The following is an 85,376-nucleotide window of genomic DNA, read 5'->3' on the forward strand; positions in this document are numbered from 1 at the left end:
CGTTCGACAGGTACAGCGTTTCCATGCGCGTAAACACATCGAGTTCGCGGCTGGAGTGGACCAGGGTGCCGATGCGGTAGTTATAGAACGGCTCTTCCAGGCCCACGGCGCCCTTGATGGCGCACACGCCGGCCAGGCGGCCCGTATCCGTATCCTCCATGACGAACATGTAGTCGCGCTTTTCGGGCGGGATGGTTTCGGCGAACGAAGCGCAGGCGATGGCCAGGCGGTCGCCCAGCATTTTCATGTCCGGCTTGAGGGTGGTCATGCCGGTGCCGACCTGGCTGGCCAAGCCGTACAGGGCGTCCAGGTCAGAAGCGTTGATGGCGCGTACTACTAGCATAATGTTCTCTCGGTTAAATGCGCACGCAAATGACGCTGTCGCCTTCGGCCACGGCCAGCGCTTCAAGCAGCTCGGGCGGCAAGCCGACGGTGTCCTGCGCTTCGAGCGCATCGCAGGTAAAGGTGACGGCGCGGAAGTTGCGTTCCGCGCCCGATGCGACCGCGTAATGCACTTTCAGGCCCGTGCGGCTGGGCGTGACGCCTGCGACGACGCGGCGCGTGAGCGAGCCCGTAAACGAGCGCAGCGCATGCTTGTGTGCCTGCAGGATCGGACCGCCATCGAAGATGTCGATGTAATCGTCGGCTTCAAAGCCTTCTTCCGTCAGCAAATTGAATGCCAGTTCGCCGCTCGGATGGATCTGGCCCATGGCCGCCTGCGCGTCGCCGGGCAGCAGCGGCACGTACACGGGGTAATGCGGCATCAGTTCCACGATCAGGGTGCGGTTGCGCGCGCCGCCGATGACTTTTTCGGCATCGAGGAAATCCATCTGGAAGAACTTGCGGCCCAGCGCATCCCAGAACGGCGACTGGCCGTTGGCGTCCGTGATGCCGGCCAGCGGCACGAAGAAGCGGTCGCCGAAGCGGTGAGGCGCCAGTACGGCGAACAGCAGCCGCGCGCGCGACAACAGGGCCGCTTCCAGGCCCGCCTGCTCCATGTTGCGCACATAGAAACCGGACAGCTGCGAGTATGCCGTCAACTCCGAGCACAGGGTCAGCGCATGCACGCTGTGGCTGATGTTCAGGTCGCGCGAGACTTGCTGGATGACGTCGTTGCGAAAGGAAAAATAGGTGCCGTTCGAGCCGGCCGAGGCAAAGATGGCGGCCGTGCCGGCAATGCTCTTGTCGAGCAGGGATTCAAGCACGAAGAGATACGACTCTTCGCTGGGGATGTCGACATGGGCGGCAAACGAGGCGATGGAGCGCTCGACGGAGGCGGCGATTTTTTCGCGCGTCTTCGGCAGGGTATGGACACCCGGCATGGTTACCGCGGCCAGCGCTTCGAGGGCTGCGATATCCGCAATTTCTACCGGACGGACAACATACATGGGTACTCCTTCAATGCTGACGATACTTGGGCTAAATACCCGGGTAGAACCAAGCCGGCCCGCAGCAAAGCGGCGGGCCGGTGATCAAACAGGGAGCGGGGCTAGCTTCAGGCTTTCAGCATGCCGTCGATGGCCACGCGCAGCAGACGGCCCGCTTCGGCGATTTGCTCGTCCGAGACGATCAGGGCCGGCGCCAGGCGCACCACGTCCATGCCGGCGATCAGCACCATCAAGCCTTGCGCTTCGGCCGCTTTCTGGATGTCTTTCGCGCGGCCTTTGTAAGCATCGCTGACTACCAGGCCCAGCAGCAAACCGCTGCCGCGCACGATGGAGAACACTTGCGGGTAATCCGTGATCAAGCCTTGCAGCATGGCGATGGTGTTGACGCTCGCTTCTTTCACGCGCGCCAGGAATGCCGGCGTGTTGATCGTCTCCAGCACGGTCAAGGCCACGGTGGCGGCCAACGGGTTACCGCCGTAGGTGGTGCCGTGGGTGCCGACGGCCAGGGTCTGCGCCAGTTCATTCGTGGTCAGCATGGCGCCGATCGGGTAGCCGTTGCCCAGCGCCTTGGCGGCCGTCAGGATGTCCGGCGTGACGCCGTAGCCCATGTAGGCGAACAACGCGCCAGTGCGGCCCATGCCGCTCTGGACTTCGTCGAAAATCAACAGGGCGCCCGTCTTGTCGCACAGGGCGCGCAATTCCTTCAGGAACTCAGGGTTGCCCGGCACCACGCCGCCTTCGCCTTGTACCGGCTCGACGATCACGGCGCACACGTCATCGCCGATGGCGGCGCGCGCCGCTTCGATGTCGTTGTAGGCGATGTGGTCGATCGACGGCGGCAGCGGCTCGAAGCCTTCCGTGTACTTGGCCTGGCCGCCGACGGAGACCGTAAACAGGGTGCGGCCGTGGAAAGAGCTGAAGCACGAGATGATACGCGACTTGTGCGCGCCAAACTTGGTGTGCGCGTACTTGCGCGCCAGTTTCAGGGCCGCTTCGTTGGCTTCCGCGCCCGAGTTGCAGAAGAAGGCGCGGTCGGCGAAGGTCGCTTCCGTCAGGGCCAGCGCCAGGCGCAGGACAGGCTCGTTGGTATAGCCGTTGCCCAAATGCCACAAATTATTGATTTGCTTGGTCAGCACGTCGACCAGGGCCGGATGGCAGTGGCCCAGGCTGTTGACGGCGATGCCGGAGGTGAAATCGAGGTAATGCTTGCCGGTCTGGTCCCACAGATCCAGACCGGAACCGCGCACGGGCACCATGGCTGCAGGGGCGTAGGTAGGAACGAGGACCTGGTCAAAGGTTTCCCGGGTGACTGGACGAGCCGTTACGGTCGAATCAAGCTTGGCATTCATAGCATTTCCCCATCAATATGTTAGGTACTCCGCAGCTACGACAGCTACGTGTGTACTGCATTATAAAAAGCGGGATGCTAAAACTCTTTTGAATCTGCGACAAGGATTTTCACAATTCATCACAGCCGGGCTTGCTTAATTACGCGGGTGGCATGAGCTTGCGCTGCCGCTCTTCCCGCGGCGTATTGCCAAACAGGGTGCCAAAGGCCGTGGAAAAGTGCGAACCGGAGGAAAAGCCGCACATCAGGCCGACTTGCACGATGGAATAATGCGTATCAAGCAACAATTGCCGCGAGCGCTGCAGGCGCAGTTCCAGGTAGTAGCGCGACGGCAAGCTGCCCAGGTATTGCTTGAACAACCGCTCCAGCTGGCGCCGCGACAAGCCCACCAGGCTGGCGATGTCGTCGGTCGACAGCGGCTCCTCGATATTGGCTTCCATCAAGGTCACCGCTTCGGACAATTTCGGCTGCAGCACGCCGAAACGCGCCTGCAGGGCCACCCTCTGGCGCTCTTCCTTGCCGCGCACCTTGTCCACGCACAGCGCTTCCTTGACGAGTGCCTGCACGTCGGCGCCAAAGATCGTTTCGATCAGGGTCAGCGAAAAGTCGATGCTGGCCGCGCCGCCGCAACAGGTGATGTGCGGGCCGTCGATATCGAACAGGTGCGGCGTTAAAATGGCCCGTTCGACCTTCGCTTCCGCATCCGCGTACAGGGCCCACGGCAAGGCGATGCGCACGCCATCCATGACACCCGCGTCGGCCAGCCACAGCACGGCCGCGCCCACGCCGCCCCAGAATGGCGCCGAACGGCAGCGTTCGATCACGGCCCGGCACAGCTCCGCGCGCAGCGGCGCCTCCGTCTCGTCGGCCACCAGCAGCGCGATATGCCAGTTGCCGCCCTGCGCGGCCACCTGTTCCGGCGTGCGCACGTCCAGCCGCAGGGCGTCCGGCCCCAGCGCACGCGCGCACAGGCGCAGCGGCTGCACCAGGCCGGCCCAGGTGATCGACTCGGCATCGCCGGCATGCACCAGCAGCAAACGCAGCGGTTTGTCGAGGCCGATACGGGAAAGATTAGCGAAGGACATCGGCGAGGCGGGCCAGGGGCAAGGGCTGAGTTGCCCACATGATACCGGACTTCCGCCCCATCGAGACCCGCGTGCAAGGGCGCATCCCGGCGCGGCGGAAAAAAGCGGGGCGGAAGGATATAATCACCCCCATGGGTGAACGATATTTAAAAAGTATCCGGCTGCTGGCCGAATGCATGCAAGGCTTCGAGCGGTTTTCTGGCGACTTCGTGCGCCAGTACGGCTTGACGCATGCGCAATTCGACATCATCGCCACGCTCGGCAACACCTCCGGCATGTCCTACAAGGAACTGGGCCAGAAAACCCTGATTACCAAGGGTACCTTGACGGGCGTGGTGGACCGACTGGAACAAAAGGGGCTGGTGATCCGCGAACGTTGTCCGCGCGACAAGCGTTCCTATTACGTGCGCCTGAGCTGCGAGGGAGAACAGGTGTTCCATGACGTGTTCCCCAAGCTGACAAAACAGGGCCAGCGCCTGTTCGACGGCTATACCGAAGACGATTTCATACGCCTGGAAAGCACCCTGGCGGGCTTGAAACAGGCCATCGCCAACGGCTGACCATTCACCAAGCACAGACATTCAAACAAGACAAAGGAAACCAAGTTGAAAACCTCACTGCTCGAAGGCAAAAAGCCTGCTCATTTCGATAAACACATCATCGGCAACCTGCTGCTCAACGCCAGCACGCCGGAACTGGTGCGCCAGGAAAAACTGATCATCGGCGTGCGCAACGAAGACGGCGAAATCTACCGCCTGATCGGCGCCACCAAGCACAACAGCTTCATGAACGCCGTCGAGGAATTGTTCGACCTGGGCTTGACGGATGAACTGGAAGACAGCGATGAGCTCGTTGAAGGCTGCGACGCGATATTTAGCGAAGCAGACTGATAACGCTCGCGTTATCAAAAGAGGCATGCCGCCGATACCGGGGCATGCCTTTTTCCGTTTACGGGGCTTTGCTTGCCTTTTGCTAAGCTGTTTGCGAAAAGATCATGGTTAAAAAGTTCCGTACGGAAATATTGCGAGTATAATTTTTTCAATGAACAGACTCGACGCCTTTAAAAGCATCGCCGCACAAGCCGCTCGTGGCGAGCTGACCTTTCCTGCCAATGTGGACGCTTCGCTCAAGCTGCAAGAGGCGCTGGCCGATCCCGACTGCCATATCGAGGCCGCCGCCAAGCTGGTGCAGGCTGACCCGCTGCTGGCCGCGCGCACGGTGGCCATCGCCAATTCCGTGGCGTTCAACCGTTCCGGCAATGAAATCACCAGCGTGCGCAACGCCGTGCAGCGGCTCGGCGTGCGCACCCTGCAATCGGTGGTGGCATCGCTGATCGTGCGCCAGCTGGGCAGCACCATCACCGATCCCGTGATGCAAGCGAAGGCCAACCAGCTGTGGGAGCATACGGCCCACGTGGCGGCCCTGTCGCAGGTACTGGCCCGCCGCGTCACCAAGGTGGACCCCGATACGGCCCTGTTTGCAGGCATCATGCATGAAGTGGGCGGCTTTTATCTGTTGTCGCGCGCGGCCGAATTCCCCGGCATCCTCGACGGCGAACCAGAAGACTGGGTCGAACATGGCGAACAGGCCATCGGCCACGGCGTCCTGGCCAAACTGAAGGTGCCGGAAGCGGTGATGGGCGCCATCGGTGCGCTGTGGGAAGGCTTGCGCGCCATTCCGCCCGAATCGCTGGGCGACACCCTGCTGCTGGCGAATGACCTGGCGCCCGTCTCGTCGCCCCTCAACGAAAGCCCGGCCGCCATCGCCGTGCGCGCCGCCCGCGCCGCCGGCAGCATCGATTGCGTGATCGGCGACGATGCGACCCTGTCGAGCATCATGGAAGAATCGGACGATGAAGTGCAGTCGCTGCTGAAGGTGCTGGTGCATTAATCCTGTTTTACCGGCACCGGCGGCATGATCGACACGCCTGGCGCCGGCTTTGGCACGTCGACGATCAGCACATGCTTGTCCATGGCCTGCGTTCCCTGCTTTTGCTGGACGACTTGCATGGCGGCCGCCTTGGTACTCAACAGGGGTTTCGGATGGCGTGGCATGAACATGGCGTACCTGCTGGAAGGGAGATGCATCCCATCTGCGCAGCGATTATCAATTTATCAAGCCGCTATTCAAAAAAAACCCGCTCGAAAGCGGGTAAAGTCCAAAGCTAGGGATGTCCTGAAAGAGACAGCCCTATCTTATGCGTTGCTCCGCACCAGCTCCGTGCGCTGGCACACTTAGCGCGCAGATTATCCCGGCAACAGCTCCACATCCGTTTCCTGCCAGGCGCGCAGCTGCCGCACGCGGGCAAACCACGCCTGGATATGCTGGTACTGCGCCAGCGGCAGCCGCACGGCCTCGCTGTACATCAGCGGCGCGGCCACGGCGAAATCGGCCAGGGTCACATCGTCTCCGTGGATCCAGCTGCGCCCCGCCAGATGCGCGTCCAGCACCACGGCACACTCATGCAGGTCGCGCTCGCCGCGCGCCTCTTCCAGCGGATCCGCCGGACCATTACCCGTCATGCCCTTCCAGGCGCGTTCCCAGGCCAGCACGCTGATGGCCGGCGCGAAGTGCTGCGCGGCCCAGAACAGCCAGCGGTTGACGTCGGCGCGGGCTTGCGGCGCCTGCGGATAAAGCGTCTGACCCGGCACCTGCTCGGCCAGGTATTGCATGATGGCGCACGATTCCCACAGCAGGAAATCACCATCGGCCAGCACGGGCACCTTGCCGTTCGGGTTCAGTTCGCCCAGGCGGCGGCGGTCGTCCGCATTCATCAAGTCGACTTCGGCCAGTTCCAGAGGCAGGCCGAGGTGGATCGCCGTCATCAGGGCACGGCGGGCATTCGAGGACATGGGGTGGTGGTACAGGCGCATAGTAGATGGCTCCGGTGAGTGAGGAAGTCACCATCGTAGTCGCCGTCACTGACAGTTTTTGTCAGGAGCGAAATCAGGATTCCGGATCAATCTCGTGCGCCTTGCGCCAGGCATCGAGCAGCACGTGGCGCCGCGTGGGATAGCGTTCCTCGTGCTGCCGCACGCTGGCGATGCGGTCGATGCGAAAATGCCGGTAATCGCCGCGCAGCTCGCACCAGGCGGCCAGCAGGCGCTTGCCTTCGAAAAAGGCCAGCGCGAACGGCCACACCGTGCGCGAGGTGGCGCTGCCATGCTCATCCTGATAGGCGAGCGTGATTTTCTGTTCGTAGCGGATCGCTTCGCGCACGGGCTGCACGTAACGGTCGGCCGCCTGCGTGCCATCGGCGGGGCGCCCCAGCGGCACCCACAAGCTGGTCTCGGCCATGCTGTCGCGCAGGTCGCGCGGCGAGGCGGCCGCGATCTTGGCCAGGGCATTGCTGGCCGCCTGCGCCAGGCCCGCATCGCCCTGCCGGCGCACCCAGCGCGCACCCAGCACCAGCGCTTCCAGTTCATCGGCGCCGAACATCAGCGGCGGCAGGAAGGCGCCACGGCGCAGCACATAGCCGATACCGGCCTCGCCCTGCAGGGGCGCGCCCAGTTCGGCCAGGGTCTGGATATCGCGGTAAATCGTGCGCTCGGACACGCCCAGCTGCTGCGCCAGCTGGGCCGCCGTGACGGGCACGCGCCTGGCGCGCATGGCGTCCATCAGCAGGAACAAACGGCCGCTGCGGCTCATGGACAGCCCTGCAAGGCCTGGTCGCCCATGACGAGGGCCGACAGGGCCGGCACGTACAGATAGCCATCGGGCGCCAGGCGCGCCGCGCGCGTGCCCTCGTCCACGTCGCCGATGCCGTAGCAGCGCTGCAGGCGGGCGGCGGCCGGCCACCAGTAGACGGCCGCCTCCTGGTCGGGAAAGCGCTGACGCACGCTCTCGGCCTGCGCCGCCACTTGCCGGAAGTCGCGGTAAAAGGCGGGGGCTATGCGCAGCTGCGCGGCAAACGCCGCTTCCAGCGCCGCCGTCTCTGCCAACTGGGCTGCCAGCGCTTGCGTTTCACTGTCCAGGTCCTCGGCCGCCACGCCCGCTTCGACCAGGGTGCGCCGCAGCTGCGCCCGGTCCGCCTGCGCGCGCAAAAAGGCCGATTCCTGTAGCGCCAGCACGGCGTCCATCGGAATGCTCTTGCCGCGAGCAGCGGGAAAAACGTACAGGGCGCAACTGCCTGCGCACACGGTGTCGATGGCGATATCGAGCCGCAGCTGGCGCACCAGGCGGCCCAGCTGCATCGCCGCCTGCGCGTCGCCAGCATCGCTATTGACGCGCAACAGCGCGGTGCCCGGCGTGGCCAGCAGCCGCAGCTTGTCCACGTCGCCCTCGGCAACCGGGCCGCGCATGGCAATGCTGTCGTTGCCAGTGCGGCTGAAATCGGCGGCGCCGGCCAATGCCGTCACGCCCGCCATCATACCTACGCATAAAAAACGCTTCATCGTCATCCACCACAAAAAAAAACGACCACCGCAAACGGTGATCGTTCTTCATTCAAGCTGCAAAAAACCCTGCGCTTACACCACGGCGCCGTCGGTTTCGTCTTTTTCCTTGACCGGCTTGATCAAGTCTTCGCGCTTGACGCCCAGCCACATGGCGATCGAGGCCGCGACGAACACGGACGAGTAAATACCGAAGCAGATACCGATGGTCAGCGCCAGTGCGAAGTGGTGCAGGGTCTGCCCGCCGAAGACCAGCATCGACAGCACCATCATCTGGGTGGAACCGTGGGTGATGATGGTACGCGAAATGGTGCTGGTGATCGCACTGTCGATCACTTCATGCACGGTTGCCTTGCGCTGCTTGCGGAAGTTTTCGCGGATACGGTCAAAGATCACCACCGATTCGTTGACGGAATAGCCGAGCACCGCCAGGATCGCCGCCAGTACCGTCAGCGAGAATTCCCACTGGAAGAAAGCGAAGAAGCCCAGGATGATGACCACGTCATGCAAGTTGGCGATAATCGCCGAGACAGCGTATTTCCATTCGAAGCGCACGGCCAGATAAGCCATCACGCCCAGAATCACCATCACCAGCGCGTTCAAGCCATTCTGCTTCAGTTCCTCGCCCACTTGCGGACCGACGAATTCGACCTTCTGCAGTACCACCGCTTCATTGCCGGCGGCATCCATGCAGGCGTTCTTGAGCACATGCTCGCCCTTGTCGGTGACGGTATCGATGCCCTTGGTCGTGCCCTGCTCGGCCTTGCACAGCGCGTCAAACACGCGCTGCGAGGTATTCGCGGCGCTGACGCCATTTTCCACCGGCAGGCGGATCATCACATCGCGCGCCGTATCGAAGCTGGTCACGCCCGGCTCTTCGTAGCCCATCTTGATCAGGGTGCCGCGTATGCCTTCGAGGTTGGCCGCTTTCGGGTACTTCACCTCCATCAGGGTGCCGCCCTTGAATTCCACGGACAGGTGCAAGCCCTTGTGGAACAGGAAGAAGACGGCGGCAAGGAAGGTCACGGCCGAGATGACGTTGAAAATCAACGCATGGCGCATGAAGGGAATATCTTTTTTGATCCGGAAAAATTCCATGAAATCCTCTGAGTTCTATTCTGTGCGTCCGGTGGCTGTGCCTCCGGACGCTATCGCTGTTGACGCTATTCGGTAAGTCGGGCCGTCGCTTATTTGCTCGCGCCCGGCACCCACACCGTGCCGATCGACAAGGTCGTCAGCTTTTTCTTGCGGCCATACCAGAGGTTGACCACGCCGCGCGAAACGAACACGGAGGAGAACATCGAGGTCAGAATACCCAGGCAATGCACGACAGCGAAGCCGCGCACAGGACCGCTGCCGAAGGCCAGCAATGCCAGGCCGACGATCAGGGTGGTCACGTTCGAGTCCAGAATCGTGGCCCAGGCGCGGTCGAAGCCGGCGGCGATCGCCGCTTGCGGCGTATTGCCGGCGCGCAGCTCTTCGCGGATACGTTCATTGATCAGCACGTTGGCGTCAATCGCCATGCCCAGCGCCAGCGCGATAGCGGCGATACCGGGCAAGGTCAACGTCACCTGGATCATCGACAGCAAGGCGATCAGCAACAGCAGGTTGGCCGCCAGGGCCAGCACGCTGAAGGCGCCGAACAGCATGTAATAGGCGATCATGAAGATGGCGATGGCGATGAAACCGTACAGGGTCGAGTGGAAGCCCTTGGCGATGTTTTCCGCGCCCAGTTGCGGTCCGATCGTGCGTTCTTCGATGACGGTCATCGGTGCGGACAGGGCGCCCGAGCGCAGCAGCAGCGCCAGTTCGTTGGCGTTTTCCGCGCCGCCCATGCCGGTGATCTGGAAGCGCGAACCGAGTTCCTGCTGGATGGTGGCAACCGACAGCACTTCCGGCTTGCCCTTTTCAAACAGCACGATGGCCATGCGCTTGCCCACGCGCTCGCGCGTCGCTTCGCGCATCTTGCGTCCGCCGTCGCCGTTCAGGTCGATCGATACGGCCGCCTGCTGGTTCTGGTCGAAGCTGGCCGTGGCGCTGGAGATATAGTCGCCCGTCAGGATCACGTCTTTCGCCAGCACGACAGGCACGCCCTTGCCGACGGTGAACAGTTCCGAGTTGAATGGAATGGCGCTCGACAGTTCGGTGCCAGGCACGATGCTTTCATCGACCAGGCGCACTTCCAGGGTCGCCGTGCGGCCGATGATGGCTTTCGCGCGGGCCACGTCCTGCACGCCAGGCAATTGCACCACGATGCGGTCAGGACCTTGCTGCTGGATCAGCGGCTCGGCCACGCCCAGCTCGTTGACGCGCTTGGACAGGGTGGAGATATTCTGTTTCACGCCTTCGTCGATGGTCGCCTTCAGGGCGGCCGGTTTCAGCGTGATGTTCAGTTTCAGGTCGCTGCCTTCGCCCGCATCGGCGAACGCCAGTTCCGTCATCTGGTCGGACAAGACATTCTTTGCCTTCAGGCGCGTTTCCGCGTCACGGAAGTTGATCTGCACGCTGTCACCCACGCGCTCGATGCCGGCGTGGCGGATATTCTTGTCGCGCAACACGCTACGCGAAGCGGACTGGACGCCTTGGACTTTCTTGTTCAGTACGGCTTTCGCATCGACCTGCATCAGGAAGTGCACGCCACCGCGCAAGTCCAGGCCCAGGAACATGGGCAAGGCATGCAGCTTTTGCATCCACATCGGGGTATTGGCTTGCAGGTTGACCGTCACGATGTACGCGGGATCGGTGGAATCGGGATTGAGGTCCTTTTCCAACACCAGTTTCGCCTTGAACTGGGTATCGGGATCGGCGAAACGCACGCGCACGGAGGCGAGGTTGCCGGCGCCATCCATGGTGACACCTTCCGACTTGACGTTTTCTTTCGTCAATATTTGCTCGACTTGCGTCATCAGATCGCCCGTCACTTTGACGGTCGACTTGCCGCTGGTTACTTGCAGCGCCGGTGATTCACCGAAATAATTGGGCGCCGTATAAAGTGCGCCCAGCAATAAGGCGACGACGATGATGATGTATTTCCAGGCAGGATAGCGATTCATAGTGATTCAGCGTTCAGTGTTGAGCGTCGGAGGCGTCCCGAGGGGCGGCGGATAGCCGCCCCGGGTCTATCATTGCCGAGGCAATGACAGCGAGGAATTACAGTGCCTTCAGGGTGCCTTTAGGCAGCAAGGTGGTAATGGAGCTCTTTTGCACCGTGATTTCGGTGCCGGCCGCCACTTCGATGGTGACGTAAGCGTCCACTACCTTGACAACACGGCCCAGCATGCCGCCGGCGGTGACGACTTCGTCACCCTTGGCCAGCGCGTCCATCATCGCCCGTTGTTCTTTGGCGCGTTTTTGCTGTGGGCGGATCATCAGGAAATACATGACCACGAACATCAATACCAGCGGCAGGAAGCTGGTCAGGTTGCCGCCGAGGCCCAGGGCTTCGGTTGGGGCTTGCGCATAAGCGTTGGAAATGAAAAACACGGTGACTCCAGTTCTAATCAGTTTGAAAAAATAGCGCTGTATTCTAGCATTGGCTATACGTCATAACCCGAATTGCAGCCATGGCAACTTTAAATGGGGCTAAAAAAGCATTATGCAATGCTTTATCGCCCCAGTCCAAGCACCAATACACAAAACTTCCGGCCATGCTGCCGCCAGGGTGCAAGCTAAGGATTTCTTAAGTTCCGCGTGCGCGTTCCGCGTGGAATTGCAGCGTAAACGCGTGGAAACGGTCTTCGTCCAGTGCCTCGCGCATCTGGCGCATCAAGTCCAGGTAGTAATGCAGGTTGTGGATGGTATTGAGGCGCGCGCCGAGAATTTCCTTGGAGCGGTGCAGATGGTGCAGGTAGGCGCGCGAGAAATTGCGGCAGGCATAGCAGCTGCAGGTCTCGTCGAGCGGCGCCTGGTCTTCCTTGTACTTGGCGTTCTTGATCTTGATGTCGCCAAAACGGGTAAACAGCCAGCCATTGCGGGCGTTTCGCGTCGGCATGACGCAATCGAACATGTCGATACCGTTCGAGACACCGGCCACCAGATCTTCCGGCGTGCCCACGCCCATCAGGTAATGGGGCTTGTTGGCCGGCAGGCGCGGGCCCACGTGGGCCAGCATGCGCATCATGTCTTCCTTCGGTTCGCCGACGGACAGGCCGCCGATGGCGATGCCGGGAAAATCGATCTCTTCGAGCTTGGCCAGGGACTCGTCGCGCAGCATTTCGAACATGCCGCCCTGCACGATGCCGAACAGCGCATTCGGGTTTTCACCGCGGTGGAACTCGTCCTTCGAGCGCTGCGCCCAGCGCAAGGACATGCGCATGGACTTGGCCGCTTCCTCGATGGTGGCCGGACGGCCCTGGATTTCGTACGGCGTGCATTCGTCGAACTGCATGACGATGTCGGAATTCAAGACGCGCTGCACCTGCATCGACACTTCCGGCGAGAGGAACAATTTATCACCGTTGATCGGCGAATTGAAATGCACACCCTCTTCCGTGATCTTGCGCATGGCACCCAGCGAAAACACCTGGAAACCGCCCGAATCCGTCAAAATCGGCTTGTTCCAGCCCATAAAGCCATGCAAGCCGCCGAATTTTTCCATGACGGTGTTGCCAGGACGCAACCACAGGTGAAAGGTGTTGCCCAGAATGATCTGCGCGTCGATCTCGTTGAGTTCCAGCGGCGACATGGCTTTCACGGAGCCGTAAGTGCCCACTGGCATGAAGATCGGCGTCTGCACGACACCATGGTTGAGTTTCAAGGTGCCGCGGCGTGCCTTGGTCAGGCCGCTCGTGTCGGTCTTGAGTAGTTTAAATTCCAGCATGTCAGTCTTTCACGGGAGTATCAAGGTTCAACGGAGCGCGCGATTGCGTGGTGAGCAGCATCGCGTCGCCATAGCTGAAGAAACGGTAATTCTGCGCGATCGCATGCGCGTAGGCGCTGCGGATCGGCTCATAGCCGGCAAAGGCCGACACCAGCATCAGCAGGGTCGACTTCGGCAAATGGAAGTTGGTGATCAAACGCGTCACCGTTTTAAACGCATAGCCGGGTGTGATGAACAGGGCCGTGTCGGCGCTGCCGGCCACCAGCTGGCCGCTTTGCGAGGCCGATTCCAGCGCGCGCAAGCTGGTCGTGCCGACGGCCACCACGTCGCGCCCGGCAAGTTGGGCGGCGCGCACGGCGTCGACGGTTTCCTGCGGCATGGTGTACCACTCGGTGTGCATCTTGTGTTCGGCCAGCACCTCCGTGCGCACGGGCTGGAAGGTACCCGCGCCCACGTGCAGGGTCACATAGGCAAAGTTGACGCCCTTGGCCTTCAACTGGTCGAGCAGGGCCTGGTCGAAATGCAGGCCGGCCGTCGGCGCGGCGACAGCGCCGGGCACCTTGTTGAAGACGGTCTGATAGCGCGTTTCGTCGAATTCGTCCGCATCGTGCTCGATGTACGGCGGCAGCGGCAAGCGGCCATGCGCCTCGATCAGCTCGAACACGTCGGCCTCGAAGTGCAAGGTAAAGAATTCGCCGGCGCGCTGACCGACCGTCACATCGAAGGCATCGGCCAGGCGGATGCGGCAGCCGGGCGGCGGCGACTTCGACGCGCGCACCTGGGCCAGCACGGTGCGCTCATCGAGTACGCGCTCGACGAGCGCCTCGATCTTGCCGCCGCTTTCCTTGACGCCGAAGAAACGCGCTTTCAGTACGCGGGTATCGTTCATCACCAGCAGGTCGCCCGCCTGCAACAGCCCGACGATGTCGGCAAAGCTGCGGTCAACCAGGGTGTCGCCGTCCAGATGCAACAGGCGCGAGGCGCTGCGCTCGGCCAACGGAGTTTGCGCAATGTTTTCTTGCGGCAAATTAAAATCGAAATCGGAAAGCGAATACATGCGTTTTGCTTCAAAAGTACGTCAAAAATGATTAGGAGTGCGCAATGGAACATCTGGCACTATACTGTGCGCCTATACAGGCATTACAATAATCCGCCGCAACAATTTACAACCGCGGTACGCACAGGGTGTGCCGGACAACCCTCTATTTTACGCTAGCGGCACAAAAATCTCCGATATGTCCGAACCCAAGCCCGATCTTCCTCCCGCAGCCAAGCCGGCCGCGAAGCCGAAAGCCGTCAAAAAAGTGGTCAGCACGGAAAGCCGGCTGGCCAAACTGGGCTTGCGCACGGATATGGACCTGGTGCTGCACCTGCCGATGCGCTACGAGGACGAGACCAAGGTCTACACCATACGCGACGCCTGCCTGCGCGGTGGCGAGTCGTGGCAAGTCGAGGGTATCGTCACCAAGTGCGAAGTCAATTTCAAGCCGCGCAAGCAATTGCTGGTGACGATCGCCGACGAAACGGGCAATTTGCTGCTGCGCTTCATGAATTTTTATGGCAGCCAGGTCAAGCAGCTGGCCGAAGGCACGCGCGTGCGTGCGCGCGCCGAACTCAAACACGGCTTTTTCGGCGCCGAGATGGTGCACCCGACGTATAAGGTGGTCAACGAAGGCGCGCCGCTACCGACGGCCCTGACGCCCGTGTACCCGTCCGGCGAAGGCCTGTCGCAGCACGTGCTGCGGCGCGAGATCGCCGACGCCATGCGTCGCATCGACTGGCAAGACACCTTGCCGGACGAGCTGTTGCAGCAGATGCAGCTGTCGCCGTTCCGCGCCGCCGTGCACCTGCTGCACTACCCGCCGCAGGACATCGATGAAAGCGCGCTGATGGACCGCTCGCACCCGGCCTGGGTGCGCATGAAGTTCGATGAACTGCTGGCGCAGCAGCTGTCGCTGAAACGCGCCCAGCGCGCGCGCCGCTCGAAAGGCGCGGCCTGCCTGCCCATCGTCGGCAATTTATCGAATGCCTTCGGCGCCGCCCTGCCCTTCAAGCTGACGGGTGCGCAGGCGCGCGTGCTCGAGGAAATCCGCGCCGATCTGCACCAGCCGTATCCGATGCAGCGTCTGCTGCAGGGCGACGTCGGCAGCGGCAAGACGGTCGTCGCCGCGTTGTCGGCCACGCAAGCGATCGACAGCGGCTACCAGGCCGCGCTGATGGCGCCCACGGAGATCCTGGCGGAGCAGCACTTCCGCAAGATCGCCGCCTGGATGGAGCCGCTGGGCGTCAAGGTGGCGTGGCTGACGGGCAGCCTGAAGAAAAAGGAAAAGACGGCGGCGCTGGCCCTGATCGAATCGGGCGAAGCGCAACTGGTGATCGGCACGCATGCGCTGATCCAGGACAACGTGCTGTTTGCCAAACTGGGCCTGGTCATCGTCGACGAGCAGCACCGCTTCGGCGTGGGTCAGCGCCTGACCCTGCGCAACAAGGGCGACAGCGCGGCCGTGCCGCACCAGCTGATGATGTCGGCCACGCCGATCCCGCGCACCCTGGCCATGACGTATTACGCCGACCTGGAAGTGTCCGTGATCGACGAGCTGCCGCCCGGACGCAGCCCCATCGTCACGCGCGCCATCGACCAGAACCGGCGCGACGAAGTCATCGCCCGCGTGTATGCGGCCGCGCTGGAAGGCCGGCAGGTGTACTGGGTCTGCCCGCTGATCGAGGAGTCGGAAGCGCTGCAGCTGCAGACGGCCACCGACACCTGCATGATGCTGGCCGAAGCCCTGCCCGCGCTGCAGGTGGGCCTCGTGCACGGCCGTTTGAAACCGGCGGAAAAGCAGGAAGTGATGGATGCCTTCATCGCCGGCCATATCCACGTGCTGGTGGCCACCACCGTCATCGAGGTGGGCGTCGACGTGCCGAACGCCTCGCTGATGGTGATCGAGCACGCCGAGCGTTTTGGCTTGTCGCAGCTGCACCAGCTGCGTGGCCGCGTGGGCCGCGGCACGGCGGCCAGCGTCTGCCTGCTGCTGTACCAGGGCCCCCTGGGTGGCGTGGCGCGCCAGCGTTTGATGACCATGCGCGAAACGACGGACGGTTTTGAAATCGCCCGCCGCGACCTGGAAATCCGCGGCCCCGGCGAATTCCTCGGCGCGCGCCAGTCCGGCCAGGCCATGCTGCGCTTCGCCGACCTGGAAACGGATCAATGGCTGGTAGACCAGGCCCGCGACGTGGCGCACGATCTGCTGCATGCCACCACGGCCGCCGCAGCGGCCACCGTGGAAGCGCATCTGGCGCGCTGGCTGGGTGGGAAAGAGGAATTTTTGAAGGTGTAGGACCGGATGCCTGCTACATGCACATCCAGAAGCGGTTCGCCAGGTCGAGCATGAAGTCGGGGCGCAGATAGGCCAGGAAGACGAGGGCCAGCAGCGCGGCGCCGGCCAGGCGCCACAGCCATGTGCGCCAACTGGCCATTACGCGGCCACCGCCACGCGCTTGACGGCGCGCTCGTCGATGGGCAGGTTGATCAGCGCGGCCAGCAAGCCCAGGCCGATGGTGATCATCCACACGATGTGGTAACTGCCCTGGTGCTCGTACAGATAGCCGCCCAGCCACGCCCCGAGGAAACTGCCCACCTGGTGCGAGAAGAACACCATCCCGGCCAGCATCGACAAATGCTTCACGCCGAAGATGCCGGCGATGATGCCGTTCGTCAGCGGCACGGTCGACAGCCACAGCACGCCCATGCCGGCGGCGAACAGGTACACGGACCACGCCGACAATGGCGCCAGCAGAAACACGGTGATGACCACGGCGCGCGTCACGTAGATGGCTGACAATAAGTAGCGCTTGGCGATCTTGCCACCGAGTTTGCCCGCGTAGTAGGAGCCGACGATGTTGAACAGGCCGATCAGCGCCAGCGCCGTGACGGCGATGTTCGGGTTCATCAGGCCCTGGTCCTTCAGGTAGGCCGGCAAGTGCACGCCGATGAAGACCAGCTGGAAACCGCAGACAAAATACCCTGCCAGCAGCAGCCAGAACGAACGGCTGGCGATGGCTTCGCTGAAGGCGGCGCCAACGCTTTGCTGCGGGCCGCTGGCGTGCGAGACGGGCGGCTCGCGCAGGTAGAAGGCCATCGGGATCATGGCCAGCAGCACCAGCGCTGCCAGCACATAAAAGGCATTTTGCCAGCCCACGGCTGAAATCAGCTGCTGCTCCACCGGCATCATGAGGAACTGGCCGAACGAGCCGGCCGCCGACGAGATGCCGAAGGCCCACGAGCGCTGCTCGGGCGGCGCGCTGCGGCCGATGATGCCGCTGATGGCGCCGAACGCCGTGCAGGCCAGCGCCAGGCCGATGAAGATACCGGAGCCGACGATGAACAGGGTCGGCTGCGTCACGAGCGCCATCCACACGAGGCCCGCCATGTAGCTGATGGCGCCGACGATGACGACGCGCATGGTGCCGAAACGGTCGGCCGCCATGCCGGCGAACGGGCCGAAGACGCCCCACATCAGGTTTTGCATGGCCAGCGCCAGCGAATACGTTTCGCGCGTCCAGCCATTGGCTTGCGAGATTGGCTGCATCCAGAAGCCCAGGCCGTGGCGCACGCCCATCGCCAGGGTCAGGACGACGCCGCTGGCGATGAGAACAGTTTTCAGGCTGGGACGGGATGAGTGCAATGTCATGGGGTTCCTGTGTACGCCTGGTCGGCTTGGTAGACGAGGCCGATCTGGCCGCGCATGGTGTCAAGGTTGCGCATCAGCGCCACGCTGTCGGCGTGCGGCATGAGGGGGCTTTCCAGCAGGCCGGCGCGGATGCAGCGCATCGCTTCGATGGCCTCGTGCGCGTAGCCATTGCCCAGGTGCGGCGCGGCAACGACGCGGCGTGCGCCATCCATCGCTTCGACGGTCAAGTGATCGGGCTTGTAAAAGCGGCTGGGCAGGCGGATGCGTCCCAGGCTGCCGGAAATGGTCATTTCCGTCGGCGTCTGCGCGCGCAGGCTGCAGGCGCAGGACGAGGTACCGCCGCCCGCGTGCAGCAGCGAGAACACGACCTGCTCATCGACGCCCGTGACGCCCATCTCGGCCAGCGCCTGCACCTGCGATACGGGGCCGAGGAAGAAGGCCGCCATCGACAGCGGATAGATGCCCACGTCGAGCAACGCACCGCCGCCCAGTTCCGGGTTGAACATGCGGTGTTCGGGCGGGAAATTGGCGACGAAGCCGATATCAGCCTGCACCTGCCGCGGCACGCCGATCTCGCCGCTGGCGATGATGCGCTGCGCTTCCTGCACGGCGGGCAGGAAACGGCTCCACATGGCTTCCATCAAAAACAGCTTTTTCTCGCGCGCCATGTCAACCACGGCCTGCGCTTCGCGCGCATTCATGGTGAACGGTTTTTCGCACACGACGTGCTTGCCGGCGGCCAGGCACAGCAAGGCGTTTTCCGCATGCAGGGTGTGCGGCGTGGCGATGTAGATCACGTCCACGTCAGGGTCCATGGCCAGCCCCTCGTAGGAACCGTGGCAACGCCCGATGCCGAATTCGGCGCCGAAAGCCTGTGCGCCAGCCTCGCTGCGCGAGGCGACCGCCACCAGTTGCGCACCGGGCGCGTCACGCAAGCCATTGGCCATCGCGCGGGCGATCTTGCCGGTGCCGAGGATGCCCCAGCGGACGGTATTTTCCATACTATTGATCTCTTTCTGCGCCAGCCGCCTTGCGCTTCGGGCGGAACACCGCCGCGTCATTGTAAAAATCGTCGTCCTGGCCTTCACACCAGCCGGGCAAACCCAGTACGGGCAGCGGCGTGAAGTCCGCCGTGGTGAGGCCTTGCTGCGCCAGGTCTTGCGCCACCCGCTCGTCGAGCCAGGCGCGGCGTGCCGCATCGTCGAGCGCAAAGTAGGCGTCGCCGGCGAAGATCACGCGCGTGTGCGCCGTGATGGCCTTGCGCGGCGCTACCAGTTTTTCCATCAGCGCGTGGCCGAACAACCAGACATCGGCGTCGCCGCCCGCGCCAAATTTGTCGCGCTGCGCGATGAACGCGCTGCGCCAGTCGTGCCCGCGCAAGGCCGCGTCCAGCGCGCGCCCTGCGTCGCTGTCGCGCAGCACCAGCAAGGCGGAATTCTCGTCAAAAATCGTCGCGCCATCGCGCGCGGGACCGCGCGATTTTCCGACGCCGGACAGGGCGATCTGCGCCGCCTGCAGCGCATTCAGCTGCCGCTTGATGCGGGGGAAGGTCAGCCACACGAGGGCGTTGAAAAAATCGTGCAGATTGTCGCGCGTGGGCACGCCGCCCGTCGCACCGATGAACTCTTCGTAGGCCACGCCTTCGGGCAGGTCCGCTTGCGGCACGAAAGCCAGCGGCAAGCCGGTGGGATTGCGCAAGTCCAGCGCCCGCGCCCGTGCGTTCAGCGCGGCAATCACCGTGTCGCGCTGCAGATCCAGCTGCCGTCGCGCCGGCAGCACCGTGGCAAACCAGGGGCGGGTCCAGTCTATCGATGGCAGCATGAACGCTTAGACCATTTTCCAGTTGATCTGCTCGCCCGCGTTGAGCGGAATGACATGGCTGTCGCCCAGCGGCAGCGAGGCCGGCAAGGTCCAGCTTTCGCGCTTCAAGGTGATGGTGTCCGTGTTGCGCGGCACGCCGTAGAAAGCCGGACCGTGGAAGCTGGCAAACGCTTCCAGTTTATCGAGCGCGCCGGCCCGTTCGAACGCTTCCGCATACATTTCCATCGCGTGCAGGGCCGTGTAGCAACCGGCGCAGCCGCAGGCCATTTCCTTGGCGCCTTGCGCGTGCGGCGCAGAATCGGTGCCGAGGAAGAAACGCTCGTCGCCGCTGGCGGCGGCCGTCATCAGGGCCAGGCGGTGCTCTTCGCGTTTCAGGATGGGCAGGCAGTAGTAATGGGGGCGGATGCCGCCCTTGAAAATCTCGTTGCGGTTGTACAGCAGATGATGCGCCGTGATGGTGGCGGCGATCGGGCCTTCCGCTTCGGCCACGTACTGCGCCGCATCCTTGGTGGTGATGTGCTCGAACACGACGGACAGGGCCGGGAAGGCGCTGCGCAGCGGACGCATCACGCGCTCGATGAAGACGGCTTCGCGGTCGAAAATGTCGATTTCCGGGTCCGTCACTTCACCGTGCACAAGGAAGGGCATGCCCACTTCCTGCATCACTTCGAGCACCTTGTAGCAATTCTTCAAGTCCGTCACGCCCAGGTCGGAATTCGTCGTCGCGCCAGCCGGATACAGTTTCACAGCCTGCACAATGCCGCTATCTTGCGCGCGGCGAATTTCGTCGGGCGAGGTGTTGTTCGTCAGGTACAGCACCATCAGCGGATCGAAGTTTACGCCTTGCGGCACGGCGGCCAGGATGCGCTCGCGGTAGGCGCTGGCATCGGCCGTGGTGGTGACAGGCGGTTTCAGGTTCGGCATGACGATGGCGCGGCCGAACTGGCGCGCGCTGTGCGGCAGCACGCTGGCCATGACGGCGCCGTCGCGCAGGTGCAGATGCCAGTCATCCGGACGGGTGATGGTGATGGAAGATGGAACGGCGACTGGGGTGTGATCGAGTGTGGACATGGCGGCTGCTCTCAGGCGGTCATTGCGAATAGCGCCATTTTACCAGTCGCGGGGCAGCAGCACAGGCGGAGGAAGCCGGTGAGGAATGCTCAGGCGACAGCCAGTTTCAGGTGGCCGATGGCGTTGGCTGCCGGCTTGACGCTGATCTCGATGTCGTAACCTAGGCGGTTCAGGCAATCCATCAGCTTGCGTTCGGACAGGCCGGAAAAATCGCCGCGCAGCATGCCCGACACCTTGGGCTGGGCGATGCCCATGCGCCGTGCCGCTTCTTCCTGCGTCAATTCCAGCTTGCGCATGGCATTGCGGATCTCGCCCACCAGGCCGGACTTGATTTGCAGCTTGTCGGCGCCGGACAGGCCCAGGTCGGCAAAGACGTTACCGCTGGACAGTTCAAACTCGGTCTCATCGATGGTACGTTTTTTCATGACGTAACTCCTCTATCCATTGTTGTGCACTGTGCAGGCGGGCGCGCACCAGATCCATTTCCTGCTTCGGCGTCGCGATACCGATCTTGCTCTTCTTTTGGAAGCAGTGCTGCACGAACACCGCCTCCTCGAACTTCACCGTGTAGACGGCGCGATATGTGCCACCCGCATCATCGTCGACAATTTCCAGCACGCCCGCACAACCAAAGCCGTGCAACACCTTGGCGCTGTCGTGCCGGTCGCCGCGCTGCGCCAGATCCAGCGCATGGCCAAAAAACGAGCGGATGCCCACAGGCAGGGCCATCAATTCTTTCTTGGTGGAAGCAACCCACACCAGCGGCTTGTGCGGCTTTGCAATGATCTTCATAAATTATACCTTTATTGGTATAAATTGGAAGGATTTGACTGGAAAAGAATCAGCCTACGGCGGATTGAATAACGATCGTTTGCGGCAAGCCAAGCCCGGCCGCCTGACGGACGGCAAAACGGCCGGTATCAACCGGCCGCTTGTGGCATGAGAACGAAGAAAATCAGAGCGATGTCAACGGCGATCTTGTCATGCCCAGCGCCAGCATGGCACCGGCAATTTGTTTCATGACCGGCATCCGCCCCCCAGCTTCAAAGCGAAGAAAGATCAATGGATGATCTTGGCCAGGAAATCGCGCGCGCGGTCCGAGCGCGTCGTGTTGAAGAAGTCGTCCTTGCTGCAATCTTCGATGATCTTGCCCTGGTCCATGAAGACGATGCGGTTGGCCACGCGCTTGGCAAAGCCCATTTCGTGCGTGACGACCATCATGGTCATGCCTTCCTGCGCCAGGCCCACCATCACGTCGAGCACTTCGTTGATCATTTCAGGGTCGAGCGCCGATGTCGGCTCGTCGAACAGCATGGCGATCGGATCCATCGACAGCGCGCGGGCGATCGCCACGCGCTGCTGCTGGCCGCCCGACAGTTGGCCCGGGAATTTGTCCTGCTGCGACAGCAGTCCCACGCGGTCCAGGTATTTCAAACCCTTGGCATTGGCTTCGTCGGCGCTGCGGCCCAGCACCTTGATCTGGCCGATGGTGAGGTTTTCGCGGATCGACAGGTGCGGAAACAGCTCGAAATTCTGGAACACCATGCCGATGCGCGCGCGCAGTTTCGATAAATTCGTTTTCGGATCGTTGACGCTGATGCCGTCGACGAAGATCTGCCCCTGCTGGATCGGCTCGAGGCCGTTGACGGTCTTGATCAGGGTCGACTTGCCGGAGCCGGACGGGCCGCAAATGACCATCACGTCGCCCTTGGCGACATTGGTGGTGCAGTCGGTCAGTACCTGGAACTGGCCATACCATTTGCTGACGTTATTGAGTTCAATCATCTTGTTCTTTCTTTTACGGTTAGCGAATGATGGCGACGCGTTTCTGCAGGCGTTTTACCAGGAACGACAAGGCATAGCACAGCACGAAATACACGACGGCGACAAACACGTACATCTCCACCAGGCGGCCGTCGCGCTGGGCGATCTTCGAGGCGGCGCCGACGAAATCGGGGATCGACAGCACGTACACGAGCGACACGTCCTGGAACAGCACGATGGTTTGCGTCAGCAGCACGGGGATCATGTTGCGGAACGCTTGCGGCAGCACGATGAAGGCCATGGTCTGCGAGTAGTTCATGCCCAGCGCCTGGCCGGCCCAGACCTGGCCGCGCGGGATCGACTGTATGCCGCTGCGCATGATCTCGCAATAGTATGCCGCCTCGAACATGATGAAGGTGATCAGCGCGGAGGAGAACGCGCCCACTTTCACGGGCTCTTCCGCGCCGATGATCCAGGCGGCGATGTACGGCACCAGGAAGTAGAACCAGAAGATCACCAGCACCAGCGGGATCGAGCGTATCAAGTTGACGTAGCTCGACGCCACGCCCGAGATGAGGCGGCTGCCGGACAAGCGCATCAGCGCCAGCAGGGTGCCCAGCACGATGCCGCCCACCATGGACAGCGCCGTCAGTTTCAAGGTGAAGATCATACCGGTCTGGAACAGGTAGACCCACGAGCGGGAGATGACATCGAAGTCGAAATTACCGAACATATCAATGTCCTCCCGTCTTGGCGCCGGCGACGATGAAGCCCGGAATGGCGACTTTTTTCTCGATCAGGTGCATCAGCACCACCACCAGCAGATTGACGACGACGTAGATGATGGTGGCGGCCGAAAACGCCTCGAATACCTGGAACGAGAATTCCTGGATGGCGCGCGCGCTGGCCGTCAGTTCGATCAGGCCGATGGTCAGCGCCACGGAACTGTTCTTGATGATGTTCAAAAATTCGCTGGTCAGCGGCGGCATGATGACGCGCGCGGCCATCGGCAGCAAAATGAAGCGGTAGGTTTGCGGCAGGGTCAGGCCCAGCGCCGTGCCGGCCAGTTTCTGTCCGCGCGGCAGCGCCTCGATACCCGTCGTGACCTGCACGGCCACGCGCGAGGAGGTAAAGAATCCCAGGCACAGCACGGCCGTGACGAACGGCGCATTGGGCAGCGACTTGACCCAGGCGCCCAGGTCAGGCGGCAGCAGTTCCGGCATGACGAAATACCAGAGGAACATCTGCACCAGCAGCGGCACGTTGCGGAACAATTCGACGTAGGCATTGGCCACGCCCACCAGCCATTTGTTCGGCAAGGTGCGGATGGTGCCGATCACCAGGCCCAATATCAGCGCCATGATCCAGGCCGTACCGGCCGTGGCCAGGGTCCAGATCAGGCCGGACCACAGGGTGTCCATATACGTGCCCACGCCATCGGGAGAAATCTCCCAGAAAATGCGCCAATTCCAGTTGTAATTCATGATCATCCTTCGCATGCAGCCCGAGGACAGCGGCCAGCCGGCCGCCCGCCCCGCAAATAAAACGGGAGGCTTGCGCCCCCCGATTTGTTACGCAATCTTTACTTTTTCCGTTTGTCCGACGTCTTCTGCGCTTCCGGTACGGCCGCATAGGCCGCCGGGTCACCGGAGTCGGTCGGGTTGGTAAACACGGCCTTCAATTGCGGCGGCATGGGGAATTTCAGGTTGATGTTTTTCGGCGGGATCGGCGAGGTAAACCATTTCGCGTAAATGCGGTTGATGTCGTCGCTCTTGTACAAGCGGATCAGCGCATCGTCGACCACTTTCTTGAAAGCGGGATCGCCCTTGCGCAGCATGATGCCGTACGGCTCGACCGACAGCGCTTCCTTGGTGATTTCGTAGTCGTTCGGGTTTTTCGAATTGGCCACTTGCGACGCCAGCAAAATGTCGTCGTTGGCTTCGGCCACCGCGCGGCCCGTTTCCAGCATCAGGAACGATTCAGGATGGTCCTTGCCGACGGCGATATTCATGCCCAGGTTTTTTTCCTTGTTCAGGATCGTCATCTGCTTGATGGTCGAGGTGCCGGCGGTAGCGACCAGGGTCTTGCCGCGCAAGTCTTCCAGTGTCTTGATGTTCGAGGATTTTTTCGACAGCACGCGGTTGCCGATGACGAACATGGTGGGGGCGAACGCCACCTGCTGCTGGCGCTCCAGGTTGTTCGTCGTCGAGCCGCATTCGAGGTCGATGGTGCCGTTGGCCATCAGCGGAATGCGGTTGGCCGACGTGACGGGGCTCATCACCACTTTCAGTTCGCTCAGGCCCAGATGCTTTTGCAGGGCCGTGACGACTTTCATGCACAGGTCGATCGAATAACCCTGATATTGCTGCTTGTCATCGAGATAGGAGAAGGGCACGGAGCCGTCGCGCACGCCGAGGGTGACGGAACCGGCTTTCTTGATCTTGGCCAAGGTGCCGGTCAATTCCTGAGCCTGGACTGGCGACATGCTGCTGATGACACCAACGCTGAGCAGCGTGGCGATGATTTTGGTCAATTTCATAAATTCTCCTGGGCGGACAAACCGGATGGACTCCGAACGAAACAACTGTGGTGCAGACGCCACCAATGGAATTAATTTTATTTCATTTTCAGCACCCGACCAGCCATTTTCTGCGATTGCCCGCAAATAGGCGCTATACGCGCGCCGGAATCAGCGCGGCTGTAGCATTTTTCCTACTGATTTCCCCTTCCCGATTTATTTTGCCGGCGCCAGACCCGCCAACTCGTCCTCTTGCGCCTCATCATCCATATTCGCCTGCTGGCGTTGCCACATCTGCGCGTACAGGCCGTTCGCGGCCAGCAATTGTGGATGCGTGCCCCGCTCGACGATGCGGCCATGGTCGAGCACCAGGATTTGCTGGGCGTCGGCCACCGTCGACAAACGGTGCGCAATCACCAGGGTGGTGCGGTTTTTGGCGATCTCTTTCAGCTGCGACTGAATCGCCTGCTCGGCCTTTGAATCGAGCGCAGACGTGGCTTCGTCGAAGATCAATATCGCCGGGTCTTTCAGCAGGGTGCGGGCGATGGCCACGCGCTGCTTTTCGCCACCCGACAGTTTCAAACCCCGCTCGCCCACCATGGAGTTGTAGCCATCTGGCAAGCTTTCAATAAAATCATGGATCGATGCCGCTTTGGCGGCCGCCACGATGGCTTCCTTGCTGGCGCCCGGCTTGCCATAGGCGATGTTGTATTCGATGGTGTCGTTGAACAGCACCGTGTCTTGCGGCACGATGCCGATGGCCGCGCGCAGGGAGTCCTGCGTGATGCCGCGCAAGTCCTGGCCATCGATGGTGATGCCGCCGCCATCGACTTCATAGAAGCGGAACAGCAAGCGCGACAAGGTCGACTTGCCCGAGCCGCTGTGGCCCACCACGGCCGTCGTCGTGCCGGCAGGAATCTGGAAATCCACGTCGAACAGGATTTGCCGCTTGGCTTCATAGCTGAAATTCACGTGGTCAAAACGCACGGCTGCGCCCCGCGTGACGAGCGGCTTGGCTTCCGGCGTATCGGCGATTTCACGGTTTTCGTTCAGCAAGGAAAACAGGCGCTCCATGTCGGCCAGGCTTTGCTTGATTTCGCGGTAAATGACGCCCAGGAAATTGAGGGGAATATACAGCTGGATCATGAAGGCATTCACCAGCACCAGGTCGCCCAGGGTCATCGTGCCGGCGATCACGCCCACCGTGGCGCGCCACAGGATCAGGGTGACGGCCGTGGCGATGATCAGGGACTGGCCCGTATTGAGCAGGGAGAGGGAAGTCTGCGATTTCACGGCCGCCGATTCATAGCGCTGCAAGCCTTCATCGTAGCGCTTCGCCTCGTAATCCTCGTTGCCGAAATATTTCACGGTTTCATAGTTGATCAGCGAATCGATGGCCTTGGTATTGGCTTTCGAGTCGAGGTCGTTCATGGTGCGGCGGAAATGCGTGCGCCAGTTCGTCACCAGCACGGTAAACGCGATGTAGGACACGAGCGCCACGGCCGTGATCACGGTGAACCAGATGTCGTAATGCAAGACCAGGTAACCGAGCACGAGGGTGATTTCCACCAGGGTCGGCAAGATGTTGAACAGGGTATAGGAAATGAGCGAACCGACGCTGCGCGTGCCCCGTTCGATGTCGCGCGTCATGCCGCCCGTCTGGCGGTTCAAATGAAAGCGCAGGGACAGCGCATGCAGGTGGCGGAACACTTGCAGGGCGATGGTGCGCACGGCCCGCTGCGTGACCCGGGCGAACAGGAATTCGCGCAGTTCCGTAAACAAGGTGGTCGACAGACGCAGCAAGCCGTAGGCCACCAGCAAGCCGACGGGCAGCACCAGCAGCGCTTGCGGATGGGCCGCTGTGATCGTCATGGCGTCGACGAGTTTTTTCAGGATCAGGGGCACGCCCACGTTGGCCAGCTTGGCGCCCACCAGGCATAGCAGCGCCAGCAATACTCTCCATTTGTAGACCCAGAGATACGGCAACAAGGTCTTGATGGTGGCGAAATCGCTGTGGCTGGCGGAGGCTGGCGAGCGGGGCGGAGGGGGAGTCTGGGAACGGCGCATGGCGAATGTCGGCTTTTTATGGTTCAATCGGGGCAATTGTAGCCTTTCATGAGAATAAAAGATGAGCACCTCCCCCGACCGCCCCGACAACTGCCTCGCCTCCGGCCTGCCCGCCGGAAAAATGCCGGAATTGCGCATGATGCCCGCGCCGTCCGACGCCAATGTGTACGGCGACGTCTTCGGCGGCTGGATCATGGCGCAGGTCGATATCGCCGGTTCCCTGCCGGCCACGCGGCGCGCCAACGGCCGCGTCGCCACCATTGCCGTCAATTCCTTCGTCTTCAAAAACCCCGTCTTCGTCGGCGATCTGCTCTCCTTCTACGCCGACATCGTCAAGGTCGGCAATACCTCGATCACCGTCAATGTCGAGGTATATGCCGAGCGCAACCGCCTGCAGGCGTGCATCGTGAAAGTCACGGAAGCAACCCTGATCTATGTGGCGACGGACTCCGACCGCAAGCCGCGCAAGGTGCCGCCGATCGAGACCTTGCTGTCGTCTTGATTGTCGCAATAATTCCACACCATGGATAGCCAGCGCCGCATCTTCCTGCAGAGCGCTGCGCGCATCACGGCGCTGGCCGGCGCCGGCAGCGTGCTGTCCGGTTCCAGCGCCAGCGCCGCCACGCGCATGAATGGCTCGGGCTATCCGTTTGCGCTCGGTGTCGCTTCCGGCTCACCGTTACCTGATGCGGTGGTGCTGTGGACGCGCATCTGCTACGACCCGCTGCACGCAGCCGCCACGCCCGCCATCGCCCTGAATGTGCGCTGGGAAGTGGCCGAAGACGAGGCGTTTCGCAGCATCGCCGCCAAGGGCCAGGCCACGGCCATGCCCGCTCTCGCGCACAGCGTGCACGTCGACGCGGGCGGCCTGGCGCCCGGACGCTGGTACTGGTACCGGTTTATCTTTGGCGACGCCGTCAGTCCCGTGGGCCGCACGCGCACGGCGCCCGAGCCCGGCGCCATGCCTGCCTCGCTGAAACTGGCCGTCGCTTCGTGCCAGCACTGGGAATTCGGCGCGTATGCGGCGCACCGGCACATCGCCGCAGCCGCGCCCGACCTGGTGGCCTTCCTCGGCGATTACATCTATGAATGGGGGCCGTACCAGCTCCAGCATCCAAGCCGGGCCGTGCGTACGCATGAAAGTTTCAGCCTGGACGACTACCGCGCCCGTTACGCGCAATACAAGAGCGACCGCGACTTGCAGGGCGCGCACCTGGCCGCGCCGTGGATCGTCACCTGGGATGACCATGAAGTGGCCAACGATTACGGCAATGACCGCGACGAGTTGCTCACGCCCACCTTTTTGCAGCGCCGCGCGGCCGCCTACCAGGCGTTTTATGAACACATGCCGCTACGCCTGCTGCCGCTGGGACGGCGGGGATTTGTCGACATGCGTATCTACCAGCGCTACGACTGGGGCCGGCTGGCGCGCTTTCACATGCTGGATGACCGGCAATACCGCGCCCACCACGCGTGCGCCAAACCGGGCCGCGGCGGCTCCAATTCCGTCACCACGCGCAATTGCCCCGACCTGCTGAAACCGCAACGCACGATGCTGGGCGAAGAACAGCAGCGCTGGCTGCAAGCCGGTCTCGATGATTCTCCCGCGCGCTGGAATATTCTGGCCCAGCAAACCCTGATGGCGCAATCGAGCCAGGTGCCGATTTTGCGGCCCGGCGACGAACGCGTCTGGACCGATGGCTGGGATGGCTATCCGATGGCGCGCCAGCACCTGCTCGACGCCTTGCAAAGCAGCAAGGCCAGCAACCCGCTGGTGCTGTCTGGCGACGTGCACACCTTTTATGCCACCGAACTGAGCCGCAACGCCATGCGGCCCACCGGCAAGAACAATCCCGTGCTGGCCACCGAGTTTTGCGGTACCTCCATCACCTCGAGTTCCCGCCCGCAGGCGCGCACGGAACAGTACGTGGCGATGAACCCGCACATCCGCTACGGGCGCAGCGACAAGCGCGGCTATATGTTGATGGAGATCACGCCGGAGAAAACCACGACCCTGTTCCAGGGCCTGGACAACGTGCGCGACAACTCGTCGAGCATCGCGACACTGGCCAGCTTTGTCGTGCGCGACGGCAAGGCGGGCTTGCAACGCATCTAGCACATGCTTTTCAAGGCATCGCGGTAGCGCCGGCTGACGGGCACTTCACCGCCCGTGGACAGCACGGCGCGCGCATCGCCCGATTCCAGCGGCACGATGCTCTGTACAAATGCAAGGTTGACGATATAGCTGCGGTGCACGCGCACAAAGCGTTTACCATCCAGGCGGCGCTCGATGGCGGCCATGGTCGAGCGCAGCGGGTAATCGTGGCCGCGCACGTGCAAATTCACATAATTGCCCCAGGCCTGTATCCATTCGATGTCAACGGCGGGCAACAGAAAATCCTTACCCAGCTTGCGTACCAGGAAACGTTCCGGCTGCTGCACCGGCTCCACGGCCGGGCCTTCATCGGGCTCGCCCAGCAGGGTCGCCTCGCCTTGCCAGCGCATCAGCAGCAACTGGTAAAAGCCCGTGAACAACAAGATGGAGAAGTAAGTACGCACATCCTTGACGTATTCGTACGGCAATTCACGCCACCAGTTACCGAAATCGTAATCGCTGCCGGCGCTCCAGTAGGCCAGCTTGCGCAAGGCCACCATGGCCAGCACATGCACGAGGCTGTAGACCAGCGAGGCGGCCAGGTGCCAGCGCAGGTTCTGGCGCTGGAACACCAGATGCAGCGGCCGCAGCTGGTTGGCCAGGATCACCAGCGGTACCAGCGCCAGCAACACCAGGTTGCTGCTCCACTCCCACACGGCCACTTCCCAGAAAGGCGTAGCGAGCCCCGCGCGCTGACGGTCGATCCAGCTGATCCAGCAGTTGAGCGACGTTTGCAGCAGATACAGGACGATCCAGAAAACTGGTTCGGCGATCTGGCGCCAGCGTTGATATCGTTGCAACAAATCGGTGGAAGACAGGCGCATGGTGTCGGACGGTGGATGAGTTGCATGATTGTAAGGTCCCAAAGCCGTCCCAGCATCACCGCTCGTCACAAACAGCCCGCAATTGGTCACTTTTCGCTGGTTCGCCCTGCGCGGCCTGCCTATGCTGGGGCCTTCCCTTACCAATGGATCCCGCGACCATGACCACCAATTCTCGCCGTTACGATATCGATGCCTTGCGCTTTCTTGTCTTCAGCCTGCTGATCGTCTACCACACGGCCATGCTGTACCTGGACGGCGCCGCTTTCCACATGAAGAGCAGCTACCTGACGGAAACGTTGAACTATCCCATGGTCTTTATCAACCGTTGGCGCATGGAAATCGTGTTCCTCATTTCCGGCGTGTCCTGCGCCATGATGACGCAAACGTCCAGGCAGGCCTTCCTCTGGCGCAGGGTCAAGCGCCTTTTGCTGCCCCTGCTGTTTGGCGTGCTCGTGGTGATACCCGTGCAGCCGTATTGCGAAGGCGTCACGAACGGCTTGGTCGAGCCTGGCTATGGACAATTTCTGCTGGATTACTTTGGCGGCCATGCCTGGCCGGCCGGCGCATTTACGGGCTGGAAGACCAGTTTTACCTGGAATCATCTGTGGTATCTCGTGTATTTGTTGCTGTACACCATCGTGCTGGTGGCGCTGCAGCCCCTGCTGGCCAAGGCAAGGCCGCTGTTTACGGGGTTGCGCGGCTGGCGCCTGTTGATCCTGCCAGCCCTGCCGGCGCTGGCGGCAACGGCCTTCCTGAAACTGCGCTATCCGGAAAACCACGCGCTGGTGAAGGACTGGTACGCGCACGCCATCTATTTCACCATGTATCTGTATGGCTGGTGGCTGGGCAATGACAAGGGAGTGTGGCAAGAGCTGGCGCGCTTGCGCTGGCATGCGCTGCTGCTGGCGCCCTGCGCGTTTGCCGTGTATCTGGGCTTTGACCTGGTGTATTCGGAGAACCTGCTGACCTGGGCCTCGTTCGGCTCCTGGCCCATGCGCAACCTGTACATGTGGCTGGCCATCTGCGCCATCCTGGGCTGGTCGCACACCTTGCTCAATACACCGTTTGCCTGGCTGCCATGGGCGCGCCAGGCCGTCTTTCCCTGGTACATATTGCACCAGAGCGCGATCATCGTGCTGGCCTACTGGCTCGTGCCGCTGAAGCTTGGGCCAGTGGCAGAACCGCTGCTGATACTGGCCGGCACGGTGGCGACTTGCTGGCTGGGGACGTCGCTGCTGATCAGCAAGGTGAACTGGTTGCGCCCCTGCTTCGGCTTGCCCGCCCGCCCAGGCCAAAACCTGGCGGCGGACACGGCCCTGGCAGCGAATTAGGCAACCTTCTTTTCGTCGCGCAATTGACGGCGCAAGATTTTGCCGACGTTGGTCTTCGGCAATTCATCGCGGAACTCGATGTATTTCGGTTTCTTGTAGGCCGTCAATTCATGCTTGCAATGCTCGCGGATCTGTTCCACCGTCAGGTTCGGATCCTTGCGCACGACAAACACTTTCACGGCTTCGCCCGCGTTGGCGTCCGGCACGCCGATGCAGGCGCATTCCAGCACGCCCGGGCACGACGCAACCACGTCTTCCACTTCGTTCGGATACACATTGAAGCCGGACACAATGATCATGTCTTTCTTGCGGTCCACGATTTTTACGTAGCCGCGTTCATCCATGACGCCCACGTCGCCCGTCTTGAAGTAACCGTCGGCCGTCATCGATTTGGCCGTCTCGTCCGGACGCTGCCAGTAACCGGCCATCACTTGCGGGCCGCGCACGGCGATCTCGCCCGGCTCGCCCAGCGGCACTTCCACGCCATCGTCGTTGAGAATCGCCACTTCCGTCGAAGGGAAAGGCAAGCCGATGGTGCCCGTAAATTCCGTGATATCGACGCGGTTGCCCGTCACCACGGGCGACGTTTCCGACATGCCATAGCCTTCGATCAGCGGGCAGCCCGTCAGTTTCAGCCAGCGCTCGGCCACGTTGCGCTGCAAGGCCATGCCGCCGCCATTGCACACTTTGTAGCTGGAAAAATCGAGCTTGGCGAAGTCGGCATTGTTCAGCAGCGCGTTGTACAAGGTGTTGACGGCCGGGAAGACGACGATCTTGTGCTTGGACAATTCCTTGACGAAACCGGGAATGTCGCGCGGGTTGGGAATCAGCACGCTCATGCCGCCCAGGCGCATACCCATCAGGGCGCTGACCGTCAGCGAATAGATGTGATACAGGGGCAAGGCGCACATGAATCCCATCGAGGTGGCGCGCATTTCAGGCGTCATCACGGGCGACATCCACGCCTCGTTTTGCAGCACGTTGGCGATCACGTTACGGTGCAACAACATCGCGCCCTTCGACACGCCCGTCGTGCCGCCCGTGTATTGCAGGAAGACGATGTCGTCATGGCCCTGCTGCACCGGCGTCAGGCTCAGACGTGCGCCTTCGGCCAGCATCTTGTTGAAACTGATGGCGCCCGGCAAAGAAAACGCGGGCACCATTTTCTTGATCTTGCGCACGACGAAGTTGACGATGGTACCCTTCAGTCCACCGAGCATGTCGCCCATGGTGGCGACGATCACGTGCTTGACCTGGGTATGCGGCAATACCTGCTCGACCGTGGTGGCGAAGTTTTCCAGCACGATGATCGCTTCGCTGCCCGAATCGGTCAGCTGATGCTGCAATTCTCGGGGCGTGTACAGCGGATTGACGTTCACCACCGTATAGCCGGCGCGCAAAATCGCCGCCATGGCCACCGGATACTGCAGCACGTTCGGCAGCATGATCGCCACGCGCGCGCCCGTCTTCAGGCCCTTGCTTTGCAGCCATGCGCCCATCTGCAGCGACAGCTTGTCCAGCTCGCGGTAGGTCAGGAATTTATCCATGCACACGAACGCGTTGCGGTCCGCATATTTCTGGAACGACTCTTCCAGCAAATGCGTGACGGAACGGTATTGCGTGCAATCAATCTCTGCGGGAACGCTGTCCGGGTACGAATTCAACCAAATCTTGTCCATCTCGCCTCATCTTTATCTGTAAAAGGGACGCGCCTCCTGGCGCATCCCACACTGTTTATGCTGCTGTCTTCGTTTCGTCACGCAGGGCGCGACGCAAAATCTTGCCGACGTTGGTCTTCGGCAGTTCATCGCGGAACTCGATGTATTTCGGCCGCTTGTAGCCTGTAAATTGTTCCTTGCAGTACGCGGCCAGCACGGCCTGGGTCAGGTTCGGATCCTTGCGCACGACAAACACTTTCACGGCCTCGCCCGAGTGCTCATCTGGCACGCCCACGCAAGCGCACTCGAGCACGCCCGGATGGGCCGCGATGACGGCCTCGACTTCGTTTGGATACACATTGAAGCCGGAGACGAGAATCATGTCTTTCTTGCGGTCGACAATCTTCACGTAGCCACGCTCGTCCATGATGCCCACGTCGCCGGATTTGAAGTATCCATCGGGCGTCATGACCTTGGCCGTCTCATCGGGACGGTTCCAGTAGCCGCTCATCACTTGCGGACCGCGGATGGCGATTTCGCCCGTCTGGCCCAGCGGCACTTCCTTGCCGTCATCGTCGAGGATGGCGATCTCGGTCGACGGAATCGGCAAGCCGATGGTGCCGGAAAACGCCGTGCTGTCGGCGCGGTTGCAAGTGGCGACGGGCGACGTTTCCGACAAGCCATAGCCTTCGATGATGGACACGCCCGTCACTTGCAGCCACTTGTCGTTGACGGCTTGCTGCACCGCCATGCCGCCGCCATTGGCGATCTTCAGGCCCGAGAAATCGAGCTTGGCAAAGTCGGGGTGATTCACCAGCGCGTTATACAGGGTATTGACCGCTGGCAGCAGATTGAATTTGTACTTGCCCAGCTCCTTGATCAGGCCCGGTATATCGCGCGGATTCGGGATCAGGATATTCAGGGCGCCCACGCGCGTGCCCCACATGGCGCACGCCGTCAGGGCAAAGATATGGTACAGCGGCAAGGCGCAGACGACGATCATCTGTTCCGTGCTGTTCTGGTCGAGCGCCGCGCCCGACCACGCTTCGCTTTGCAGCACATTGGCGATCACATTGCGGTGGCTCAAGGTCGCGCCTTTCGACACGCCCGTCGTGCCGCCCGTGTATTGCAGGAAAGCGGCGTCATTGATGCTCAGCTCGACAGGCGTGAGTTTCATGCGGCTGCCCAGCGCCAGCGCCTGCTTGAAACGCATGGCGTTCGGCAAAGAATACGCGGGCACCATCTTCTTGACGTTGCGCACGACAAAATTGACGATCATGCCTTTCAAACCGCCCAGCATCTCGCCCATGCTGGCGACGACGATGTGCTTGACGGCCGTCTTGCCCAGCACTTGCTCCAAGGTATGGGCAAAGTTTTCCAGCACGATGATCGCTTCGCTGCCCGAATCGTTGAGTTGATGCTCGAGTTCGCGCGGCGTATAAAGAGGATTGACGTTGACCACCGTGTAGCCGGCGCGCAGGACGGCGGCGATGGCCACCGGATATTGCAGCACGTTCGGCATCATCAGGGCGACACGCGCCCCCTTCTTCAGGCCACGGCTTTGCAGCCAGGCACCGAGCTGGCGCGAATAAGTGTCGAGTTCGGCATAGGTGAGAAATTTGTCCATGCAGACATAGGCATTGCGATCCGCATATTTTTGAAACGCTTCTTCCAGCACATGCACCAGCGAACGATATTGATCAGGATCGATGTCGGCAGGAACGCCGGGAGGATACGACTTCAGCCAAATTTTTTCCATCCTGTGCCTCTTGTCTCGAATAATCGTGGGGGAGCCGGCGCATCTTGCCGACGCGGATCATTGCTGCGGATTCTGTCGTCCTGCAGTCAGTTTGAGCATTCTGACGAGCAATTGCTCTATGCTACTAATGCGATGCTATCGGGCGCCGGGCTTCCATGCAAGCGCTTTCAACAGTATTCGAGCGGCAACTCTAGGGGTATTTTATGCTGCAGTGCAACATGATAAATACACTGTTGCAGGATCGTCCGGCTCGGCATACTGGACAATCTTTACGGGTCACGGGCTGGACAATTGTTCCAGCGCACGCCTGCGCTCAGGCTTCTTGATCTGGGCCATTGTGTGCACTGCAGCATAAAAAGCACGAAAGTTCTTTTTTTCTTCCAGCAATTTTTTGAAGGCAGGCAAAAATTCATTGTAGGTCGACACGGAAGCGAGGTGCGCATTGCTCAATGGCTGCTCGAACCAGCGGTCGTAACCGGCAAAACCACCCCAGTTTTGCTTCAGTACCTGATACGCGTTTTGCAATGCCGCAAACACCTGCGCCTTGCGCGCGCGCTTTTCCGCATCGCCGGCGCCGCTCGCATACACGGCTTCCAGTTCGCCCCGGTATGTCAGCAGCAAGGCGAGGAAATCCTGGCGCCGCGCCGCATACTGGGCGTACGCGGCGCGCATCGCGTCATTGCCCTCGCGCGCCAGCCAGCGCTGCACGCCCGCCTCTTCCACGGCGCTGGCAAACGACTCGTTGAAGGCCGAATCGCCGGGCACGTACACCACCTGGTGCGCCAGTTCATGGAAGATCAGGCGCGCCAGTTCCGCATCGTTGTAATTGATAAAGGTCGACAGCAAGGGATCGTCGAACCAGCCCAGCGTGGAATACGCGGGCACGCCGCCCACCTGCACGTCGTAATGCTGGGCGCGCAACTCGTCGGCATACGCGAGCGCCTCTTCCTTGCTGTAGTAACCACGGTAATTCACGCAGCCAGCGATGGGGAAACACCATTGCAGCGGCTGCAACGACAGTTCCGGCGTGGCCACCACGTTCCACAGCACGAAGGGGCGCCGCAGGGAGGCGTAGTTCTTGTAGCTGCCATTGTCCGGTAAATCCAGCTCGCTGACGGCAAAGCGGCGAATCTGCTGCGCCTTGGCCAGGCGCACTTTCAGGCGCGGCTCGGTGGCCGGGTCGTCGAGCCAGTCACCGATGGGGCGCGCGCCCGACCACAGCGCATACTGCCCCTGCGCCGCCTGCGTATAGTAGCGCAGCTGCGTGCAGCCGCTCAGCGGCAGGCACAGCATGCCGACAAGCAAGCGGGCCGGCCAGCGGGCCATGCTCAGCCAGCCTTTTCCACTTCGACCAGCGTATCGTAGAAGGTCGGCGCGCGGCCCATGTCCGTCAGGCGCTGGCTCGTCACTTCATTGGCGTTCTTGCCGTCGCTGGCGAGTTTCTTCCACCACACGGACAAGCCCACCACCAGGCCGCGTCTCGCCTTGTCCGTCACCCTGGCCTTGGCAACAAAGCTGCCACGGTCATTGAAGATGCGCACCATGTCGCCGGCGGCGATGCCGCGCGTGGCGCAATCGTCGGGATGGATGTCCAGATGCGGCTCGCCTTCGGCCGCGCGCAGGCTTTTCACGTTCACGAACGTGGAATTGAGGAAATTGCGTGCCGGCGGAGAAATCATGGCCAGCGGATAGCGGGCCGCCAGCGCGGGATTGCTGGCCAGCGATTCGTGCGGCGCGATATACGTCGGCAAGGGATCGAGTCCCGCCTGCGCCATGGCGCTGGAATACAACTCGCACTTGCCCGATGGCGTGGGGAAACCGCCTTCGGCAAATGGCGCTTCGGCCATGGCCAGCTTTTGCCAGCCCGTGCGTTTCAGCGATTCCCAGTCGAAATGCACGGCACGCGCATCCGTCGTATCGAAGGCCTTGGCCGCCAGCGCATCGTCGCTTTCCTGGAAGCACGGGTCATCAAAGCCCATGTGCTGCGCCAGCAAACGAAAAATTTCCGTATTCGCCTTCGCTTCGCCCAGCGGCGCCACGGCCGCATTGTTCGCCATCATGTACAGATGGCCGTAGGTGGAATGCGCATCGACGTGTTCCAGCTGCGTGGTGGCGGGCAACACGATGTCGGCGTAATCGACGGTATCGGTCTGGAAGTGTTCGAGCACGACCGTAAACAAATCCTCGCGGGCGAAACCCTGCGCCACTTTCGAGGAATCGGGCGCCACGGCCAGCGGGTTCGAGTTGTAGACGATCACGGCTTCGACTTGCGGGCCGAACTCGGGAGACGTGGTTTTCAGCAGATCGTCGCCGATGGTGCTCATGTTGATGGTGCGCGGCGTGCCTTTCAGCAAATCCGGGCGCTGCAGGGCCTTGCGGTTGACAGGGAAGGAACCCGAGCTCGACAGCTGCATGCCGCCGGCAGGATGGCGCCAGGCGCCCGTCAGGGCCGGCAGGCAGGCAATATTGCGCACGGCCATGCCACCGCCATGCACGCGCTGCACGCCGTAGTTGGTGCGGATGGCGGCGCCGTCACCAGAGCGGCAAGCCTGGCCGTACAGGCGCGCCAGTTCCACCACTTCCGTGGCCGTGATGCCGCACACCTCGGCCACGCGCTCGGGTGGCCATTCCAGGGCCCGCTGTTTCAGTTCAGCATAGCCGATGGTGTACTGGGCGATATAGTCATGGTCGAGCAAATCTTCCGTGATCAGCACATGCATCAAGCCCAGCGCCAGGGCCGCATCGGTACCCGGCAGCAAGGCGATATGCTGGTGGCACTTTTCGGCCGTCAGCGAACGGTAGGGGTCGATGGCGATCAAGGTGGCGCCATTGCGCTTGGCTTCTTGCGCGCGCATCCAGAAATGCAGGTTCGAGGCGATCGGGTTGCCGCCCCAGATGATGATCAATTTCGCGTTCTGGAACTGCTCCATGTCCGTGCCGATGCTGGCGCCCACCGTGTAGCGGTAGCCGGTGGCGCCGGCCGAGGCGCAGATGGTGCGGTCCAGCAGGGAAGCGCCGAGCTGGTTGAAGAAGCGCGAGGACATCGATTCGCCCTGCACCAGGCCCATGGTGCCGCAGTAGCTGTACGGCAAGATCGCCTGCGGATCGCGCGCGGCGATCGGCTTCAAGCGGGCCGCGATGGTCTGCAATGCCTCTTCCCAGCTGATGCGCTCGAACTTGCCTTCGCCCTTCTTGCCCACGCGGCGCAGCGGATGCAGCAGCCGGTCCGCATGGTAGGTGCGCTCCGTGAAGCGCGACACCTTCGTGCACAGCACGCCAGCCGTGGTCGGGTGGTCGGGATCGCCCTTGACGGCGGTGGCCACGCCATCGGTCACGGTGACCAGCAAGGCGCAGGTATCGGGGCAATCGAGCGGGCAGGCGGCGCGCACTTGGGTGGTGGTCATGGGGCAATCCAAAAACGTTGGGGGAAGGCGATACTGTAAACCATTCCGCGCGCTTGCTGTTGGCGCCGTGGCAAGCACGTCCGTGCGCTGGATTTACCCGGCAAACAAGGGCTACAATGCACTATTAGCCGCGTCTGTTTTCGATCAAACAAGCACGGTACGGCGCGCCATACATTGCTGCGTGCCAGCATCCACAGGAGAGTCCCATGAAACTAGTTGATCCGATCTTGGCGTTTCAATCCGAGCTGCAAGGTATTCGCCGCGACCTGCACGCGCATCCCGAGCTGTGCTACGAAGAACAGCGCACCTCGGACGTGGTCGCCGCCAAACTGACGCAATGGGGCATCCCCGTGGTACGCGGCCTGGGCCGCACTGGCGTGGTCGGCATCATCCAGAATGGTACCTCCAAGCGCGCCATCGGCCTGCGCGCCGACATGGATGCCTTGCCGATGCAGGAAATGAATACCTTCGAGCATGCTTCACGCCACCCGGGCAAGATGCACGCCTGCGGCCACGATGGCCACACGGCCATGCTGCTGGGCGCGGCCCATTATCTGGCGCAGCACCGCCATTTCGACGGCACCGTGTACCTGGTCTTCCAGCCGGCCGAGGAAGGCGGCGCCGGCGCGCGCGAAATGATAGCAGACGGCTTGTTTACGCGCTTTCCCATGGATGCCATCTACGGCATGCACAACTGGCCGGGCGCCGAAACTGGCACCCTGAGCGTGGTGGAAGGGCCGATGATGGCGTCCAGCAATGAATTCCACGTCACCGTCAAAGGCAAGGGCGCGCACGCGGCCCAGCCCCACAAGGGCATCGACCCCGTCATCGTGGCCGTGCAAATCGCGCAAAGCTGGCAAACCGTCATCACGCGCAACAAGAGTCCGCTCGACACTGCCGTGCTGTCGATCACGCAAATCCATGCCGGCAGCGCCACCAATGTGATTCCCGATGACGCCAGCCTGGTCGGCACCGTGCGGACCTTCACCACGCCCGTGCTGGACTTGATCGAAGAGCGCATGCGCGACATCGCCGTGCACACGGCCGCCGCCTTTGGCGCCGAAGTCGATTTCCACTTCAAGCGCAACTATCCGCCACTGGTCAATCACGCGAAAGAAACGGCGTTTGCCGTCGAAGTCATGAAAAGCGTGGTCGGTGCGGACAAGGTCAACGCGAATGTCGAGCCGACCATGGGCGCGGAAGATTTTTCTTTCTTCCTGCAGGAAAAAGCCGGCTGCTACATCTTCATCGGCAATGGCGATGGCGAGCACCGCGATGGCGGCCACGGCCTGGGTCCGTGCGTCTTGCACAATGGCAGCTACGACTTCAACGACAATCTGCTGCCCATCGGCGCCAGTTTCTGGGTCAAGCTGGCCGAAGCGAGCCTGCCCATCGCTTGAATCAGCTCAGTTGATCCGGACCGGCGCCCAGGCGCTGGCCCGGATTCAACGCTTCCAGTGCCAGCAAGGCGGCCGCGTGATCGGCTGTTGGGTGCGTGGTAGCGAGGCTTTCATAGCGCTGCGTCACCAGTTGTGTCACCGGCAAGGTAACGTGGGCCGCCTCGGCTGCCGCGAGGATATTGTGCATATCCTTGATCTGGCTTTTCACCTGGCCACCGGCAACAAAATTGCGCTCCAGCATACGCTCACCATGCACCTCCAAAATCTTGCTTTCGGCAAAACCGCCGCGGATGGCTGTCCGTACGGCGGCGGCATCGGCGCCGGCCGCCTGGGCCAGCAGCAAGGCTTCGGCGACGATATTCAGGGTGGCTCCCACGATCAGCTGATTGCACAGCTTGGCGACCTGGCCGCTGCCGGCCGGCCCCACCAGCGTCGGGCGGCCCATTGCCGACAGAATCGTTTCAACCCGTGCGTAATCGCCGGCGCTGGCGCCAGCCATGATGGCCAGGCTACCCGCCTGCGCCCCGCCGACGCCCCCCGACACGGGTGCATCGATGAAGCCATGGCCTGCCGCATGTAAGGTGGCGTGAAATTGCCGGGCTTCTGCTTGCTTGGTGGAACTCATGTCGATCCAGATCGCGCCGGCTGCCAGGGCCGGTAACGCCTGTTGCAGCACTGTTGCCACGATGGGACCAGCTTCCAGCATCGAGATGACCACGTCCGCGCCGCTAACTGCCTCAGCCACGGAAACGGCGGGCAGCGCCCCTGCCGCACGCAGGAGTTGGGCCTTGCTGTGCGTGCGATTCCAAATTGTGACAGAATATCCAGCGCGTAGCAGGCACCGGACCATCGGATCCCCCATCAGACCGATACCGAGAAATGCGATTTTTGTAGAGAATGTCAATTGAACCCCTGAAATCAACAAGTGGCGAGAGCGGCATCAAAGCAAGGTGCCTGTACAACAATAGCCTATCGGCCAATTTTACGATGAAAGCCTCTATGTTCTTCAAGAAGAATCTCCTCAAATCCATCGCCGCCGTTGCCGCGCTGATGGCGGCCAACGCCGGCTTTGCCGCCGACGACAAACTGATCGACTCCGTCTACGGCGAATATGCCAAAGGGGTCAAAGTGCAAATGGTACGCGCCGGCGTAACCTCGAACTGGGATAAGGCCTGGTTTGTATCGAATGGCACACAGCTGAGCGGTTACTGGGATGCCAGCATCGGCGGCTGGGATGGCAAGAGCTATCGCAATGTCCCGGGCCAGCATCAAAAACTGTGGGACCTGGGCTTTACACCCGTGTTCCGCTTTGAAAACACGAACAAGCTGGGCTTCTATGCGGAAGGCGGCATTGGCGTGCACATGCTGTCCAAGCTATACGATAACGACGATAACCGCCTGTCGACCCACTTTCAGTTCGGCGACCATATCGGCGTTGGCTACATCTTCAATAACAAATGGGAAGTCGCTGCGAAGATCCAGCATTTCTCGAACGGCGGCTACAAGAAACCAAATAGCGGCGTCAATTACATGAACGTCAAAGTCGCTTATCACTTTTAATGGTGGCGATACATGACAAAGGCAGCGCGTAGCGCTGCCTTTTTTTCGTCTGTTGCATTGGCGATTATTTTTACGTTGGCGGTATGGAGGGTCTGACCGTAGGTCGGCTTAGCGCGCAGCGCGTAAGCCGACACCACCCGCGGCGTATCAAACCACCAGACGAAAAAAAACCCGACCATTTCTGATCGGGTTTTTCTCTACTGCGAATAACAAGCCTGACGATAACCTACTTTCACACTGGTTGCAGCACTATCATCGGCGCAAAGTTGTTTCACGGTCCTGTTCGGGATGGGAAGGGGTGGGACCAACTTGCTATGGTCATCAGGCATAACTTGTACTGGCATTTGTCTCCTGTAGGACGACAAAGCCTGAATCTGGAAGAAGCAAAGATTGGGGTAATGACTGGTAGTATCAACACACACGCAACGTTGTACCGTCTTATCCTCTGTACCTGCTAAGGTTATAGGGACAAGCCGTACGGGCAATTAGTACTGGTTAGCTTAATGCATTACTGCACTTCCACACCCAGCCTATCAACGTCCTGGTCTCGAACGACCCTTCAAAGAGCTCAAGGCTCTGGGAAATCTCATCTCAAGGCAAGTTTCCCGCTTAGATGCTTTCAGCGGTTATCTCTTCCGAACTTAGCTACCCGGCAATGCCACTGGCGTGACAACCGGTACACCAGAGGTTCGTCCACTCCGGTCCTCTCGTACTAGGAGCAGCCCCCTTCAAATTTCCAACGCCCACGGCAGATAGGGACCAAACTGTCTCACGACGTTTTAAACCCAGCTCACGTACCACTTTAAATGGCGAACAGCCATACCCTTGGGACCGGCTACAGCCCCAGGATGTGATGAGCCGACATCGAGGTGCCAAACTCCCCCGTCGATATGAACTCTTGGGAGGAATCAGCCTGTTATCCCCAGAGTACCTTTTATCCGTTGAGCGATGGCCCTTCCATACAGAACCACCGGATCACTATGTCCTACTTTCGTACCTGCTCGACTTGTCAGTCTCGCAGTTAAGCACGCTTATGCCATTGCACTATCAACACGATGTCCGACCGTATCTAGCGTACCTTCGAACTCCTCCGTTACACTTTAGGAGGAGACCGCCCCAGTCAAACTGCCTACCATGCACTGTCCCCGATCCGGATAACGGACCAAGGTTAGAACCTCAAACAAACCAGGGTGGTATTTCAAGGTTGGCTCCACGAGAACTAGCGTCCCCGCTTCAAAGCCTCCCACCTATCCTACACAGATTGGTTCAAAGTCCAATGCAAAGCTACAGTAAAGGTTCATGGGGTCTTTCCGTCTAGCCGCGGGTAGATTGCATCATCACAAACATTTCAACTTCGCTGAGTCTCGGGAGGAGACAGTGTGGCCATCGTTACGCCATTCGTGCAGGTCGGAACTTACCCGACAAGGAATTTCGCTACCTTAGGACCGTTATAGTTACGGCCGCCGTTTACTGGGACTTCAATCAAGAGCTTGCACCCCATCATTTAATCTTCCAGCACCGGGCAGGCGTCACACCCTATACGTCCACTTTCGTGTTTGCAGAGTGCTGTGTTTTTATTAAACAGTCGCAGCCACCAGTTTATTGCAACCCTTTCACCCTCATGGAGTAAACCAATCAAGCTACCGGGGCGTACCTTTTCCCGAAGTTACGGTACCAATTTGCCGAGTTCCTTCTCCCGAGTTCTCTCAAGCGCCTTAGAATACTCATCTCGCCCACCTGTGTCGGTTTGCGGTACGGTCTCGTATGACTGAAGCTTAGAGGCTTTTCTTGGAACCACTTCCGATTGCTTCGTGAATAAATTCACTCGTCCCATCCCCTTGAATTCCGCGCCCGGATTTGCCTAAGCGCCTTCTATGAGACAGAAACTGACTATTCCAACAGTCAGACAACCTTCCGCGATCCGTCCCCCCATCGCATCATACGACGGTGCAGGAATATTAACCTGCTTCCCATCAGCTACGCATCTCTGCCTCGCCTTAGGGGCCGACTCACCCTGCTCCGATGAACGTTGAACAGGAAACCTTGGGCTTACGGCGTGGAGGCTTTTCACCCCCATTATCGCTACTCATGTCAGCATTCGCACTTCTGATACCTCCAGCATCCTTTACAAGACACCTTCGCAGGCTTACAGAACGCTCTCCTACCATATCCAATAAAGGATATCCGCAGCTTCGGTGACTGGCTTAGCCCCGTTACATCTTCCGCGCAGGACGACTCGATCAGTGAGCTATTACGCTTTCTTTAAATGATGGCTGCTTCTAAGCCAACATCCTGACTGTTTTAGCCTTCCCACTTCGTTTTCCACTTAGCCAATCTTTGGGACCTTAGCTGGCGGTCTGGGTTGTTTCCCTCTTGACGCCGGACGTTAGCACCCGACGTCTGTCTCCCAAGCTCGCACTCATCGGTATTCGGAGTTTGCAATGGTTTGGTAAGTCGCAATGACCCCCTAGCCATAACAGTGCTCTACCCCCGATGGTGATACTTGAGGCACTACCTAAATAGTTTTCGGAGAGAACCAGCTATTTCCAAGTTTGTTTAGCCTTTCACCCCTACCCACAGCTCATCCCCTAATTTTTCAACATTAGTGGGTTCGGACCTCCAGGGCGTGTTACCGCACCTTCATCCTGGCCATGAGTAGATCACTTGGTTTCGGGTCTACACCCAGCGACTGATCGCCCTATTCGGACTCGATTTCTCTACGGCTTCCCTATATGGTTAACCTTGCCACTGAATGTAAGTCGCTGACCCATTATACAAAAGGTACGCAGTCACGGAACAAGTCCGCTCCTACTGTTTGTATGCACACGGTTTCAGGATCTATTTCACTCCCCTTCCGGGGTTCTTTTCGCCTTTCCCTCACGGTACTGGTTCACTATCGGTCGATTACGAGTATTTAGCCTTGGAGGATGGTCCCCCCATATTCAGACAGGATGTCACGTGTCCCGCCCTACTTGTCGTACGCTTAGTATCACCGGTCCGATTTCACATACGGGGCTATCACCCACTATGGCTCCTATTTCCAGAGGATTCTGTTATCGGTCCGACTATCACGTACAGGCTCTTCCCATTTCGCTCGCCGCTACTTTGGGAATCTCGGTTGATTTCTTTTCCTGCAGCTACTTAGATGTTTCAGTTCGCCGCGTTCGCCTTGCATACCTATGTATTCAGTATGCAATACCCTAAAAGGGTGGGTTGCCCCATTCGGAAATCTGCGGATCAAAGTGTGTTTGCTCACTCCCCGCAGCTTATCGCAAGCTACTACGTCCTTCATCGCCTGTAATCGCCAAGGCATCCACCATGTGCACTTATTCGCTTGTCCCTATAACGTTAGCCTCTCATCATTTGCATAATGAAAGAGCGCTACAGGGATAAGAAAGTACAACGTTGTTGCTTGTTTGTTGATACATACAATCATTACCCATCGATTTACTTTTTACGGCAAACCGATCAATAAATAATCTTTACTTCTTCCAGATTGTTAAAGAACATACAGCACTTGATCTCGAAAAGACCAAACCTAAATCCCGGTGTTGAATTCAACACTGATTTACGTTTGAACTTTTGGTGGAGGATGACGGGATCGAACCGACGACCCCCTGCTTGCAAAGCAGGTGCTCTCCCAGCTGAGCTAATCCCCCTATGGGTATTTCCAGACTACAGAAACTGGTAGGGCTGGTTGGACTCGAACCAACGACCCCCGCGTTATCAACACGGTGCTCTAACCAGCTGAGCTACAGCCCCAAATGCTGTTCTTTATATTAACAGCCGATAAGTGTGAACATTTGATGCGTGAACCAGTTACCTGATTCGTGCAAACTCTAGAAAGGAGGTGATCCAGCCGCACCTTCCGATACGGCTACCTTGTTACGACTTCACCCCAGTCACGAATCCTACCGTGGTAAGCGCCCTCCTTACGGTTAAGCTACCTACTTCTGGTAAAACCCGCTCCCATGGTGTGACGGGCGGTGTGTACAAGACCCGGGAACGTATTCACCGCGACATGCTGATCCGCGATTACTAGCGATTCCAACTTCATGCAGTCGAGTTGCAGACTACAATCCGGACTACGATACACTTTCTGCGATTAGCTCCCCCTCGCGGGTTGGCGGCGCTCTGTATGTACCATTGTATGACGTGTGAAGCCCTACCCATAAGGGCCATGAGGACTTGACGTCATCCCCACCTTCCTCCGGTTTGTCACCGGCAGTCTCATTAGAGTGCCCTTTCGTAGCAACTAATGACAAGGGTTGCGCTCGTTGCGGGACTTAACCCAACATCTCACGACACGAGCTGACGACAGCCATGCAGCACCTGTGTACTGGTTCTCTTTCGAGCACTCCCCAATCTCTCGGGGATTCCAGCCATGTCAAGGGTAGGTAAGGTTTTTCGCGTTGCATCGAATTAATCCACATCATCCACCGCTTGTGCGGGTCCCCGTCAATTCCTTTGAGTTTTAATCTTGCGACCGTACTCCCCAGGCGGTCTACTTCACGCGTTAGCTGCGTTACCAAGTCAATTAAGACCCGACAACTAGTAGACATCGTTTAGGGCGTGGACTACCAGGGTATCTAATCCTGTTTGCTCCCCACGCTTTCGTGCATGAGCGTCAATCTTGACCCAGGGGGCTGCCTTCGCCATCGGTGTTCCTCCACATATCTACGCATTTCACTGCTACACGTGGAATTCTACCCCCCTCTGCCAGATTCTAGCCTTGCAGTCTCCAATGCAATTCCCAGGTTGAGCCCGGGGATTTCACATCAGACTTACAAAACCGCCTGCGCACGCTTTACGCCCAGTAATTCCGATTAACGCTTGCACCCTACGTATTACCGCGGCTGCTGGCACGTAGTTAGCCGGTGCTTATTCTTCAGGTACCGTCATTAGCAAGAGATATTAGCTCTCACCGTTTCTTCCCTGACAAAAGAGCTTTACAACCCGAAGGCCTTCTTCACTCACGCGGCATTGCTGGATCAGGCTTTCGCCCATTGTCCAAAATTCCCCACTGCTGCCTCCCGTAGGAGTCTGGACCGTGTCTCAGTTCCAGTGTGGCTGGTCGTCCTCTCAGACCAGCTACTGATCGATGCCTTGGTAGGCTTTTACCCTACCAACTAGCTAATCAGATATCGGCCGCTCCACGAGCATGAGGTCTTGCGATCCCCCACTTTCATCCTTAGATCGTATGCGGTATTAGCGTAACTTTCGCTACGTTATCCCCCACTCTAGGGTACGTTCCGATATATTACTCACCCGTTCGCCACTCGCCACCAGAGCAAGCTCCGTGCTGCCGTTCGACTTGCATGTGTAAGGCATGCCGCCAGCGTTCAATCTGAGCCAGGATCAAACTCTTCAGTTTAATCTCTGTTACTTTGCCATTTTATTGGCACCGTCTTGCGACGGGTCGCTCACTCAAAAAACTGACAGGCCACTACTTTCGTAGCGCCTATTTCATTATTTCTTGTGAACATTTGATATTTTAAGTTAGACGCCAATCCGAAGATTGACGCTGCACTTGCATCAAATGCCCACACTTATCGACTGTTAATTGTTAAAGAACTGTATTCGGTGCTACTTTCGCGCTATCGACAAAGCGTTGTGTTTGTCAGCTGCGAAGAATGAAGAGTATGAAGCATTTCGCTAAATCCGTCAACTCCTTCTTTACTACTCATCGCCGTTTCCGGTGATCCTCAACTGCCGCAGTGACTGCATCTCATTGGGGAGGCGAACTATAGCAAAGCCGCCCATGGGCGGCAAGCTTTATTTGAGTAATTCGGCAACCGCCATGCCGACATCGGTCGTACTGGCGCTGCCGCCCATATCCGGTGTGCGCGGACCATGCTCGAGCACCTGCTCGATGGCGCGCACAATCGCGTCATGCGCCGCCGTGTAATTGGCGTCGCCATTGCCGAGGAAGTCCAGCATCATGGCACCCGACCAGATCATGCCGATCGGGTTGGCGATATTCTGGCCGTAGATATCAGGTGCGGAACCGTGTACCGGCTCAAAGACAGAAGGGAACGTGCGCTCCGGATTGATATTGGCCGATGGTGCGATGGCAATCGTTCCCGTGCAGGCGGGCCCCAGGTCCGACAGGATATCGCCAAACAGATTTGAAGCGACCACCACATCGAAGCGCTCGGGACTCAATACAAAGCGGGCCGCCAGAATGTCGATATGGTATTTATCCCAGCGCACATCGGGAAAGCTCGGACCCATCGCCTCCACCCGCTCATCCCAATATGGCATGCTGATGGCAATGCCATTCGACTTGGTCGCCGATGTCAGGTGTTTTTTAGGCCGGCTTTGCACCAGCTCAAACGCATACTTCAGGATACGGTCGACGCCCTTGCGCGTAAAGACAGATTCCTGCAGCACGGTCTCGCGCTCCGTCCCCTCGAACATGCGCCCGCCCACGGATGAATACTCTCCTTCCGTATTTTCACGCACCACATAAAAATCGATATCGCCAGGCTTCTTATTCGCCAGCGGGCACGGTACGCCCGGCATCAGGCGCACAGGCCGCAAGTTGACGTATTCGTCGAACTCGCGCCGGAATTTCAATAACGAACCCCACAGCGAGATATGGTCGGGCACCTTGTCCGGCCAGCCCACGGCGCCAAAATAGATGGCGTCGAAATCCTTGAGCTGAGCGAACCAATCCGAGGGCATCATTTGCCCATGTTCCAGGTAATAATCGCAATTGGCCCAAGCCATTGTCGTGAACTGCAAGTCGATATTGAAACGGCGGGCGGCCGCCTCGATGACACGCAAGCCCTCCGGCATGACTTCATTGCCGATGCCGTCACCGGCGATGACGGCGATTTTATGTGTGCACATGGGAAACCCTGTTGGAAATAGGCGATGGAAGCCCGTATTTACATCGGCTGCGCCACGTCCGGGTACAGACGCGCCAGTACATCGGCAGTGATCGCCGCGATGATGGGCTGCACACGCTCGGCCGCCAGTTCAGTTGATTTCTCGCGGCGCACCTCTTTCCACAACTCGGCCAATGCGCCTTCATGGCGCGCCACCGCCTGCTCGACTTCATCTTGCCAGAAGGCCGGCGCTTCGCTTTCCACGAAGTTACCGCGGCCACGGCCAAAGTGCGCCACCGCCAGGTAACGCAGCACGCCCGCCACTACCAGGGTACGCAGGAAAGCATCGGTAAATTGCATCGTGGGCTCATTGCGGTCCGTGCCGGAATTAAAACCCCAGGCTGCGCCTGCAAACGTCAGCGCACCGACCACGCCGCCAAGCAAAGCGCCAGTGCCCAAGGTCAGGCCGCCGGAAATCAGGTCGGCCGACAGGCCCGTCGCCGCGCCGGAAATCATGGCACCCAATAACCCCGCTTGCGCCTTGTCGATAGGCGCGCGCACGGCGAAATTTTCCCGTATCCGGCTATTGATCTTATGCGCATCGGTCGGGTCGAGTTTGTGCAATATCAAAAGCTCACGCGTGGTGGTACCGCTATGCGTATTGAGTCGCGCCACCAGGCTGGCCATGGCCTTTTCCTGGCGTTGCTGCTCTGCATTCTTGCCGATACCCACCACCTGCAAGGCCGATTTCAACAAGCCCCTGGACGCCGGATCAATGGCTTCGCGATCCTGTCCGGCCACCGCCAGTTGCGTGGCCAGCAAATGCATGGCCTGCCGGAAACGCGCCGAATTCTGCTCTTGCCAGGCAGCAAACAGACGCGCATAACCGGCTTGCTGTGACTGCGGCAACAATTTACCCACGGCTTCGTAAAATACGCGCTCATGTACCCAGCAGCGGGCAAAGGCATCGAGCGCCAGGACATCGCGCACGATCGGATACTGCTGCAGGTGCTCGCGCCAGCGTGCCTGCTCGCCGTGCTCCTCCTTACCAGGACGCGGCGGCCCCATCTGGTTGAGCAAGACCACCACGGGCTTATCCAGCCAGGCGAGGATTTTCATTTCCGCCGGCAAGTAGCCAGCATCCTTGGGGTGTTCCGAGGAGTTGACCAGGTACAGCACCACGTCGGCGGAGTCCTTGGCCGTGCGCAGCGCTTGCTGGCTGAGCCAGAACGGGCGGTCGCGATAACGGTCCAGCACTTCGCGCAGGAACCAGCCGATGGGATTACCCGACTGCCCCAGGCGCTTGAGCAGGCGCACGGAATCGCCAAAGCCTGGCGTATCCCACAATTGCAAGGCATCGCCCTGCGGCGTGGCCAGCAAGGTATGCGATTCGGCAAACACCGTCACGTGAGCGGCATCGCGCACTTCGCCAATGTCCACACCGACCAAAGTGCGCGCCAGGGTAGTCTTGCCATTATTCGTATGCGAAATCAGCGCGAACTGAATCTGCACCGCATCATCCTGCACATCTTTATTCACATTCACGCTCATGCTGCTGCCGATACTTTCAGCCCGACACCGGCATCGAGCGGGTGCAAGGCAGGATTAAGCAAATTGACCACGGTGGCCGTGGTTTTGTGGAACTGGCAGAACTGTTGCCATAAGGCGACTCGTTCCGCCAGGCGCGCGCCGTTATCCACCTGTTCACCCGCGCGCTCCAGGTAGCTGGACTCGTCGATCAGCACGGCAATGCCGCGTGCCGACGATTGCGCCAGATAATCGAGGAAGGCGCCGTGATTTTCCTTCTCCGGTGTCGCCGTCAGATTGAACAGCACGGCCGTGATATTGACTTGCGGATCATTCAAGTCCGTGTCGCGCAAGACGTCCTGCGGTTCTTCGCCATACGACGTCGATGGACGCAGCATCATGCGGCCCTGCTCGCCGAACAGCATGAGGGAAATTTGCCCCAGACCCTTGTGACGTGCCTCATCGACAGTAAAGCTGTATGGCAAGACGCGCAGCATGCCGCCCGTGGCCACGCCGATGCTTTCATTGAGCTTGCGGAAATACGGTTGATCTAGATCCAGCGGAAAGTTCCTGGCCAGGCGCGCGGCGCGCCAGTTGTTGACGAGGGCCAGGATCAGGCGGGGAACGACGACCAGCAGGAAAATCGTTGCCGCATACAAATGCACCCAGCGCGCGCCGCCTTCGACGGTCGTCGTTTGCGGGAAGCGCAGCGCTTCGATTTCCGCCAGCGAAAAGCCTTGCAAATGAAACAGAGCAATAGCCGGCGCAAACAAGGTCGAAAGCAGGCTGTGCACTTGGCCGGCATTCAAAAAGGTGCTTTCCCAGCCGGCTGCGTATTGCGACAGGAAACCGCGCGCATACAGTGAAGCGACGGCGCCGATGGCAAACATGGCGCCGCTCAGGTGGATGGTACGACTGAGGCGCGCGGCCGTCAGTTTGGCACTCAAGTGCGCCCATTCCCCCATGAAACTGAGCAAGCCCGAGGACAAGGTATGCGGCAGCTTGCGCGGCAGGGCCAGGCGGCCCACGCTCAGGTGGCGCACCAGTCCCGCCTTCGGCCAGCCGAGGGAACGCGAAGGGATGCATAGCCAGATCAGCAAGCCCAGGTAGACCAGCACATTCCAGGCGATGATCAGCAGCAAGGGTGCCGACAGCAAGTCGACACGATGGGGATCCGTGATGCGGTCCAGCCCGGCGCCCAGCAGCAAAGCCAGCAAGGGCAGGGTCAGCGCCAGGGTTTTCATGCCATTACGGCGTTTCGCGAAAGCGGCGAAGGCGGGCGTGCGCTCGGTGATGCGCTTGAGGATCAGTTCCGAGCGCTGCTGCAGGAAATCGTCACCTGTCACTTCGGCCTGCTTGCCCGAAGCTTGCCACTGCGCAAGCTCACGCGCGCTGCGGCTGGCATACATGCGGTCATCCTCGCTGAGGACTTCTTTTTTCTGGTCGGCCGTCTCGATAGCACGGACCAATACCACTTCTCTCGCAATCTGCTCGTTCATGGTGCTCCTGTTTTTGTATGAAACGACAACTACACAGGCAGATTGTGACGTACTTTTGTGTTTCAGGCCAACGCGTCCTCGGCCAGGAGCAGCTTATGCAGCAGATATATCAGGAAAGAAGCAATCCAGGCAGACCACAAGGTGTGCGTGAAAAATTGCGTACCTTGCAACTGTTTCTGCCAACCTGCGGCCAAACCGCACAGCAATATGACCCCGACGAGCAGAAACGCCGTGCGCGGCCGTCCGGGCAGGCAGAACAATGGCAAGGCCAGCATCCACCAAGCGGTATTCGTCTGTGTAGCGGGCAGGCAGACCATGGCAGATGCGCTGGCCGGTAATGTTTCCAGCAGGCGCGTGTACGGCGCCATTCCGCCGTAGCGCAACAAATCCGTGGGGCAAGGCACATCACTGAATGAGGATAGCAAATAAATACTTAATGGCACCAGGACAGCCGACAGCGCCACGACTTGCAAGGCACTGCGGCGTGAGGCCGGCCAGGCCAGTGGACGCTGCGTGTCCCAGACCGCCAGAGCAATCGCAGCTGCGGCCAGCAAGGTCATGCAGAACTGGAAACCGCGCGTCCACGCACTGCCAGCGCCGACAAATTGCCCGCGCATTCCGTCGAACATACTGTCGGCGATCATGAGGTCGAGGTTGCTGTAATTGCCGATCCAAATTATCAGCATGGCCGACAGCATCAAGGCGCTATCGATGCCTTTGGGAGTTTTGACGAGTTTAAGCTTGAGCAACATGGGTGCACACACTACTTGATGAGAATGGAGGTCATCGTACAGTGTCAATATGAAGAGAACATGACGATGCCCGCCGTGCACAACATGTGGTGAAAATGACAAAGGCAGACGTAGGTCGGCTTAGCGCGCAGCGCGTAAGCCGACACCACCAGCGTCAAACAAAACCACCAGACGAAAAAAAACCCGACCATTTCTGATCGGGTTTTTCTCTACTGCGAATAACAAGCCTGACGATAACCTACTTTCACACTGGTTGCAGCACTATCATCGGCGCAAAGTTGTTTCACGGTCCTGTTCGGGATGGGAAGGGGTGGGACCAACTTGCTATGGTCATCAGGCATAACTTGTACTGGCATTTGTCCTCAATGGAGCGACAAAGCCTGAATCTGGAAGAAGCAAAGATTGGGGTAATGACTGGTAGTATCAACACACACGCAACGTTGTACCGTCTTATCCTCTGTACCTGCTAAGGTTATAGGGACAAGCCGTACGGGCAATTAGTACTGGTTAGCTTAATGCATTACTGCACTTCCACACCCAGCCTATCAACGTCCTGGTCTCGAACGACCCTTCAAAGAGCTCAAGGCTCTGGGAAATCTCATCTCAAGGCAAGTTTCCCGCTTAGATGCTTTCAGCGGTTATCTCTTCCGAACTTAGCTACCCGGCAATGCCACTGGCGTGACAACCGGTACACCAGAGGTTCGTCCACTCCGGTCCTCTCGTACTAGGAGCAGCCCCCTTCAAATTTCCAACGCCCACGGCAGATAGGGACCAAACTGTCTCACGACGTTTTAAACCCAGCTCACGTACCACTTTAAATGGCGAACAGCCATACCCTTGGGACCGGCTACAGCCCCAGGATGTGATGAGCCGACATCGAGGTGCCAAACTCCCCCGTCGATATGAACTCTTGGGAGGAATCAGCCTGTTATCCCCAGAGTACCTTTTATCCGTTGAGCGATGGCCCTTCCATACAGAACCACCGGATCACTATGTCCTACTTTCGTACCTGCTCGACTTGTCAGTCTCGCAGTTAAGCACGCTTATGCCATTGCACTATCAACACGATGTCCGACCGTATCTAGCGTACCTTCGAACTCCTCCGTTACACTTTAGGAGGAGACCGCCCCAGTCAAACTGCCTACCATGCACTGTCCCCGATCCGGATAACGGACCAAGGTTAGAACCTCAAACAAACCAGGGTGGTATTTCAAGGTTGGCTCCACGAGAACTAGCGTCCCCGCTTCAAAGCCTCCCACCTATCCTACACAGATTGGTTCAAAGTCCAATGCAAAGCTACAGTAAAGGTTCATGGGGTCTTTCCGTCTAGCCGCGGGTAGATTGCATCATCACAAACATTTCAACTTCGCTGAGTCTCGGGAGGAGACAGTGTGGCCATCGTTACGCCATTCGTGCAGGTCGGAACTTACCCGACAAGGAATTTCGCTACCTTAGGACCGTTATAGTTACGGCCGCCGTTTACTGGGACTTCAATCAAGAGCTTGCACCCCATCATTTAATCTTCCAGCACCGGGCAGGCGTCACACCCTATACGTCCACTTTCGTGTTTGCAGAGTGCTGTGTTTTTATTAAACAGTCGCAGCCACCAGTTTATTGCAACCCTTTCACCCTCATGGAGTAAACCAATCAAGCTACCGGGGCGTACCTTTTCCCGAAGTTACGGTACCAATTTGCCGAGTTCCTTCTCCCGAGTTCTCTCAAGCGCCTTAGAATACTCATCTCGCCCACCTGTGTCGGTTTGCGGTACGGTCTCGTATGACTGAAGCTTAGAGGCTTTTCTTGGAACCACTTCCGATTGCTTCGTGAATAAATTCACTCGTCCCATCCCCTTGAATTCCGCGCCCGGATTTGCCTAAGCGCCTTCTATGAGACAGAAACTGACTATTCCAACAGTCAGACAACCTTCCGCGATCCGTCCCCCCATCGCATCATACGACGGTGCAGGAATATTAACCTGCTTCCCATCAGCTACGCATCTCTGCCTCGCCTTAGGGGCCGACTCACCCTGCTCCGATGAACGTTGAACAGGAAACCTTGGGCTTACGGCGTGGAGGCTTTTCACCCCCATTATCGCTACTCATGTCAGCATTCGCACTTCTGATACCTCCAGCATCCTTTACAAGACACCTTCGCAGGCTTACAGAACGCTCTCCTACCATATCCAATAAAGGATATCCGCAGCTTCGGTGACTGGCTTAGCCCCGTTACATCTTCCGCGCAGGACGACTCGATCAGTGAGCTATTACGCTTTCTTTAAATGATGGCTGCTTCTAAGCCAACATCCTGACTGTTTTAGCCTTCCCACTTCGTTTTCCACTTAGCCAATCTTTGGGACCTTAGCTGGCGGTCTGGGTTGTTTCCCTCTTGACGCCGGACGTTAGCACCCGACGTCTGTCTCCCAAGCTCGCACTCATCGGTATTCGGAGTTTGCAATGGTTTGGTAAGTCGCAATGACCCCCTAGCCATAACAGTGCTCTACCCCCGATGGTGATACTTGAGGCACTACCTAAATAGTTTTCGGAGAGAACCAGCTATTTCCAAGTTTGTTTAGCCTTTCACCCCTACCCACAGCTCATCCCCTAATTTTTCAACATTAGTGGGTTCGGACCTCCAGGGCGTGTTACCGCACCTTCATCCTGGCCATGAGTAGATCACTTGGTTTCGGGTCTACACCCAGCGACTGATCGCCCTATTCGGACTCGATTTCTCTACGGCTTCCCTATATGGTTAACCTTGCCACTGAATGTAAGTCGCTGACCCATTATACAAAAGGTACGCAGTCACGGAACAAGTCCGCTCCTACTGTTTGTATGCACACGGTTTCAGGATCTATTTCACTCCCCTTCCGGGGTTCTTTTCGCCTTTCCCTCACGGTACTGGTTCACTATCGGTCGATTACGAGTATTTAGCCTTGGAGGATGGTCCCCCCATATTCAGACAGGATGTCACGTGTCCCGCCCTACTTGTCGTACGCTTAGTACCACCGGTCCGATTTCACATACGGGGCTATCACCCACTATGGCTCCTATTTCCAGAGGATTCTGTTATCGGTCCGACTATCACGTACAGGCTCTTCCCATTTCGCTCGCCGCTACTTTGGGAATCTCGGTTGATTTCTTTTCCTGCAGCTACTTAGATGTTTCAGTTCGCCGCGTTCGCCTTGCATACCTATGTATTCAGTATGCAATACCCTAAAAGGGTGGGTTGCCCCATTCGGAAATCTGCGGATCAAAGTGTGTTTGCTCACTCCCCGCAGCTTATCGCAAGCTACTACGTCCTTCATCGCCTGTAATCGCCAAGGCATCCACCATGTGCACTTATTCGCTTGTCCCTATAACGTTAGCCTCTGATTACCTAAATAATCAAAGAGCGCTACAGGGATAAGAAAGTACAACGTTGTTGCTTGTTTGTTGATACATACAATCATTACCCATCGATTCGCTTTTTACGGCAAACCGATCAATAAATAATCTTTACTTCTTCCAGATTGTTAAAGAACGAAACAGCTTTGATCGCTAAAAGATCAAATCTAAACCCAGAGGCTTACATTTGCACTTTCGAGTAAAACTTTGGTGGAGGATGACGGGATCGAACCGACGACCCCCTGCTTGCAAAGCAGGTGCTCTCCCAGCTGAGCTAATCCCCCTGAGATTTTACTAATTAGCTGGTAGGGCTGGTTGGACTCGAACCAACGACCCCCGCGTTATCAACACGGTGCTCTAACCAGCTGAGCTACAGCCCCAACGCGGAACTACTACGACTACTGTTTCTTCTTCATTTAACAGCCGATAAGTGTGAACATTTGATGCGTGAATCATTTCTGATTCGTGCAAACTCTAGAAAGGAGGTGATCCAGCCGCACCTTCCGATACGGCTACCTTGTTACGACTTCACCCCAGTCACGAATCCTACCGTGGTAAGCGCCCTCCTTACGGTTAAGCTACCTACTTCTGGTAAAACCCGCTCCCATGGTGTGACGGGCGGTGTGTACAAGACCCGGGAACGTATTCACCGCGACATGCTGATCCGCGATTACTAGCGATTCCAACTTCATGCAGTCGAGTTGCAGACTACAATCCGGACTACGATACACTTTCTGCGATTAGCTCCCCCTCGCGGGTTGGCGGCGCTCTGTATGTACCATTGTATGACGTGTGAAGCCCTACCCATAAGGGCCATGAGGACTTGACGTCATCCCCACCTTCCTCCGGTTTGTCACCGGCAGTCTCATTAGAGTGCCCTTTCGTAGCAACTAATGACAAGGGTTGCGCTCGTTGCGGGACTTAACCCAACATCTCACGACACGAGCTGACGACAGCCATGCAGCACCTGTGTACTGGTTCTCTTTCGAGCACTCCTCAATCTCTCGAGGATTCCAGCCATGTCAAGGGTAGGTAAGGTTTTTCGCGTTGCATCGAATTAATCCACATCATCCACCGCTTGTGCGGGTCCCCGTCAATTCCTTTGAGTTTTAATCTTGCGACCGTACTCCCCAGGCGGTCTACTTCACGCGTTAGCTGCGTTACCAAGTCAATTAAGACCCGACAACTAGTAGACATCGTTTAGGGCGTGGACTACCAGGGTATCTAATCCTGTTTGCTCCCCACGCTTTCGTGCATGAGCGTCAATCTTGACCCAGGGGGCTGCCTTCGCCATCGGTGTTCCTCCACATATCTACGCATTTCACTGCTACACGTGGAATTCTACCCCCCTCTGCCAGATTCTAGCCTTGCAGTCTCCAATGCAATTCCCAGGTTGAGCCCGGGGATTTCACATCAGACTTACAAAACCGCCTGCGCACGCTTTACGCCCAGTAATTCCGATTAACGCTTGCACCCTACGTATTACCGCGGCTGCTGGCACGTAGTTAGCCGGTGCTTATTCTTCAGGTACCGTCATTAGCAAGAGATATTAGCTCTCACCGTTTCTTCCCTGACAAAAGAGCTTTACAACCCGAAGGCCTTCTTCACTCACGCGGCATTGCTGGATCAGGCTTTCGCCCATTGTCCAAAATTCCCCACTGCTGCCTCCCGTAGGAGTCTGGACCGTGTCTCAGTTCCAGTGTGGCTGGTCGTCCTCTCAGACCAGCTACTGATCGATGCCTTGGTAGGCTTTTACCCTACCAACTAGCTAATCAGATATCGGCCGCTCCACGAGCATGAGGTCTTGCGATCCCCCACTTTCATCCTTAGATCGTATGCGGTATTAGCGTAACTTTCGCTACGTTATCCCCCACTCTAGGGTACGTTCCGATATATTACTCACCCGTTCGCCACTCGCCACCAGAGCAAGCTCCGTGCTGCCGTTCGACTTGCATGTGTAAGGCATGCCGCCAGCGTTCAATCTGAGCCAGGATCAAACTCTTCAGTTTAATCTCTGTTACTTTGCCATTTTATTGGCACCGTCTTGCGACGGGTCGCTCACTCAAAAAACTGACAGGCCACTACTTTCGTAGCGCCTATTTCATTATTTCTTGTGAACATTTGATATTTTAAGTTAGACGCCAATCCGAAGATTGACGCTGCACTTGCATCAAATGCCCACACTTATCGACTGTTAATTGTTAAAGAACTGTATTCGGTGCTGCTTTCGCGCTATCGACAAAGCGTTGTGTTTGTCAGCTGCGAAGAAGGAAGAGTATGAAGCATTTCGCTAAATCCGTCAACTCCTTCTTTTTCTCTACTTTACTCAGCATTTGCATGCGTCGTTCAGCGAGGGGGCGAATTATAGCCAAGGTGCCGCGGCTCCGCAAGAGCCATTTATGGCAACACGAATGACTTCACCAGGGTCAGCTCGCCGGCGGCCCGCATCGGCACCTGGAAGCTCTGCAGCTTTTCACGCGGCGTGCCTTCGTTGGTAATGACCGATATGCGGGCGACGGTCAGCATGGCTGTGTTCTCGCCGCTGCCGTAGTAATTGACGTAGACGTGATAATTGCCCTTCAGGGGCGCCGCGCTGGAAAAGATCTCCGGGCCATACCCGGTGGTTACGTCCACATCCAGCGCGCCGCCATCTTTCAAGACGCGATTGCCGTACCAGGCGTGACCACCGTCCGGCGTGACCACGTGCATATCGAGGTCGGTGCCGGCGCTGTCCCACGACAGCACGACGCGCAAGCGCGCCTGGGTCTTGCCCTGGTAGCTGTCGACGAACTGGGTGCGCGCGCGGCTCCTGCCATCGGGCGAGCGCACTTCCACGCTGTTCGAGCCGCTGCCGAAGCCATAGGGACGGCCGTAGCTGCCATCCTCACCCACTTCCATCGGCATCGCCACGCCATTGACCACCAACGTAGCGGGCTTGCCCTTGACGGCGCCGGCGATGCGCCCCCGTATCTGCGCCGTTTCGGCCTGGCCCGGCTGCAGGTTGACCGACGCGGCGGGGTAGTTGACCGCTTGCGTGTATTCCTCGCTAGCGCCGGCCGAATTGCGCCAGCCACTCTTGGGGGCGTCAATGGTGACCTGGGCCTGCGCCCAGAGTGGCAATAGCATCAGGGGAATCGCGCAACGGATATAAAAACTCACAGGGCCTCCAGGTTAAGGTCGACGAGCCGGCGGGCCAGCCGCTCGACATATTCTTCGTCCTGGCCGCGCGGATGGTTGCGCAGGCCAAGATGCAGGTATTCATGGGCCAGGGTGATGCGGTCTTCGCGCGTGGCCAGCGGCCGCATGTAGATACGGTTGCGCGACTGCTCCGAATACGGCGCGCCGCTCTGCAAGGCGCAGACCAGCGGCGCTTGCGGCGGCGCCTCGTAGCCGGCCTCGCGCAGCAGCACGCGCTGCCAGCGCGGCACGGACCGCGCCAGCCAATCCTCGTTCTGCGCCAGGCGCCGGCAACGCGCGCCGGTATTGCCAAAGGTGCTCAGCGCACCCCCAGGATAGGCCGTCGCCAGCAATTCATCATAGTGCTTGCCTTGTTTCGCCTGGCGCACCGCCTCGCTCCACGCCATGGTCCCCTCGGACGCCTGGTTGCTGTGATAGCGCACGGTGACGCCATCGACGATCAATTGGTCGGTCCAGCGCGCAATGGCCAGCGCCGCCGGCGTGGCCGGGCTGGGACTGACGCGCTGGGTCGCGCTGCTGTCTGCGATCTGCTGGCAGCCCGCCACCGTCACCGCGTTCTGCTGCAGATACGTGCGCGCGGCGATTGCCAGCGCCTTGGCCGCTTCCGGCTCACTAGTACTCGCTTCGCGATCGAGCACGCGCGCCACATATTCATTGACGCCGAAGCGACCGCGCAGTTGCGGGCGGCCGCCCTTCTCTTGTAGCAGCATCAGTTCACCGCTGCTGCGCAAGGCGAGGTTCTGGCCATTGTCGAACTGCACATGGTAGCGGCCATTCAGCGGCCCAACCGCAGCCACGCCACGCTCGCCGCGCACGGCACGGATCGGATAGCGCTTGAAGTAATCGACCACCACACAGCCGCCATCGTCGGCCGCGCCCACTTTCGGCAAGCTGGCGGCCAGCCTGGGCGCCCACTGTTCAAAGACATTGCTGCTGCCGCCCGCGCCGCCAAACCAGATCGGCCTGCCGTCGGCCAGCCAGCCAGCCGCGCCGCCGATACGTTCATCCGCCCGGCGCTGCTCGTGCCAGGAATACGTTTTGACGCGCAACTGGCTGCCGAACCATCGGGCAGTACCAGCGCCGCGCCCATCGAGCACCACGCGCAGCAGCGCCGCTTCCGCGTCCACGCGGCTGGCGGCCGGGATGCTGTCGAGCGCGCGCAGCAGGCTGTCCAGGCGCACCAGGCGCTTTGATGCCAGCTGCGCGGGATCCGCCAGCCAGGCAAAGTCCCCTGCCGGCGCACTACCCAGGCGGCCGGTCCAGTATTTGCGCCACGGGATGGCCGTGATCATCAGCCGCCCAGGCGAGAAAAATGGGCCGCACGATTGCGCCAGCGCCGCGTCGTGGCCGATGCTCTGGCCCGCATCGCAGCAATACACTTCTTCCGGATCGCGTCCCCCGCAGCGGTAATCGGGCATCGCCACCTTGTTATCACTCGCATACACATATACGAACAGCTTCCACAGGCTGGCCAGCGGCACTTGCCGCGCGCCGTCAAACGGCGGCGGCGCTGTGCCGCCCTGGCGCAGCTGCCGCACTTCGATTTTGCCGTCACGCCACCAGGCCACATCCAGCGAGGCCGAAAAAGCGGGCGTCGCCAGCAGCGTGGCAAGCATCAAGGCCGGACATACAAAGCCCATCACTCGACCTTCAATGCGCGCGTGGTCTTGCCGCCGCCTTCGAAGGCTTTCTGCTCCGGCTGGTACATGCGGAAAAAGCGCGCCGGCGGCAGCACATAATTGCCCTTCTGCGCAAAGCGCAGCAAGTGGCGCACGGTCACGTCACCTTCCAGCGGTTCGACCGGCACGGCGTAGCCGTCGCGGCGCTCGGTGTGACGCGCGCGTTCCAGCGCCGCCGGCTTGTCGCCCGCCATGACCATGCCCCAGGTGGTCGATTCGACCATGGCGCCCGGCGGCAGCGCCACTTCCAGCAAGCCAAAACGGTGCTTCGCGCCCGGCGCCGCTTTCAAGGTGATTTCATCGAGGTAGAGCGCGTCCGTGCTGAGCGCCTCGCCCGGCTTGACCAGCTCCGTCGTGTAGCCGCCCTTGCCCGCCTTCATGCGCAGGATGCGCCGTTCGACGGCAACCGGCAAGGTCGGTGCTTCGGCCGCGTGACTGTCATACTGCAGCACGGCCACCGTGCCGGCCGGCGCCGCGGTCGATGCGGCGAGACGCAATTTATCGGGAATACTCTTGGTATCGCTCCAGCGCCAGACCGGCTGGCCGCTGCGGCTGTCGCGTTTTTGCCAGGCGCCGTCCAGCGTGACGACCGGCCCCTTGCCGAACGATGCACCGCCCAGCTTCTTTTGCACCCACATCAAGGTCATCGCGCGGTCCAGTGTCGGCATCTCGGCGCGCACGCCGGCCAGCACCACCTCGGCCTGGGTAGCCGGCACTTCACCGGCCAGCATCAGCAAGGCCTGCGCCACCGGCGCTTTGGACTCGCGCAGCACCTGCCACGAGCTGGCCACTTGCAGCTGCAGCGAATGCGGCAGGGCGATGCCATTCTGGCTGGCGACCACCGCCACCAGGCCCAACGACATCGCTTGCGCTTCGCGGTCAGAGGCTCCGCCCAGCAGCAGGCTGCCCGTGTCGCCAGGCTGGCGCGGCTTGCCACCCAGGACGGCGATGGCGCTGTCGTCCACGAGTCCCGCCGCCAGGGTCTGCGTCGGTAACCCCATCTCGCGCGCCATCCACAACACCAGTGCGCGGTCGCCCATCGCATCCTTCAAGCCATGTTCGCTGTAGACGGCCAGCAGCTTGTTCCAGTGCTCGGGCGGCAGCTCGATGCGCAGCGCGCGCGCCGCGTACCAGTCGGCGTAATAGGCGTAGGCAGTCATCAGGGCATTGCCGGCCGTGGCATTACCCCACCAGCCGAAGACGGCGTTCGGACCGGCCATGGACACCAGGCGCAGGCGCTGCGCAGTCAGCAGCGTTTGCAGGCGCTCGCTTGCAGCACCCGCGTCCGGCCCCAGGCTTTGCGTGGCCAGCGCCAGCGGAATCAAACGGCTCGCCGTCTGCTCCACGCAGCCATATGGATAGTCGATCAGATCGTCGGCGATGCGCGCGAACTGGCTGGCCGCGCCTTGCGCGAACGAGACGCGGATATTGCGCGCGTCCGCCGGCAGCTTGAGTGGAATATCACCCGTGGCGCCATCGAGCGGCAGCACCAAGGAGCGCGGGCTGCTCCAGGTCGCGGGCAGGGTTTGCATGGCCGTGTCCAAGGCGTCGACCAGTTTGCCATTCTGTTTTACTTCCAGGCGCAGCGGCCCACCGCCAGCCGTCAACGGAAATTCGACGTAATTGACACCCGGTTTGGCGGTCAGTTTTTCCGTCTTCGCTTGCGTGCCGCCTGCACCGCCGGAGAGAACAACGTCGAGCGCCTGCTCCTTGCCCGTCTGGTTGAATACGGCCACCGAAGCGCGCGGCGCATCGCCAGCACGCATCCAGTCGGGCGCCGTCCACTTGGCATAGAAGTTTTTATCGGAACGCAGATAGGCCGTGCGCTGGCCGACGCGCCCCTGTTCATCCATCGCGCGGCCCGTGATCCTCCAGCGGGTCAGCGCGTCGGGCATGGTAAAACTCACGCGCGCATTGCCATTCGCGTCGGTCTTCAGCGATGGCGCCCAGTAGGCCGTGTCGATATTGTCGCGGCGTGGACGCTCGAGCACCTTGACGCCGCGCTCGTTGTAATTGTGGCGCGCGGGCGCACCCGCCGTGCGGCCCTGCGCCATATCGTAGCTGATGAAGGACAGGCTGGCCGTGGTGCGCACGTTGTTGCGGCGCGGGTGATAGAAAAAGTCGCCGATGTCCGGCGCGATTTCCGGCTGCAGCACATAGATCATTTCATCGACCACGCCCAGCGCCACCATCGTGCTCAAAGGCTTGCCGTCCAGCGTCGCCTTCACATCGAGCGTGACCTTCTCGCCCGGCTGGTAGACCTCTTTGTCCGCCTTGAACTGCAGCGCGATGCGCGGCTCGATCACTTGCAAGCCGGCGTTCTCGAAGACGAAGTCGCCATTGCGCGTGTACGCCACCGAGAACGTCATGTTCGGGCCATGCTCTTCTTTTACCGGAATGCGCACTCGCCACTGGCGCGGCGCCACGCGCTTCGCCTGGTACCAGTCAGCGCCGCCGGCCATCAAACCATGGTGCTCCACCTTGTCGCGCTCTAACGTGAACAGCGCCTGCTCGACCTTGTCGGAGAAGGTGATCAGGGCTTCGGCCGTGTCGCCCGGACGATAGCGGGCGCGGTCCAATACGATCTCGATGCTGCCCGGCGTCGTCTGCACGCCATCGCCCGACACCCAGTGGCTGGCGGCGGCCAGCAAGTTGCCACGCTCGTCGCGCAGCGCCAGCTGATACGAGCCCGAGGCGGGGAACGTCACGTCCCAGCCCTTGGCGTTTGGGTCGAACGCGCCGTCGGTCTTGCTCTGTTTTTCCAGCTGCACCATCTCCCAGCGCACGGGCTTGGCCGCGCCCTGGCCGTCGGCCAGCAAGTCAAAATGCACGTTTTGTCCCGGATCGGAAAACTGGCGCGTGGCTTTCAGCTGGTAGCTGCTGCTCGAACGTTCTATCATCAACTCGCGCGTCGCCTTGACGCGGTAGGCCGCGCCATCGGTCGCCAGCACGGTCAAGATGTAGCGCGAGGGATCGGCGGCGGGCGGCAAGCTGAAGTCCACATTGCCGCTGCCGTCGCTCGTCACTTCCTCGGTCTTCAGGGCCACGGGGAACAGGCCGCTGTAACGCAGCTCGCCTTCGACCATGGTGTTTTGCTGGCCACGCAAGGACAGGGTCATCTTCGCGTTTTTCACCGGTTTGCCGTCGGGGTAGCGCAGCGCGATGCTGCCTTTGACGGCCTCGCCCGTCTTGAATTCCGGTTTCGATGGCTGGACGTTGATTTCAAAGTGCGGCTTGACGTATTCGGCCACGCGGAAGGCCGCGCCATACACGCCATCCTTGTAGTTGAAGCGCAGTTCATAGCCGCCGGCGGTCGCTTCCGTGGGCAAGCGGAAGCGCGTGTCCGCGCCCGTGTCGCCGGACAGCTGCAGCGTTTGCGTCAGCAGCGGCGTGCCGTTCGGATTGAGCACGCTCAAGCTGATCGGCGCAGCGGCGGCTGCCTGCGAGTTGCGCGCGGAGGTGAATTCGCGGCCCAAAAACTTGACGTTGACCTCGTCGCCGGGGCGGTACAGGGGCCGGTCCGTCACCGCATAAATCTTGGTGTTATAGATTTCGCTGTCATAGTAAAAATTCTCGGATACGAACACGCCGCCGTCGCGATCCTGGCCCAGCACATACGTGTGTTCCGGGCTGCCGCGCTCGAGCGAGGCGACGCCATCGACACCCGTGGTGGCCGACTGCAGCACGCCGGTGCCGTCCGTCCACGCCACATTGGCGCCGGCCACGGCGGCGCTGTTGTCGCGCCGTGCCGTCCACACCAGCATCTGGCCGGACGATACCTTGGTCACAGCCACCGTGTCCGACACGAACACCAGCGTGGTGGCGCGGTGTTCGCCGATGATCGCTTCGATCAGGTACAGGCCCGGCTTGCGTTTGCCCAGCGGTATCATCACGTTGCCGGCGCCGGCGACGATGAAGTCGCTGCTCGACCCATCGAGCTTGACGCCTTTGGGCGGGGCGATGGCCTTGGCTTGCCAGATCGGATAGCGGAAGCTGTCGACCAGCTCCATGCCCTTGATCGGCTTGTACTGCGGATGGTTGGCGAACACGGTGCGCCGGCGGATGGCGTCATTCGTCGCCAGCTGCGGCTGCTCTTTGGTAACGGCCAGGCGCGCATCGCCGGAAAACAGCTTGCGCCAGGCCAGGCGCGACTGCTTCCACCAGCGATCCCACAAAAAGCTCAAGGTGTTGGCCAGGCCTTCGCCCTGGTAATTGCCCTCGACCTGGATGCGGTGCAGATTGCGCTGCTTTTTCAGGAATTCCATCGGTTCGGGCACGCGATAGACGACGATGTCGGCACCCGAATACGCTTCCAGGTTCATGCGCCCCATGTCGCGGCCCGGCACTTCCAGGCGCACGCGCGCTTCATCAACACTGCCGTAGCTGGCGTCCGACAGCAGGAAGAAGGGTTCACCCTTGAAGGTGGCGTAGTTGCTAGACTCGTTGCTCGGTTCGCGTTCCTGCGCGGAGACGCTGCCCAGCGTGAGCAGCGCGAGAAGGCCCATAAATAGCAGCTTCATGATAAAAACGCCAGCCGGAACACCCCGGCGAAATTGGGATTGTTGACCACAGGTTGCCACCGCGTGTCCTTCCAGCTCGTAAGTTCTTTGATATCGACGGTCCGCAGACCATTGTCGTCGGGGGTGACGGTGCCGGTGTGGTAGGCGATGCGCGCCCCCATCCAGACCATCAAATGCTGTTCGTCGCCCTGGTCAAAAAACAGCAGGTCGCCGGGCAGCGCCTGGCTGATTTCGCGGGCGATGAAACGGCTGTTGTGCTGCACCAGCGCCAGCGCCGTGACGAAGTGGCCGATGCTGCCGCCCGTCTGCACCCAGCGGTTGCGCAGAGCAGCCTGGGACGCGCTCAATTCCAGCTCGGGCGGCAGGCGCCGGTCGCTGGCGATGCCATTCGCATGCAGCCACTTCGCGTCATGCACGGTGAGCGCTTCATTGACGGCAAAGCGCACCAGGCCGGCGCAATCGCGGTGCGTCCAGCGCGGCGACGGCCCGCGTTCGATCTGCGCGTTGACGATGCGCAGCATCCACGCCTGGAAGGCGCGGCTCTGCGCCTGCGACAGCTGCACCTGAGGGTCGGCAGCCGCACGCAAGGCCCAGGCAGGCATTGCCACGGTGGCGGCGCAAGCCGCCAGCGATCGCAAGGCGGCACGGCGCGCATGCCGCCCATGCCACAGCGTCATCGCCCGGCCTCCTGCCATTCCAGCGTTTCCCATGACGTGCCGCTGGCTGGCTGCCGCTTGAGCATCATGCGCAGCGGCGGATATTTTTTCAAGGCGTTCAGGCGCGGCACCAAGTGTTCGTTGGCGGCCGCGCGCAAGACCGGTTCGTTATTCGCCGGCAGGGTGTCGAAGGCTTCCAGCTGGATCAGCCGGGCCAGCGACGCCGGCGCGATCAGGCCGATCGTGCGCGCGCCATCGGGCAGCAGGTCGCTGGCGGCCGGCGCTTGCTTGCGGCGCACGGCCAGCACCTGGTCCACCAGCTTGCCGTCGGCCGAGAAGACTACGGTATTGCCGGCCACGGCCAGCGCCGGCGTGGACTGGCCCAGGGCAGTGGCGACATTGCGTTCCCAACGCGTGGCACCATCTTTACCTGTCGTTTTGCGCACGGGGTCCTTGCCGCCGATGGCCGCCTCGAACAGTCTGCCATAGACGGCGTCATCACCGGCCTGCGCACTGCGCGTGGCGACAAACACCGGCGTATGCAGGCGCGAATTGCCGTACCAGCACGCGGCGGCAGGCCCTTGCAAGTGCCCGGCCAGCGGCACCACGGGCTCCGACGTCTTGCTGCCCAGGCGCTTGAGCACGGGCTGCAGCGCGGTCCAGTCCACCGGCACGCTGAAGCAGGCGCTCGGGTTGTGCGGCAACTGCGGCCACAGGGCGCTGCTGTCATAGCCGCCGTTTTTCAGTTTATCGGCATTGAGCAGCACCTTCGATTGCCAGGCGCCCTGTTGAAAATCGAAGCGCAGCGCCTCTAACGCGCCAAAGAAAGGCTGGTAGCCGAAGGACAGGAAATCGGCCTTGACGGCGATGCTGTGGCCCTCGGGCGCGGCGCCGTCGAGATGGAACTGCGGATGAAAAACGTTTTGTTTGGCCGGCTCTGGCGCCAGCAGGCTGGCCACGGTTTTCTCGGCCGTGCCATCGCCATGCTTGCCGTCGCTGCCGCCATACAGCATGCCGGGATGGGACAGGATGACCAGGCGCTGGCCGTGCGCGGCAAACAGCAAGGTGCGCTGGTAGGCATAGTTCAGCGCGTAGACGGGCACGCTGGCGCCATCGACGCGCAAGCTGCCGGCCACGCGCATCTGCGTATCCTTCAGTGCGATCTTGCCCGCTTCCTCGAGCAGGCGCGTGAGCTGGCTGCGCGACACGGCAATGGCAAAGTGCTTGAGCGAGCCGTCGGCATCGCGCCACAAGGCCACTTCCGCCGGCTGGTCCAGCACCATGCGCAGCAGCTGGTCGCCCCAGCCCAGTTCATGCTCATAAGCAATGCGGCGCAAGCTGCCCTTCAGGCCCAGCCGGTCTTCGCTTTGCTCGTAATAGAACAGGAAATCCTCGCGCAGCACGTCGCGCGCCAGCGGCACCGTCAGCAAGTCGCGCGGCAAGGCCGACAGGCTTTTCGTGCGGACCAGCGCGTCGGGCCGCGACAAATCGAGCTTCAAGCCGTTGACCGGCCCCATCGCGCCCCAGCCGAAGACCCGGTAGCCGACCAGTGCGGCGGCTACCACGGCCACTGCGGCCAGCGTCCCGACCAGGACTTTTTTCTTGAGTACGTTTTTCGCCAGCACCGTATATCCCTTTACCCTGCCGTAGCATTGACAAGTTAGTAATTATTGACAAATGGTAACATGGCATTTGTGGCCGCAGCGCACAGCTGACGCGACAGCGTAAAATAGCGGTTTCGCCGTTTCCATCGCCGCCATGACCATCCTGCTCTCCACCCTGAACGCCCGCTACACCCACGCCTCGCTGGGATTGCGCTATTTGCTGGCCAATATGGGGCCGCTGCAAGCGCAGACGCGGCTGCAGGAATTCGTCATCGGCACGAAAACCACGGAACTGGTCGAGCGCATCCTCGTCAACAAGCCGCGCATCATCGGCTTTGGCGTATACATATGGAACGTCGAGGAAACGACGAAACTGGTGGCCATGCTCAAGCGCGTGGCGCCCGAGATCATCATCGTGCTGGGCGGGCCGGAAGTGTCGCATGAGGCGGGCGAGCAGGAAATCGTCAAACTGGCCGATTATCTGATCACGGGCTGGGGCGACGTCACCTTCCCCAAACTCTGCGGCGAGATCCTCAACGGACCAAAACCGCTGATGAAGATCCACGCGGGCGTGCAAGCGCCGCTGGCGGAACTGCAGCTGCCCTACTCCTTGTATACAGACGACGATATCCGCCACCGCACGATTTACGTGGAAGCGTCGCGCGGCTGCCCGTTCAAGTGCGAGTTCTGCCTGTCGGCGCTGGACAAGACGGCCTGGCCCTTCGCGCTGGAGAACTTCCTGGCCGAGATGGAATCCCTGCATGCGCGCGGCGCGCGCCTGTTCAAGTTCGTCGACCGCACCTTCAACCTGAATATCAAGACCAGCTTGAAGATCATGCAGTTCTTCCTGGACAAGATCGAGGCGAATCCGGACGATCCCATCTACGCCCACTTCGAACTGGTGCCCGACCATTTGCCCGACGCCTTGAAAGAAGGCATCAGCAAGTTCCCGCCCGGCGCGCTGCAGTTCGAGATCGGCATCCAGAGTTTCAATCCGGACGTGCAATCGCTGGTCAGCCGCAAGCAGGATAATCAAAAAGCGGCCGACAATATCCGCTGGCTGTGCGAAAAATCAAACGCCCACTTGCACGTGGACTTGATCGCCGGCTTGCCGGGCGAGGATGAAGCGAGCTTCGCGGCCGGTTTCAACAAGCTGGTGGCCTTGAAACCGCATGAAATTCAGTTCGGCATCTTAAAGCGGCTGCGCGGCACGCCCATCATCCGCCATACGGAAAACTATGGCATGGTATTCGACCCGCACCCGCCGTACACCATCCTGGCGAATAAACAGCTCGACTTCATGAGCATGCAGCGCCTGGTGCGCTTCGCCCGCTACTGGGACCTGGTGGCCAACTCGGGCCGCTTCGCCAATACGGTGCAATGGATGCTGGGCGATGCGCCGTTTGAAAACTTCATGGATTTTTCGAACTGGCTGTACGCCCACACGGACGCCACCCACCGCATCGCCATGGAACGCCTGGCCAAGCTGGTAGCGCAATGGCTGCAGACGCGCGGCATGAGCGCGGTCGAGGCCAACGCCCTCGTGGCCAGCGACTATGCGGGCGGCGCGCAGGCAGCCGCACATGCCAAGCCAGCCGAAGTGAGTACTGGCAGCGCCAAGCTGCGCCCGGACGTCGCCTTGCCGCAGCGGCAAGCGCGCCACCTGGCGTCCTGAGGGGCCGGCGATTGAACAGCGGTGGCGGTCTGCGCCATTCTCCCTTAAACTGGCACGATGCCGACTGTACAATCGCCGAAACTGACCCTCTCCCAGACCAGCTCCCAACAGGGAGCCCTTGTCACTGCCAGCGGCACCTGGCAGGTGCACGCGCTGGCGCATGAGAATGCCATCAAGGCCATCGATGCCCAGCTCAAGCCCTTGCAGGGCGATGCCAAGGTGCAATGGGACCTGTCGGCCATCGACAGCATGGACCATATTGGCGCCCAGCTGTTCTGGAATGCCTGGGGCAAGCAGCGCCCCGCGCAACTGACCCTGGCGCCGTCGCAGGAAGAGTTTTTCCGGCGCATCGAAGAAACGGGACCGTTGGAAACGCCGCCCTCGCGCGCCAACCGCCTCACGCCCGTGATGAAGCTGGGCATGGCCATCCTGCTGTTTTTCGAACATTTGAAGGGTTTTATTGCCCTGGTGGGCCAGGTGACGCAGGATATCGGCCGCTTCGCGCGCCATCCCATGCGCGGGCCATGGCGTGAAATTTCCGCCAATATCTTCCATGCGGGCTTCCAGGCGCTGGGCATCACGGCCCTGGTCGGCTTTCTGATCGGCGTCGTGCTGTCCTATCTGTCGGCGCAGCAACTGCGCGCCTTTGGCGGCGACATTTACCTGGTCAACCTGCTGGGCATGAGCGTCATCCGCGAACTGGGGCCGCTCTTGGCCGCCATCCTCGTGGCCGGCCGCTCCGGTTCATCCATCACGGCGCAGCTGGGCGTCATGCGCGTCACGGAAGAGCTCGACGCCATGCTGGTGATGGGCATTTCGCACGGTTTCCGCCTGATCATGCCAAAAGTGCTGGCCCTGGCCATTTCCATGCCCCTGCTCGTCATCTGGACGGATACGGCCGCGCTGATCGGCGGCATGGTGGCGGCCAAGGTGGAACTGAACCTGTCGGCGCGCTATTTCATCCAGAAGCTGCCGGACGCCGTGCCGCTGGCCAACTACATGATCGGCCTGGGCAAGGGCGTGATTTTTGGCATGCTGATCGCGCTGGTCTCGTGCCATTTCGGCCTGCGCATCAAGGCCAACACGGAAAGCCTGGGACGCGGCACCACCACCGCCGTCGTCACGGCCATCACCGTGGTGATCCTGGCCGACGCCGTGTTCGCCATCGTCTTCAATGGAGTGGGCTACTGATGACGGACGATACCGAAATCGCTTGCAAGGTGAGCGAAGGCAACGGGGGCCAGTTCAACCTGCATGGCAGCGCGCCCGTGGTGGAAATCACCAATCTGTGGACCAAGTTCGGCCGTACCGTCGTACACCAGGACTTGAACCTGGAAATCGAACGGGGTGAAATCCTTTCCATCGTGGGCGGCTCCGGCACGGGCAAGACGGTGCTGCTGCGCCAGATGCTGGGCCTGGAACATCCGGCACGCGGCTGCGTCAAAGTGTTTGGCGAAGATATCAACCAGGCAAGTTCCGACCAGTTGCAACAGTTGCGCAACCACTGGGGCATGCTGTTCCAGCAAGGCGCCCTGTATTCGGCCCTGACCGTGTTCGACAATGTGGCCCAGCCGATGCGCGAATTGCGCGTACTGCCCGAAGCGCTGGTACACGACGCGGTACTATTAAAAATGAATATGGTGGGACTGGGCCCGGAACATGCGCTCAAAATGCCGTCGGACTTGTCGGGCGGCATGATCAAGCGCGTGGCCCTGGCGCGCGCCCTGGCGCTGGAGCCGAAGCTGCTGTTCCTCGACGAACCCACGGCGGGCCTGGACCCGGACCTGTCGGAAAGTTTTGTCGCCCTGATCCAGTCGCTGCACCGCGAGCTGGGCTTGACGGTGGTGATGGTCACGCATGACCTCGACACTTTGTTCGCCCTGTCCACGCGCATCGCCGTGCTGGCGGAAAAACACGTGATCGCCATCGGCCCCACGCGCGAGGTGATCGAAGTCGACCACCCGTTCATCAAGCAATTTTTCCTCGGCGACCGCGGCAAGCGCGCGCTGGCCGTCCTCGATGAGAAACAGGCGGCGGTGGCGGGCAAGGCCGCGCAGCCAGGCGACGACGCCGGCACAGACAAGAAAGCGGAGAAGTAATGGAAAACAGATCACATGCCCTGATGACGGGATTTTTTACACTCACCTTGCTGGTGGCCGCGATTCTGTTCGGCGTCTGGTTCAACCGCGACCGCGTGGAACGGGTGCCTTACCTGCTCGCCACCACCCTGTCCGTGCCGGGCCTGAACCCGCAGGCGACCGTGCGCTACCGGGGCCTGGAAGTGGGCAAGGTCGACGCCATCGACTTCGACACGCAAAAGGCGGGGCAAATCCTCGTGCACATCAGCGTGGCGCCCGACACGCCCGTCACGAATACCACTTTTGCCACCCTCGGCTACCAGGGCGTGACGGGCATCGCCTACATCCAGCTCGACGATGAACACGTGGGCTCGAAACTGCTGGGCACCAGCAAGGACAAGCCGTCGCAGATTCCCCTGCGCGCGGGCTTGCTCGACCAGCTGGAAAAGCGCGGCAAGCGCATTCTCGACCAAGCCGAGCAGATCACCAACAAAGTCAACAACCTGCTCAGCCCTGACAACCAGGCGGCCATGCTGGGCGCCTTCACGGAAGTGGGCAAGGCGGCCAAGGCCTTTGGCGCCATTCCGCAGCAGCTGGAGCCGACCTTGACGCAATTGCCGCAACTGACGGAACAGACGCGGCAAACCTTGACGGCCGTCAGTACGGCCAGCAAGAACGTGTCGGACTTGACGGCCACGTGGAAAAAGCTGGGCAACGACATCCAGGCGCCCGGCGGCGTGCTCGACAAGGTCAATGGCACGGTCGACCGGGTCGGCACTTCCGTGGAAACGGTGGCCAATGGCGTGTCGCTGGAAGTGCTGCCGCAAGTAATCGAGCTGAGCGGCGAAGCGCGTTCCTCGATGCGCGCCCTGAAAACCACCATGAGCACGCTCAATGAACAGCCGCAGAGCATCTTGTTCGGCGCCCCAGACATCCCGCCCGGCCCGGGCGAGCCCGGTTTTTCGGCACCGGGCAAATAAGGAGAACACCGCATGCCTATCCCACGCCATTTCAGCGCACTCATCCTGGCCGCCGCATTCCTGCTGGGCGGTTGCGCCAGCCGCGGTCCCGTCCCCACGTTTTACGATTTCGGCCCGGCAGCACCGCAGGCGGCAACGCAAGCAGCTGCGCCAGCCGTGCCCGTGCTGGTGATCGCCGACGCCAACGGTCCGTCCTGGCTGGACAGCCAGCGCATGTATTACCGCTTGCTGTACGCCGATGCGCAGCAATCGCGGCCGTACGCCTACAACCGCTGGAACACGCCGCCGCTGCAACTATTAAGCCAGCGCCTGAAAACCCGCATCGCGCAAAGCGGCGTGAAAGTGCTGTCGACCACGGACGCGGCCGCCGGCATGCCGCTGCTGCGCATCGACGTCGATGATTTTTCGCAAAACTTCGACACGCAGACGCACAGCAGCGGCCACGTGTCGCTGCGCGCCTCGGTCTTTCGCGGCCACCGCCTGATCGACCAGAAAACCTTCAGCCGCAGCGGCCCGGCCGGCAGCGCCGACGCGCAAGGCGGCGCGCAGGCGCTGGCCGCGGCATCGGACGCCATCGCCACCGACCTGCTGACCTGGCTGGGCACGCTGAATATCACGAAAGAATGACCGAGCCCGCATCCCCAGCCAGTCCGGCGGCGCCGCTGCCGCCCGTCCGTTCCTCGCCCGTGTCGCGCGCGACCCTGCTCGCCTACGTCTTCCTGATCGTGTACGCCAGCTGGTTTCCGTTCACGGGTTGGCACAGCAATGGTTTATCGCCGCTGACGTTCCTGGAAAACACGCGCATCCCCCGTTACTGGACGGGCTTCGATGTCGGCGTGAATATCGTCGGCTACATCCCGCTGGGCGCCTTGATCGTGTATTCGCTGTTTCCCAGGATCACGGGATTCTTTGCCGTCATCGTCGCCAGCCTGTGCGGCATGTTGATTTCCGGCAGCATGGAAGCCGTGCAAACCTATTTGCCCAGCCGCGTCTCGTCAAACCTCGATTTTTATACGAATGCGGCCGGCTGCTGCATCGGTTCCATCATCGGCGCCCTGACGGCGCGCAAGCTGCTCGACCACAGCCATTTGTACCGCTTGCGCCAGCGCTGGTTTGCCCAGCACGCCAGCCAGGGCCTGGTGCTGGTGGCCCTGTGGCCGCTGGCGCAGATCTATCCGCAAGGCTATCTGTTCGGCCTGGGCCAGCTGCTGCCCATCCTGTCGGACTGGCTGTCGCGCCTGGCGGGCATGGAGATCGACCTGGCCGCGTATCTGCGCCCCGACGTGATATTGACCGTCGAGCAATATTGGCTTTCGGAAACCATAATCACGGCTTGCGGCATGACGGGCGCCGTGCTGACCTTGCTGTGCCTGCTGCGCCGCGCCGCGCCGCGTACGATATTAATGCTGGCCCTCATCGCCGCCGCCCTGACCGTGCGCTCGATGGCCAGCGCGCTGCTGTTTTCGCCGGAAAATGCTTTCGTCTGGATCACGCCGGGCGCCCAGGGTGGCTTTTTGATCGGCCTGATCATGCTGGGCGGCCTGGCGTTCGCGCCGCACGTGGCGCAGCGCCGCATCGCGACCGCCACCTTGCTGCTGAGCCTGGTGATGGTGAATACGACGCCGATCAACCCCTACTTCATGTCGACCTTGCAAGGCTGGTTTCAAGGCAAGTTCCTCAACTTCAATGGCGCGGCGCAATTCCTCGCCTTGCTGTGGCCCTTCATGGCCCTGTGGTTCCTGTGCCTGCCCTCGCACCGCCTGAACCGACAGGATGACGCGCAGCGCCAGCGTCGCGAAGACCACCCATAAGCGTTATCATGTCGCATTGATGAATCAGCGGGAGAATAGTATGAGCGACGTACCGTATTTTGAACGCCACGTTTTTTTCTGCATGAATAAACGTGAAGACGGCCGCAACAGTTGCGGCGACCATGGCGCGGAAGCGGCGCAAAAGCATTGCAAGCGCCGCATCAAGGAACTCGACATGAATGGCGCGGGCAAGATCCGCATCAACCAGGCCGGCTGCATGGACCGCTGCGAGGAAGGACCGCTGCTGGTCATCTATCCGGAAGCGACCTGGTACACCTACGTCGACACCAGCGATATCGATGAAATCATCGATACGCACCTGGTGGGCGGCAAGATCGTCGAACGCCTGAAAATCTGAGCCGCATATTTAATTTCAACGTTTTAACTTCAAATTAAGCCTACGCCACCAGTATGAGCATCATGAACAGAAACTCGGAAAAATTTACCCTCGCCGGCCATGCAGGCAGCATGGAAGGCTTGCTCGATTTCCCGGCAGACACCCCGCGCGGCATCGCCCTCGTGGCCCATCCGCACCCGCTGTACGGCGGCACGATGGATAACAAGGTCACGCAAACCCTGGCGCGCGCGTTTGTCGCCCTCGGTTACGTGGTGGCGCGCATCAACTTCCGCGGCGTCGGTGCTTCCGAAGGCGTGCACGACCATGGCGCGGGCGAGACGGACGACATGCAATTGCTGTATGAACACATGCGCGGCCTGTATCCAGGCTTGCCCGTGGCCTTGTCCGGTTTCTCGTTCGGCACCTTCGTGCAGTCGAAACTGCAGGAACGCCTGGCCGCCGCCGGCACGCCCGTCGAGCGCCTGGCGCTGATCGGCAGCGCGGCCGGCAAATGGGCCATGGCCGATATTCCCGCCGACACCATCCTGATCCACGGCGAACTGGACGACACGATCCCCCTGTCCGCCGTCTTCGACTGGGCGCGTCCACAAGACATTCCCGTGATCGTGATCCCCGGCGCCGACCACTTTTTCCACCGCAAGCTCAATCACATCAAGAACCTCGTGATTGCCCTGTGGCATGGTGACAAACCCGCAATAGCAGCAGATGATCATTGAAGTGTGGGCTTACTAGCGCCTCCACGGCTATAATTGATCCGTTTTTTCCACGCGGCCATGTAAGTTGCAACGACATGGCCCTCAGCCTTCATCTTTTTCTCGCAGACCAGCCTCCATGAAAAAACTTTTAGCGGCACTGGCCTCCAGTGTATTTTTCTTTTCCGCCGCCTACGCCCAGAGCGTTCCAGCCCCGACCATCGCCGCCAAGTCCTGGCTGTTGCTTGACGCCACCAGTGGCCAGATCATTGCTTCGCAAGATCCGGACGCGCGCATCGAGCCGGCTTCGTTGACCAAAATCATGACGGCTTACCTGACGTTTGCCGCCATCCGCGAAAAGAAACTGGCGCTGGACCAAAAAGTGAACGTGTCCGTGCGTGCATGGAAAGTCGATTCGAGCAGCTCGAAGATGTTCATCGACCCGGCCACCCCCGTCTCGATCGACGACTTGCTGCACGGCCTGATGATTCAATCGGGTAACGACGCCGCCGTGGCTCTGGCGGAAGCCGTTGCCGGCGATGAAGGCACGTTTGTCGTGCTGATGAACCGCGAAGCCCAACGCATGGGTCTGAAAAACACGCGTTTTGCCAATCCGCACGGCTTGCCTAGCCCCGATAACTATTCCACGGCGCAAGACCTGTCCGTGCTGGCCAAGCGCGTGATCGCCGATTACCCGGAATTCTACAAAATCGATTCCGTGAAAAGCTTTACGTACAACAAGATCACCCAGCCTAACCGCAACCGCCTGCTGTGGCTGGACCCAACCGTCGATGGCATGAAAACGGGCCACACGGAAGCGGCTGGCTATTGCATGATCGCCTCGGCACGCCGTCCGGGCGGCACCGGCGAGCGCCGCCTGATCTCCGTGGTGCTGGGCACGACGTCGGACCAGGCCCGCACGCAGGAAAGCCAGAAGCTGCTGAACTGGGGCTTCCAGAACTTCGATACGGTCAAGCTGTACTCGAAAGGCCAGGCCGTGGCCACGCCGGAAGTGTGGAAGGGCTCGAAAGGCACCGTGAAAATCGGCTTCGCCCGCGATGTGCTCGTCACCGTACCAAAAGGCACGGCTGCCAAGATGAAACCGGTGCTGGAACGCAAAGACCCACTGGTCGCGCCACTGGCTGAGAACGCCCCGGTCGGCAAGCTGAAAATGATGGTCGACGACAAAGTTCTGCTGGAACTGCCTGTCGTGGCGCTGGAAACCATCAACCAGGCAACGATCTTCGGCCGCGCCTGGGATTCGATGCGCCTGTGGATGAAGTAATTATTTCTCGTACCACATAAAAAATGCCCGCAGATGCTGCGGGCATTTTTTTCGTCTGTCTCGCCGCAGCTTTCTCCGCAGCATGCTGTAGCGTAGCTGGCTATAATCGTGGCGTCACCTTCGTCTCCACCATCAGAAAGCCAGCCCATGAGCCATGTATTTCCCGCCAGCCTGCAAGCGCCGCGCAGCCGTTTGAGCAGCAACGGTCCCGAACTGTCGCGCATCGTCGCCGGCATGTGGCGCATCGGCGAGTGGAATATGTCGGCGCAGCAACGGCTGGCTTTCATCGAGCAATGCCTGGCGCTGGGCGTGTCGAGTTTCGACCATGCCGATATCTATGGCGATTACAGCGCCGAAGGGCTGTTCGGCGAAGCGCTGGCCTTGCAGCCGGGCTTGCGCGAGAAGATGGAACTGGTCAGCAAATGCGGCATCAAACTACTGTCGCCGCACCGTCCCGGCCATGCCATCCAGCATTACGACACGAGCGCGGCCCACATCACCAGTTCCGTGGAGCACACCTTGCGCCAGTTGCACACGGACCGCCTGGACTTGCTGCTGATCCACCGTCCCGATCCGCTGATGGATTTTGACGAGATCGCCGGCGCCTTCACCCAGCTGCAACAGACGGGCAAGGTGCTGCACTTTGGCGTGTCGAATTTCAGCCGCCACCAATTCGAGTGCCTGCACCGGCGCTTCCCGCTGGTAACGAACCAGGTGGAATGCTCGCCGCTGCACGTGGCGCCCCTGTTCGATGAAACCTTCGACGGCTTGCAGGACGTGGGGGTGGCGCCGATGATCTGGTCGCCGCTGGCGGGCGGCCGGCTGTTCCAGGGCGGCGATGCGAATGTGGAGAACTTGCGCAATGTCATCAAGCAGATCGCGGATCAGCTGCAGCGTCCGTTTGCCAGCGTGGTGTTCGCCTGGATCATGCAACTGCCTTGCCGTCCCCTGCCGCTGACGGGCACGGGCCGCATCGAAGCCGTGGGCGTGGCCGTGGAAGGCACGCAGTTTACGCTCAGTCGCAGCGACTGGTTCGCCATCCTGCGCGCCGCGCGCGGGCACGAGGTAGCCTAATCGATCTCGTCCGGATCGTTGAAGACCTGCGGCAGCGCAATACCGCGCCAGCCCAGGTACCACGCCAGGTTCAGCAGCAGGGTGGCGGCGATGTAGACGGCGAAGAACAGCGCAAAGAAACTGGTCTTCAGCCACACCAGCAGGGCGATGGCGACGATCAGCACCAGCAGCGCGGCCAGGCTTTTCTTTTGCTTGGAGCTGGGGAAACGCAAGGTCGACACCATCAGGCTGCCCACGCCGACGAGCAACAGCATCAGCAGATAGCTGTGCAGCATGGAATCGATGGGCGCCGGCCACGCCACCACCACGGCCGCCACGCAGGCGGCCCCGGCCGTGATCGGCATGCCGACGAAATACAGGGGATCCGTGCGTCCCACATTCACATTGAAACGCGCCAGGCGCATGGCGCCGCAGGCAACAAAGAAGAAGCTGGCCATGCCGCCAAAGCGCAGCAGCAGCGGATCGTGCACGCCCATCTGCACAAAACCATAGCAGTACAACAAGACGGCCGGGGCGCAGCCGAAATTCATCACGTCGGCGATGGAATCGAGCTGCACGCCGAACTGCGAGCTGGTGTTCGTCAGGCGCGCGACATAGCCGTCGAGCGCGTCAAATACCCCGGCCAGCACCAGCAAGGCGGCCGCCAGGCGGTAGGCATCGGCGTCGCCGACAGTCGCGTTATCGACGGAAATGACGATGCTGGCAAAACCGCAGGCTATCGAAAGCAAAGTCACCATGCTGGGCAAGGCGTACTTGGCGCGCTGCAGGCGCGACTTGGGCAATGTGTTCAAATTTGTGGGCAATCAAAGAAATCGGTAATGAGGCTACGCAGCGGCAAACGCTGCACTATGCTCATTCTACCCTGCGCAGCTGCGGCACCGTCTGCGCACGAGCGCGCGACATATCTTGTCATGGATGCTCTACGGCATATAAAAATGCCTTAGAATCATTTCACAGGGCAGCACGCTGGCACCCACCGCTGTCCGCCTACCTATACAGGAGTCAACTTGATTGCCTCGTCACTGCGTTGGAAATACTGGATACCCGCCCTGCTGAGCGCAGCCCTGCTGAGCGCCTGTGGCGGCGGCGATAGCGGCGGCAAGACGTCGCTGAGCACCTCGACCCAGGCCGGACAGCTGACACAGGAGCCGGGCGCTCCCGTCGTCAGCAACAATATCGCCACCGATGGTTTCAACTGGATCAATTACCGGCGCAGCCAGATCGGCCTGGCGCCACTGGTACGCAATAGCCTGATCGACAACGCGGCACTCGGCCACTCCAACTATCTGAACAGCAATAATGTGGTGGTGCACAATCAAGTTAAAGGCAAACCCGGCTTTACCGGCGAAACACTGTATGACCGCCTGACTGCGTCGAACTATGGCGTCACGTCCGTCTGGGGCGAAGTCATCGCGGGCGTGGCGACCAACTCCGGTTTCTACATGGCGGAAAACCTGATCACGGCCGTGTATCACCGCTTCCTCATCTTTGAACCTATCTTCAAGGAAGGTGGCGCCGGTGCCGCCGTCAACAACAGCGGCTATGCCTATTTCACCACCGACCTGGCCGGCAATAGCCGCTACGGCCCCGGCTTGCCGGCCGGACAGATCGTCAGCTACCCGTTCAACGGACAGACCAAGGTCGCCACCAGTTTCTCCAGCGATGAAGAAGAGCCCGATCCCGTGCCCAACCAGAACGTGGTCGGCTACCCGATCAGCGTCCATGCGAATTTCGACGCCACCCTCAGCGTGACGACCTTCACCGTGCGCCCGCGTGGCGCCAGCGCGGACCTGACGGTACGCCTGCTCAGCAAGGAGAGCGATGCCATCAATACATCGCGCTCGGTGGCCGCCATCATCCCGCTGGCCCCCCTGCTGGCGGCCACCACCTATGATGTGAGTTTCATCGGCAAAGTCAATGGCGCGAACGTCACGCGCAGCTGGTCATTCACGACGCGTTAGTCTGGCAGCGTCTGCCAAGCGGACGCAGTAGCGAGGGCAACTGGATGTAAAATAGCGGATATTGCATGAATGCAATTGACAAGTTTTGGGGCCCTCTGCACACCAGGCATGATGAAACCACACGCCACTTGCGATGATGATGCCGCCGTTGCGGCATCCGACATGGTCCGGATTCTCGATGTCGAGAACGGACTGGGCCGCATTATGGGCGACCGCATCCTGTACCTGAAAATCCTGCGCCGCTTCCTGCACGACCACGGCACCACGCCGTGCCAGATCCGCGCCGAATTCGACATGGGCAATTACGCTTCCGCACGCCTGAAGGCGCATACATTAAAAGGCGCCGCCGGCATGATCGGCGCGCGCCACGTGCATGGCCTGGCGGCCACCCTGGAGTCCGCACTGCGCGCGCAAGCGCCCGACCTGGCCCGGCAGATGCTGCAGCTGGAACTGGCCCAGGATCAATTGCTCGGCGCGGTCAGCAGCATGCTGGGCACGCCGGAGGCAACCCACACGGCGGCGCAGGACGTGGCGCCCGATCCGGCCGCGCCCGCCATCCAGCTGCTGCTGGCGCGCCTGGCCAGCCACCTGCGCGAAGGCGACGGCGCGGCCATCGACATCCTGGAAAACTCGGCCAGCCTGCTGGCGGCCAGCCTGGGCGTGCACGTCTACCAGGAAGTGGCGGCCGCCGCGCATGAGTTCGATTTCGACGGCGCGCTGGCGGCGCTGCTGCGGCGCCGCTAATCTTCACGCTCAACGGTGGTATTGCGCCTCTTCCGCATACGCCACGCCACAACTCTTGCCGCAAAAGCGGCGCACGGCGTCGAGCGGCTTGTCGCAATACCAGCACGCGCCTTTTGGCGGCAAGGAGGCGATCAATTCCGGCATGGCGGGCAGTGGCCGCGCCACTACCTCATCCTCGCACTCCACGACATCGGGCTGTTTGCTGTCCATGGCGCTTCCTTTCCTAGCGGCACTTCAAGGCCGCTCAGCAAGATTACGTCATTAAAGTTGATGCGGTATGAGCATGCTCAATAGACAGCGCTCCCGTGGGATACATGGCAGCAAATGGCGCTATTCGCGACGAGGCTGGCTTTGCACACTCGGCCCCACAAGATCGGCCCGTTCCATGCAGTAAGGCTCCCACTCTGTCTCCTGCCGCATGACGAAAGTCATATTGGCAAGACGCGCACCGTGCGCCTGGATGGCTTCCTTGCGCTGGGGTGTATTGACAAGCAAGGCCATCACTTGACCTACCTTGTTTTCATCCTCGGGGACCAGCTCGCCAAGGCCAGCCAGGCATTCACCGCTGCGTATCGCCATCGAATGCGCATGTGACGATTCCGAGGGTGTGGTTGCCAGAATAGCCGCCTGGGTGCTGATGGCAACATTTGCCATGCCCCGCAGAAGCCGGGCATCTCGCGAAAAATGCCGCAGCAGAAACAACTCGACATCATCGCGCACGCCATTATCATTGCTATCAATACCGGCAAGCGTTTGTTTGCCAGCAGCACCAGGATCAGGCGGTAGCACAGTGTCGATCGTCAACTGCAATGGGGCGGCAGCCAAAACCGCGATAGGAGAAACAAGCGCCAATGCGAAAAAAACAATAGCGGTGCCACGCGGGAATGAAGGATATGTCATAGGAACTCCTGGTTGGGAATTCCGACTATAAAACCGTCACACGGCAAGATATTGCTGTTCCGCAATCAATATGAATTTGCTTGCGGATACAGAGCCGGCTGAAAACCACCTCCAATAAATCATCAGGCGAAAATTCGCCCGTGGCGCTCGACAGTTGCACCTGCGCCAGGCGCAGCTCTTCGGCGAACAGATCGAACCCCGGTCTTTTCGCCGTTCGAGGTGTATGCAAAAAAACACCTCTGATACTTATTTCCGAAAGCTCCTGACCGCATCATTCGCATGCGCGTCGATGACTTTGTGAATTGCCGGCTGCTGCGCATATTTCACGCGCAGCCGCTTCCACTGCCGCTGCGCCTGCCCGCACGAACTGGCCACGGCTTGCGTGATCTCGCGCTGGCGCGCCTTGTCGTTGTCATCCCATTCGCCGGCAAAATGCTCGCACATCTGGGCGTTCTCGACGAACCGCGCCACGTCCTTCGGCAACTTTTCCTGCGCACCGGCCAGCAGGGGCAGGCAACTGAACAGCAGAGCAAGCAGCAGCTTCATCGAACCTCCTTATTTGCCGATGCAGAAACGGCTGAAAATCACGCCCAGCAAATCGTCAGGCGAGAATTCTCCCGTGATGCTCGATAGCTGCACCTGCGCCAGGCGCAGTTCTTCGGCGAACAGGTCCAGCGACTGGTCGTCCTGCGCAGCGTGTTCGGCCGCGATGTCCAGGTGCTTGCCGGCCGATTTCAAGGCGATCAGATGACGTTCGCGCGCCAGGTACAGCGATTCGCCCGTCTGCTGCCAGCCGGCGATGCGCAGCAGCTCGGCGCGCAGCAGGTCAATGCCGATGTGCTCGTGCGCCGACAGATACACGTGGGTGGCGTCCGGCATGCTGTCGACGCCGGGTTTATGCCCGGACAGATCGATCTTGTTCCACACGCGCACCACGGGCACGCCTTCGGGGAAGGCGGCGACGATGGTTTCGTCGGCCAACGTGGGGCCGTGGTCGGCGTCAAGCAGGTGCAGGATCACGTCGGCCTTGCCGATCTCGCCCCAGGTGCGCTCGATGCCGATGCGCTCGACGGCGTCGATGGTGTCGCCCGCGCTGCGGATGCCGGCCGTGTCGATGATGTTGAGTGGAATGCCTTCGATCTGGATGGTTTCGCTGACCTTGTCGCGCGTGGTGCCGGCGATCGGTGTGACGATCGCCACGTCGGCGCCCGCCAGCGCGTTCAGCAGCGACGATTTACCCACGTTCGGCTGGCCCGCCAGCACGACATTCAAGCCTTCGCGCAGCAGCGCGCCCTGCGCCGCCTGCGCAAACACTTTGTTTAATGCTTCGATGACGGCTTTCAATTGACCGCGCGCATTCGATTTTTCCAGGAAATCGATTTCTTCTTCCGGAAAATCCAGGGTCGCTTCGACCAGCATGCGCAGTCCCGTCACCTGTTCCACCAGCGCGTGGATGGTGTTCGAGAACGCGCCCGACAGCGATTGCGAAGCGGACTTGGCCGCCGCTTCCGTCGAGGCGTCGATCAGGTCGGCCACAGCTTCGGCTTGCGCCAGGTCAAGCTTGTCATTCAAAAACGCGCGGCGCGTGAATTCGCCCGGTTCGGCCAGGCGCAAGCCGCTGTCACGGCCCGCTTCCAGCACGCGCGCCAGCAGCAGTTGCAGCACGATGGGGCCGCCATGGCCCTGCAATTCCAGCACGTCTTCGCCCGTGTACGAATGCGGGCCCTTGAAATGGATGGCGATGCCCTGGTCGATGATGGCGCCGTCGCTTTCCGTGAATGGCAGATAGGTGGCGTGGCGCGGTTTCAGTTGCTGCGCGCCAAACAGGGCCGTCATCAGCGGAGCGAGGTTTTTGCCGGAGGCGCGTACCACGCCGATGCCGCCGCGTCCCGGTGCGGTGGCGATGGCGGCGATAGGGGAAGAGTCGAGTTTCATGGGGATATTGTAGATTAAAAAAAAGCCCGCACTCGGCGGGCTTTCGATTCGCTGGCCGGACTTACTTGACGGCTGGCGCGTATTTCTTGGTGATCACCCATTGCTGGCCGATCGACAGGACGTTGTTGACGACCCAGTAAAGTACCAAGCCCGACGGGAAGAAGAAGAACATCACCGAGAATGCCAGTGGCATGAACAGCATCATCTTCGCTTGCATCGGATCGGCCGGGGCCGGGTTCAGCTTGGTCGTGATGAACATCGAGATCGCGTACAGCACGGGCAAGATACACCATGGGTCATGCTGGGCCAGGTCGGTGATCCAGCCGATCCATGGCGCGCCGCGGATTTCCACGGACGCGTTCAAGACCCAGTACAGGGCGATAAAGACGGGCATCTGGATCAGGATCGGCAGGCAGCCGCCCAGCGGATTGATCTTTTCCGTCTTGTACAGCTCCATCGTGGCCTGGTTCATCTTTTGCGGATCGCCCTTGAAGCGTTCGCGGATCGCTTGCATCTTCGGCGTGACCAGTTTCATCTTGGCCATGCTGCGGTAGCCGGCGGCCGACAGAGGGAAGAACAGCAGCTTGATCAGGATCGTGAAGGCGATGATGGTCCAGCCCCAGTTACCCAGCACGCTGTGGATCTGTTCCATGACCCAGAACATCGGCTTGGCGATGATGGTCAGCCAACCATAATCCTTGACCAGTTCCAGGCCAGGCGAGACGTTTTCCAGCAGGTGCGCGATTTGCGGACCCGAGTACAGCTTGCTGTCCATGCTGGCCGAGGCGCCTGGCGCCAGGGTAGGCAGCGGCAGCACGTTGCCGATGGCGTACAGGTTGGGGCCGACTTTCTTCGTGAAGATGTCGCGCTTGGCGTTCTCGGGCGGAACGAATGCGGACACGAAGAAGTGTTGCGAAATCGCAAACCAGCCGCCATTCGCCGTGGCCGGGTGCAGGCCCTTCATGGCGTTGTCGTTGCCCTTCTTCTCGTCTTCCGCGGCCGCTTTTTCGATTTTCTCGAACGTCAGCTTCTGGTACTTGTCTTGCGGCGTGTACAGGGTCGGACCCGTGAAGCTGCTGTTGAAGAACGAATCGCCGACCGGCTTGTTGCCGTCATGCGTCAGTTGCAGATACAGCTGCGGCGTGACCGCTGCCGCGCCCACGTTGGACACGTCGTGGCGCACGTCGATCACGTAGTCGCCGCGCTTGAAGGTAAACGTCTTGGTCAGCTTGACGCCGCCTTCGACCGCTTCCATCACCAATTGAATCTGTTTGCCGTCGGCCAAAGTACGCACGCCAGGCTGCACGGTGAAACCGCTCGCGTGGGTAGGGAAAGGACCGCCGACCAGGCCCGATTGCGCCAGATAGGTGTGGTTCGCGCCTTCGTCGAACAGCACTTCATTTTGCTTGCCGTCGTCAGGCTGGCACCATTTGAACAGGCCGAAGCAGCCGCCAAACCAGCCCGGATTGCCCGCGCCCTTGAATTTCAGCAATTCCAGACGCTTGACCTGGCCGCCCAGGGTGTCGATATCGACCTTGATGACGTCGGTGGTGATGGTAATCACTTCGCGCTTGAACGCGGCGGGATCGACAGCTTCACCCGGCAGGGCAGGCACGCCTGCGGCAGCCGAGGCAGCCAGAGCAGCCGTCTTGGCAGGGGTCGCAGGCGCCTTGGCGGTTTGTTCCGTGTTCGCGGAGAACATCGACGGCTTGCCGTTCGAGATCATCCATTCGTTCCAGAGAATTACCAGCGAGACGGAAAACACGATCCACAGGATGGTACGTTTATTGATATCCATTAGGGTATTTGTCAGGAGTGGTTGCAACCGCAAGCGGTCGTTGAAGATTGTTTGCCATCGGCCGGCGGCACCGGGTCGACGCCCCCTTCATTCCAGGGGTGGCAACGGCACAGGCGCTTGGCAGCCAGCAGGCTGCCCTTGGCCGTACCGTGCACGCGCAGCGCTTCCATCGCGTAATGCGAACAGCTCGGATAGAAACGGCAATTCTGTCCCAGCATGGGGCTGATCAGCAACTGATAAGCGCGCAGCAGGAACAGCAGCAGGGTTTTCATGGCGCGGATGGTGGTGGCGCAGCAACAGAACGGGCCTGGGCGGCGATTTGCGCCGCGAACAGGCGGCTCAATTCCTCACGCAGCTCGGCTTTGAGCTTGGTCGTGGTGGCCGGGCCATCCTTGCTGTTGACGGCGCGCGACAAACGCACCACGCAGTCGACCGGCGGCATCGCGCTGTTGCGAAACAGCTCGCGCGTGACGCGCTTGATCGTGTTGCGGGTCGCCGCGCGTGGCGCGAAACGCTTGGCCACAACGACGCCCAGCCGCGCATGCGGCAATTGATTGTGTCGGGTGTACAGCACAAAATGCGCTGTTTTTTGCGAAGGGCGCAAACGAAAAACGGATGAAAATTCATCCGTTTTAACGATACGCCGAAAGCGCGCGAAGTCGTGTGAACCTTCGCGTTGATTGCCGACTGGAGTACAGCTAGCCACGCGATCAGCTGTCAACGACAAGCCTAGACGGCCAGACGTTTGCGGCCCTTTGCGCGACGTGCGTTGAGCACATCACGGCCACCACGGGTAGCCATACGAGCGCGGAAGCCGTGCGTACGCTTGCGGCGAACGACGGAAGGTTGGTAAGTACGTTTCATGTTGGTCTCGCTAAAAACAAAAAAAATGCAAAATCGGGTCTGACGTCCCGTCAGTTTTTGGTGCCAATGACAATCGCGCACTTATGCCAAGGCACAAGCTGGCCAATCTCATCGCCCGCTTAATCCACGCTTAGTCCATATTGTCGTTCCAAATGAATAAACACGGAATACGGGCGGGGAACCCTGAATTATTCAGCATATGCCCCCCTCTTGTCAAGGATTGCCGTGATCGTCTGGAAATTTGCGCGCCGGCCCCCATCTGCTTGCAAGGCCCCGCCACAGGCCGCGCCAGCACTGCCTGTGACGGGATAACCGGGGGATAAGTCGCCTCTTATGCACACGGCGCCCCACCCCGCCACAGAAAAATAAGCGTCGTGCCTGTGGATAACTTTCTCAGTCGGGAGTAGAATAGCGCGTTACGTGTGGCGAGCCCTCGCGCGACGCCGGCCTTGCAACACGGTGAACGCAGGGCAGAATCGATACGCCCTCCCACACCTTTTCACATAGACATAC

At 60.4% G+C, this 85,376-nt stretch carries 70 protein-coding genes, 4 tRNA genes and 6 rRNA genes (1 of these 80 cut by a window edge); 21 read left to right on the forward strand and 59 right to left on the reverse strand.

The window, feature by feature from the left end:
* The 4 genes from astA to P9875_RS28300 form a co-directional block, all read right to left on the reverse strand.
* Window positions 1–343, reverse strand: partial view of an arginine N-succinyltransferase gene (gene astA / locus P9875_RS28285; protein ID WP_099376232.1) — the 5' portion only. The gene continues 722 nt to the left of window position 1, outside the view; only the first 343 of its 1,065 coding nucleotides appear in the window; the start codon lies at window positions 341–343; its stop codon lies beyond the left edge, outside the window.
* A 13-nt stretch (window positions 344–356) separates the two neighbouring features.
* Window positions 357–1,388 carry an arginine N-succinyltransferase gene (locus tag P9875_RS28290; protein ID WP_099376231.1) on the reverse strand — a complete coding sequence of 344 codons (1,032 nt, stop codon included), beginning with the start codon at window positions 1,386–1,388 and terminating at the stop codon, window positions 357–359.
* Between the two features lie 107 nt (window positions 1,389–1,495).
* Window positions 1,496–2,737, reverse strand: coding sequence for an acetylornithine/succinylornithine family transaminase (astC, locus tag P9875_RS28295; RefSeq protein ID WP_099403994.1), 1,242 nt, complete (start codon window positions 2,735–2,737; stop codon window positions 1,496–1,498).
* A 139-nt stretch (window positions 2,738–2,876) separates the two neighbouring features.
* Window positions 2,877–3,821, reverse strand: coding sequence for a GlxA family transcriptional regulator (locus tag P9875_RS28300; RefSeq protein WP_278317245.1), 945 nt, complete (start codon window positions 3,819–3,821; stop codon window positions 2,877–2,879).
* 131 nt (window positions 3,822–3,952) lie between these two features.
* Between P9875_RS28300 and P9875_RS28305 the strand changes: the two genes are divergently transcribed.
* From P9875_RS28305 to P9875_RS28315, 3 genes are all read left to right on the forward strand, one after another.
* On the forward strand, window positions 3,953–4,381 hold the full coding sequence (locus tag P9875_RS28305) for a MarR family winged helix-turn-helix transcriptional regulator (protein WP_176389670.1): 429 nt from the start codon (window positions 3,953–3,955) through the stop codon (window positions 4,379–4,381).
* Between the two features lie 45 nt (window positions 4,382–4,426).
* Window positions 4,427–4,711 carry a hypothetical protein gene (locus P9875_RS28310; protein ID WP_034745526.1) on the forward strand — a complete coding sequence of 95 codons (285 nt, stop codon included), beginning with the start codon at window positions 4,427–4,429 and terminating at the stop codon, window positions 4,709–4,711.
* Between the two features lie 151 nt (window positions 4,712–4,862).
* Window positions 4,863–5,711 (forward strand): HDOD domain-containing protein, encoded by an 849-nt coding sequence (locus P9875_RS28315; protein WP_278317246.1) that lies wholly within the window; start codon window positions 4,863–4,865, stop codon window positions 5,709–5,711.
* Here P9875_RS28315 and P9875_RS28320 read toward each other — a convergent pair.
* The 9 genes from P9875_RS28320 to queA form a co-directional block, all read right to left on the reverse strand.
* A complete protein-coding gene (locus P9875_RS28320; protein ID WP_161784187.1) occupies window positions 5,708–5,881 on the reverse strand; it encodes a hypothetical protein in 174 nt (57 codons plus the stop codon). The genes P9875_RS28315 and P9875_RS28320 overlap by 4 nt on opposite strands.
* 186 nt (window positions 5,882–6,067) lie before the next feature.
* Complete coding sequence (locus P9875_RS28325; protein WP_235211756.1) at window positions 6,068–6,673, reverse strand: glutathione S-transferase family protein; 606 nt, start codon at window positions 6,671–6,673, stop codon at window positions 6,068–6,070.
* Between the two features lie 94 nt (window positions 6,674–6,767).
* Window positions 6,768–7,469 (reverse strand): helix-turn-helix transcriptional regulator, encoded by a 702-nt coding sequence (locus P9875_RS28330; protein WP_035822837.1) that lies wholly within the window; start codon window positions 7,467–7,469, stop codon window positions 6,768–6,770.
* On the reverse strand, window positions 7,466–8,215 hold the full coding sequence (locus P9875_RS28335) for a hypothetical protein (protein ID WP_278317247.1): 750 nt from the start codon (window positions 8,213–8,215) through the stop codon (window positions 7,466–7,468). The genes P9875_RS28330 and P9875_RS28335 overlap by 4 nt, the downstream gene beginning before the upstream one ends.
* Before the next feature lie 75 nt (window positions 8,216–8,290).
* On the reverse strand, window positions 8,291–9,313 hold the full coding sequence (secF, locus tag P9875_RS28340; protein WP_219308472.1) for a protein translocase subunit SecF: 1,023 nt from the start codon (window positions 9,311–9,313) through the stop codon (window positions 8,291–8,293).
* A gap of 89 nt (window positions 9,314–9,402) precedes the next feature.
* On the reverse strand, window positions 9,403–11,268 hold the full coding sequence (gene secD, locus P9875_RS28345; RefSeq protein ID WP_219308474.1) for a protein translocase subunit SecD: 1,866 nt from the start codon (window positions 11,266–11,268) through the stop codon (window positions 9,403–9,405).
* Between the two features lie 97 nt (window positions 11,269–11,365).
* Window positions 11,366–11,698, reverse strand: coding sequence for a preprotein translocase subunit YajC (gene yajC / locus P9875_RS28350; protein ID WP_035822846.1), 333 nt, complete (start codon window positions 11,696–11,698; stop codon window positions 11,366–11,368).
* Window positions 11,699–11,894: 196 nt separating this feature from the next.
* Entirely contained in the window at window positions 11,895–13,034 is a 1,140-nt protein-coding gene (tgt, locus tag P9875_RS28355) for a tRNA guanosine(34) transglycosylase Tgt (protein WP_035822848.1), read from the reverse strand.
* A gap of 1 nt (window position 13,035) precedes the next feature.
* The gene (queA, locus tag P9875_RS28360) at window positions 13,036–14,091 is read right to left on the reverse strand and encodes a tRNA preQ1(34) S-adenosylmethionine ribosyltransferase-isomerase QueA (protein WP_035822850.1); all 1,056 of its coding nucleotides are present in this window, start codon (window positions 14,089–14,091) and stop codon (window positions 13,036–13,038) included.
* 178 nt (window positions 14,092–14,269) lie between these two features.
* Here queA and recG point away from each other — a divergent pair, with 178 nt between their 5' ends.
* A complete protein-coding gene (recG, locus tag P9875_RS28365; RefSeq protein ID WP_051959172.1) occupies window positions 14,270–16,372 on the forward strand; it encodes an ATP-dependent DNA helicase RecG in 2,103 nt (700 codons plus the stop codon).
* Between the two features lie 13 nt (window positions 16,373–16,385).
* Here the strand turns inward: recG and P9875_RS28370 are convergent, their stop codons facing one another.
* From P9875_RS28370 to P9875_RS28425, 12 genes are all read right to left on the reverse strand, one after another.
* Window positions 16,386–16,511, reverse strand: a complete 126-nt coding sequence (locus tag P9875_RS28370; protein WP_255206293.1) for a hypothetical protein — start codon at window positions 16,509–16,511, stop codon at window positions 16,386–16,388.
* Entirely contained in the window at window positions 16,511–17,725 is a 1,215-nt protein-coding gene (locus P9875_RS28375; RefSeq protein WP_081922621.1) for an MFS transporter, read from the reverse strand. The genes P9875_RS28370 and P9875_RS28375 overlap by 1 nt, the downstream gene beginning before the upstream one ends.
* Window positions 17,722–18,726, reverse strand: coding sequence for a Gfo/Idh/MocA family protein (locus tag P9875_RS28380; protein WP_035822852.1), 1,005 nt, complete (start codon window positions 18,724–18,726; stop codon window positions 17,722–17,724). The genes P9875_RS28375 and P9875_RS28380 overlap by 4 nt, the downstream gene beginning before the upstream one ends.
* 1 nt (window position 18,727) lies before the next feature.
* Window positions 18,728–19,546, reverse strand: a complete 819-nt coding sequence (locus P9875_RS28385) for a DUF3025 domain-containing protein (RefSeq protein WP_035822854.1) — start codon at window positions 19,544–19,546, stop codon at window positions 18,728–18,730.
* A gap of 6 nt (window positions 19,547–19,552) precedes the next feature.
* Window positions 19,553–20,617 carry a dihydroorotase gene (gene pyrC, locus P9875_RS28390; RefSeq protein ID WP_035822857.1) on the reverse strand — a complete coding sequence of 355 codons (1,065 nt, stop codon included), beginning with the start codon at window positions 20,615–20,617 and terminating at the stop codon, window positions 19,553–19,555.
* Between the two features lie 89 nt (window positions 20,618–20,706).
* Entirely contained in the window at window positions 20,707–21,042 is a 336-nt protein-coding gene (locus P9875_RS28395) for a helix-turn-helix domain-containing protein (protein WP_099403999.1), read from the reverse strand.
* The gene (locus P9875_RS28400) at window positions 21,020–21,409 is read right to left on the reverse strand and encodes a type II toxin-antitoxin system RelE/ParE family toxin (protein ID WP_278317248.1); all 390 of its coding nucleotides are present in this window, start codon (window positions 21,407–21,409) and stop codon (window positions 21,020–21,022) included. Before P9875_RS28400 ends, P9875_RS28395 begins: the two co-directional genes overlap by 23 nt.
* A gap of 267 nt (window positions 21,410–21,676) precedes the next feature.
* The gene (locus tag P9875_RS28405; RefSeq protein ID WP_035822858.1) at window positions 21,677–22,402 is read right to left on the reverse strand and encodes an amino acid ABC transporter ATP-binding protein; all 726 of its coding nucleotides are present in this window, start codon (window positions 22,400–22,402) and stop codon (window positions 21,677–21,679) included.
* Between the two features lie 19 nt (window positions 22,403–22,421).
* Complete coding sequence (locus P9875_RS28410) at window positions 22,422–23,114, reverse strand: amino acid ABC transporter permease (protein WP_035822860.1); 693 nt, start codon at window positions 23,112–23,114, stop codon at window positions 22,422–22,424.
* 1 nt (window position 23,115) lies between these two features.
* Window positions 23,116–23,865: an amino acid ABC transporter permease gene (locus P9875_RS28415; RefSeq protein WP_219308490.1), complete on the reverse strand. Its 750-nt coding sequence runs from the start codon at window positions 23,863–23,865 to the stop codon at window positions 23,116–23,118.
* A 98-nt stretch (window positions 23,866–23,963) separates the two neighbouring features.
* A complete protein-coding gene (locus P9875_RS28420; RefSeq protein WP_099404000.1) occupies window positions 23,964–24,920 on the reverse strand; it encodes an amino acid ABC transporter substrate-binding protein in 957 nt (318 codons plus the stop codon).
* 195 nt (window positions 24,921–25,115) lie between these two features.
* A complete protein-coding gene (locus P9875_RS28425) occupies window positions 25,116–26,966 on the reverse strand; it encodes an ABCB family ABC transporter ATP-binding protein/permease (protein WP_225242826.1) in 1,851 nt (616 codons plus the stop codon).
* A 136-nt stretch (window positions 26,967–27,102) separates the two neighbouring features.
* Here P9875_RS28425 and P9875_RS28430 point away from each other — a divergent pair, with 136 nt between their 5' ends.
* Together P9875_RS28430 and P9875_RS28435 are read left to right on the forward strand one after the other, a co-directional pair.
* Window positions 27,103–27,468 (forward strand): acyl-CoA thioesterase, encoded by a 366-nt coding sequence (locus P9875_RS28430; protein ID WP_223278886.1) that lies wholly within the window; start codon window positions 27,103–27,105, stop codon window positions 27,466–27,468.
* 21 nt (window positions 27,469–27,489) lie between these two features.
* The gene (locus P9875_RS28435) at window positions 27,490–29,082 is read left to right on the forward strand and encodes an alkaline phosphatase D family protein (protein WP_278317249.1); all 1,593 of its coding nucleotides are present in this window, start codon (window positions 27,490–27,492) and stop codon (window positions 29,080–29,082) included.
* Here P9875_RS28435 and P9875_RS28440 read toward each other — a convergent pair.
* Window positions 29,079–29,945: a LytR/AlgR family response regulator transcription factor gene (locus P9875_RS28440; protein WP_278317250.1), complete on the reverse strand. Its 867-nt coding sequence runs from the start codon at window positions 29,943–29,945 to the stop codon at window positions 29,079–29,081. The genes P9875_RS28435 and P9875_RS28440 overlap by 4 nt on opposite strands.
* A 158-nt stretch (window positions 29,946–30,103) precedes the next feature.
* Between P9875_RS28440 and P9875_RS28445 the strand changes: the two genes are divergently transcribed.
* The gene (locus tag P9875_RS28445; RefSeq protein ID WP_278317251.1) at window positions 30,104–31,276 is read left to right on the forward strand and encodes an acyltransferase family protein; all 1,173 of its coding nucleotides are present in this window, start codon (window positions 30,104–30,106) and stop codon (window positions 31,274–31,276) included.
* On the opposite strand, the gene P9875_RS28450 is transcribed toward P9875_RS28445, so the two are convergent.
* The 4 genes from P9875_RS28450 to P9875_RS28465 form a co-directional block, all read right to left on the reverse strand.
* Window positions 31,273–32,955, reverse strand: coding sequence for a long-chain-fatty-acid--CoA ligase (locus P9875_RS28450; RefSeq protein WP_278317252.1), 1,683 nt, complete (start codon window positions 32,953–32,955; stop codon window positions 31,273–31,275). The genes P9875_RS28445 and P9875_RS28450 overlap by 4 nt on opposite strands.
* A 55-nt stretch (window positions 32,956–33,010) precedes the next feature.
* On the reverse strand, window positions 33,011–34,693 hold the full coding sequence (locus P9875_RS28455) for a long-chain fatty acid--CoA ligase (RefSeq protein ID WP_099404005.1): 1,683 nt from the start codon (window positions 34,691–34,693) through the stop codon (window positions 33,011–33,013).
* A 276-nt stretch (window positions 34,694–34,969) separates the two neighbouring features.
* A complete protein-coding gene (locus P9875_RS28460) occupies window positions 34,970–36,019 on the reverse strand; it encodes an aminopeptidase (RefSeq protein WP_278317253.1) in 1,050 nt (349 codons plus the stop codon).
* A gap of 2 nt (window positions 36,020–36,021) precedes the next feature.
* Window positions 36,022–38,097: a molybdopterin-containing oxidoreductase family protein gene (locus P9875_RS28465; protein WP_278317254.1), complete on the reverse strand. Its 2,076-nt coding sequence runs from the start codon at window positions 38,095–38,097 to the stop codon at window positions 36,022–36,024.
* A gap of 206 nt (window positions 38,098–38,303) precedes the next feature.
* Here P9875_RS28465 and P9875_RS28470 point away from each other — a divergent pair, with 206 nt between their 5' ends.
* Window positions 38,304–39,497 carry a M20 aminoacylase family protein gene (locus P9875_RS28470; RefSeq protein WP_278317255.1) on the forward strand — a complete coding sequence of 398 codons (1,194 nt, stop codon included), beginning with the start codon at window positions 38,304–38,306 and terminating at the stop codon, window positions 39,495–39,497.
* A 1-nt stretch (window position 39,498) separates the two neighbouring features.
* On the opposite strand, the gene P9875_RS28475 is transcribed toward P9875_RS28470, so the two are convergent.
* Window positions 39,499–40,347: an NAD(P)-dependent oxidoreductase gene (locus P9875_RS28475; protein ID WP_423221810.1), complete on the reverse strand. Its 849-nt coding sequence runs from the start codon at window positions 40,345–40,347 to the stop codon at window positions 39,499–39,501.
* Between the two features lie 137 nt (window positions 40,348–40,484).
* On the opposite strand from P9875_RS28475, the gene P9875_RS28480 reads away from it, so the two are divergent.
* A complete protein-coding gene (locus P9875_RS28480) occupies window positions 40,485–41,057 on the forward strand; it encodes an acyloxyacyl hydrolase (RefSeq protein WP_230539252.1) in 573 nt (190 codons plus the stop codon).
* A gap of 213 nt (window positions 41,058–41,270) precedes the next feature.
* On the opposite strand, the gene rrf (P9875_RS28485) is transcribed toward P9875_RS28480, so the two are convergent.
* The 19 genes from rrf (P9875_RS28485) to P9875_RS28575 all read right to left on the reverse strand — a co-directional run bounded on the left by rrf (P9875_RS28485) (window position 41,271) and on the right by P9875_RS28575 (window position 66,729).
* Window positions 41,271–41,383, reverse strand: a 5S ribosomal RNA gene (rrf, locus tag P9875_RS28485).
* Between the two features lie 138 nt (window positions 41,384–41,521).
* A 23S ribosomal RNA gene (locus P9875_RS28490) occupies window positions 41,522–44,397 on the reverse strand.
* A 243-nt stretch (window positions 44,398–44,640) separates the two neighbouring features.
* Window positions 44,641–44,716: transfer RNA gene (locus P9875_RS28495), tRNA-Ala, on the reverse strand.
* A gap of 26 nt (window positions 44,717–44,742) precedes the next feature.
* A tRNA-Ile gene (locus tag P9875_RS28500) sits at window positions 44,743–44,819 on the reverse strand.
* 81 nt (window positions 44,820–44,900) lie between these two features.
* Window positions 44,901–46,431 (reverse strand): 16S ribosomal RNA (locus tag P9875_RS28505).
* Together the 16S, 23S and 5S rRNA genes with 2 tRNA genes alongside form the textbook arrangement of a ribosomal RNA operon.
* Window positions 46,432–46,832: 401 nt before the next feature.
* Window positions 46,833–47,912: a tartrate dehydrogenase gene (locus P9875_RS28510; protein ID WP_278317256.1), complete on the reverse strand. Its 1,080-nt coding sequence runs from the start codon at window positions 47,910–47,912 to the stop codon at window positions 46,833–46,835.
* Window positions 47,913–47,950: 38 nt separating this feature from the next.
* Window positions 47,951–49,441: a DUF3482 domain-containing protein gene (locus P9875_RS28515; protein WP_278317257.1), complete on the reverse strand. Its 1,491-nt coding sequence runs from the start codon at window positions 49,439–49,441 to the stop codon at window positions 47,951–47,953.
* The gene (locus tag P9875_RS28520) at window positions 49,438–50,916 is read right to left on the reverse strand and encodes a DUF2868 domain-containing protein (protein WP_278317258.1); all 1,479 of its coding nucleotides are present in this window, start codon (window positions 50,914–50,916) and stop codon (window positions 49,438–49,440) included. Before P9875_RS28520 ends, P9875_RS28515 begins: the two co-directional genes overlap by 4 nt.
* 62 nt (window positions 50,917–50,978) lie before the next feature.
* Entirely contained in the window at window positions 50,979–51,668 is a 690-nt protein-coding gene (locus P9875_RS28525) for an acid phosphatase (protein WP_278317259.1), read from the reverse strand.
* Between the two features lie 225 nt (window positions 51,669–51,893).
* Window positions 51,894–52,006: ribosomal RNA gene (rrf, locus tag P9875_RS28530) — 5S ribosomal RNA — on the reverse strand.
* 138 nt (window positions 52,007–52,144) lie between these two features.
* Window positions 52,145–55,020: ribosomal RNA gene (locus tag P9875_RS28535) — 23S ribosomal RNA — on the reverse strand.
* A gap of 239 nt (window positions 55,021–55,259) precedes the next feature.
* Window positions 55,260–55,335: transfer RNA gene (locus P9875_RS28540), tRNA-Ala, on the reverse strand.
* Between the two features lie 19 nt (window positions 55,336–55,354).
* Window positions 55,355–55,431: transfer RNA gene (locus P9875_RS28545), tRNA-Ile, on the reverse strand.
* Between the two features lie 98 nt (window positions 55,432–55,529).
* A 16S ribosomal RNA gene (locus P9875_RS28550) occupies window positions 55,530–57,060 on the reverse strand.
* A 388-nt stretch (window positions 57,061–57,448) separates the two neighbouring features.
* Window positions 57,449–58,177, reverse strand: coding sequence for a YfaP family protein (locus tag P9875_RS28555; protein WP_176389455.1), 729 nt, complete (start codon window positions 58,175–58,177; stop codon window positions 57,449–57,451).
* A gap of 29 nt (window positions 58,178–58,206) precedes the next feature.
* The gene (locus tag P9875_RS28560; RefSeq protein ID WP_278317260.1) at window positions 58,207–59,889 is read right to left on the reverse strand and encodes a DUF2300 domain-containing protein; all 1,683 of its coding nucleotides are present in this window, start codon (window positions 59,887–59,889) and stop codon (window positions 58,207–58,209) included.
* A complete protein-coding gene (locus tag P9875_RS28565; RefSeq protein WP_278317261.1) occupies window positions 59,889–64,448 on the reverse strand; it encodes an alpha-2-macroglobulin family protein in 4,560 nt (1,519 codons plus the stop codon). Before P9875_RS28565 ends, P9875_RS28560 begins: the two co-directional genes overlap by 1 nt.
* Window positions 64,445–65,125: a DUF1175 family protein gene (locus P9875_RS28570; RefSeq protein WP_278317262.1), complete on the reverse strand. Its 681-nt coding sequence runs from the start codon at window positions 65,123–65,125 to the stop codon at window positions 64,445–64,447. Before P9875_RS28570 ends, P9875_RS28565 begins: the two co-directional genes overlap by 4 nt.
* A complete protein-coding gene (locus tag P9875_RS28575) occupies window positions 65,122–66,729 on the reverse strand; it encodes a DUF2138 family protein (protein ID WP_278317263.1) in 1,608 nt (535 codons plus the stop codon). The genes P9875_RS28570 and P9875_RS28575 overlap by 4 nt, the downstream gene beginning before the upstream one ends.
* Before the next feature lie 133 nt (window positions 66,730–66,862).
* Between P9875_RS28575 and P9875_RS28580 the strand changes: the two genes are divergently transcribed.
* The 10 genes from P9875_RS28580 to P9875_RS28625 all read left to right on the forward strand — a co-directional run bounded on the left by P9875_RS28580 (window position 66,863) and on the right by P9875_RS28625 (window position 76,661).
* A complete protein-coding gene (locus P9875_RS28580; protein ID WP_278317264.1) occupies window positions 66,863–68,383 on the forward strand; it encodes a B12-binding domain-containing radical SAM protein in 1,521 nt (506 codons plus the stop codon).
* A gap of 57 nt (window positions 68,384–68,440) precedes the next feature.
* On the forward strand, window positions 68,441–69,574 hold the full coding sequence (locus P9875_RS28585) for an MlaE family ABC transporter permease (protein WP_099403808.1): 1,134 nt from the start codon (window positions 68,441–68,443) through the stop codon (window positions 69,572–69,574).
* Window positions 69,574–70,482, forward strand: coding sequence for an ABC transporter ATP-binding protein (locus tag P9875_RS28590; protein WP_176389450.1), 909 nt, complete (start codon window positions 69,574–69,576; stop codon window positions 70,480–70,482). The genes P9875_RS28585 and P9875_RS28590 overlap by 1 nt, the downstream gene beginning before the upstream one ends.
* The gene (locus tag P9875_RS28595; RefSeq protein WP_035822902.1) at window positions 70,482–71,441 is read left to right on the forward strand and encodes an MlaD family protein; all 960 of its coding nucleotides are present in this window, start codon (window positions 70,482–70,484) and stop codon (window positions 71,439–71,441) included. The genes P9875_RS28590 and P9875_RS28595 overlap by 1 nt, the downstream gene beginning before the upstream one ends.
* 12 nt (window positions 71,442–71,453) lie before the next feature.
* Window positions 71,454–72,068 (forward strand): ABC-type transport auxiliary lipoprotein family protein, encoded by a 615-nt coding sequence (locus tag P9875_RS28600; RefSeq protein ID WP_099403806.1) that lies wholly within the window; start codon window positions 71,454–71,456, stop codon window positions 72,066–72,068.
* Window positions 72,065–73,252: a VanZ family protein gene (locus tag P9875_RS28605; RefSeq protein WP_278317265.1), complete on the forward strand. Its 1,188-nt coding sequence runs from the start codon at window positions 72,065–72,067 to the stop codon at window positions 73,250–73,252. Before P9875_RS28600 ends, P9875_RS28605 begins: the two co-directional genes overlap by 4 nt.
* Window positions 73,253–73,292: 40 nt before the next feature.
* The gene (locus tag P9875_RS28610) at window positions 73,293–73,610 is read left to right on the forward strand and encodes a (2Fe-2S) ferredoxin domain-containing protein (protein WP_215404915.1); all 318 of its coding nucleotides are present in this window, start codon (window positions 73,293–73,295) and stop codon (window positions 73,608–73,610) included.
* A 62-nt stretch (window positions 73,611–73,672) separates the two neighbouring features.
* Complete coding sequence (locus tag P9875_RS28615) at window positions 73,673–74,326, forward strand: alpha/beta hydrolase (RefSeq protein WP_035828394.1); 654 nt, start codon at window positions 73,673–73,675, stop codon at window positions 74,324–74,326.
* 115 nt (window positions 74,327–74,441) lie between these two features.
* On the forward strand, window positions 74,442–75,587 hold the full coding sequence (locus P9875_RS28620; protein WP_035822908.1) for a D-alanyl-D-alanine carboxypeptidase family protein: 1,146 nt from the start codon (window positions 74,442–74,444) through the stop codon (window positions 75,585–75,587).
* Window positions 75,588–75,734: 147 nt separating this feature from the next.
* Window positions 75,735–76,661 (forward strand): aldo/keto reductase, encoded by a 927-nt coding sequence (locus P9875_RS28625; RefSeq protein WP_278317266.1) that lies wholly within the window; start codon window positions 75,735–75,737, stop codon window positions 76,659–76,661.
* Here the strand turns inward: P9875_RS28625 and pssA are convergent.
* Window positions 76,658–77,398 (reverse strand): CDP-diacylglycerol--serine O-phosphatidyltransferase, encoded by a 741-nt coding sequence (gene pssA / locus P9875_RS28630; protein WP_225243950.1) that lies wholly within the window; start codon window positions 77,396–77,398, stop codon window positions 76,658–76,660. The two genes, P9875_RS28625 and pssA, sit on opposite strands and share 4 nt — an antisense overlap.
* Before the next feature lie 270 nt (window positions 77,399–77,668).
* Between pssA and P9875_RS28635 the strand changes: the two genes are divergently transcribed.
* Both P9875_RS28635 and P9875_RS28640 read left to right on the forward strand, forming a co-directional pair.
* Window positions 77,669–78,622 carry a CAP domain-containing protein gene (locus tag P9875_RS28635; RefSeq protein WP_341353812.1) on the forward strand — a complete coding sequence of 318 codons (954 nt, stop codon included), beginning with the start codon at window positions 77,669–77,671 and terminating at the stop codon, window positions 78,620–78,622.
* 108 nt (window positions 78,623–78,730) lie between these two features.
* Window positions 78,731–79,366, forward strand: a complete 636-nt coding sequence (locus P9875_RS28640; RefSeq protein ID WP_176389446.1) for an Hpt domain-containing protein — start codon at window positions 78,731–78,733, stop codon at window positions 79,364–79,366.
* A gap of 9 nt (window positions 79,367–79,375) precedes the next feature.
* Here the strand turns inward: P9875_RS28640 and P9875_RS28645 are convergent, their stop codons facing one another.
* The 8 genes from P9875_RS28645 to rpmH form a co-directional block, all read right to left on the reverse strand.
* Window positions 79,376–79,576 carry a hypothetical protein gene (locus P9875_RS28645; protein ID WP_099403802.1) on the reverse strand — a complete coding sequence of 67 codons (201 nt, stop codon included), beginning with the start codon at window positions 79,574–79,576 and terminating at the stop codon, window positions 79,376–79,378.
* Between the two features lie 120 nt (window positions 79,577–79,696).
* Entirely contained in the window at window positions 79,697–80,266 is a 570-nt protein-coding gene (locus P9875_RS28650) for a hypothetical protein (RefSeq protein WP_158300269.1), read from the reverse strand.
* A gap of 246 nt (window positions 80,267–80,512) precedes the next feature.
* Window positions 80,513–80,812: a hypothetical protein gene (locus P9875_RS28655; RefSeq protein WP_099403799.1), complete on the reverse strand. Its 300-nt coding sequence runs from the start codon at window positions 80,810–80,812 to the stop codon at window positions 80,513–80,515.
* Window positions 80,813–80,821: 9 nt separating this feature from the next.
* Window positions 80,822–82,201, reverse strand: a complete 1,380-nt coding sequence (mnmE, locus tag P9875_RS28660) for a tRNA uridine-5-carboxymethylaminomethyl(34) synthesis GTPase MnmE (RefSeq protein WP_278317267.1) — start codon at window positions 82,199–82,201, stop codon at window positions 80,822–80,824.
* Between the two features lie 61 nt (window positions 82,202–82,262).
* Window positions 82,263–83,999, reverse strand: coding sequence for a membrane protein insertase YidC (gene yidC, locus P9875_RS28665; protein ID WP_278317268.1), 1,737 nt, complete (start codon window positions 83,997–83,999; stop codon window positions 82,263–82,265).
* Between the two features lie 11 nt (window positions 84,000–84,010).
* Entirely contained in the window at window positions 84,011–84,271 is a 261-nt protein-coding gene (gene yidD / locus P9875_RS28670) for a membrane protein insertion efficiency factor YidD (protein ID WP_034754335.1), read from the reverse strand.
* Window positions 84,268–84,705: a ribonuclease P protein component gene (gene rnpA, locus P9875_RS28675; RefSeq protein WP_176389458.1), complete on the reverse strand. Its 438-nt coding sequence runs from the start codon at window positions 84,703–84,705 to the stop codon at window positions 84,268–84,270. The genes yidD and rnpA overlap by 4 nt, the downstream gene beginning before the upstream one ends.
* A gap of 23 nt (window positions 84,706–84,728) precedes the next feature.
* On the reverse strand, window positions 84,729–84,863 hold the full coding sequence (rpmH, locus tag P9875_RS28680; protein WP_010401996.1) for a 50S ribosomal protein L34: 135 nt from the start codon (window positions 84,861–84,863) through the stop codon (window positions 84,729–84,731).
* Window positions 84,864–85,376: the final 513 nt, after the last annotated feature.

Source organism: Janthinobacterium rivuli (genome assembly GCF_029690045.1).
GTDB classification, from domain to species: Bacteria; Pseudomonadota; Gammaproteobacteria; order Burkholderiales; family Burkholderiaceae_D; genus Janthinobacterium; species Janthinobacterium rivuli.

Excerpts from the sequence above, each read along its gene's own strand:
- P9875_RS28290 (WP_099376231.1), bottom strand. The coding sequence starts at position 1,388 with ATGTATGTTGTCCGTCCGGTAGAAATTGCGGATATCGCAGCCCTCGAA.
- P9875_RS28405 (WP_035822858.1), bottom strand. The coding sequence starts at position 22,402 with ATGATTGAACTCAATAACGTCAGCAAATGGTATGGCCAGTTCCAGGTA.
- queA (WP_035822850.1), bottom strand. The coding sequence starts at position 14,091 with ATGTATTCGCTTTCCGATTTCGATTTTAATTTGCCGCAAGAAAACATT.
- P9875_RS28565 (WP_278317261.1), bottom strand. The coding sequence starts at position 64,448 with ATGAAGCTGCTATTTATGGGCCTTCTCGCGCTGCTCACGCTGGGCAGC.
- P9875_RS28410 (WP_035822860.1), bottom strand. The coding sequence starts at position 23,114 with ATGTTCGGTAATTTCGACTTCGATGTCATCTCCCGCTCGTGGGTCTAC.
- secD (WP_219308474.1), bottom strand. The coding sequence starts at position 11,268 with ATGAATCGCTATCCTGCCTGGAAATACATCATCATCGTCGTCGCCTTA.
- P9875_RS28305 (WP_176389670.1), top strand. The coding sequence starts at position 3,953 with ATGGGTGAACGATATTTAAAAAGTATCCGGCTGCTGGCCGAATGCATG.
- P9875_RS28525 (WP_278317259.1), bottom strand. The coding sequence starts at position 51,668 with ATGTTGCTCAAGCTTAAACTCGTCAAAACTCCCAAAGGCATCGATAGC.
- P9875_RS28625 (WP_278317266.1), top strand. The coding sequence starts at position 75,735 with ATGAGCCATGTATTTCCCGCCAGCCTGCAAGCGCCGCGCAGCCGTTTG.
- P9875_RS28555 (WP_176389455.1), bottom strand. The coding sequence starts at position 58,177 with ATGCTATTGCCACTCTGGGCGCAGGCCCAGGTCACCATTGACGCCCCC.
- P9875_RS28580 (WP_278317264.1), top strand. The coding sequence starts at position 66,863 with ATGACCATCCTGCTCTCCACCCTGAACGCCCGCTACACCCACGCCTCG.
- recG (WP_051959172.1), top strand. The coding sequence starts at position 14,270 with ATGTCCGAACCCAAGCCCGATCTTCCTCCCGCAGCCAAGCCGGCCGCG.
- secF (WP_219308472.1), bottom strand. The coding sequence starts at position 9,313 with ATGGAATTTTTCCGGATCAAAAAAGATATTCCCTTCATGCGCCATGCG.
- P9875_RS28620 (WP_035822908.1), top strand. The coding sequence starts at position 74,442 with ATGAAAAAACTTTTAGCGGCACTGGCCTCCAGTGTATTTTTCTTTTCC.
- P9875_RS28415 (WP_219308490.1), bottom strand. The coding sequence starts at position 23,865 with ATGAATTACAACTGGAATTGGCGCATTTTCTGGGAGATTTCTCCCGAT.
- P9875_RS28655 (WP_099403799.1), bottom strand. The coding sequence starts at position 80,812 with ATGAAGCTGCTGCTTGCTCTGCTGTTCAGTTGCCTGCCCCTGCTGGCC.
- P9875_RS28465 (WP_278317254.1), bottom strand. The coding sequence starts at position 38,097 with ATGACCACCACCCAAGTGCGCGCCGCCTGCCCGCTCGATTGCCCCGAT.
- P9875_RS28300 (WP_278317245.1), bottom strand. The coding sequence starts at position 3,821 with ATGTCCTTCGCTAATCTTTCCCGTATCGGCCTCGACAAACCGCTGCGT.
- P9875_RS28510 (WP_278317256.1), bottom strand. The coding sequence starts at position 47,912 with ATGTGCACACATAAAATCGCCGTCATCGCCGGTGACGGCATCGGCAAT.
- P9875_RS28480 (WP_230539252.1), top strand. The coding sequence starts at position 40,485 with ATGAAAGCCTCTATGTTCTTCAAGAAGAATCTCCTCAAATCCATCGCC.
- P9875_RS28400 (WP_278317248.1), bottom strand. The coding sequence starts at position 21,409 with ATGAAGATCATTGCAAAGCCGCACAAGCCGCTGGTGTGGGTTGCTTCC.
- P9875_RS28370 (WP_255206293.1), bottom strand. The coding sequence starts at position 16,511 with ATGGCCAGTTGGCGCACATGGCTGTGGCGCCTGGCCGGCGCCGCGCTG.
- yidD (WP_034754335.1), bottom strand. The coding sequence starts at position 84,271 with ATGAAAACCCTGCTGCTGTTCCTGCTGCGCGCTTATCAGTTGCTGATC.
- P9875_RS28515 (WP_278317257.1), bottom strand. The coding sequence starts at position 49,441 with ATGAGCGTGAATGTGAATAAAGATGTGCAGGATGATGCGGTGCAGATT.
- P9875_RS28645 (WP_099403802.1), bottom strand. The coding sequence starts at position 79,576 with ATGGACAGCAAACAGCCCGATGTCGTGGAGTGCGAGGATGAGGTAGTG.
- P9875_RS28385 (WP_035822854.1), bottom strand. The coding sequence starts at position 19,546 with ATGCTGCCATCGATAGACTGGACCCGCCCCTGGTTTGCCACGGTGCTG.
- P9875_RS28440 (WP_278317250.1), bottom strand. The coding sequence starts at position 29,945 with ATGCGCCTGTCTTCCACCGATTTGTTGCAACGATATCAACGCTGGCGC.
- P9875_RS28470 (WP_278317255.1), top strand. The coding sequence starts at position 38,304 with ATGAAACTAGTTGATCCGATCTTGGCGTTTCAATCCGAGCTGCAAGGT.
- P9875_RS28585 (WP_099403808.1), top strand. The coding sequence starts at position 68,441 with ATGCCGACTGTACAATCGCCGAAACTGACCCTCTCCCAGACCAGCTCC.
- tgt (WP_035822848.1), bottom strand. The coding sequence starts at position 13,034 with ATGCTGGAATTTAAACTACTCAAGACCGACACGAGCGGCCTGACCAAG.
- mnmE (WP_278317267.1), bottom strand. The coding sequence starts at position 82,201 with ATGAAACTCGACTCTTCCCCTATCGCCGCCATCGCCACCGCACCGGGA.
- P9875_RS28325 (WP_235211756.1), bottom strand. The coding sequence starts at position 6,673 with ATGTCCTCGAATGCCCGCCGTGCCCTGATGACGGCGATCCACCTCGGC.
- astC (WP_099403994.1), bottom strand. The coding sequence starts at position 2,737 with ATGAATGCCAAGCTTGATTCGACCGTAACGGCTCGTCCAGTCACCCGG.
- P9875_RS28445 (WP_278317251.1), top strand. The coding sequence starts at position 30,104 with ATGACCACCAATTCTCGCCGTTACGATATCGATGCCTTGCGCTTTCTT.
- pssA (WP_225243950.1), bottom strand. The coding sequence starts at position 77,398 with ATGGTGACTTTGCTTTCGATAGCCTGCGGTTTTGCCAGCATCGTCATT.
- P9875_RS28610 (WP_215404915.1), top strand. The coding sequence starts at position 73,293 with ATGAGCGACGTACCGTATTTTGAACGCCACGTTTTTTTCTGCATGAAT.
- P9875_RS28520 (WP_278317258.1), bottom strand. The coding sequence starts at position 50,916 with ATGAACGAGCAGATTGCGAGAGAAGTGGTATTGGTCCGTGCTATCGAG.
- P9875_RS28650 (WP_158300269.1), bottom strand. The coding sequence starts at position 80,266 with ATGACATATCCTTCATTCCCGCGTGGCACCGCTATTGTTTTTTTCGCA.
- P9875_RS28320 (WP_161784187.1), bottom strand. The coding sequence starts at position 5,881 with ATGTTCATGCCACGCCATCCGAAACCCCTGTTGAGTACCAAGGCGGCC.
- P9875_RS28330 (WP_035822837.1), bottom strand. The coding sequence starts at position 7,469 with ATGAGCCGCAGCGGCCGTTTGTTCCTGCTGATGGACGCCATGCGCGCC.
- P9875_RS28380 (WP_035822852.1), bottom strand. The coding sequence starts at position 18,726 with ATGGAAAATACCGTCCGCTGGGGCATCCTCGGCACCGGCAAGATCGCC.
- P9875_RS28460 (WP_278317253.1), bottom strand. The coding sequence starts at position 36,019 with ATGGCCCGCTGGCCGGCCCGCTTGCTTGTCGGCATGCTGTGCCTGCCG.
- P9875_RS28570 (WP_278317262.1), bottom strand. The coding sequence starts at position 65,125 with ATGACGCTGTGGCATGGGCGGCATGCGCGCCGTGCCGCCTTGCGATCG.
- P9875_RS28560 (WP_278317260.1), bottom strand. The coding sequence starts at position 59,889 with ATGGGCTTTGTATGTCCGGCCTTGATGCTTGCCACGCTGCTGGCGACG.
- P9875_RS28455 (WP_099404005.1), bottom strand. The coding sequence starts at position 34,693 with ATGGAAAAAATTTGGCTGAAGTCGTATCCTCCCGGCGTTCCTGCCGAC.
- P9875_RS28420 (WP_099404000.1), bottom strand. The coding sequence starts at position 24,920 with ATGAAATTGACCAAAATCATCGCCACGCTGCTCAGCGTTGGTGTCATC.
- P9875_RS28375 (WP_081922621.1), bottom strand. The coding sequence starts at position 17,725 with ATGACATTGCACTCATCCCGTCCCAGCCTGAAAACTGTTCTCATCGCC.
- pyrC (WP_035822857.1), bottom strand. The coding sequence starts at position 20,617 with ATGTCCACACTCGATCACACCCCAGTCGCCGTTCCATCTTCCATCACC.
- P9875_RS28595 (WP_035822902.1), top strand. The coding sequence starts at position 70,482 with ATGGAAAACAGATCACATGCCCTGATGACGGGATTTTTTACACTCACC.
- P9875_RS28600 (WP_099403806.1), top strand. The coding sequence starts at position 71,454 with ATGCCTATCCCACGCCATTTCAGCGCACTCATCCTGGCCGCCGCATTC.
- yidC (WP_278317268.1), bottom strand. The coding sequence starts at position 83,999 with ATGGATATCAATAAACGTACCATCCTGTGGATCGTGTTTTCCGTCTCG.
- P9875_RS28315 (WP_278317246.1), top strand. The coding sequence starts at position 4,863 with ATGAACAGACTCGACGCCTTTAAAAGCATCGCCGCACAAGCCGCTCGT.
- P9875_RS28605 (WP_278317265.1), top strand. The coding sequence starts at position 72,065 with ATGACCGAGCCCGCATCCCCAGCCAGTCCGGCGGCGCCGCTGCCGCCC.
- P9875_RS28435 (WP_278317249.1), top strand. The coding sequence starts at position 27,490 with ATGGATAGCCAGCGCCGCATCTTCCTGCAGAGCGCTGCGCGCATCACG.
- P9875_RS28425 (WP_225242826.1), bottom strand. The coding sequence starts at position 26,966 with ATGCGCCGTTCCCAGACTCCCCCTCCGCCCCGCTCGCCAGCCTCCGCC.
- rpmH (WP_010401996.1), bottom strand. The coding sequence starts at position 84,863 with ATGAAACGTACTTACCAACCTTCCGTCGTTCGCCGCAAGCGTACGCAC.
- P9875_RS28615 (WP_035828394.1), top strand. The coding sequence starts at position 73,673 with ATGAACAGAAACTCGGAAAAATTTACCCTCGCCGGCCATGCAGGCAGC.
- P9875_RS28640 (WP_176389446.1), top strand. The coding sequence starts at position 78,731 with ATGATGAAACCACACGCCACTTGCGATGATGATGCCGCCGTTGCGGCA.
- P9875_RS28430 (WP_223278886.1), top strand. The coding sequence starts at position 27,103 with ATGATGCCCGCGCCGTCCGACGCCAATGTGTACGGCGACGTCTTCGGC.
- P9875_RS28335 (WP_278317247.1), bottom strand. The coding sequence starts at position 8,215 with ATGAAGCGTTTTTTATGCGTAGGTATGATGGCGGGCGTGACGGCATTG.
- P9875_RS28475 (WP_423221810.1), bottom strand. The coding sequence starts at position 40,347 with ATGGTCCGGTGCCTGCTACGCGCTGGATATTCTGTCACAATTTGGAAT.
- P9875_RS28450 (WP_278317252.1), bottom strand. The coding sequence starts at position 32,955 with ATGGACAAGATTTGGTTGAATTCGTACCCGGACAGCGTTCCCGCAGAG.
- P9875_RS28590 (WP_176389450.1), top strand. The coding sequence starts at position 69,574 with ATGACGGACGATACCGAAATCGCTTGCAAGGTGAGCGAAGGCAACGGG.
- P9875_RS28395 (WP_099403999.1), bottom strand. The coding sequence starts at position 21,042 with ATGAAAAAACGTACCATCGATGAGACCGAGTTTGAACTGTCCAGCGGT.